Source organism: Sphingomonas sp. Leaf22 (assembly GCF_001421715.1).
GTDB lineage: Bacteria > Pseudomonadota > Alphaproteobacteria > Sphingomonadales > Sphingomonadaceae > Sphingomonas.
On sequence record NZ_LMKP01000041.1, the window covers coordinates 267 to 114,457 of the forward strand.

Here is a 114,191-nt window from a genome sequence, read left to right on the forward strand (position 1 = left end):
GGACAACGCATCCTGTCCTCCCCATCCCACATCAAAGGAACACAGAAGAATCCAAAACGCGCCTCGTGTAAACAGTCCCGCCTGCGCGGGGGTACGGCCAGTTTCCGCCGATGATTGCGGATTTCGCAGAGGTCTCACGGATGCCGGGGCCTAGTTGGCAGGTCCTTTCGGCAATGTACGAGCGTTCCCCAACTGGACCCCGGCCTTCGCCGGTGTACGGCTCGATTTGGTTTAGCGCGCGACCGTCGCAGAGGTGTCGCCTTCGCCGGGGTACGGAACCGGGAGTATCGTAGAGTCCTCCCTCCCCCAAGACGGAAATGGCGATCTGCCGCCGATCCTGAAGCGTCACGAACGGTTTCGCTTTCCAGCGCCCTCCCCTACGGTGCGGCCCATGACCGCGCACCGCTTCCATTCGATCCACACCCATGGCCTGCTCCGCGTCGGGGCCTGCACTCCGCTGGCGAGCGTGGGCGATCCCGCCGCCAATGGCCGTGCCGCGATCGCGCTGGCGGAAGAAGGCCACGCGGCGGGGGCCGACCTGCTGGTCTTTCCCGAACTCAATCTTACTTCCTATGCGATCGACGACCTGCATGTGCAGGACGCGCTGTGCGATGCGACCGAGGCGGCGCTGGCGGCGGTGGTCGCGGCGAGTGTCGACCTGCGCCCGGCGCTGCTGCTCGGCGCGGCGCTGCGACGCAACGGGCGGCTGTATAATTGCGCGGTGGCGGTGGCGCGCGGACGGGTGCTCGGTGTGGTGCCGAAAACCTATCTGCCCAACTACCGCGAATATTACGAGAAACGCTGGTTCGCACCCGGTGCCGGGCTGACCGGGCTGACGATGCGCGTCGCCGGACAGGAGGTGCCGTTCGGTACCGACCTGATCTTTGCCGCCGACGACCTGCCCGATTTCATCTTCCATGCCGAGATTTGCGAGGATTTCTGGTCTCCCCTGCCCCCGTCGACGGCGGGCGCGCTGGCCGGGGCGCTGGTGCTGTGCAACCTGTCGGCGTCGAACATCGTCATCGGCAAGGCGCGCGACCGCGAGATGCTGTGCGCGTCGCAATCGGCGCGGACCATGTCGGCCTATGTTTATTCGGCGGCAGGCATGGGCGAAAGTACGACCGACCTGTCATGGGACGGACAGGGCACGATCCACGAACTGGGCGAATTGCTGGTCGCTTCCGACCGGTTCGATCGCTCGGCGGGCATCGTCTATGCCGATGTCGATCTGGAACAGTTGCGGCTGGAGCGGATGCGGACCGGCACGTTCAACGACTGCGCCACCGCCAGCGGCCATCCCGAAACCCGGTTTCGCCGGATCGGGTTCGACCATGCGCCGACCCAAGAGGATATCGGGCTGCTGCGCCCGGTGCGCCGCTATCCGTTCGTGCCGAACACCCCCGAGCGGCTGGACGATGACTGTTACGAAGCGTTCAACATCCAGGTCGAAGGGCTGCGGCAGCGGCTGGTCGCGTCGGGCACCAGGCGGCTGGCGATCGGCGTATCGGGCGGGCTGGATTCGACCCATGCGTTGATCGTCGCGGCCAAGGCGTTCGACCGGCTGGAGCGGCCGCGCACCGATATTCTGGGCTTCACCATGCCGGGCTTTGCCACCGGCGAGACGACCAAAAGCAATGCATGGAAGCTGATGCGCGCGCTGGGCATCACCGGCGACGAGATCGACATCCGGCCGGCGGCGCAGCAGATGCTGGGCGATATGGACCACCCCTTTGCGAAGGGCGAGCCGGTCTATGACGTGACGTTCGAGAATGTGCAGGCGGGCCTGCGCACCGATTACCTGTTCCGGTTGGCGAACCAGCGCGAGGCGCTGGTGCTGGGGACCGGCGACCTGTCCGAGCTGGCGCTCGGCTGGTGTACCTATGGCGTCGGCGATCATATGAGCCATTATGGGGTCAATGCCGGCGTTCCGAAGACGCTGATCCAGTACCTCATCCGCTGGGCGATCCGCACCGATCAGTTCGATGCCGATACCGACGCGGTGCTCGACGCGATCCTGAACACCGAGATTTCGCCCGAGCTGGTGCCGGCGGATTCGTCGGGCAGGATGCAGAGCACCGAAGACCGGGTCGGCCCCTATGCGCTGAACGATTTCTTCCTGCACCATGTCGTGCGCTTCGGGATGCGGCCGTCGAAGATCGCGTTCCTGTCCTGGCATGCGTGGCGCGATGCGGCGGCGGGGCGCTGGCCGATCGACTTTCCGGAGGATGCGAAGGGCAGCTACGACCTGCCGACGATCGCGGCGTGGCTGGAGAAGTTCCTGTGGCGGTTCTTCCAGACCAGCCAGTTCAAGCGGTCGGCGCTGCCCAACGGGCCGAAGGTGTCGGGCGGCGGGGCGCTGTCGCCGCGCGGCGACTGGCGCGCGCCGTCGGATGGCGTCGCCGGGCCGTGGGTGGCCGAGCTAAAGGCAGGGTTGCCGCCGCTCTAACCCTGCGCCCGCGCCGTCTTCTCCGACGCCGATCCGCCGAGTGCCCAGCGCAGGACGCGCGCCATGCCGTGGGCGCCGGTGCGGACGCCAACGCCGTTGCCCTGCAATTCCAGCATCGCGCGCGCCCATGGCGGCAACAGGTCGATCGCCGCCGCGGTGTTGAGCGCGCCGAACCCCTTCAACAGCGGGTTGGGCAGCGGCTGGTGCAGCAGCGCATCGCGCACCGTGCGCGTCCGGTCGTCGCAGCGCAGTTCGCGCCGCACCGACAACAGCCATGCATCGACCGCCGCCCGGCTGTCGGGCACGTCGGTTGCGCCCAGCCGTTCGGCCACCACGACATTTTCGGCGAAATACCGGTCCTGATCGGCGCGCGACAGCGTCGGATCGCGGTAGCGAAGATAGGCGCGCAGGAACGAGTCGGTCTCGGCGACATGGACCCATGTCAGCAGGTGCGGATCGTTGGCGTCATAGGGCGTGCCGTCGGGCAGCACGCCGTTGACCCGGTTATGGATCTGCCGGACCCGGCCAATCAGCCGTTCGGCCTCGAGGGTGCTGCCATAGGTGGTGGCGGCGATGAACTGCGCGGTCCGTTTCAGCCGGCCGAGCATGTCGCGCTGGAAATTGCTGTGATCCCATACGCCTGCCAGCGCACCGGGATGCAGCATCTGTACCAGCAAGGCCGCGGTGCCGCCGATCATCATCGACGAGAAATCGCCATGGACGCGCCAGCTGACCGATCGCGGCCCGAACAGTCCGTCGTCGCCCGGCGGCCGGGTCAGATCGATCGCGCCATCGCCCGCGCCGGTCAGCAATCGGACCTGGCGGGCAATGGCTTGGCGGACGGGGTTCATGGGAGGTGCAACGACCGGGGGTCGGATCGGGGTCCGTCCCGCCGTGGAACCAAAGCAACCGTTCGCGACCTTTACGCAACTCCTCGAACCGGTAGATTCCGTCCATGCATGCGCCGTCCAGCCCGGAAAAACCGCTCGATCCCGTGCATCGGCAACCGGCGATCGCCGAAGGGGACATGCGCGACCCGGCGAACGGCATTTTTTTCGCGGCGGTCAAGACCACCCGGATGCCGATGATTGTCACCGATCCGAAGCAGGACGACAACCCGATCATCTTCGCCAACCCCGCCTTCCTGCAAATGACCGGTTATACCGCGGACGAGGTGCTGGGCCGCAACTGCCGGTTCCTGCAAGGGCCCGACACCGATGCCGAAACGATCGGCGAGATCGCCGATGCGATCCGCCGGCGCCGCGAGACATCGGTCGAAATCCTCAATTACAAGAAGAACGGCAGCGCGTTCTGGAACGCGTTGTTCGTGTCGCCGGTGCTGGATGGCGATGGCGAGCTGCGTTATTATTTCGCCTCGCAGCTCGACGTCACCCGCCGCCGCGATGCCGAGGAAGGGTTGCGACAGGCGCAGAAGCTGGAGGCGGTCGGCCAATTGACCGGTGGCATCGCGCATGATTTCAACAATCTGCTGACCGTTATTCAGGGGTTTACCGACGTCGTGCTGACCCAGGTCGAGCGCAGTAACGAGAAGCCGATCGACCCGGCACGGACCACCCGGTCACTGCGTGCCGTGGTCGAGGCGGCGGAACGGGGTGCCGAACTGACCCGGCAACTGCTCGCCTTCTCGCGCAAGCAGAAGCTGTCGTGGCGCGTCACCAATATCGACGACCTGATCGCGAACCTGTTGCCGATGCTCAACCGCACGATCCGGTCGACGCCGATCGACATTGAGGTGAAGCGTTGCGGTAGCGACTGCAATGCCCGGATCGATCCGGTGCAGGCCGAAACCGCGATCCTCAACATCCTGATGAATGCCCGCGACGCCATGCCCGATGGCGGCACCGTGACCATCGCCGCCCGACACACCCGGATCGACGGCACCGACCCGCATTTTGCCGATGCGCGGCCCGGCCGGTATATCGGCCTGTCGATCGCCGATACCGGCTCCGGCATGCCCCCGGAGGTGCTGGCGCGGGCGACCGAGCCGTTCTTCACGACCCGGGATCAGGGCAAGGGCACCGGCCTTGGGCTGTCGATGGTCTATGGGTTCATGAAACAGTCGAACGGTGCGCTGCGGATCGAATCCGTGGCGGGCAAGGGCACGACCGTCCACCTGCTGTTCCCGGCGGCGACCGATGCCGCCGAGCCGATCCGTCGTGGCCGGACGCACGACGAACGCGACTCCCGCGGGGACGAAACGGTGCTGGTGGTCGAGGACCAGCGCGACATCGGCGATCTGGCCGAATCGATCCTGAACGATTTCGGCTATCGCGTCGTGCGCGCCGGCAACGGTCCCGAAGCGATCGACATTCTGGAACGCGGAACGGCGATCGACCTGTTGTTCACCGACCTGATCATGCCGGGCGGCATGAACGGCGTGATGCTGGCGCGTGAGGCGAAACGGCAGCGGCCCGACCTGAAGGTCCTGCTGACGACCGGCTATGCGGAGGCATCGATCGAGCGGGTCGATGCGCGTGGCACCGAGTTCGATCTGATCGGCAAACCGTATAAGCGTGCCGATCTGGCCGCCCGCATCCGGCAGGTGCTGGACAGCGCGACGGGGGCCGGTTGAACAAAACGCCAAGCCCTTTTACTGCAAGCGTTTCCCGCCGCGATGTTCGCCGCCGGGTCACATGATGCCCACGAAAGGCCACCCGTTGGCGACGACTGCCGATTTTGATGCGCCCAGGCGGCCCAATGCCCATTCGGTATCGGATCTGGGACCGGACGTGACCGCGTGCGATCGCGAGCCGATCCATATTCCCGGCGCGATTCAGCCGCATGGCGTGCTGTTGATCGCCGATGCCGTCGGGAACCGGATCGTCGGCGGCGCGGGCGACGCCGCTGAACTATTGGGTGACGGATGGCTGGGCGGGCCGATCGGCACGCTGGTGGGTGCCGACGCCCTCACCGTCCTGCGGTCGACCATCGTCGGCCCGGTATCGCTAGGGACGATCAACGACCGGGCGCTCTCGGTCGTCGCCAGTCGGGCGGGAACATACTGGCTGATTGAGATCGAGCCGACCGCGCCCGGACGACCGGGGACCGACGATGCGCTGAACTGGATCGAGCATGGCGGCGAGGAGTTTGCCCGCGCCGTCGATCTCGACGATCTGGGTGCGCGCGCCGCCGCGCTGTTTTCGCGCCTGACCGGGTTCGATCGGGTCATGATCTATCGCTTCCTCGACGATGATTCGGGTAAGGTCGTCGCCGAACGCCACGCCCCTGACATGGACGGGTTCCTGAACCATCACTTCCCCGCCTCCGACATTCCGCGGCAGGCGCGCGCACTGTATGTCCGCAACCGGGTGCGGGTGATCCCCGATGTCGGCTATACCCCCGCGCCGATCGCCGGGATCGACCCGGCGTTGCGTTCGATCGACCTGAGCGATGTCGGCCTGCGCGCGGTATCGCCGATCCATATCCAGTATCTGCGCAATATGGGCGTCGCGGCGTCGGCATCGGTATCGATCGTCAAGGACGGCATGTTGTGGGGACTGGTCGCCTGCCACCATCGCAGTCCGCGCACTCTGTCGTCGCTACAGCGCAAGACGTGCGAACTGGTCGCGGCATCGTTCGCGCAGCAGGTGACCGCCAAGGAAGAAGCCGCCGAATATCGCGAACGGCTGCGGCTGCGCGCGGCCGAGGATGCGCTGGCGCAGCGGCTGGCACAGGACGGCGATCCCGATCAGCTCGCGGCGCTGATCGGTCCCGACCTGCAACGGATGCTGGGTGCCGACGGCTTCGCCCTGCAACGCGGCGCGGTGTTGCATACGACCGGCCATGTCCCGGCACGCGAGGATATCGACGACCTGTCGCGCTGGATCCGGCGGCAGGGCACGATCCTGACGCATAGCGCCGCGCTGGAACTGCGCCTGCCCGCCGCCCATGCGTATCGCGATCTGGCCAGCGGCATCCTCGCGATCACGCTGTCGGCCGACGAGCCGGTCGTGCTGATGTGGTTCCGTGCCGAGACGTTGCAGACGATCCAATGGGCCGGCAACCCGCACAAGGCGGTGAACGACACCCCCGACCAGCCGCTCAACCCGCGTTCGTCCTTCGCGGCGTGGAGCGAGGACATCCGCGGGCGCGCGCGGCCATGGACCCCGGCCGAGGTCGAGGCTGGGCACCGGTTGTCGCGGCTGTTGTTCGACATGCGCCAGCGGCGGCGGATCGGCGAGTTGAACCGCGAATTGTCGCGCGCGGTCACCGACAAGGACGCGCTGCTGGCGCAGCAGGACACGCTGATCAAGGAAGTGAACCACCGGGTGCAGAACAGCCTGCAGCTGGTGGTCGCATTCCTCGCGATGCAGGCGACCGCGGAAAATGACGAGACGCTGACCCGCCATCTGGGCGAGGCGCAGCGGCGACTGTCGGCGGTCGCACTGGTCCATCGGCGGCTCTATTCCGACGACGCCGTCACGGTCATCGACCTTGGCCGCTATATCGAGGATCTGCTGGCCGAGATGCAGTCGTCGATGGGGGAAGAGTGGACCGGGCGACTGACCATGGACCTGTCGCCGATGCTGATTTCGGCCGACGCGGCGGTACAGGTCGGGCTGGTGCTGGTCGAACTGGTCATCAATGCCCAGAAATATGCCTATGAAGGCAAGCCCGGGCCGATTTCGGTCTCGCTGGAGCGGTTCCGCAACCGCTTCCGCCTGACCGTCGCCGATCGTGGGCAGGGCCGGGTCGGCAACCGCACCGGGTTCGGCACGCGGATGCTGACCGCGATGGTCAAGCGGCTCGACGGGGTGATCGAGGAGAGCGACAACGCCCCGGGGCTGCGGTTTACCGTGTCGGCCCCGATCGCCGGGCCGGAGGAGGGTTGACGAACAAACGTCGCTACATGCTGGAGCGAAGCTTTTTGCCGGAGGCGTTGGAGCTAGGCTGCGATCTGCGTCAGGGGTGTCAGCCGCCGAAAGGATAGGTCTTCACAAATGGCGGCAGGGGCATTGAGGTCCGCCCTTGCGACTGCGCCGTCAGCAGGTCGATGATATCTGCGACCAGTTCGCCATTCGGATGATGGTTCGCCCCTGCCAGTGCGAAAGATGCCCCGCTTTTACGTCTGCGTACCGCCGCATTGTGCAATTCGTTCGCCATCGCTGTCGAAACGACGTCGTCGGCGGTGCCGTGCAGCAGAAACCACGGTTCATCCAGTGCCGCAACGGCAGCCAGATTATCATAGCGATCCGCAAGGAAGGCACGTGCAATCTTCGGGGCCATCGCCTTCAGGCGGGTAAAGACGCCGATCGTTATCAAAGCGTCGAGCCGTTGCCGCATCGCCAATCCAAATGCCACCCCACCGCCAAGACTATGGCCGATGACCAAGACCGGCCTGCCCTGCGACCGGGCCTTCGCATAGGCATAGAAGGCGTCGGCATCCTGAGCGAGTCCGGCTTCACTGGGCGTTCCGGGGTTACCCGAATATCCGCGATATTCCGCCGCTATGATACCATAGCCACGGTCCGCCAAGGGTGCGAACCACCGCGTGGTGTCGTCCGCGCCGCTTCCATTTCCATGGAAGATCAGCACCAACGGACGATCGCTGCGACCTCGCACTTCGATTCCGGTCAGGTCGGTTCCGTCCGCCGCCTTCACATGTATGGCGTCCGCTTCCGTAGGAAGGTTGGTCATATCGAGGCGATGCGTCGGTGGACGGTATATCCGGTCGCGAAAGATCTGGGCGGACGCGGAAGAGGCGACGGTGACGCTCAAGATGAACGCGAATAGAAGAGCTGCTTCAGGGCAATGCAGAGCTTTGGCTCGACCGGAAACAATCGCCATCACGCCCCTACTCCATCCGGGAGTTGCCCCCCATACGAAACCTCACCGGCCGATCGAGAAGAGCATAGCACCAAAAAGGGCGCGGCGGCCGATGGCCACCGCGCCCTTTCCATAGCGCAATGCGGGCAGCCGATTACTCGGCGGCGGTCGCCTTGACCGGACGCGGATCGCGGCGTTCGGCGATACGCGCCGACTTGCCGGTACGACCGCGCAGATAATAGAGCTTCGCGCGCCGCACGACGCCGCGACGGACGACGTCGATCGAATCGATGTTCGGCGAATAGAGCGGGAAAACGCGCTCCACGCCTTCACCGAAGCTCATCTTGCGGACGGTGAACGACGAGCCCATGCCGGCGTTCGACCGGGCGATGCACACGCCTTCGTAATTCTGCACGCGGGTCCGCTCGCCTTCGACGACCTTCACGCCGACCTTGAGGGTGTCACCGGCACGGAAATCGGGGATCGACTTCGATTCGAGGAACTTGGCGATCTGTTCCGCTTCGAGCGTCTGGAGGAGGTTCATGTCTTGTGACCTTCGTCTTGCTTGTGCGCGCCAGAGGGCGACTGAACCCGAGCGTCGACGTGACGCTCCCACAGGTCCGGCCGCCATAGCCGTGTATCGGATTCCGACCGTGACTTGCGCCACGCGGCGATCCGCGCATGATCCCCCGATCGCAACACTTCGGGAATCACGCGCCCTTCCCATTCATAGGGCCGGGTATATTGAGGATATTCGAGAAGGCCGCTTTCGAAGCTCTCCTCGATACCACTCGAAGCCGCGCCCATTACGCCGGGAAGCAGCCGAACGCAAGCGTCGAGCAGCACCAGCGCCCCCATTTCGCCGCCCGACAGCACATAGTCGCCGATCGCGACGGGTTCGATCGCGCGCGCCTCGAACAGGCGTTCGTCGAACCCCTCGAACCGGCCGCACAGCACGATGGCACCCGGCCCCGCCGCCAGCGCGCGCACCCGCCGCTGGGTCAGGGGTCGGCCGCGTGGCGTCATGGCGAGGACCGGGCGGCCGTCGGTCACGCTGTCCAGCGCGGCGGCCAGCACATCGGCGCGCAGCACCATCCCCGCCCCGCCCCCCGCCGGCGTATCGTCCACCGAGCGATGCCGGTCGGTCGCGAAGTCGCGAATCTGCACCGCGTCCAGCGACCAGCGTTCCTCGCGCAATGCCCGCCCGGCCAGCGACAAGCCGAGCGGCCCCGGAAACATTTCGGGATAGAGGGTCAGCACGGTCGCGGCAAAGGTCATGGGCACAGCCTGTGCCCGCAAGTCGCGGGGAACGAAACCCCATCCGCTTCATTTGCGCCCCATGCCGGCGACTGCCCCCACCCCCGATCCCGAGATCGTCGATTGCGTGATCGTCGGCGCCGGCCCTGCCGGACTGACCGCCGCCATCTATCTCGCCCGCTTCCATCTGCGGATCCGGATGTTCGATTGCGGGTCGAGCCGGGCGGCGATGATCCCCCGGACCCACAACCATGCCGGCTTTCCCGGCGGGATCGCGGGCAAGGACTTGCTGGCCCGGATGCACGAACAGGCACGGACCTTTGGCGCGACCTGCACGCCCGCCGCGGTGACCGCCATCGACCGCAACGGCGATGATTTCCGCGTCACCACCGCCGATGGCGTGGTCGCGGCGCGCAGCTTGCTGCTGGCGACCGGGGTGGTCAATCATCGCCCACGGGGGCTGGACGACGCCGTTCATGATGCCGCGCTGGCACGGGGCCTGTTGCGCTATTGCCCGATCTGTGACGGCTATGAAGTGACCGACCGGCGGATCGGCGTGATCGGCACCAGCGGCCATGGCATGCGCGAGGCGCTGTTCCTGCGCGGCTACAGCGCCGACGTGACGCTGATCGCGCCGGACAGCGATCATCATCTCGACGATGCCTGTCGCGCTGCGCTGGACGATGCCGGGGTCCGCCGGGTCGACGGGCCGTGCGGGCGCTACCGCATCGACGGCGACCGGTTCGTGGTCGAGACGGCCGAGGGGGAGATGGCGTTCGACAGCGTCTATCCGGCGCTCGGTTCGCGCATCCGTTCCGAACTGGCGGTCGCCGCCGGTGCCAAGGCGACGGAGGATGGCTGCCTAGAGGTCGACGATCATCAGCGGACGTCCATTCCCGGCCTGTTCGCCGCCGGTGACGTGGTGAAGGGCCTCGACCAGATCAGCCATGCCATGGGCGAGGCGGGGGTTGCGGCGACGACGATCCGCAATCTCCTGAGCGAACGGCAGCCGCTTCGCCGGTGAGCCTTGGGCCGGGCGGGGCGTCATGCTACCGCCGCGTCATGTCCGTCGGTCTGTTCCTGCTCTTCGCCCTGCCCGCCGGTGTCGCGGGGCAATCGGTCGACCGCATCCTGGCCGCCGCCGCCGAACGCGAAGCCCGCCGGAACTGCACCGCCGCGCGCGACAACGAGGTCGTCGTCTGCGGCGATCCGGACCGCAACGCCCGATATCGCCTGCCCCTGCCGCGCGCCAAATCGCCCGCCGAGGAAGGCGCGGTGGCGGGGGAGCCGGCGCGGGCGTCGACGCAGGACCCGTTCCTGTCCGGATGCGGCATCTTTCGCGGCCAGCGTCGCTGCGGCAAGGCGGAGGCCGAAGCCTATGGCTATGGCGGCGGGCGCGATCCGGTGACGCTCGTCGGGCGGCTGGTCACGAAGCTGGTCGATCCCGATGCCGAGATCGGCCCGCCAGCGACCATTCCCGATCCGAGGCGGTGAGCCACCGCCCCGGGACTTGATTGCCCCCCGTAACGATCATATTTGGCGGGGGTGACTCTCTCTCCGTTTCGCCAGATCTTCTACACCAGCCGGTGCGTGCCGGGCGTGGATGTCGATCAGATCGTCCAGCATTCGCGGCACAACAACGCGGTCGACGGCATCACCGGCCTGTTATGGTACAAGGACGGGATCTTCCTGCAAGTCATCGAAGGGCCGGAGAGCAGCGTCGCGTCGACCTATGCCCGCATCGCGAGGGATTCCCGGCACGACTCGCTGACGATCCTGTCCGATCGCCCGGTCGAGGCACGCGAATTCGGTTATTGGAGCATGGAGCGTGCCGAACGGGGCAACGCCGATAGCGATGCGTTGCTGGCGCGGCTGGAGCGACGGCTGAACAACGCGCCCGACGCGGTGCGGCAGGCGTTTACGGCCGCGGCCTTTCGCTGAACGGTCAGTCGACGGCGAACAGAGCGTCGACGACCATCCGGTCACCATTCCATTCGGGCACCGCGTGCGGTTGCATCGGTACCATGAAACGCTTGCCGTCGGGCCGTTCGATTTCGATCACGTCGCCGGCACCGAAATCGTCGATCGCGACGACCTGTCCCAGGGCTTCGCCCTCACTCGACACCACCGGCAATCCCAGCAGGTCGGCATGATAATATTCGCCCTCGCCCAGCGGGGGCAGCTGGTCGCGGCCGATCCACAATTCGGTACCGCGCATCGCCTCGGCCCTGGTCCGGTCGGGGATTTCGCGGAACTTGCCGATCACGCCATTTGTGGCGGGACGCACCGACACGAGGGTCAGTGCGCCGCCGTTCAGCGCCGGATAGGCCGACAGATCGTCGGTGAACAGCTTCAGCCGCACCTCGCCATTCAGCCCGTGCGCGCCGGCGATCGCCGCCAGCACGACACGGTTACGGTCCGCCGGTTCAGGCGTCGGGCGAGCCTTCGCCGCCGGCGGGGGCGTCGTCGCGGCCTTCGGCGGGTTCTTCCGCCGATTGGCCGAGGTTGGTGGCGTCTTCGTCATGGTGCGGCTGCTGTTCGGGATCGATCATCGGTCATGCTCCTGGTCGGGTCGACCCGGAACGCATGACGCCGATCAAAGGGTGCCGGCGCGTCCCGTAAGACGCACCGGCACGATAGGTCACGCTTCGGCGGTTTCGGCCGGTGCGGCGGCGGCTTCTTCAGCGGCCTTCGCCTTTTCGGCACGTTCCTCGGCGCGCTCGACGGCCTTCTCGCCCGGCTTGCCCTTGCTCGGGTTGTTGCGGGCAGTGCGTTCCTTCACGCCGGCCTTGTCAAGGAAGCGGGCGACGCGGTCGGTCGGCTGTGCACCGACGCTCAGCCAATGGGTCGCACGCTCGGCGTCGAGCACGACGCGCTTTTCGTCTTCCTTGCCCAGCAGCGGGTTGTAGGTGCCGATCTTCTCGATGAAGCGGCCGTCGCGCGGGCTGCGCGCATCGGCGACGACGATGCGGTAATACGGACGCTTCTTGGAGCCACCACGCGACAGACGGATGCTGATTGCCATTATTCTTCTTCCTTCGTTGGTTCGTGTAAGCCGGTTCCGACCGGCGATTACTTCTTCTTGATAAGGTTTTCGAAACCGGGGGGCAGTTGCGGCATGCCGCCGCCCTTCCCGCCCATGCCGCCGCCAAGCCCTGGCAGGCCCGGCATTTCGCCACCCGCCTTGCTCATCAGGTCGCCGAGACCCGGACCACCCAGCGCATTGCCGAGGCCGCCCATGCCGCCCTTGCCCAGCATTGACATCATGCCCTTGATTCCGCCCATCTTCTTGAGCTTCTTCATGGCCGACTGCATTTCCTGATGCATCTTCAGCAGCTTGTTGATGTCCTGCACCGTGGTGCCCGACCCCTTGGCGATGCGGATCTTGCGCTTGGCATTGATCAGTTCGGGCCTGGCGCGTTCCTTGACGGTCATCGACGTGATCATCGCGTCCATGCGCAGCAGGATCTTTTCATCGACCGCGCCGGACGCCATCGCCGCCTGCGCCTTCTTCATGCCCGGGATCATGCCGGCCAGCGCGCCCAGCCCCCCCATGCGCCGCATCTGCGCCAGCTGCCCGCGCAGGTCGTTCATGTCGAACTGACCCTTGGCAAGGCGACCGGCCATGCGCTCGGCGTCTTCGGCCTCGATCGACTGCGCGGCCTTTTCGACCAGCGAGACGACGTCGCCCATGCCGAGGATGCGGCCGGCGACGCGCTTGGGGTGGAACGGCTCGATCGCGTCGAGCTTTTCGCCCGTACCCGCAAATTTGATCGGCTTGCCGGTGACGGCACGCATCGACAGTGCGGCGCCACCGCGCGCATCGCCGTCCATCCGCGTCAGGATGACGCCGGTCAGCGGCACCTGTTCGGAAAAGTTCTGCGCGACGTTGACCGCATCCTGACCAGTCAGCGAGTCGACGACGAGCAGGATTTCGTTCGGCCGGGCGATGTCCGCCACGGCCTTCATCTCGTCCATCAGCGCCTGATCGACGTGCAGGCGGCCCGCCGTATCGAGCATGACGACGTCATAGCCCTGCAGCTTTGCCGATTGCAGCGCGCGCCGCGCGATATCGACCGGCTGCTGCCCCTGTACGATCGGCAGCGTCGCGACCTCGACCTGCGTGCCGAGGACCGCCAGCTGTTCCTGCGCCGCCGGACGATTGACGTCGAGCGACGCCATCATCACCTTCTTGCCCTCACGCTTGGCGAGCAGCTTGGCGAGCTTGGCCGTCGTGGTGGTCTTGCCCGAACCCTGCAGGCCGACCAGCATCACGACCGCCGGCGGGGTGACCGCGACGTCGAGTTCGGCGGTGTCCGACCCCAGCATGTCGATCAGCGCGTCGTGCACGATCTTGACGACCTGTTGCCCCGGCGTGATCGAACGCAGGACGTTCTGGCCGACGGCGGCCTCGGTCGCCTTCTCGACGAAATCGCGGGCGACCGGCAGCGCCACGTCGGCTTCGAGCAGGGCGACGCGGACTTCGCGCATCGCGGTGCGAACGTCGGCTTCGGTCAGCGCGCCGCGACCGCGCAAGCGATCGAACACCCCTCCCAGCCGGTCACTCAGACTCTCGAACACGCTACCACTCCAGCCTTGCCACCCGAAAAACGCTCAAGCAAAACACGCCGGCGGACGAAACCTCGTCGGCCGGCGTCGCCCGTGGGCGGCACTGCTGAACGTCTCCTTGGCGGAAACGATCTGCGCCCCTACCCCGGAACTCGCTCCGGCGCAAGTCGTGGCGATCGGTGGTGCTTGCGGGGCGGACATTCGGGTGGCTTTAACCGCTTCTATACCGATCATCCTGATAAGCGATGCTGATGGAATGGGATCGTCAAAAAGGAACCGAGGGCATTGGCCCCGCCCTGGCGGAACCGCGGGAACGCGGCGAACGCTGGACGCTCGTGATCTGCGCCTCTGCGATCCTGCTGTTCGTGGGCCTCAGCTTCGCGGTCATATCGGGGCTGCTCGACCATCGGTTCTACGGCGGTGAGCCGGTCGCGCAGCCGCTGGTGACGGCGTTGCTGATCAACGCCGCGCTGGTCATCTTCGGCTGGCGACGCCACCGCGCCGTCCGGGTCGAGATGCACGGCCGTTCCGCCGCCGAAGAGCGCGCGCGGATGCTGGCGTCGCGCGACCCGCTGACCGGCTTTCTCAACCGCCGCAGCCTGAGCGAAGCCGGTGCCGCGCTGCTGCGGTCGGCGACGAAGCGCGATCAGGCGGTGGCGCTGCTGATCGTCGATCTCGACCATTTCAAGATGGTCAACGACATGCACGGCCATGCCGCCGGCGACAGCGTGCTGCGCAACGTCGCGCTGGAAATCGCTGGCGCAATGCCACCCGCGGCACTGACCGCCCGGTTCGGGGGCGATGCCTTTGCCTGCGCCTTCGTGTTCGACGCACGCGATCCGTCGGTCGTCGAACGCATTGCCAACCGCGTCACCACCGCGCTGTCGCAACCGATCTTCGTCGACGACCTGCGCATCCATCTGAGCTGTTCGATCGGCATCGCCCGGTCGGACTTCGATGGCGGCGGCATCGACACGCTGCTGCGCTCCGCCGATATCGCAATGTATTCGGCCAAGAAATCGGGTCGCGGCGACTTCACCTGGTTCGACCGGGCGATGGAACATGCGCTGATCGACCGCAACGACATCGAAAGCGGCCTCCGCCTCGCAATCCCCGCCGGACAGGTCGTCCCCTATTTCGAACCGCAGGTCGACCTCTCGACCGGCCGGCTGTGCGGGTTCGAGGTGCTGGCCCGCTGGACCCACCCGACGCAGGGGCCGATTCCGCCCGATCGCTTCATTCCGGTGGCGGAAGAAGCCGGGCTGATCGGCGACCTGTCGCTGTCGATCATGCGACAGGCATTCGCCGCGGCGCGCGATTGGGACCCGGGCATCACCCTGTCGGTCAACATCTCGCCGTGGCAGCTGCGCGACGCATGGCTGGCGCAGAAAATCATCAAGACCACCGTCGAATGCGGTTTCGCGCCCAACCGGCTGGAGATCGAGATTACTGAAAGCGCGTTGTTCGACAACCTGCCGCTGGCGCAGTCGATCGTTGGATCGCTGAAGAATCAGGGCGTGCGCCTGTCGCTCGACGATTTCGGCACCGGCTATTCCAGCCTCGCGCATCTGCGGGCGCTGCCGTTCGACCGGATCAAGATCGACAAGAGCTTCGTGCTGTCGGTGCTCGACAATGCCGATTCGGCGGCGATCGTCCACGCGATCATCGGCCTTGGCGAGAGCCTGAACCTGCCGATCACCGCCGAGGGCGTCGAAACCGATGCGATCGCCGAACGGCTGGCCGCGCTGGGGTGCGCCAAGGCGCAGGGCTGGGCCTATAGCCGGCCGCTGACCGTAGCCGACACGCGGCGGATGCTGGCCGCGCGCGGACTGCTCCATGGCGGCGGGTCGGCCGATGCCGACACGGCCGACGTCACCAACCGGCGTCGGGCCGGGTGAGATAGGCGCGCTCCGCTTCGGTCGATTCGCGGCCGAGCGCGGCGTTGCGCGACGGATACCGGCCATATTGCGCGAGGACCGCCGCATGATCGCGCGCGAATTGCAGGTTCAGCGGATTGCCGAGCGATTCGAAACAGCGCAGCGAAAATCGCGCCACCCCGGCGTCCTCGCAGTGCATCAGCGGCATGTAGAGGAACGAGCGTTCGAGCGGCGGAAATTCCCTATCGTCGCCGCGCGCAATCCCAATCAGTGCCAGTTCGAGCGCCAGCGGGTCGGCGGCGAACGCATCGGCGGTACCGCGACGGAGGTTGCGCGAAAACTGGTCGAGCAGGATTACCGCCGCCAATAGAGGATACGCGTCCGCCCGCCACTCGGCGGCCTCGCTCGCCAGCACCGAGTCGCGCAAGCCGCCGAACCGGTCGGCGATCGTCGCGTCCAGCGCCGCATCCTTGGCGAAATGCCGGTCCGGCCCGACCTCGTCGAACCAGAAGTCGAGCACGCGCCGCGCGTTCGCGTGGACTTCGCGTGTCCCTGTCCCTAGATCACCGCCCATGCCATCCTCCGCTGGTCCCACCATCATCACGCTCGGCTGCCGGCTGAACATCGCCGAAAGCGATGCGATCCGCGGGTTGCTGGTCGACCGCGACGTGACCGTGGTCAATAGCTGTGCGGTCACCAACGATGCGGTTGCCGCCACCCGCCGCGCGATCCGCCGCGCCCGCCGCGACCGGCCGACAGGGGCATTGATCGTCACCGGCTGCGCGGCGCAGATCGACCCGACAAGTTTCGCGGCGATGCCCGAGGTCGACCGGGTCATCGGCAATTCGGACAAGCTGAACCCCGCCGCATGGGGTTCGAACGATCCGATCGTGGTTCGCGACATCGCCCGCGTCCTCGACACCGCGCCGCAACTGGCCGGCGGGTTCGAAGGGCAGACCCGCGCCTTTGTCGAGGTGCAAAACGGGTGTGATCATCGCTGCACCTTCTGCGCGATCCCGGCCGGACGCGGCCCGTCGCGATCGGCGACGATCGACGGCGTGGTGGCGCAGGTGGCCGCCCTCGTTTCGGCGGGTCATGCCGAGATCGTCCTGACCGGTGTCGACTTGTCGAGCTATGGCGACGACCTGCCCGATACCCCGAAACTGGGCGATCTGGTCGAGGCGATCCTTGTCCGCACCGGCTTGCGACGGCTGCGGCTATCCTCACTCGATCCGGCAGTAATCGATCCCAAGCTGTTCGAATTGTTGACGCAGGAGCCACGCGTCATGCCGCACGCCCATCTGTCGTTTCAGGCGGGAGACGACCTGATCCTCAAGCGGATGCGCCGCCGCCACCGCCGCGCCGATGCGGTCGAGCTGGTCGATCGATTGAAGACCGCGCGGCCGGAGATCGCGATCGGTGCCGACCTGATCGCGGGTTTTCCGACCGAAGACGATGCGATGGCGGCGAACACGCTCGCGCTGATCGACGATTGCGACATCGTCCATGCCCATGTGTTTCCCTACAGCCCGCGCGCGCGTACCCCGGCTGCGCGGATGCCGCAGGTGCCGCCGCCGATCGGCAAGGCGCGCGCGCAGGCGTTGCGCGCCGCCGCCGAACGCCGCCACCGCGACTGGCTGCACACCCAAATCGGTACCACCGCCGACATCCTCGTCGAACGCCCCGGCACGCGCGGGCACAGCCCTGCGTTCGCCGACGTCTCGCTTCCCCCCTGCCCGCCCGGTTCGATCGTGACCGCGCGGCTGACCCATATCGAAGGCAATCAGTTGATCGGAATGCCCCTATGAGCCTTTCGTGGCACGAACGCCTGCTCGGCGGCCTGAAAAAGACCTCCGACCGGTTGACCGGCAATCTGGTCGGCCTGTCCGCCGCGCGGCTCGACGACGCGCAACTCGACGATATTGAGGAAGCGTTGATCGCCTCCGACCTCGGTCCTGCCACCGCCGCGCGCGTCCGCCAGCGCCTTGCCGAAGGGCAATATGAGCGCAACATGGAGGAACTCGGCATCCGGCTGGTCGTCGCCGAAGAGATCGAAAAGGTCTTAACCCCGGTCGCCAAGCCGCTGGAAATCGAAGCCTTTCCGCGCCCGCAGGTCATTCTGGTCATTGGCGTCAATGGGTCGGGCAAGACCACCACCATCGCCAAGCTCGCCAAGACGCTGGTCGAACAGGATTATGGCGTGATGCTGGCGGCGGGCGACACGTTTCGCGCTGCCGCCATCGGTCAGCTAAGGACCTGGGCCGAACGGATCGGCGTGCCGATCGTCAGCGGGGCCGAGGGCGGCGACGCGGCGGGCATCGTTTATGAGGCGGTCAAGCAGGCGACGGCGACCGGCATCGACGTGCTGATCGTCGACACCGCCGGCCGCCTGCAGAACAAGCGCGAACTGATGGACGAACTGGCGAAGGTCCGCCGCGTCCTCGGCCGGCTTAACCCGGCAGCCCCGCACGACGTCGTCCTCGTGCTCGACGCGACGACGGGTCAGAATGCGCTGAACCAGATCGAGGTGTTCAAGGAGATGGCGGGCGTCACCGGCCTCGTCATGACCAAGCTGGACGGCACCGCGCGCGGCGGCGTGCTGGTCGCGGCGGCGGAACGGTTCGGCCTGCCGATCCATGCGATCGGCGTCGGTGAGACCGCCGACGACCTGCGCGGGTTCGACGCCAACGAAGTCTCACGGATCATCGCCGGTGTCGAACGGGTGCGCAAATGACCGTCGATCGCAAGCCCACCTCGCCCCTGTTCCGCATGGCGCTCGATTACGGGCCGCTGGTGGTGTTCTTCATCGCCAACCTGCTGGCCGGCAAGATCGGCCTGCCCGACATGATCGATTCGCTGGCGCAGGTCATCATCGCCAGCACCGCCTTCATGATCGCCAGCGTGATCGCGATCATCGTGTCGAAATGGAAGACCGGCCATATCTCGCCGATGCTATGGCTGTCGGCAGGGCTCGTCGTCGTGTTCGGCGCACTGACGCTGTATTTCCGCGACGATACCTTCATCAAGATGAAGCCGACGATCGTCTATGCGATGTTCTCGGCGATCCTGACGTTTGGCCTCGTCACCGGGCGGCCGTTGCTGCAACAATTGCTGGAAACCGCCTATCCGGGGCTGAGTGCGCTTGGCTGGCGCAAGCTGACGATCAACTGGGCGGCGTTCTTCGCGTTCATGGCGGTGCTGAACGAGGTCGTCTGGCGGCATTCGACCTGGGATTTCTGGGTCGGGTTCAAGCTGTGGGGCGCGGTCCCGCTGACGCTGCTGTTCGCGCTGGCGAATATTCCGATGCTGTTGCGCAACGGCCTGCAAATGGAAAAGGACGCACCGCTGCCCCCGGCGGACTGAATCTCCCTCTCCCCTTCAGGGGAGAGGGCCGGGGAGAGGGGGAGTCGCGGGCGTCGTGCGCATGAAAAAGGGGGCTGCCCTCGCGGACAGCCCCCTCTCCCAACCCTCTCCCCTGAAGGGGAGAGGGCTTTGCGGCTTACTTCACCGCTGCGTCGTAACGCTGGCCGACCTTGTCCCAGTCGACCACGTCCCACCACGCCTTCAGATACGCCGGACGCGCATTCCGGTACGTGATGTAATAGGCGTGTTCCCACACGTCGTTGCCGAGGATCGGCGTGCCCTTGACCGGGGCAACGTCCATCAGCGGGTTGTCCTGGTTCGGGGTCGAGGTGATGGCCAGCTTGCCGTCCTGACCGACGATCAGCCACGCCCAGCCCGACCCGAACTGGTTCGCGCCCGCCGTGTTGAACTGCTCCTTGAGCGCATCCAGCCCGCCAAACTGGTCGTCGATCGCATCCTTCAGCGCGACCGACGGCTGCGAACCGCCGCCCTTCATCGTTTCCCAGAAAAAGGTGTGATTCCAGAAGCCGCCGCCATTGTTGCGCAACTTGGCCGAACCGCTGCCGATATTGGCCAGCAGCTCTTCGATCGACTTGCCTTCGAGGCTCGCATCTTCCGACACGGCTTCGTTCAGCTTGTCGGTATAGGCCTGATGATGCTTGTCGTGGTGCAGCGTCATCGTTTCCTTGTCGATGGTCGGCTCCAGCGCATCATAGGCATAGGGCAGCGGCGGAAGTTCGAACGCCATGGCAATCCTCCTTGGGTAACAAAGAACTCGTGCGACCGAACGCCGTACGCGCCGCTTGGCTCCGATCGTTACGCCGGCGAACCCATAGGCGGGCCGGGCGGTGGCGAAAAGGGGTCAGCCGCCCTGCCCGAGCATGCCGTGCCGCTTCAGTGCGTGGCGCAACTGGTCATAGGTCAGCCCGATCGCATCGGCGCAGTTGCGCTGGTTATAGCGCGCCTCCGCCATCGCCCGCGTCAACAGCTGCCGTTCGAACCGGTTGACCCGCGTCTTGAAATCCTCGCCGCAATCGTCCGGAGCAGCCGGTTCGGCCACCGGCGCACCCGCTACCGGAGCGGCAGCACCGGCAGCTGCGGTGGCACCGCCTCGCGGGCGGAAGGGTGAGGCGAACGGATCGACCTCGATCAGATCGATCGCCCCCGGCCGTTCCCAGCGATAGACCGAGCGTTCGACCGCATTGCGCAGCTCGCGGACATTGCCCGGCCAGCGATGCTCCATCAGCTGGTCGACGGCGTTGGGGCCGAACCCGACCCATTCGTCGCGCCCGATCTCCGCCGCCATGCGACGCCCGAAGAAATCGGCGAGCACCATGATGTCCCCCGGCCGTGCGCGCAGCGGCGGCAGTGTCACCACTTCGAAGCTCAACCGGTCGAGCAGATCGGCGCGGAACGTCCCGCACTCGACCCGGTCGGGCAGATGTTCGTTGGTCGCCGCGACGATGCGGACGTCGACCCGGATCGGCCGCGACGATCCGATGCGGGTTACCTCGCCATATTCGACCGCGCGCAACAGCCGTTCCTGCGCCCCCATCGACAACGTCCCGAGTTCGTCGAGGAACAGCGTGCCGCCATCGGCTTCCTCGAACCGTCCGGTCCGCGCCTTCGTCGCGCCGGTGAACGCGCCCGCCTCATGTCCGAACAACTCGGCTTCGATCAGCGTTTCGGGCAGCGCGGCGCAGTTCATCACCACCAGCGGCTGGTCCCATCGCCCCGACAGGCGGTGGAGCCGTTCGGCGACCAGTTCCTTGCCGGTCCCCCGCTCGCCGATCACCAGCACCGGGCGATCGAGCGCGGCGGCCCGGCTGGCCCGTTCGAGGGCATCTAAAAACGGGCCGGACTGGCCGACGACCTGGGTTGCGCGCTCCATGCCGATCATGTGGCGTATTTTCCCAATAGTTCGCAAGAGGCCAAATATGGCGAGGTCGCCAATCCGCCGGAAGTGACGCAAATCCGTCATTTTTTGAATTGGCACGGCTCCTGCAAAGACTTGTGCAAGCCCGACACAGGGCGCACAAAACCAGGCTTCAGGGAGTTATCTCATGCGCAACCAATCGAACCTCTCGCTCTCGCAATCGGTCGCCAGCATGGCTGCCGCACTGCTGGTGAGCCTGTTCGTCCTTGGCGCGACGACCAACAACGGTCCGACCGCCGCCACCCATGCCACCGCGCCAATCGCGTAAGGTGGCAGGCCGGAGCGGTTCTGCCCCGTTCCGCTCCGGCCACCCAAGAATTCTTCAGGAGTAACCGATGGGTATTTTCTCCCGCACCCGTGACATCATCGCCGCCAACGTCACCGACCTGCTCGACAAGGCCGAGGACCCGGCGAAGATGATCCGCATGATCATCCTCGAAATGGAGGAAACGCTGGTCGAGGTCCGCGCCTCCGCCGCGCGCACCATCGCCGACCAGAAGGAAATGCGCCGCCACATCGGCAAGCTCGACAAGCTGCAGGAAAGCTGGACCGAAAAGGCCGAACTGGCGCTGAGCAAGGACCGCGAGGATCTGGCCAAGGCAGCATTGGTCGAACGGCAGAAGGCGGTCGACATGGCCGAACAGCTCAACAGCGAGATCGTCGTGCTCGACGACGCGCTGCGCGCTTCGGAAGTCGATATCGCCAAGCTCCAAAGCAAGCTGCGCGAGGCGCGGACCCGGCAGAGCGCCATCCAGACCCGGATGGAAACCGCCAACAACCGCACCAAGCTGCGCGAGATGTACGCCGGCAGCAAGACGGCGGACGCCTTCAGCCGTTTCGACGTGCTGGAACGCCGCGCCGATCTGGCCGAGGGTCGCGCCGATGCCGCCGGCCTGGGCCAGCCGGGCAAGAGCCTTGAGGAAGAGATCGCCGAACTGCGCTCCTCCGACAAGATCGATGCCGAACTGGCCGCGCTGAAGGCCCGCCTCAACCGGGAGGGCTGACCGCGATGGGCGATTTCCTGATCGGCATGGTCGCCGTCGCCGCACTCCTGATCGGGCTGCCGTGGCTGATCCTCCACTATATAACCAAGTGGAAACAGTCGCCGACGCTGACCAACGAGGACGAGCGACTGCTCGACGACATGCACTTAACCGCCCGCCGGCTCGAAGAGCGGCTCCAGACGATCGAGCGGATCATCGCCGCCGACCATCCGGACTTCCGCCCTTCGCAACCGCGCCGGGAATTCCCGGAAAGCGATTTCCGCAACCACGATTACACACGGAGGGACTGATGTCCGGCGCACGCACGAAATTCTATGTCGACAAGGCGAATGGCAAGGTGTCGGGCGTGTGCGCCGGCATCGCCGACTACACCGGTGTCGAGGTCATGTGGATCCGCATCGGCACGGTGTTGCTGACGCTGGCCGGTGGCTTCCCCTGGACCGTCATCGCCTATTTCATGATCGCGTGGATGGCGCAGAAAAAGCCGGTCGGCCTGTACGAAAGCCGCGAGGACGAGAAATTCTGGCAGGGCGTGCGGTCGAACCCGACCCGCACCGCGTCGGAAATGCGCTCGACCTTCCGTGACATCGATCGTCGCCTCGCCGATATCGAAATGTACTATACCAGCCGCAACACCCGTCTGGCGGACGAGATCGACAGCCTGCGCTGAACCGATCCCCGCCGGGGCCGATAAGGGAGAGAGACGATGAATTGGGGTGGACCGGGGTTCGTGCTGGCGATCATCGCGATCGTTATGGTCGCGGGCATCGTCAAGACCGCGATCCGTGCCAGGCACGGCTATCCGCTGGACGACGAGGATTGCAAAGGCAGGGGCAAGCGCCAGCGCCGCCATGACCAGATCGACGCGATCCGGCAGGCGCAGCTGATGGCGCAGCAGAACGAACAGTTGCAGGGCAAGGTCCTGCGCCTCGAAGAGCGCATCGCCGTTCTCGAACGCATCGCCACCGATCCCGCCACCCGCACCGCCCGCGAAATCGACGCGCTGCGCTGAACCGATCAGGAGTACCGATCATGCCTCCCACAACCCTCATCGTGATCGCCGCAGTCGTCGGCCTCTCCGCCATCGGCGGCTGGATCTTCACCACGTGGCTCCGCGTCAAGAACGGCTACCCACTCGACGGCGCATGGGGACAGGCGATCTATCCGAAGCGCGACGACGAAACAGTCGAACGGGTGAAGCTGCTGAGCCAGGAAAACGCCCGGCTTAAGGCCGAACTGGGTTCGATCAAGGACCGGCTCGCCAATGTCGAGCGGATCGTGACCGACAGTTCGCATGGGCTCGACCGCGAGATCGAGTTGTTGCGCGGCCGGACGAACTGAAAGGAACGACCATGAGCCCGCTCTGGATTCCCATTCTCGGCGTGTCGATCCCGGTCATCGCGATCCTCGCCAACCACGTCTTCAAACCCTGGATGGCGCTGAAGGAACGCGAACTCGAAATCCGCGGCACGGAAACCGCCGAGAAGGCAGCGCAATATGCCGCCCAGACCGAACGGCTGGAACAGCGCGTCCGCGTCCTCGAACGGATCATCACCGATCGCGGCGTCGACCTGTCCGACGAGATCGAGCGCCTCCGCGACAAACCGCTCAACTGACAAACCCGACGAGAAGGGCAGTCCGATGAACCTTACTTTTACCCTCGCACTCGCCGCCACCACCCTTGCCGCCGTCGCGATCGTATCGGTCACGATGCTGTCGGGCTGGCGCGGCTGGCTGGCGCTGCAACAGCAACGGCTTGGCGACAAACCGATGACCCAGCCCGCCCCCAATGTCGGCACCCGGATCGAAATCGCCGACCTCAAGGAACGCATCCGCAAGCTCGAAGCGATCGCCGCCGGGGTGGAACTCTGACGTCGAATGCCTATAGCGGCGTCATGCAGAGCATCGACGATATCCGCGAAGAATATGAATTCCTAGACGGCGACGACCGCTACCGGTTGCTGATCGACCTGGGTCGGCAACTGGAGCCGATGCCCGATCCCCTCAAGACCGATGCGACGCTGGTGCGCGGTTGTTCGGCATCGGTCTGGGTATATCCGCAGCAACAGGCCAACGGCACGCTCCACTTCCTCGCCGACAGCAACGCTGCGATCACCAAGGGGATCATCGCACTGGTGCTGGCGACCGTGCAGGATCGCGAAGCACCAACGATCCTGTCCACCGATATCGACGCGACCCTCGCCCCGTTCGACCTGCGCAACCAGTTGAGTTCGAACCGGACGCAGGGGATACCGAACATGATCGCGCTGATCCGGGAGACGGCGGCGCGGCTGGCGTGACGCGACTGGCGGCCGGTGCCGCCTTTCGTTAGCATCGCGCCGAACGCCGACAGAACCGGCAAGTCCGGGGGGAGTGCCGTTGGCATGAAGCACGTGCGATGGATAAACCCTCTGCTGTTCGCCGGACTGGTCGCCGTACCCTTGCCCGGACAGACCCCTGCTCCGCCTGACGCGACTGCCGATGACGAGATCGTCGTCATCGCCCGCAAGCTGCGCAAGGTGCGGCTGAACTACGCGACGCGCGGGCAATGGGTGACGAAATGCGAAGCCGAGGTGTCGAGTGGCGATCCCCGCATCGACCGGATCATGTGCGCGATCGTGAAGGCCTGCGTTCGCGAGGGCAATCGCGAGGTGAAGGAAACGCAAGCCTGCGTCGCCGGCCGGATCGACCAACTGGTCGACGGCGTACCTGCCCCGGTTGGCGTTGCCGCTGCACCGCCGCCCCCGGACCTGCCGCCTGTAGCGCAAAGCACTGCGCCGATGTCGAACAGCGGGGGGTCGGATATCGTCGTCCGCGGTGCGCCGGCCGATATCGTCGTGGTGGGTAATATCCCCTCGCTGCGTGGCGGCCTGTGGCAGTTCCGGCGCAGCGCGACGCTCGCCCTCGCCGGCGGCGGCGGCGCGCGCCCGGTACGGTTTACCCAGTGCTTGCCCGACGGCACGATCGAAGCGACGCTGCGGCGCGCTGCAGGGGAAGGCAACATGATGACCGGCCTTCTCGCCGGGGCGCAGTGCGGGCGGCTGCGGACGAAGATGGCCAACGGCCGCATCGATGCGTCGCGCTCGTGCATCAATGCCCGGACCCAGCGCCGGCTGGAAATGACCGGTCGCTACGATAAACGACAGCTGACGCTGAACTATGTCATCGAACAGGATCAGGACGGCCCGGAACGTGGCGGGGGCGCGGGCTGGAACCCCGCGAGACAGGTCGGCTATCGCTGGCAGGTCAGCGCCACCCGGATCGGCGAATGTCCGGTCAAGGAACGGCGCGACGAGGTGAACATGAACGAGGCGATCCTCGCGCTGTTCTCCGAATACGGCCCGAGCGACTCAGGCGCCCTGATCGAGCCCTAACCGAGCCGCCACCGCGTCCAGATCATCGCCCGGCCGCACCAGCAGCCAGTCCCCCGGCCGTTCGCTGTCGACAACGACCACCGCGCCCTTGGGACACACGTCGAGGCACTTCACCTCGACCACGCCCGCCGCGGCCTTCGGACCGTTCTTCAGCTTCAGATGCTTGCGCAATGCCTTCGCCAGCGGTTTGCCACCGTCACCGAAGCCACCGTCCAGCTTCTTCGAACATTTGGCGCAGACCAGCACGGCCTTGTCCCAGCGCGACCGGACGCCGGTCCTCACGCGAGCGCCCTCACGCCGGTTTCCAGTTCCGCCGTTCCTCGGCGGTCCGCAGCACGTCATAGGCCGCCTGGATCGCGTGGAATTTCTTCGCTGCCTCGGCATCGCCGGGCCGGACATCGGGGTGGTTCACCTTGGCCAGCTTGCGCCATGCCAGCCGGATCGTGTCGAAATCGGCGTCGGGATCGCATTCGAGGACGTCGAGCGCGCGCATTTCGTCGCGCGAACGCGTGCCATCGCCCGACCCGGCCCAGGCATTCGATGCCGATGCCGCATAGCCGTTGGCGGTGCGGCGTTCGTCCGCTTCCCGCGCCTTGGCCTCTTCCTCGTTCAGCCCTTCGAAGTAATTCCAGCCCTTGTTATATTCGGCCGCGTGCGCTTCGCAGAAATACCAGCGATCGGGGCTGTTGGGCGATTTGGGCGCGGGGCATTTGCCGGGTTCGGTGCAGCCATGGCGATCGCACAGCTTCACCGTCTGGGCCTCGCGGCCCTCGCTGTACCCCCGCCAGCGGGGAAAGCCCCAGTCGTTCGATCGCGTATATCTTGCCATTGTTGTCGAAATAAGCCGCCATGCGCCCCACGCAACCCATTGCCGCGCGCGAATGTCAGAGGGTCTGTAAGCCGGGTTCTGTCCACCTGCATGAAACAGGATAGGCGACCATTCCTCTTGGACGACGCTTGCGCGCCGTCTCCAGCAACCAACCCGGGCAGCGGGCCGGAACATGCCCCGAAGCGCTTGCGCGCTTCATGCCGCCCCTATTCGGTCTTGCTCCCGGTGGGGTTTGCCATGCCGCTGCTGTTACCAGCCGCGCGGTGCGCTCTTACCGCACCCTTTCACCGTAACCCGGCCGAAGCCAAAGGCCGTCTGCTCTCTGTGGCACTGTCCCTGAACCCCCGGCCGAAGCCGAAAGCCCGCCGGGCGTTACCCGGCACCGTCGTTTCCGTGGAGCCCGGACTTTCCTCGGCACGCATGACACGTGACGCGGCCGCCCGACCCTCTGACGCGCCTGCTCCTAGCGGACGGAGCGCGCCGGTTCAATCGTCGCCTTGCGGCTTGGGCAGCAACAGCGCCAGCAACAGCATGCGACATTCGCCATCGGCGATGCCGTCGATCATTTCGGGCCGGAAGCGCCGCTGGAACGCGGTGATCGCCGCATGCCGGTCGGACACGTCATATCCAAAGCGTTCGAGTGCCAGCAGGAACCCGGCATCGCTCCATCCCGGGTCCATCAGATTGCGGGTCGGCCGGGGCAGCGCGAGGCGCAGGCGGGCGAGCAGGTTCCACGGGAACAGCTCGCCCGGGTCCTGCTTGCGCGCCGGAGCGATATCCGAATGGCCGACGACATTGCCGCGCGTGATCTGGTGCCGGTCCTTGATGTCATGGACCAGCGGGATCAGCGCATCGATCTGCGCCTCCGGAAAACTACGATAGCCGAATTCGTGACCGGGATTGACCAGTTCGATGCCGATTGATGCGCTGTTGACGTCGGTGACCCCGCGCCAGTGCGACTTGCCGGCATGCCATGCGCGCTTGTCCTCGGCGACCAGCCGGTGGATCGTGCCGTCTTCATCGATGACGTAATGCGCCGACACTTCGGCCTGTGGATCGGTCAGCCGCGCGATCGCCGACGCCGCGTCGGCCATGCCCGTATAATGCAGCACCAGCATGGTGACGGGCAGCAAGCGTTCGCCGAAGTTCGGCGACGGCGTCTCGATCATCTGCACGCGACTCTTTCCCCTCACGCCACTGCGTCCCGATTGCGGCGGGACGCGGGGAAAGGCAAGGTCAGTGCGCCGCCGGCCGGTACAGTCCGCGATAACGCTCCGACGGCACCAGCGCGTCGGTATGGCCAATCACCGTCTCGCCCGCGCCCAGCACGAGCAACGCGCCGGGGCGCATGACGCCGGCGATCCGGTTGAGCACCTGCCCCCGCATCGCCGGCGAGAGATACATCAGCACGTTGCGACACAGCACGATATCGAATTTGCCCCCCGGCATCGGATCGGCGATCAGGTTCTGCTGCCCGTACAGCAGGCGGAACCGCAGTTCGGCCTTCGCTTCCCACAGGTCGTCGCGCGGTTCGAACCACTGCATCATCCGCCGGATCGGCAGCCCGCGCTGGATCTCGAACTGAGTATAACGGGCCTCGCGCGCGCGCATCAGGGCGCGCAGCGAAATGTCGGTCGCCCGGATTTCCGGCAGCTGGATCCCCGTCCGCTCGCTCGCCTCGGCGAACAGCATCGCCATCGACAACGGCTCCTGCCCGGTGGAGCACGCCGCCGACCAGACCCGCAGCCGGCGCGGAGCATCGGCGACCATGTCGATCGCCGCCTGCACGACCGTGTCGAGCGTCGCCGCGTCGCGAAAGAAGGACGTTTCCTGATTGAGCAGCGCATCGACGACCAGATCGGCCAGCCCGCCCTCGTTCGATCCCCGGCCGTTGATCCGCGCCACCAGTTCGTCGAGCGTGGTCAGCCCGCGTTCGCGCAGCATCGGCTGCAGCGCGCTGTCGATCCGCCATGCGCGCCCGGCGTCGAGCTGCTGCCCGGTCCGCTGTTCGAGCAGCGCGACGATCGCGTTGGCGGCGGAGCCGAGCGGCCCGGCGGGGCGCGGCGCGGTCATGCCGGCCGCCGCCGGCGCGCGACGAACGCCCCCAGTTGCGCCGGGGTACCGATCGTGTTGGCCAGCCCCGCCTCGGCCACCGCCCCCGGCATTCCCCATACGACCGAACTCGCCTGATCCTGCACCGCGACGATCCCCCCTGCCGCCCGGATATTCGCGGCGCCCCGCGCACCGTCGCGACCCATGCCCGACAGGACAATCGCCAACGCGCGTGCGCCATATACCTGCGCCACCGAATCGAACATCGGATCGACCGACGGCATGCATCCGCTGATCGACGGCGACCGGTCGAGCCGGGTCGCGGCACCTTCGCTGGTCGGCACCACCCGGATATGCGCGTCGCCGGGTGCGACGATCAGCCGCCCGCGCTGGATGCGCAGGCTGTCGCGCGCGACATCCACCGGACGCCGCGCCAGCCCGGCCAGCTGCTGCGCGAAATAGTCGGTGAACGTTCCCGGCAGATGCTGGGTGACCAGGATCGGCAGGTCGAGATCGGGCGGGATCGCCGCCAGCAGCGGGGCCAGCGCGTGGATACCGCCGGTCGACGCGCCGATCGCTATGATGTCGAACGCATCGCTGCGGCGGGTGGCACCGGTGCCGGTTCCCCGCGGTACCGTCCGCATTACCCGTTCGATCAGCGCCGCCAGCCTCGTCCCAAACCCGCCGGCCAGCGGCGACGATTCGGGCTTGGCCAGCGTCGCCGCCGCCCCCAGCGACAGCGCGTGGCACGCCGCCGGCGACCCGTCGGCGCAATCGCCCGACAGGACGATGACCCGCACCCCCGGTGCCGCCGCCATCAGGTCGGGCAGGCCCGACAGGCCATCGATGCCGGGCAGGTTGATGTCGAGGAGGATCAGATCGGCAGGTTGTGCCTCCAGGCTGCCGGTCGCCTGTGCGATGCCCCCGACCGCGGCGACGACCCGGTGGCCGGGCATCGCATCGACGATCCGGGCCAGCACCGCCCGGGTGACCGCCGAATCGTCGACGATCAGGATCCGGACGGCCGTTCCGTCGGCTGCGGTAGGGGTGAACGGTGCGTTCACGGGCTGTATTCGGATCGGATCAGGCGACGCCGACGATCTGCAGCTTGCTTTCCAGCGTCTCGCGATCGAACGGCTTCATCACATATTCGTCGGCCCCGGCCTCGATCGCGGCGCGGATATAGGCCATGCCGTTCTCGGTCGTGCAGAACACGACCTTGGGCTGCATGCCGCCCTCGCTCTGGCGCAGCGCGCGCAGGAAATCCATGCCGCTCATCACCGGCATGTTCCAGTCGAGCAGGATCACGTCGGGCTGCGCCTTGGCGCATTGATCGAGCGCCTCGCGGCCGTCCCCTGCCTCGCGCACCTCGAACTGGAGCGTTTCGAGAATGTGCCGGGCGACCTTGCGGATCACCTTCGAATCATCGACGACCAGGCAACTCTTCATCACGATACCCCATCTTGATACGCCCGGGTGTACCCCGTGCGCGTAACCACCGCGTTAATGCTCATGCCGCCACACGTCCGGCATCGGCCGCACGGGCGACGATGGCGGGCAGGTCGAGGATCAGGACGGCACGCCCGTCCTGTTCGATCAGGCCGTTGGCGATCGCCGCCCACCCCGCCCCCGGCAACAGCCCGGCGGACAGGGGTTTCGGCACGAAACGATGCGCATCGTCCAGCGTATCGACCAGCAACGCGTAATGATGCCCGTCGACCTGCGTCACCACCGCCCGCCGCCGTTTCGCCGGGGGTGGCACGGGATCGATCACGATCGCGGTGTCGATCACCGTCACCACCCGGCTGCGCAGCGCCGCCAGTCCTCGCACCGCGGGCGCGGTGCGCGCGACCGGCGTGATCTCGCCGATATCGACCACCGATTCGACATGGTCGGACCGGATGGCGACATCCTGTCCGACGACGGTGGCCAGCAGGAACAATTCACTCACGCATATCCTCCCGCCGCCATGCGCAGCGCGCGCAGCACGCCTTCGCGATCGTATCGATAGATGCTGCCGTCGCCGATGTCGGCGGGCGACGCGCGCAGCCGCACGACCGGCACGTCGGCGGCGGGGGCCGGCACCGCGATATCGGCCTGCGCCAGCACCAGCGTCGGCCGCTCGCCCGCATCGATCCGCTCGACGATCTGATATCCGGCCTGCTCCAGCATCGGCCGCAGGAACGCCCGCATCCATCCGCTGCCGCCATCCGCCAACAGGCACGTCGGCCGGCTGCGTGCGATCAGCGCCGACGCCGCCTCGCGCGCATGGCGTTCGAACAGCCACAGCGGATCGACCTGCTCGATCTGCTCGCCGTCCAGCAACACGATCCCGGCGATCGGACCCGGCACGTCGCCGACCGGGGCCAGTTCGGGCAGCATCACGATGTCGACGGCATCGACGATCGCATAGGCGACCTCCATCACCCCGTCGGTCAGGCGCAATACCGTCGTCACCCGGTCGATCGCCATCGGATCGCTCGCCTCGGCCGGCACGATCCGCCCGTCGATCGCCAGCCGGATGCGCCCGGCACTTTGCTGGAGCGATCCGGCATGGATTCGTTCGATCCGGTCGATCACCGCCAGCGGAATGACCCGTTGCCGCCCGTCCAGATCGTTGAACAGCAGCGCGGTGACCCGGTCGTCGACCTCCGCCGCTTCCTCCGCCTCGATCTCCAGATCCATGGCGTCGGCAAAGCTCAGCCCCGCCGCCTGTGCCACCCCGGCGCAATCGAGCATCAGCATCGGCCGCCCGGTGTCGGGCAGCGTCTGTCCGGCATACAGCCCGGTCGCCATCACCGCCGGCGCGGCGGGTTTGACCACCAGTTCCTCGGTATCGAGCACTTCGTCGACCGCGATCGCGAAGTCGCCCGCGCCGATCGTCACCACCACCAGCATCTTGGGTGCCGCGGGCGTGTCGGTCGCGACGCCGATGACGTCGCACAGGTCGACGACCGGAATACGCCGGTCGCGGATGCGGGCGATCCGGTTGTCGCCCAGCTGGTCGACGCGGATATTGGCGGCGCGTTCGTTGACGATCTCGCCGATCGTCTGGCGTGAAACGGCGAAGCGATGGCTGCCCGCCCGCACGACGATCGTCGACACGATCGACAGCGTCAGCGGTACCTGTACCGCGATGCGCAGCCCCCGCCCCGGCTTGTTGTCCAGCGTGATCCGCCCGCCGATCTGGTCGATCGCGGCGCGCACCACGTCCATGCCGACGCCGCGCCCCGAAATCTCGGTCGCGGTATCGCGCGACGACAGGCCCGGCGCGAAGACCAGTTCACACCGCTGCCGATCGGTCATCTTGCGCAGGTCGGCCTCACTGCGCTGCCCGCTCGCCGCCAGTTTCGTCATCAACCGTTCGGTGTCGATGCCGCGCCCGTCGTCGATGACCTCGATGACGATCTGGTTGCCCGATTGCCGTGCGGAGATATGCAGCCGGCCGCTTTCGCGCTTGCCGATCGCGCGGCGTTCGGCGGGCTGTTCGATGCCGTGGTCGATGGCATTGCGCACGATATGGACCAGCGGGTCGCGCATGACCTCGATCATTTCGCGGTCCAGCTCGACGTCGCTGCCATCGACGGTCAGCATCACTGCCTTGCCCACCGCCGCCGCCGTATCGCGCACGATGCGCGGCAAGGGCGAGAACAGCGTTTCGATCTTCTGCATCCGCGTCCGCGTCACCGCGTCGCGCATATCGGCCACCGAACTCGACAGCCGGTCCAGCGCCGCCTCGACCGCCGGGTCGAGCGCGATATCGCGCAACCGCCGGACCAGCTCGTTGCGGACCAGCACCATGTCCGACATGCCGCTCATCATCCGGTCGAGCAGATCGACGTTCAGCCGCACGCTGCGCAGCGGTGCCCGGCCCGCCGCCATCGCCGCCGCCGCCACCGGCGTCGCCGCCGCGATCGGGTTGCCGATCTTCGGCGAAAGCGCGGCGATCAGTTCGTCCTCGCCCTCGTCGGTCAGCGGCAGTCCGGCATCGATCGCCTCGACCAGTTCGCCGATCCGGTCGACGATCGCCAGCACCGCATCGACCAGCCCGCTATCGGGTCGTCGCTTGCCGTCGCGCACGCCGCACAGCGCGTCCTCGGCAGCATGGCTGAGGCGCGACAGGCGCGGCAGGTCGAGGAAGCCGCAGCTGCCCTTCACCGTGTGGACGAAGCGGAAAATGGCGTCCAGCCGGGCGCGATCGTCGGGCGCGGCTTCCCACGCGACGATCTCCGACGACAACGCTTCCAGCGTCTCGCGGGTCTCGGCAATGAATTCCTGTAACAGATCGTCCATGCGGCCCCGCCCGGTTATGGACACGACCATGGCGTCAGGCAGGTTAAGAAGCCGTTAGTGAAGCGACCGCGGTACGGATCGGATCACCCCCGAATGCGCGCAGAGGAAACAACATCTGCGTGATCTCCGACCCTATCGGCTGGCGAACGAAGCCCCGAACAGCAGCACCGGCGAATCGGTCGGCGATACCTGCAACGTACCGCCGCCCTGTTCGACCAGCTCGCGCGCCAGACAGGCCGCCGCCGCACGCGGCGTCATCATCGCCGCATCGCCCAGCAATGCGCCGCGCAGCTCGGCATCAAGCACGATCCGTGGCCCGTCGCCGCGCACCGCGATGTCGACGCCGGTCGCGGTGACCTCCGCCCCGACGTCCAGCTGCCCGCCACGCACCAGCGCGTCGCCCGCGATCAGCGCGAGGTTCAGCAACACCTTCACCGCCGGCTTGGGCAGCGACGGTGCCTCCACCATCCAGCCGAGCTTCACCTTGTGCTGGTCGCCGAACAATCCTTCCAGTGCCGCCCGCGCCTCGCGCGTGTCGATCGAATCGCCGAACCCGCCGGCCGCGCCAAAGGCGAGGCGAAAGAATTTCAGCTTGTTCGCCGATGCCCGCGCGCTGTCGGTCAGCAGTTCGAGACAGCGGGCACGCATATCGGGATCGGTCTCGTCGGCCAGTAGTTCGAGGCCGTTGTTGAGCGCACCGACCGGGCTGAGCAGATCGTGGCACAATCGCGAACACATCAGGCTGGCGAAGTCGGCTGGGCTGATGTTCAAAGCGGCGATCCCTGCGCAGCCGCGAACGTCATCGTCCGGCTGCTGGCGTCCATGTGCACCGCCCCGCAATTTTTTTCAACGTGGCCGGCATGGCGGACGTCGAAGGAAACCGGGTCGAATCGGCCATGGCGTTCACCGTTCGCGACCGCCCGCCACAGCCGGGCGGTACCATGGCCGAGGATGAGCCACAGCCGCCCGTCCGCCGCCGCCTGCACCGCGTCGGTCGGCGACGGATCGGCGCTGCCGACCGGATGCGAATGATACCAGCCGAGCACCGCCGCTCCGCCCGCTCGGGCGTCGCGATACGCCTTGAGCAGGGTCGCGGGATCGATCTCGAAATGGCGGGCAGGATCGGCGGCGACGTTGCGGGCCGGTTCGGCCGCCTCGACGCCGGCGTCCGTGCCCCGCAGCAACCCGCAAATCTCCTCCGCGCTCGCCGTCGCCTCGACCAGCAACCGCCGGATCGTTTCGCTTGTAAAACTTGGCCTCATGCCCATCTTTGTAGGCAATGGACCGGGGGGTTTCCACGATAGAGGCGCGCATCACCGATGCCGCGCACGGGCTTCGGATCGACAAGGCGCTGGCCGAAGTCGTGCCCGATCTGTCGCGTGAACGGGTCAAGGCGCTGATGGCGGCGGGCCATGTCGCCGGTCCCGATGGTCCGGTCTCCGATGGCAAGCGCAAGGTTGTGGCGGGACAGCAGTTCGTCATCACCCTGCCACCGGCCGTCCCGCTCGATACCGTGGCGCAGGATATTCCGCTGGTCGTCGCTTATGAGGACGACCATCTGATCGTCATCGACAAGCCCGCCGGGCTGGTTGTGCATCCGGCCGCCGGCAATCTCGATGGCACGTTGGTCAACGCGCTGCTGCATCATTGCGCAGGCAATCTGTCGGGGATCGGCGGCGTCGCGCGGCCCGGCATCGTCCACCGCATCGACAAGGATACGTCCGGGCTGCTGGTCGTCGCCAAGCACGACGTCGCGCATGAGGGGCTGGCGCGGCAGTTCAAGGATCACAGCATCGACCGCCGCTATCTGGCGATCGCGGCGGGACGGGTGCTGACGTCGACGGGCACCGTCGACGCGCCGCTTGCGCGGTCCCCCAATGATCGCAAGAAGATGGCGATCGTCCGTTCGCCCATCGCCAAGCATGCGGTGACGCATTGGCGTAAGCTGCGCCAGTTGCGCGACGCGTCGCTGATCGAATGCCGGCTGGAAACCGGCCGCACGCATCAGGTGCGGGTCCACATGGCATCGATCGGCCATCCCCTGCTCGGCGACCCGGTCTATGCGGGGCGGCGGCCGGCGTTGCGCGCCGAACTCGAACGGCTCGATTTCCGGCGACAGGCGTTGCACGCGGCACATCTGGGGTTCATCCATCCCGTGACAAGCAACGCTTTGGCGTTCGATAGCGACCTTCCGGCAGACATGCAGGAACTGTTGGATCATCTTCACGTATAGATTACGGTGATGCCGCAATGCGGCGTGGCCCACGACAAAGGGAGTTTTGACGATGGCAACTGGCAGCAACGTCCCGGCGACGATCCCGGCGCTCGGCGGCGAGGCGAGCCTCAACCGCTATCTCTCCGAAATCCGCAAGTTTCCGATCCTCGCGCCCGAGCAGGAATATATGCTCGCCAAGCGGTTTCAGGAACATGGCGATCCGGAGGCGGCGGCGCAGCTCGTCACCTCGCACCTGCGTCTCGTCGCCAAGATCGCGATGGGTTATCGCGGCTATGGCCTCCCCGTCAGCGAACTGATTTCCGAAGGGAATATCGGGCTGATGCAGGGCGTGAAGAAATTCGAACCCGATCGCGGCTTCCGCCTCGCCACCTATGCGATGTGGTGGATCCGCGCCTCGATACAGGAATTCATCCTGCGATCGTGGAGCCTCGTAAAGATGGGCACCACCGCCGCGCAGAAGAAGCTGTTCTTCAACCTGCGCCGGATGAAGTCCAAGCTGGACGCGTTCGAGGACGGCGATCTCAGCCCCGAACATCTCGCCAAGATCGCGACCGATCTCGGCGTGACCGAGGACGAGGTGACGTCGATGAACCGTCGCATGGCGATGGGCGGCGACACGTCGCTCAACGTCCCCATGCGCGAGGATGGCGAGAGCCAGTGGCAGGACTGGCTGGCCGATGACGGCCCCTTGCAGGACTCGGTCGTCGCCGAGGCGCAGGAGGCCGATGTCCGTCACGGCATGCTGGTCGAGGCGATGGACGACCTCAACGACCGCGAAAAGCACATCCTGACCGAACGCCGCCTGACCGACGATCCCAAGACGCTGGAAGAACTGAGCCAGGTATACGGCGTCAGCCGCGAACGCGTCCGCCAGATCGAGGTCCGCGCCTTCGAAAAACTGCAAAAGGCGATGATGCGCCTCGCCGGCGACCGCCGGATGCTGGCAGCAGTCTGACGCGACGGGGGGGGCGGGATGAGAGCCACCGTTCCCCCGCAATTCGTCATCCCGGCGTAGGCCGGGATCCATAACCCATGCCGTCAACGGCTCCTGCCGCAACGCCAACGCCATGGCCCGACCGCCCCAAACAACGCCCCTGCGAAAACTGGGCCACCAAACGCCCCCCCCTCCCCCGCCAAGCGCAAGATCACCCCGCACCGGCATAACGCCCCCTTCGACAACAGAAGACGGGCCATCCTCTTGCCCAAACCCGCCACACCATCGTAGCGAGCCACTATGGCCGCCCGCACCACCCAACGCTCCCGCCCCAAACCCGCCACAGCCCCCCGCGGCGTGGGCCGGCGCATCATCGGCTGGGCGATCAAGGCGCTGCTTGGCTTCATCCTGCTGTCCGTGCTGTGGGTGCTACTGCTACGCTTCGTCCCGCCGCCGATCACGCTGACCATGCTCGGTGACGTGCCGACCGGACACGGCGTCACCAAATCATGGCGCAGCCTGTCAAGCATCGACCCCGACATGCCCCGCGCGGTGATCGCCGCCGAAGACAGTCGCTTCTGCGGTCATAACGGGTTCGATTATGCCGCCATCGCCAACGCCGCCCGCCGCAACGCGCAGGGCGGCCGCATCCGTGGTGGTTCGACGATCAGTCAGCAGACTGCCAAGAACGTGTTCCTCTGGCAGGGCGGCGGCTATTTCCGCAAGGCCATGGAAGCCTATTTCACCGTGCTGATCGAGGCGCTGTGGGGCAAGCGGCGGATCATGGAAGTCTATCTCAACGTCGCCGAGACCGGGATCGGCACCTACGGCATCGAGGCCGGCGCACAGCGTTACTTCAAGCACGGCGCAGCGAAACTCTCCGGTCGCGAAGCCGCGCAGATCGCCGCCGTCCTGCCCCTGCCCAAAAAGCGCGCCGGCATCGCGCCGACCGGTTTCACCGGCCGCTACGCCCGCACGATCGAACGCCGCATCGGTATCGTTCGCCGCGAACGGCTGGACCGGTGTCTGAACTGAATCAAGTCGTTAGGGTTGTCGCCCCGGAATTGCTCCGGGGCCCGCTCCTTGTAACGGAGAATAGAAGCGGGACCACGGATCAAGTCCGGGGTGACGAAGACAACACAGCTGATTACTTCGTCGCCCGCTCGACCGCGTCGCCTGCCTTGTCCGCCGCCGACCCGACGCTCTTGGCCGCGCCAGCGACGGCATCGGTCCGAACATTGTCGTTGTTGGCATTGTTCAGTAGGAAATAGGCACCGACGATCACCGCGATCAGCACGGCAAGGCCGATCAACAGCCCGCCGCCCGATCCACGCCGTTCGATGATCGTCGTGTGCGGCGCACCGTTGGTGGTGGTTTCGATACGATCGGGTTGCATGGTCATCCTCCCTACAAATTCGATCGCTCGAAAACCACCGGACTAACCGCTTGTTCCAGCAGCGTTCCGATCGATCAGAACGGCAGCTTGAACCCCGGCGGCAGCGGCAGGCCGCTGGTCAGCTTCGACATTTCGGTCGAGCTTGCCGCATCCGCCTTTGCCCGCGCATCGTTGAACGCGGCGACGATCAGGTCCTCGAGCATCTGCTTTTCCGACGCCTGCAACAGCGACTCGTCGATATCGACGCCCAATATGCGCCCCTTGGCCGATGCCCGGACCTTGACCAGTCCGCCGCCCGATTGTCCGTCGACCTCGATCGTGTCGAGGTTCGCCTGTGCCTTGGTCAGTTCGCTCTGCACGTTCTGCGCCATAGCCATGATGTCATCGAGATTCTTCATCGCGCGATACTCCCGTCGCTGCGTTGCCAATGATCGAGGGTGGCGTCCGGAAACGCCGCCAGTGCCGCCTGTACCAACGGCGAATGCAAAACCTGTTCGCGCTCCGATTCCGCCTTGGCCGTTTCCTGCTCGCGCAGGGTGGGCGCACCCGCCCCCTTGCCGATCAGAACGCGCCAATGGCTGCCGGTGATCCCTTTCAGCGCGACTTCGACATCGCGGGGGAAATCGGCGGGCAGCGGTCGCGATCCGCTCAGTTCGATCAGGTTCGGCTCCAGCCGGATCATCCGCGCGCAATTGCGAAACTGCGCCTCCAGCGAGTGGCGGCCATGTTTCGACAACAGGTTCGCGACCTGCTCCATCGTCTCGGGCACCGGATCGACCGCGACTTCGGCCGCAGCCGGTGCGGAGGGAGCCGCCGCAGGCGTCATCGCCGGCACCTGCCCTGCCGCCAACTGCTTGGCCAGCGTCCCCGGATCGGGCAGCGACGACGCGTGCACGATGCGCAGCAACGCCATCTCGCACGCCTCGATCGGCAGGGCCGCGCGCGAAACCTCCTCATGACCCTTGAGCAACAACTGCCACAACCGGTGCAGCATCGGAAACGACAGCGCGCTCCACGCATCGAACGCGGCACGTTCCTCGGCCGACTGACCCGGCCCACGGTCCCCGCCGACCTTGACGATCGTCACCGCATGGACGGTTTCCAGCAAGGTCCGCAGCACCGACGCCGGATCGACGCCCAGATCATATTGCGCCCGCAATGCCTTGAGCGCCCCCACCGCATCGGCCTTTAGCAACAGGTCGAACAACGCCCGGATCGCTCCGCGATCGGACAGGCCCAGCATCTGCCGCACCGCATCGGCACGCACGCCCTCGCCCTCCAGCCCGCCATGGGCTATCGCCTGATCGAGGATCGACAGCCCGTCGCGCGCCGACCCTTCCGCCGCGCGCGCGATCAGTTGCAGCGCCTCCGGCTCGGCCTCGACGCCCTCCGCCTCGACGACCCTGGCAAAATGTCCGGCCAGCAGATCGGCCGGAATCCGCCGCAGGTCGAACCGCTGGCAACGCGACAGCACCGTCACCGGCACCTTGTGGACCTCGGTCGTCGCCAGCAGGAATTTGACGTGTGCGGGCGGCTCTTCCAGCGTTTTTAGCAGCGCGTTGAACGCCGGCGTCGACATCATATGCACTTCGTCGATGATGTAGATCTTGAAGCGCGCCGACACCGCCGAATAGCGCACCGCCTCGGTCATCTCGCGCACGCTGTCGACGCCGTTGTTCGACGCGGCGTCGATCTCGATGACGTCGATATGCCGCCCCTCGGCGATCGCCCGGCACGGTTCGCACACCCCGCACGGATCGATGGTCGGTCCGCCCTGCCCGTCCGGCCCGATACAGTTCAGCGCCTTGGCGATCAGCCGCGCGGTCGACGTCTTGCCGACCCCGCGCACCCCGGTCAGCAGGAACGCATGGGCAAGGCGACCGCGCTTGATGGCATTGCCCAGCGTCGTGACCATCGCATCCTGCCCGATCAGCTGGCTGAACGTCTGCGGCCGATATTTGCGCGCGAGCACGCGATACGGCTGGCTGACAAGCGGCTGTTCGGGGATGTCGAGGGCGAGGAAGGAGTCGGACATTACGGCTGTCTTAGCGGGTGGTGGCGGCGGTGTCGCCTGTCATACCGGTAGCACTCACAGAGTGACGCGTACTGGTCAGATAACGTCGTCGCGCTTCTGCATCGGTCGTAGTCGACCAATTTTTCGAGCCTGACGATGCGGAAGTCGAAGTTCAAAATACCGGAGTTGCGCTTTTGCTTCCGTGTCTCCTGCTCTCGCAGCCCGCCGAAGCCAAGTTCGGTATCCGTTCAGATCGCCTCGGTTGAAGTAACTGACCGCGAGATTCTGCGCTGCGCGCGTGTCACCCTTGACGTAAGCGCGGCGATAAAGGCCGACTGCGCTGAAGGCGTCGGCTGCGGTACCCATGCCTTCGAAACTAGCGTAATATGAAAACCAATCGGCCAATTCGATCATGGCCCCCGGGTAACCGCGTAGCGCCAAATGCCACATGATCGGCATCCACAACCCACGATGACCTTCATAGCGGATCGCTAAGGCGCGAAGGTAAAGCCGGTCCAATGGTGTGTCGTCTGTGACATACTCCATAGCCTGACTTCTTTCCCACCCAATTCGAAGGGCACAAACCCTCTAAGCCGCCAAAGCCTCCAACGCCTCGTTCGCCTCCATCCACTTCATCTCGGCCACCTCGATCTCCGTATCGAGGCTCGCGCGGCGCTTCATCAACTGCGCCATGGTCAGCTTCGCCAGCGCCGGGGTAGCCTTCCCCGCCATCGCCGCGTCCAGCGCGTCGCGCTGCTCGGTCAACCGCGCCAGATCGCGTTCGATCGCCTGCGCATCCTTCTTGAGCGCCTGCGCCTTTTCGCGCGCTTCGGCGGCGGCCTTGCGGTCGTCCTTCTTGTTGGCCTTCTTCGCCTTTTCCTTCGCCGAATTGCCGAGGATCAGCGCGATGTAATCGTCGATCGTCCCGTCGAATTCCTTCGCGGTCCCTTCATCGACCAGCACCAGCCGGTCGGCGGTCGCCTCCAGCATATGCCGGTCGTGGCTGACCAGCAGCACGCAGCCGGTATAGGCGTTGAGCGCCTGCACCAGCGCCTCGCGCGCATCGACGTCGAGGTGGTTGGTCGGTTCGTCGAGGATCAGCATGTGCGGCGCATCGCGGGTAATCAGCGCCAGTGCCAGCCGCGCGCGCTCGCCGCCCGACAGCTTGCCGACCAGCGTGATCGCCTTGTCGCCCGAAAAGCCGAACCGCCCGAGTTGCGCCCGCACCGCGGCAGGCGAAGCACCCTTCATCTGGCGCGTCATGTGTTCCAGCGGCGTGTCGTCGGTGCTCAGTTCCTCGACCTGATACTGGGTGAAGTAGCCGACCTTCATCTTGCCGGCGGCGTTCATGTCGCCGTCCATCGGGGCCAGCTGCGCCGCCAGCAGCCGCGCCAGCGTCGTCTTACCGTTGCCGTTGCGCCCGAGCAGCGCGATCCGGTCCTCGGGGTCGATCCGCAAATTCAACCGCTTGAGGATCGGCGTGTCGCTATAGCCGACGCTCGCCATGTCGAGCGTGATCAGCGGTGGGCGCAGTTCGTCGGGGGCCGGAAAATCGAAGGTCAGCGACGGATCTTCGGCCACCGCCGCGATCGGCTTCATCTTCGCCAGGATCTTCATCCGCGACTGCGCCTGCTTCGCGGTGGAAGCACGGGCGGAATTCTTTGCCACATATTCCTGGAGCTTGGCGCGCTGCGTCGCTTGGTTCGCACGGGCCGATTCGATCTGGGCCAACCGTTCGGCACGCTGCTTCTCGAACGCGTCATAGCCGCCCGGATACAGCGTGATCTTGCCCTGATGCAGGTGCAGGATATGGTCGACGACATTGTTCAGGAAATCGCGTTCGTGGCTGACGACGACGATCGTCGCCCGATATCCTTTCAGGAAATCCTCCAGCCACATCACCGCTTCGAGGTCGAGGTGGTTCGACGGCTCGTCGAGCAGCAGCACGTCGGGCTGGCTGAACAACAACGCCGCAAGCGCGACGCGCATCCGCCAGCCGCCTGAATAACTTTCCAGCGCCCGGCCCTGCATTTCTTCGTCGAAGCCGAGGCCGACCAGAATGCGCGCCGCCCGCGCGGGTGCGCCATAGGCGTCGATCGCCAGCAACCGTTCGTGGATATCGCCCAGCCGATCGGGATCGGTCACCGTCTCGGCATCGTGCATCAACCGTGCGCGCTCGACATCAGCCTCCAGCACGGTTTCGAACGGCGTCGCCTGTCCGGCGGGCGCTTCCTGCGCAACATAGCCGAGCCGGCTCCCGCGCGGCATTTCGGCGGTGCCGTTGTCGGGTTCCAGCTGCCCGGCGATCACGCGCACCAGCGTCGATTTGCCGGCACCGTTGCGACCGATCAGCCCGACGCGGCTACCCGGCGGCAGCGCCGCGCTGGCATTGTCGAGGATCGTCCGCCCGCCAAGGCGCACCGTGATACCGTTCAGATTGAGCATGGCGCGGCGCGTAGCATTTTTTGCCGCGTTTGCGAAGAGCGGCGCGAAACGGCTTTCCTACACAGCTATCTCGCGGCAGGCTCGGCGTTTGTTGAGTGCCCAACACCTACCCCACCCGTCACCCCGGGCTTGCCCCGGGGCCCCGCTTCTTCTCATGGCTGGCCATAAAAGCGGGACCCCGGATCAAGTCCGGGGTAACGGCACACGAAACGCAAGTTGCAACCCACTCGCAACAACCACACCGAAAACCCCGCAAGTGTGACCTTCGTGACCTTTGCCGCTAACTCCCTGCGAACATTGCCCGCAATTCGTCCTTCATGATCTTCCCATTGGCATTGCGTGGCAGCACCGTGTCGGAGAACCGCACAGCGACCGGCACCTTGAACGCCGCCAGCCGGGCACGGACGAACGCCCGTAACTCCTCCTCGCCCGCCACACAGCCCGGACATAGATGGACGACCGCGACCGGCACTTCGCCCAGCACCCGGTCGGGCATCCCGACGAGCGCCGCATCGGTCACCGCCGGGTGCGCGTACAACACGTCCTCGACCTCGATCGAATAGATGTTCTCGCCGCCGCGAATGATGATGTCCTTGGCGCGGTCGACGATGAAGCAGAACCCTTCCTCGTCCAGCCGCGCCAGATCGCCGGTCCGGACCCATCCGTCGACGAACGTCTCCGCCGTCGCCTCAGGGCAGTTCCAGTAGCCCTTCACGATCATCGGACCGCGTGCCCACAGTTCGCCGACCTCGCCCACCGGCAATTCGCCGCTGCCGTCGGAGCCCATGATCTTCAGATCGGCGACCGGCACCGGCGGGCCGCAGCTGGTCGGCCGGTTCAGATAATCCTCGGCGCTGTGCTGCGTGACCGTCGCCATCGTCTCGGTCATGCCCCAGCCATTGCCGGGCATCGCCCCGAACACCTCGTAGATCCGCCGCACCAGATCGGGCGCGGACGGCGCACCGCCATATTGGATGATCTCCAGCGACGAAAGGTCATATTGCGCGCGGTCGGGATGTTCCAGCAACTGCCATGCGATCGTCGGCACGCCGCCGGTCATCTGCACCCGCTCCCGCTCGATCAACGCCAGCGCCTGCGCGGGGTCCCATTTGCGCATCAGCACCAGCGTCGTTCCGCTCGCCATTGCCCCCATCAGCGACGCACTGCACGCCGTCACGTGGAAGAACGGGATGACCAGCAACCCGACCTTGGGTTGTGGCACCGCCGGCGGCACCTCGCCCCGGCGCAACTGCGCCCGCGCGGCGATATAGGCGCTCGAAAAGACATTGGTGACGAGGTTGCGGTGCGTGCCCAGCGCGCCCTTGGGCTTGCCGGTCGTCCCGCTGGTGTAGAAGATCGTCGCGTCATCATCGGGCGCGATCGCCACCTCGGGCAAAGCGACCTCGGGCAACGACGCATAGTCCGCGCAACTGCCGATCACCTCCTCCAGCGCCCGCGCCGGTGCCGAGAGCGGCGTCCGCGCCCGCGCCACGATCACCGTTTCCAGCGTCGGCAGCGCCGCATAGTCGCCATCCATCCGGTCGTGCCGCTGCCGATCGACGATCAGCATCTTGGCCCCCGAATCGCGTACGCCGAACGCGAGTTCCTGCGGCGTCCACCATGCGTTCAGCGGCACACAGATCGCGCCGATCGCCACGATCGCAAAGAAGGCGACCGGCCATTCGGGCATGTTGCGCATCGCCAGCGCGACCCGGTCGCCCTTGCCGATCCCGCTGTCCTGCAAATGCCTAGCGAGCGTTGCGATGGCGCGAAACTGCGCATCGAACGTGACGCGCTCATCCTCGTGGATCGTCGCCAGACGCTCGCCATGACTGCGTGAAAACGCGACCAGTTGCGCAAGGGTTGCCGGTGCGTTCTTCCAGACCCGCGTCGGCACGCCCCGGATCGTTTCGGTCGCCATTTCGAACGGTGCGCCGGGGGCGGTCAGCGCCGCCTGTACCTGCGCCATCGATAGGCGCGGCCAATCCGCCCCGATGGAAATCGTCGCTTCGCCTGCCTGCAAGACACCGCTCCCGTTCGCCGACCCTAGAATATCGGGTTTGCCCGATCGGTCGCTTTCATACAGGTTGTTATTGATTACTGTTCCGGCAAAGGCAATAGAATGCGCCGAACGCTCGCCGGTTTAGAAATACCGGTATGGCAGAAGCTGGAGAAGGGCCGAACATGTCCGTACACACCGAACGTCATGGCGACATCCTGGTGGCGATGTCCGACAACCCGCCGGTCAACGCGTTGTCGGCCTCGGTTCGGCTGGGGCTGAAGGCGGCGATCGAAGAAGCGGCGGCCGACGACTCGATCCGCGCGATCGTCATCGCCTGCGCCGGAAAGACCTTCTTCGCCGGGGCCGACATCACCGAATTCACCAAGCCGCCGGTCGAACCGCTGCTACCGCAGCTGGTCGACATGATCGAAGCGTCGGACAAGCCGGTCGTCGCCGCGATCCACGGCACGGCGCTCGGTGGCGGCTGCGAGGTCGCGATCGGCAGCCATTACCGCATCGCCGTCCCCAGCGCGAAGCTCGGCACGCCCGAGGTGAAGCTCGGCCTGCTCCCCGGCGCGGGCGGCACGCAGCGCCTGCCCCGCCTCGCCGGCGTCGCGGTCGCCCTCGAACTGGTGGCGAAGGGCGATCCGATCCCGGCCAGCAAGGCGAAAGACGCCGGCATCATCGACCGCCTCGCCACCGAAGGCAATCTGCTGGAGGAAGCCATCGCCTTCGCCCGCGAGGTCGCCGACCTCCGCCCCCTGCCCCGCACATCCAAAAAGTCGGCCTCGCCCGACCCGCAAGCCGTCGCCGCTTTCGAAAAGGCGAACGCCCGCCGCTTCCGCGGCTACGAAGCCCCCGCCGCCAACATCGCCTGCGTGGTCAAGGCCAGCGAAACCCCCTTTGCCGAGGGGATCGAGTTCGAGCGGCAGCAATTCATGAAGCTGATGTTCTCCGTCCAGTCAGCCGCACAGCGGCACATCTTCTTCGCCGAGCGCAAGGCATCGAAGATCGACGGCATCGCCGACGACATCGCGCTGCGCCCGATCCAGCGCGTCGGCGTGATCGGCGCGGGGACGATGGGCGGCGGCATTGCCATGAACTTCCTGTCGGCGGGCGTGCCCGTAACCATCGTCGAGATGCAGCAGGACGCGCTCGACCGCGGCGTCGGCATCATCCGCAAGAATTACGAGGCGACCGCCGCCAAGGGCCGGATGAAGCCCGAACAGGTCGAGCAGGCAATGGGCCTGCTGACCCCCACGCTGTCGATGGACGACCTTGCCGAAGTCGATCTGGTGATCGAGGCGGTGTATGAGGAAATGTCGGTCAAGCAGGACATTTTCGGCAAGCTCGACGCCATTTGTAAACCCGGCGCGATCCTCGCGTCGAACACCAGCTATCTCGACGTCAACGTCATCGCCGCTGCGACCAAGCGGCCGCAGGACGTGCTCGGCCTGCACTTTTTCTCGCCCGCCAACATCATGAAGCTGCTGGAAATCGTGCGCGGTGACGCGACCGCCGACGATGTGCTGGCGACCGCGATGGCGCTGTCGAAAAAGATTCGCAAGGTCGCGGTGGTCGCCGGCGTCTGCCACGGCTTCATCGGCAACCGCATGCTCGAACCGCGTCAGGTCGAGGCGATGAAGCTGCTGATGGAGGGCGCAACCCCCGAACAGGTCGACCGCGTCCATGTCGAATTCGGCATGCCAATGGGTCCGTTCCAAATGGCCGACCTGGCGGGCGTCGATATCGGTTGGCACCGCGATCCCAGCCGGATCGAGAATATCCGCGATGCGCTCGCCGCCGAGGGTCGCTGGGGTCAGAAAAAGGGCGCGGGCTTCTACGACTACGACGACAAGCGGCAGGCATCGAACAGTGCCCGCGTCGCCGAGATCATCGACGATTTCCGTACCAAGACCAACACCCCGCAACGCGAGATCACCGATCAGGAGATCGTTGAGCGGACCCTCTATCCGATCGTCAACGAAGGTGCGAAGATCATGTCGGAAGGCAAGGCGCAGCGCGCCTCCGATATCGATGTCGTCTGGATCTATGGCTATGGCTGGCCGCCCTATCGCGGCGGGCCGATGTTCTGGGCCGATATCGAAGGCGCGAAGAAGATCGTCGCGGGCCTCGAAAAGCACGGCTTCGACGTCGCGCCGCTGCTGCGCGAAAAGGCGGAGACCGGCGGGCGGTTCAACAAGTGACCGACCTCGCCGCGTTCCGGGCTGATACCCGCGCATGGCTGGAGGCGAATTGCCCGCCATCGATGCGTGAACCGGTCCGTTCCGACAAGGACGTGACATGGGGCGGTCGCAATCCGACCTATGCCAATCCCGATCAGAAGCTGTGGCTGGACCGGATGGCAGCGCGCGGCTGGACGGTGCCCGACTGGCCGACCGCCTATGGCGGCGGTGGCCTGTCGCCGGCGAAAGCGAAGATATTGCGCGAAGAAATGGCGGCAATAGGCGCACGCAATCCGCTCTATTCGTTCGGTATTTCGATGCTTGGCCCCGCGCTGCTGAAATACGGGACTGAGGAACAGAAGCGGGCGCATCTGCCGAAGATCGCGTGTGGGGGAATCCGTTGGTGTCAGGGCTATAGCGAACCCGGTGCCGGTTCCGACCTCGCCGGGCTGCAAACCAGCGCAGTTGCCGACGGCGACGACTTCATCGTCAACGGGCAGAAGGTGTGGACCAGCTATGCCGACAAGGCCGACTGGATCTTCTGCCTCGTCCGCACCGACCGTTCGACCAAGCAGGGCGGGATCAGTTTCCTGCTGTTCGACATGGCATCGCCCGGCATCACCACCCGTCCGATCAAGCTGATTTCGGGCAACTCGCCCTTCTGCGAAACCTTTTTCGACGATGTCCGCGTGCCGAAGGCCAATCTGGTCGGCGACCTGAACAAGGGCTGGGACGTGGCCAAATATCTGCTCGGCCATGAGCGGGAGATGATTTCGGGGATGGGCGGCGCCGGCAACGGCCCATTGATTGCGAAGGCGATCGAGACAATCGGCACCGACGATGCCGGCCGTTTGGCCGACCCGATGCTGCGATCCGCCATCGCGACCTTCGACGTCCGCGCTCGCGCCTTTACCGCGATGTCGGAACGCTTTCGCGACGAACTGAAGGCCGGTCGCGCGCATCCCGCGCAGCCGAGCATGATGAAATATGTCGGGACCGAGTTGAACAAGACCCGCCACGAACTGCTGATGGCATCGGGCGGATCGGACGCGCTCGAATGGGAAAGCGCCGACAGCGATCATGGTGCGGCGGCGCGCGCATGGCTGCGGACCAAGGCGAACTCGATCGAGGGCGGCACGTCCGAAATCCAGCTCAACATCATCGCGCGCCGCATCCTCGACCTGCCGCTGCAATAACTGTCAGGAACACCATCCATGCCCCTGTTTCTGAACGACGATCAGACGATGTTGGCCGACACCGCGCGCGAGTTTCTGGGTGAAGCCGCACCGGTCGCGCAGTTGCGGGCGCTGCGCGACGCCGACGACCCGACCGGCTTCGATCGCGGGCTGTGGGCAAAGTTTGCCGAGATGGGCTTTACCGGCATGATGGTGCCCGAAAGCGCGGGCGGCCTCGGCCTCGGCCATGTCGAGGCCGGGATCGTGCTCGAAGAGATCGGTCGCAACCTGTCGCCCTCACCCTTCCTCACCACGTCGGTCGCCGCCGTTGCCGCGTTGTCGGGGACGACCGCCGGCGAACGCTGGCTGCCGCGCATCGCCGCGGGCGAAACCGTTGCCGCGCTGGCGATCGACGAACGCGCGAAGCACGGCGATGCCGTCGCGATGCACGCCGAGCGATCGGGCAATGGCTTTCGTTTGTCGGGCACCAAGCAGTTCGTCGCCCACGGCCATGTCGCCGACGTGATCCTCGTCATCGCCCGCACCGCCGGCGGTGATCGCGATGCAGACGGACTGACGCTGTTCGCCCTCCCCGCCGATACTCCCGGCCTGTCCGCCGATCCACGCCGCCTGACCGACAGCAGCATCGTGGCCCGGCTGACCTTCGACCATGTCGAGGTCGATGGCGACGCGGTAATCGGCAGCGTCGATGATGGTCGCAGCGCACTCGACCGCCTGCTCACCGCCGCGCGCACCGGGGCGGCGGCGGAATCGCTCGGCGTCGGCGAAGGTGCGGCGACACGCACGCTCGATTACCTCCGCCAGCGCAAACAGTTCGGCCAGACCATCGGCAGTTTTCAGGCGCTGCAACACCGCGCCGCGCACCTCTATTCCGAACTGGAGATCGCCCGCGCCGCCGTGCTGAAGGCGCAGCAACTCCTCGACGAAGGGGCGGCGGACGCCGACACCGCCGTTTCGGTCGCAAAGGCGATGGCCGGCATGGCGTCGACGCTGGCGGTGCAGGAAGCGGTGCAGATGCATGGCGGCATCGGCATGACAGACGATGCCGATATCGGCTTCTTCATGAAGCGCGCCCGCGTCCTGAGCGAGATGTTCGGCGATATCGGCTATCACAGCGACCGCATCGCCCGGATCGGAGGATATTGATGGAGCCGACGCCCGCCGATCTGGTCGCGGGACTGGTCGCGCTGCTCGATATCGAAGAGATCGATACCGACCTGTATCGTGGGAGCCGCAATCCGGGCGGCGTCGGCCGGGTGTTCGGTGGACAGGTGATCGGGCAGGCCTTGCAAGCGGCGCAACGCTCGATCGGCGGGACGAAGATCGCGCATTCGCTCCATGCCTATTTCCTGCGGCCGGGCGATGAGGAGCATCCAATCCTCTACCGTGTCGTCCGCGACTTCGCCGGACGCAGCTTCGCCAATGCCCGCGTGATCGCGATGCAGCGCGGACAGGCGATCCTGAACATGGCGGCGTCATTCCAACTGCCCGAGGACGGCATGACGCATCAGGACGCGATGCCCGACGTTCCCCCGCCCGAGGCGTTACGCTCCGATCGCGAACTGCGGCTGGCGATGCAGGACCATATCCCCGACAAGTTCCACCGCCTGTTCCTGCGCGCCCGCCCGATCGAGATCCGCCCGGTCGAGGCCGATCACCTGACCGACGCAACGCCGCGCGCACCGATCCAGCATGGCTGGTTCCGTGCGGTCGCGCCGCTCGGCGACGACGCAACGCTTCACCGCGCGATCCTTGCCTATGCCAGCGACATGATGCTGCTCGGCACCTGTATGTTGCCGCACGGCATTCACTGGATGATGGATCGGGTCCAGACCGCCAGCCTCGACCACGCCCTATGGCTGCACGAACCGTTCCGTGCCGACGACTGGCTACTATACGCCACCGACAGCCCATGGGCGGGCCATGCCCGCGGCTTCAACCGTGGCCGCATCTTTGCCCGCGACGGGCGACTGGTGGCGAGCGTGGCGCAGGAAGGGCTGGTTCGGGTGCGGGGATAGGCGTCGTCCACCTTCCCCGGCATTCCCGTGCGAAGGCGGGGGTATCGTTGGCCCCGAAACCCTCACCCCGGCTCGTGCAACGGACACCCGTTGAACCGCTCGCGATACTGCGCCGAATGGTCATAGACCGGCTTGCGCACCCGGTTCACCCCACCCAGCGGTTGGTGTGCGGCCAGCCCGGTCCATACGCTGAACCGTAGCCCCTCATCGACCTCGGAAACCTTGTACGCCGACCAGCTATCCTGCGGCTCGCAGCGCAACGTCGCGACGGTCAGATACGGGCTGACATCCTCCGGCCATGGCGTCGCCGCATCCTCGATCGGCTGCGTTTCGGGATCGCGCAGCAACTGCACCCGCACTTCCCATTGGCCGCGCACCTTTGCTGCCGACGCCTGCAACTCTTCGCGGATCGCATTCGGACGCCCGCTGGTATCGACCACGACGTCGGTCAGCGCGGTCAGATCGGGCGACACCGGCACCACCTGATATTTGGCGACATAGGAACCGTGGCGGAACGGCGTGGCGGAGTAATAGGTCTCACCCAGCGGATGGACGTTCTTCGATCCGCCCATCGTCTTCAACAACGTGCTCTCGGTCCCGACTGCCTCCAACGCCGCCTCGGCCCCGCGCAAGACATAGGACAGCGCCTTCTTCGCCCATTCCGCCTTGTCGGTGGTCTTGGCGAGCAGCTTCAGGTTGCTGGCGAACTTCGCGGGTGTCGGCGCGGCAAAGGCGGGCGCGTTGACCATCACGAAATCCTGCGTCCGCCCGCCGGCTCCGGCCAGACGTTCGCCCTCGACCTCCATCACCTTCCACGCCAGCCCGCGCGGTAAGCCGATGGCGTCGTCGAGGATATCACCGGGATTAGTCGAAAACCGCATCCACACCGGATAGACGCCGGGCTTCGCGAAGAGCCCCTGGGCCAGTTCGGGCGGCAGATCGTCATGCACGCTCAGTTCGGCCTTCAGGATGCCATGCGACTTGGCATGGACCGCGCGCACCGCTTTGCCGTAATCCGCCGAGGTTGTCGTCAGGATCGTGTCGAACGCCTGCTCCATGTCGGCGACCGTCTCCGCTTCGTCCGATTGGCGTTCTTCGAGTGCGGCGGTGTAGCGCACCGGCGGTTTCAGCAGGTCGGTCATGTGCAGGAACTCCTCGTCTTCGCATCGACAAGCGCGGGCGAGGCTATTCGTTCCGGGGACTTACACGGCGGTACGCCCATAGTCCTGCCGCGTGAACGGGTGGCTCGACGACAGTCCGCCATCGACCGCCCATGCCTGTCCGTTGACATAGCTGGCCTCGGGCGACGCGAGGAACAGGACGACGTTGGCGACCTCCTCGGCCTCGCCGCCGCGCCGCAGCGGGTTCAGCCGACCGATCCGCCCTTCCTTTCCCGACTGGCGGGCATGGTCATAGACCATTGCCGTCATGCCCGTCTCGATCAGGCCCGGACATACCGCGTTCACCCGCACGCCCGATCCCGACAATTGCTGCGCGGCGGTCTGGACCAGATTGATGACGCCCGCCTTCGACGCCGAATAGGCCGCGCCACCCGCGCCCGATCGCAGCCCGGCGACGCTGGCGGTACACACGATCGCCCCGCCGCCCGCTGCCGCCATCACCGGTGCCGCGTGTCGGATCGCGAGGAACGGCCCGATCAGGTTGACCCGCAATATTTCCGCCCAATCGTCGGCGGATTGTTCGAACAGACTGGCCAGCCCGCCCGAAATGCCGGCATTGGCATGGACGATATCGATCCCGCCGAAGCGTTCGACCGCCAACGCGACCGCACCGGCGACGTCCTCGTCCGCGCCTGCGTCCATCGTACAGGCCACCACCCGACCGCCCGCCGCTTCGATCAACGCCGTCGTTCCGGCATCGGTCCGGTCGCCACAGACCACCCCCGCACCTTCGCGGGCAAAGGCCAGCGCACAGGCCCGTCCGATCCCCGATCCGGCCCCGGTGACCAGCACCGACTTGCCCGCAAACCGCATCATGCCCCCGCCTGTTGCGCAAACCGCCATGCCGCCGCCGCCAGTTCGGGTACCCGTTCGGCCATGCGCGCCGCCTGCGCGCTCGACGCATTGCCGTCGCGCACCCGCTGCTTGATCCCCTGCACGATCCCGGTCAGGCGAAAGAGGTTATAGGCGAAATACCAGTCGAGCCCCGGCACCCCGTCCCGCCCGGTCGCCGCGCAATAGCGCGCCACGACCTCCTCCATCGTCGGAATGCCGCTGTCGCCGCCGCTCAATCCCGCGATACCCGACCGGCCATCGGGCGGCGTCATCCAGTTCATCAGCAGATAGGTGAAATCGGCCAGCGGATCGCCCAGCGTCGAGAGTTCCCAGTCGAGCACCGCCGCGACGCGCGCGCCGTCTTCGGCAAAGATCAGATTGTCGATCCGGTAGTCGCCATGGACGATCGCCACCCGTTCCTGCGCCGGCACCGTGCGCGGCAGCCAGTCGATCAGCCGCTCGACATCCGCCAGATCGTCGGTCTGGCTCGCGCGATATTGCCGGGTCCAGCGCGCCACCTGCCGCTCGAAATAATTGCCCGGCTTGCCGTAATTGCCAAGGCCGACCGCCGCCGGATCGATCGCGTGCAGCGCGGCCAGCGCATCGACCATCGCCTCGTACTGCGCGCGGCGTTCGTCGGGCGACAGGTCGGGCATCGCGCCGTTCCAGATCGTCCGCCCCGCGACCCGCTCCATCAGATAGAAGGGCGCGCCGATCACGCCTGCATCCTCGCACAGCGCCAATGGCCGCGGCACCGGATAGCCGGCCGGATGCAGCGCCGCAATCAACCGATATTCACGCTCGACCGCATGGGCGCTGGGCAACAACACCCCGAACGGCTTGCGCCGCAGCACATAGGACCCGGCGGGCAGGTCGACGCGATAGGTCGGATTGCTTTGCCCGCCCGGATAGCGCGTCACCGCGACCGGCCCGTCCCCGACCGTCGCCGCCAGCCACGGCGTCAACCGGTCGAGATCGAGGTCGACGTCACCGCCCACCGGACACCCTCGCGAACTCGGCGCGGGCGATCGCGCGGTTGTGGACCTCGTCCGGCCCGTCGGCAAAGCGCAGCGTCCGCACCCCGGCCCATGCCGCCGCCAGCGGAAAGTCCTCCGACACGCCGCCGCCACCATGCGCCTGGATCGCATCGTCGAGGATCGCCAGCGCCATGGTCGGCGCCTGCACCTTGATCATCGCGATCTCGCCCTGTGCCGCCTTGTTCCCGGCGCGATCCATCATGTCGGCGGCCTTCAGGCACAGCAGCCGCGTCATCTCGATATCGATCCGCGCCCGCGCGACCCGCTGTTCCCAGATCGAATGATCGGCGATCCTCTTGCCGAACGCGACGCGCGATTGCAGCCGCTTCGCCATCGCCTCCAGCGCCATCTCCGCAACGCCAATGGTGCGCATGCAGTGATGGATACGCCCCGGCCCAAGCCGGCCCTGCGCGATCTCGAACCCGCGTCCCTCGCCCAGCAACAGGTTGCTCGCCGGTACCCGCACCTGGTCCAGCACCACCTCGCCATGCCCATGCGGGGCATGGTCATAGCCATAGACCGGCAGCATCCGCTCGATCCGCACGCCGGGGGCATCCATCGGCACCAGGATCATGCTCTGCTGCTGGTGGCGCGGCGCGTCCGGGTCGGTCTTGCCCATCACGATCGCGACCTTGCAACGCGGATCGCCCGTGCCCGACGACCACCATTTGCGCCCGTCGATCACATAGTCGTCGCCATCACGGACGATCCGCGTTTCGATATTGGTCGCATCCGACGACGCCACTGCCGGTTCGGTCATCAGGAACGCCGACCGGATCGTGCCCTCCATCAACGGTCGCAGCCATGCCTCCTTCTGCTCGCGCGTGCCGTAGCGATGCAGCACCTCCATATTGCCGGTGTCGGGAGCCGAACAGTTGAACACTTCGCTCGCCCAGTGCCACCGCCCCATCGCCTCGGCACACAGCGCATATTCGAGGTTGGACAATTGCGTACCCTCGAACGCGAAACCCTCATCGACCATCGGCGCGCCCGAATGCGGCGGCATGAAGAGGTTCCACAGCCCCGCCGCCCGCGCCCGTTCCTTCAGCGGTTCCAGCATCGCCACCGGTGCCCAGCGATCGCCGCTCGCCACTTCCGTGTGATAGTCATGGTCGGCAGGGGCGACATGCTCGGCCAGAAACACGGTCACACGGTCGCGCCAACGGGTTTCGCGCTCGCTTAGCGAAAAGTCCAACATCCGTCTCCCGCTGCAACCTGCTTTGATCGATCTAGGCCATACCGCATATTCGGTAAAGCGCCGATGACGTCGCGTACCACAGCGAAAAATAGGCTTGGGCTCCACACCCGTTCTGCTAGGGTCGCGTCCATGACGACGACGAACGGGGCCACCAAACGCTACCGCGCCAAACGCGACGCCATCCTTGCGGCGGCGGCGGAGGCGATCAACGAAGCCAGTGCGAAGGGCATGACCTTTGCCGACGTCGCCCGGCGCGTCGGGCTCAACACCACCAGCGTCACCTATTATTTCAAGCGCAAGGAAGACCTCGCCGCCGCCGCCTTCGACCATACGCTCGACTGGCTACAGGCGACGCTCGACGAAGCGCTCCGCGAACCCACCCCGCGGGCCCGCGTCGCGAAGTTTTTGAGCGTCCACTTCAACCGGCAGCGCCGGATCGAGGCGGGCGAGGAACGCCCCGTTGCGATGCTGTCGGACCTGCGCGCGATGGAGGACCCGTTCAAGGCACGCCTTCTGTCCGGCTGGCGCGACGTGTTTCGCAAGACGCGGACCCTGTGGGGCGACCCGGCCGACCGCACCGCCAAGGATATCTTCAGCGCCCGCGCCCATGTCCTGCTCGAAAACTGTTTCTGGCTGACCGTCTGGCTCGATCGCTACGAACCCGATCAATATGACCGGGTCGAGGCGCGATTGATGGACGTGTTCCTGCACGGCATGGCAGGCCCCGGCCAGCGTTGGGCACCGCGACCGCTCGCCCCCGAACAGGCCGATGCCGAACCGGCGCGCGACGCCTTTTTGCGCGCGGCCACCCGGCTCATCAACGAACTCGGCTATCGCGGTGCATCGGTCCAGCGGATCGCGTCGGAGCTTAACGTGACCAAGGGGTCGTTCTACCACCATCTCGATGCCAAGGATGATCTGGTCATCGCCTGCTATCGCCGCAGCTTCGACACGATCAGCGCGGCCCAACGTGCCGCCGATCACGCCGGCGGCAGCCATTGGCAGCGCTTGTCGAGCACGCTTGCGCTGCTGGTCGACGCACAGTTCACGGACCAGGGGCCGTTGTTGCGCACCACCGCCCTATCCGGACTCCCGCTGACCGTACGACAGGCGATGGTCGACCGCTCCAACCGCATTGCCCGCCGCTTCGCCGGCACGATCAGCGACGGCATCGCCGAAGGCTCGCTGCGCGCGGTCGACCCGCTGATCGCGGCGCAGGCGCTGATGGCATTGCAGAACGCCGCGTTCGACATGCGTAATTGGGCAGCGACGATGCCGCGCGAACGGGCGGTGGGTTTTTATGCGTCGACGGTGATGACCGGGTTGTTTGACGATCCGGTGGTGTAACCTACCGCCCCAACGCCCGTACCAGCCGGATGCCGAGATGGTCGATACCCGGATTGCGTTCCGAGAAGAATTGGCGGTGGCTGAAATGCTCCCACACCGCTTCAACCGCCCAGCGGCGATCGAGGCGAACACCGATCGACGCATTGGGATTGAACAATATCTGCGACCCGAACGACGTCCGCCGCCTGTAAATATCGTATCGACGTTGCGCCTCACCGGCTGACAATCCGGGAGCGAATGGATCGGGGGTAACGTCATAGCCGTCGATCAGCGTCAGCCCGATCCCGACCTGGCCATATAGCCGGCGCTTCAGGACATGCTGTCGCCATTCGGCACCGCCGCTGAAAAAGCTCGTTCGCCCTGCCGTGCTGATCTGCGCCTTTGCGGTCAGGCGCGGCTTGAGCAGGATGCGCAGCGGCGCACTGCGATAGGTCAACTGCACGTCGACGGTGCCATTCTCCTCGAACCCCTCATAAATTTGCCCATCAGGCAGTTCGGGAAGGTCGAAGATCAGCTTGCCGCCGAGCGGATGGAAGTTCGCTCCATGGCGGAACACGCCGACCGCAAGCTCGGGCGCATCGCGTTGCGGCGGCGGCGCCGGTCGGTCCTGTGCCGAAGCCGTTGTCGAGACAAGCGACATCGCCGCGCTAAACACGTACCGATTTAACCGGTTCATAGGCCACCTGTTGCAGAACGGCGTTCGTTACGCCCTCAAAACCATGTATGATGGCAATATCTTTTCGTCAAACAGAAAGAATTGTATGTCGGACGTAATGTTATTGCCACTGCGTCAGGCAAAGCTATGCCGCGTTTTCGGTGTCGTTTTTCTGTTGGCGGCAATGGTCATGCCTTTCGTCATCGTGACAGCCGGCCTGACCCCAGGTGCCAATCCCTATTGCGGTGGCGGCAAGGGCTGCGTGTGGAAAGCACAGCCCAGTCTCTTGCTGGACGAGGAGACACGGCTGCAAGTCGCGGCCACCGCTACCACGCAGCGGCGCTTCGAATCCTATGCCGCGCGACCCGACATACGGATTGGCCTGGCGTTGGTGGATGCTGTTGATTCGGTGCCGTTTGGAATGATGATGTTCAGCGTAGGGCTGGCGCTGCGGCGGCTCGGCGGCCCGGTTCAGGACGCGCTGCTACAGGCGCTGCGCTGGCTGCGCCGGGCATCGGCGGCGGCGATCCTGTGGTCGCTGGCGCAACCGTTGTACGAAACGCTGCTGACGATATTGCTGTCCCCCGGCACGCCCGCCTGGCCGATGGTTACACCGTCGATCTATCTCGCGAGCATCGCCACCGGGTTGCTATTGGCACTGGCAGCCTATGCCACCATCTGGGCGCTGGAGGCGACGCTGCGGGCGCAGCGCGACCTTGCCGAGTTCGTCTGATGCCAGTGATCGTCCATCTCGACGTGATGCTCGCACGACGCAAGGTTCGCTCGAAACAGCTGGCCGAAGCGATCGGCATCACTGAATCCAACCTCTCGCTCCTGAAATCGGGCAAGGTGAAGGGGATGCGGTTCGCCACGCTTGCCGCGATCTGCCGCTATCTCGAATGCGAACCGGGCGACATCCTCGGCTACGAGTTATCCGACGACGATCTGCGCCCCGACAAGCTGCGGGAATAAGCGCCTACGCCAACACCCCCCGATATTGCTCGCGCAACGCCGTCTTCCTCAACTTCCCCGTCGCACTGTGCGGCAGCGCGTCGACGAAGATCACGCGGTCGGGTAGCCACCATTTGGCAACCTTCGTCGCCAGATGCGCCAGTACCGCTTCGGCCGTCACCTTCGCGCCCGGCCGCTTGACCACCAACAGCACCGGTCGTTCGTCCCAGCGCGGGTGCGGCACGCCGATCGCCGCCGCCTCCGCCACGCCGGGGCAACCGACTGCGGCATTTTCCAGATCGACCGAACTGATCCATTCGCCGCCCGATTTGATGACGTCCTTCGCGCGGTCGGTGATCTGCATCGTGCCGTCGGGGTGCAGCATCGCCACGTCGCCAGTGTCGAACCAGCCATCGGGGGTCAGCGCATCGCCACTTTCATCGCGGAAATAGCGTTTGAGCACCCATGGGCCACGCACCTGCAACTGCCCCGACGTCTCGCCATCGCGCGGCAGCACCGCGCCCGCTTCATCGACCGTGCGCAGTTCGACGCCGAACGGCACCTTGCCCTGTCGGCACACCTGATCGACGCGCTGGTCGAAGCTGAGGTCGTCCCAGTCCGCGCCGGCCGCGCCCATCGTGCCGATCGGCGAGGTTTCGGTCATGCCCCACGCATGGTTGACCCGCACGCCCATCCGCATGATTCGTTCGATCATCGCGCGCGGGGCCGCTGATCCGCCGATCGTCACGACCTGCAGATGCTCGGGCGCAGCGCCGGTCGCGTCCATATAATGGAACATCGCGAACCAGACGGTCGGCACACCCGCCGAATGCGTCACCCGTTCGCGGTTCATCAGGTCGCACAGCACCGCGGGTTCGTTGACGGCGGAAAACACGACCTTCGCCCCAACCGCCGCCGCGGCGAAGGGCAGTCCCCAGCCGACCGCGTGGAACATCGGCACCACCGGCAGGCACACCGCCCGCTGCGACAGATCGAATTCATCGGGCTGCAACTCGGCGATGGCGTGGAGCACGTTCGAGCGGTGCGAATAGATCACGCCCTTCGGATCACCGGTCGTGCCGCTGGTATAGCAGATCATGCAATGGTCGCGCTCGTCGCCCTCGACCCATCCATAGTCGCCGGTCTCGGGCGCGATCAGCGCGGCGAAGGAGTCCGGCCCGTCGCCGTCCATCACGATGAAATGATCGATACCGGACAAGCGCGGCTTCATCCGCTCGATGATCGGCGCAAACGCCGCGTCGTAGAGCAGCACGCGATCGCCGGCATGGTCGGCGATATAGGCCAGTTGGTCGTCGAATAGCCTCGGGTTGATGGTATGGATGATCCCGCCCATGCCGATCACGCCATACCACGCGATCAGGTGATGGGCGTGGTTCATCGCCATCGTCGCCACGCGGTCGCCGGGCCGAATGCCCAGCCGCTCCAGCGCCTGCGCCAACCGCCGTGCATCGTGCGCGATGCCCGCCCAGTTCGTCCGCGTCTCGGTGCCGTTCGCCCAGCGAGTGACGATCTCGCGGCCGCCATGCTCGCGCTCGGCATGGTCGAGCAACCGGGGTACTCGAAGTTCGAAATCCTGCATTCCGCCCAGCACGCGCACTCTCCTTCGCGAACGGGGCCGTACCGCCCCTATCCGACGGCGGCGATCGATGGCTTCACTGTATCGAACGCCGCGCTGGCGACACCTTGCAGCCTGCCGACCCGTTCGGCAAGCTCACCATCGATCTGGAAATCGCGGCCCAGACATACCCGAGCTTCGATTCCGTCGACAGCAGGGATCGATACCCATATCTCGCCACGGCCGCCGCGCTCGCCCATGATCAGTCCCGCCAGCGCCGGATAGGCGGCGGCATCGTCGATGGTCAGGTCCAGCCGCAGCCGCACGTCGCGGGCGATCAGGTCGAATGGTTTGAGCGACTTGACCGTCGCCCGCGCGCTTTCATCCCCCGCGCGACGATCGAGTTCGAGCGTGAACAGGCCGCATCCGCCGACCTTGCCGGCGGCTTCCAGATCGTTTGCCGGGCCCTCGTCGAAACAGGTCACCGGCACCTGCCCCGTCGCGTCGGACAGCGTCGCCATCATGTACCGCTTGCCGCGTGCCGAGGTCCGCCAGCGCGCATCCTCGACCAGTGCCGCCACCGTCGCGCCGACCCGGCCGCCTTCCGGCACCGGCGTATCGGCCAGATCGGCGATTTTCCGCGCGCCATGCGCACTGGCGAGATGAGCGTAGCGATCGAGCGGATGCGCCGAGAAGTAAAAGCCGAACGCGTCCTTTTCCGCCGCGATCGCCTGCGTCAGCGACCAGTGGACGTCGGGCATCCGGATCGCCGCCTCGGTCGCACCGCTCGCCTCGCCGAACAGGCCGCCCTGCCCGCTCGACCGGTTCGCCTCGGTCCGTTGCGCCGTCGCCATCAGCGTGTCGGCCAACGCATGGACCCCGGCGCGGTCGAGCGCGATGCAGTCGAACGCCCCGGCCGCCGCCAGCGTCTCGATCTGCCGCTTGTTCAGCAGCTTGGGATCGACCCGCGTCGCAAAATCGTCGAGCGACTTGTACGGCCCCTTCGCTGCTCGCTCCTCGACCATCAGCTCCATCGCCCGCTCGCCGACGCCCTTCAGCGCCGACAGCGCATAGCGCACCGCGAGGCCGCCATCGGTTTCCTCGACGCCGAAGGTCGCGTCGCTGGCGTTGATGCAGGGCGGCAGGCATTCGATGCGCAACCGCTTCATATCGTCGACGAAGATCGCCAGCTTATCGGTCTGCGCATAATCGAACGCCATCGACGCCGCATAGAATTCGTGCGGATGATGCGCCTTCAGCCACGCCGTCTGATAGGCGAGCAGCGCATAGGCCGCCGCGTGGCTCTTGTTGAACCCATAGCCGGCGAACTTGTCGATCAGGTCGAACAGCTCGTTGGCCTTGGCCGCCGGGATGCCGTTCATCTCGGCACAGCCCTTCACGAAGATCGAACGCTGCGCGTCCATCTCCGCCTTCACCTTCTTGCCCATCGCGCGCCGCAGCATGTCCGCGCCGCCGAGCGAATAGCCCGCGAGGATCTGCGCGGCCTGCATCACCTGTTCCTGATAGACGAAGATCCCGTAGGTCTCCTTCAGGATCGGTTCGAGCAAGTCGTGGGGATAGATCAGCTCCTCGCGCCCGGCCTTGCGCGCGCCGAACGACGGGATGTTGTCCATCGGTCCCGGCCGGTACAGCGACACCAGCGCGATGATGTCGCCGAAATTACTCGGGCGCACCGCGGTCAGCGTCCGCCGCATCCCTTCCGATTCGAGCTGGAACACGCCGACCGTGTCGCCGCGCTTCAGCAGGTCATAGGTGGCGACGTCGTCCCACAACAGGCTGTCGAGATCGACAACGATGCCCCGTCGCGCCAGCAATTCCACCGCGAATTTCAGCACCGACAGGGTTTTGAGGCCGAGAAAGTCGAACTTTACCAACCCCGCGCCCTCGACATATTTCATATCGAATTGCGTGACCGGCATGTCGGATCGTGGATCGCGGTACAGCGGGACCAGTTCGCTGAGCGGCCGATCGCCGATCACCACGCCCGCCGCGTGGGTCGAGCTGTGCCGCGGCAACCCCTCCAGCTTCATGGCGAGGTCGAGCAGCCGCCGGACGTCCTTCTCACCGGTATACTGCTGGTGCAGTTCCGATACGCCGTTGATCGCCCGGTCGAGCGTCCACGGGTCGGTCGGGTGGTTCGGCACCAGCTTGGCGAGGCGATCGACCTGCCCATAGCTCATCTGCAACACGCGGCCGGTGTCTTTCAGCACCGCGCGCGCCTTCAGCTTACCGAAGGTGATGATCTGCGCCACCTGATCGCGGCCATATTTCTGCTGGACGTAGCGGATGACCTCGCCGCGCCGCGTTTCGCAGAAATCGATGTCGAAGTCGGGCATCGACACGCGTTCGGGGTTCAGGAAGCGTTCGAACAGCAACCCCAGCTTGATCGGGTCGAGGTCGGTGATGGTGAGCGCCCACGCCACCGCCGAACCCGCGCCCGAACCACGCCCCGGCCCGACCGGAATGTCGTGATCCTTTGCCCATTTGATGAAATCGGCGACGATCAGGAAATAGCCCGGAAACCCCATCTGACAGATGACGTCGAGTTCGAAGTCCAGCCGCTCGAAATAGTCCGGAAACTTCGCTTGCAGCTCGGCCTCGGACAGTTCGGGGATGGTGCCCGTCGCCGCCGGCGTCGGGGCATCTTCCCACGGCGCGGGCGCGTCGACCGCGACTTCGGCCTGGACCATGCCCGCTTCCAGCGCGACGATCTTGCGCAACCGATCGACCAGCCCGGCGCGCGAATCGACGCGCAGCTTCAGCGCCTCGCCCTCGCGGTCGCCGGCAAGGCTGGGCAGGATCGGCTTGCGCTTGGGGGCCGCTACCGCGCAACGCTGCGCGACGACCAGCGTATTCGCCAGCGCCTCGGGCAGGTCGGCGAACATTTCCTGCATGACCGCTGCGGGCTTCAGCCATGCCTGCGGCGACGACCGCTGCCGATCCTCGCTCGCGACATAGCTGGACGAGGCGATGCACAGCATGGCGTCGTGCGCGTCGTGGAAATCGGCGTCGGCGAAGCAGCACGGATTGGTCGCGACTAGTGGCAGGTCGCGGGCGTAGGCGAGATCGAGCAACTGTGCCTCGGCCTTTGCCTCGACCGCATCGTCGCGCCGCGCGATCTCGACATACAGCCGGTCGCCGAACAGTGCCTGCAACCGGTCGGCATAGGCCATCGCTTCGTCGTCGCGCCCGGCCGCGAACAGCCGCGCCAGCGCCCCGTCACCCGCCCCGGTCAGCGCGACCAGCCCGTCGCTGCGCCCGATCAGCGCATCGATCGGAACATGCGCGGGAATTTCGACCGGCCGGTCGAGATGCGCCATCGACACCAGCGCGCACAGATTGTCATAGCCGCGCGCGTCCTGCGCATAGAGCGGCAGCCAGTCGATTTCCGGCTCCTGCAGCTCCGGCACGCCCGGACGCGCGACCGCCAGCAAGGTGCCGACGACCGGTTGAACGCCCTGATCTTTGCACGCGTCTGAAAACGCCATTGCGGCATAGAGTCCGTTGCGATCGGACAGGCCGGCGGCGGGAAAGCCCAGCTTGCGCGCGACCTTGGCAATCGCCTTTGGTTCGATTGCGCCCTCCAGCATGGTGTAGGACGAAAAGATACGAAGCGGCACGAACCCGGAATGCGTCATCCGATGCACCTAACCATCGCCGGCTGATTCGACCAGTGCGGCGGACACGGAACCATGACGAACCGCGTCCGTTCGGCGCGGCAACAGGAGGACCGCATGATCGATCACGCCCGCGAACCCCGTATCACCGCCCCCGGCTGGGGCTGGTCGCTCGCCTATGGCATCGTGTCGGTACTGGTCGGCATCCTCGCCTTCGCCGCGCCGTTCCCCGCGACGCTGGCGGCGACGATGATCGTCGGCTTCCTGTTCCTTGCCGGCGGCGTCGCCTCGCTCATCGCCGCCCTCGCGGACGCGGCGGCCGCGGCTATGCGCTGCTGTTCGGGCTGCTGTCGGTGGTCGCGGGCGGTTATATGGTGCTGGTGCCGGTCGGCGGGGCATTGTCGCTGACGCTGATGATCATCCTCTGGCTCGGCGTGCGCGGTGTCATGGAGCTGTTCGTCGGCTTCCGCTTCAAGCGCCTACGGGTTCCGATGCTGCTGCTGGGCGTGCTCAACATCGTGCTGGCGATCCTGCTCTACTCGACGGTGCCTTGGTCGGCGCTGACCCTGCCGGGCTATATTCTCGGGGCCAGCTTCCTGTTCGGCGGCATCGTCGCGATCATGGGGGCGCTGCACGACCGGCGCGAGCAGGCGGCGTAAGACGAACCCCTGCTCGGCGGATAGCGTTACGCCAATGCCGAAAGCACCGCACCTTCTAGATCCTCCGGCTTGGTCGTCGGCGCGAACCGGGTGACCCGGCCGTCGCGCCCGACGAGGAATTTGGTGAAGTTCCACTTCACCGCTTCGCTACCCAGCACGCCGGGAGCAGCCTGTTTCAACGCGCGGAATAGAGGGGCGGCGTCGGCTCCGTTTACATCGACCTTGCCGAACACCGGGAAGCTGACGTCATAGGTCAGCGAACAGAATTGCGCGATCTCCGCCGCATCGCCCGGCTCCTGCCCGCCGAACTGGTTGCACGGGAAGCCCAGTACCGCGAAGCCGTGCCCGCCGAACTTGCGGTGCAGCGCCTCCAACCCGGCATATTGCGGCGTGAACCCGCATTTCGATGCGACGTTGACGATCACCAGCACCTTGCCGCGATAGTCGGCGAGCGTCGTTTCGGCACCATCGGCGGTCCGCACCGACAGGTCGTACAGGTCGCTCATCGCAGCACCCCGTCGTGCAACCGCACCACCCGATCCATTCGGTTGGCCAGCCGTTCGTTATGCGTCGCGACCAGCGCCGCCGACCCCTGCCCCTGCACCAGCCGGATAAATTCGGCGAAGACGACGTCCGCCGTCGCCTCGTCCAGATTGCCGGTCGGCTCATCGGCCAGCACCAGCGCCGGGCGGTTGGCCAGCGCGCGCGCAACCGCCACCCGTTGCTGCTCGCCGCCCGACAACTGGCTCGGACGGTGATCGAGCCGTTGGCCCAGCCCGAGCGCGGTCAGCAATTCGCTCGCCCGCGCATCCGCCTCGGCACGCGTACCGCCACGGACCAGTTGCGGCAGGACGACATTCTCCAGCGCGTTGAAGTCGGGCAGCAAGTGGTGAAACTGATAGATGAAGCCCATCCGGTCGCGTCGCACGACGGTGCGCCGGTTGGCACCGGCCTTCGCGACCTGTTCGCCGCAGACGAGTATCTCGCCCTCGAACCCGCCTTCGAGCAGTCCGACCGCCTGCAACAGCGTCGACTTGCCCGACCCTGACGGTCCCAGCAGCGCGACGATCTCGCCCGGCGCGATGGTCAGGTCGACCCCGCGCAGCACGTCGATCGTCACTGCCCCTTGCGTGAAACTCCGCTTCAGTCCGCGGGTCTGGAGAACGGGCTCAGTCATAGCGCAGCACCTGCACGGGATCGGTATTGGCCGCCTTGAACGCCGGATACAGCGTGGCGAGGAACGAGAAGAGCAGCGCGACCAGCGCGATCGTCACCACCTCGACCGGATCGACCTTCGACGGCAATTCGGTCAGATAGCGCATCGTCGGGTCCCAGATGTCGACCCCGGTCACCGCACCGACCGCCTCGACCACCCGTTGCCGGAACGTCAGGAAAACGAAACCGAGGATCAGCCCCGCGCCGACGCCCAGCGCGCCGATCGTCGTGCCGACCGTCATGAAGATGCGCAGCAGTCCGCCGCGCGTCGCGCCCATCGTCCGCAGAATCGCGATGTCGCGCGTCTTGGCGCGGACCAGCATGATCAGCGACGACAGGATGTTGAACACCGCGATCAGGATGATGATCGACAGCACGGTGAAGGTGACGATCCGGTCGACCGACAGCGCCTGGAACAGTTCGGAATTCAGCTGTCGCCAGTCGGTGATCTGCGCGCTCGCCACGAATTTTTGGCGTAAGGGTGCCAGGATGCGGTCGACATCGTCGGGGTCGGACGTCTCCAGTTCGATCGACCCGACCGAATCGCCGGTCAGCAGCAATTGCTGTGCATCCTCGATCGGCATGATGACGAACGCCTTGTCGTAATCGTACACGCCGACCTCGACGATCGCGGCGATCCGGTACGGCACCTGCCGGATCATAGTCCCGAACGGCGTCGTCGGCCCCTGCGGACTGATGACCGTGATCTCGCTGCCGACGGTCACGCCCAGCGCCATCGCCAACCGGCTGCCTATCACGACATTGCCGCTGCCCGGCGTGACGGCGTTCAGCGCGCCCTGCTTCACATTGTCGCGGATCGTCGGGTTGTCGCGAATATCCTCGATCCGCATGCCGCGCATCAGGATGAATTCGGACCGGCCATTATAGGTCGCGAACAGCGGCTGTTCGATCAACGGCATCGCGCTGGTCACGCCCGGCGTCCGCCGCGCCTCCGCCGCGATCCGTCGCCAGTCTGGCAGCTGGTTGTTATATCCCTGAATCAGCGCATGGCCGTTCAGCCCGACGATCTTGTCGAACAATTCGGCACGGAACCCGTTCATCACGCTCATGACAATGACCAGCGCGGCGACGCCAAGCATCACTGCGACCAGGCTGATCGATGCGACCAGCGCGATGAACGCCTCGCCCCGTCCGGGCAACAGATAGCGGCGGGCGATCATCCGCTCGTAACGCGATAGCAGCATAGGGGCGGTCGGTGTCCTCGAACGGAGCCCCCTCGAACGGGGCGTTGCAGGGGCTGTAGGTAGGCGCTGGTCCGACTTCAATCCATGCTGTTGCTAAATCGACACATGGTTACGAAAACCGTAGCAAAGCTGCCGCAAAGCCGGTGACAGACTCGGTCCGGTTCCGTATCGAAGATCCTACGAAGCGCAGGCAAGCAAGGCCACGGTTCGGGGAGGCCAACCGGCTCCGCCCTGGAAGGGGGGAAGGGGCGTAGAAGCGGTGGCAACCAAGGGGGCTGACGAGCGATCGTCACGCAGGCGGCCGGGCTGGCAACAGCCCGGCCGTTTGCCGTTTCAGGGCTTTGGATTCGCGGTTGGGCGCTGGTTGCCGGACCCTGTCGCGCTTCCCTTCTCGGCGAACGCTTTTCCTGTAAGCTGTTGTTATGTCTCATAGAACTGACAAATTCGTGGGCAGCCGCGCGCCAAAGGTCACGAAAGTCACACTTGCCACGTTTTGGCGGGTTACGCGGGTTACCGAGACCTCTGTGAAAGTCGCGCACTAAACCAAACCGAGCGGTACCCCGGCAAAGGCCGGGGTCCAGTTGGAAAGTTTTTTCGTACGTTGCGAACGTCCCCCAACTGGGCCCCGGCCTTCGCCGGGGTACGGTCAAAGGAGTTTCGCAAAGGTCCCTGTTACGCGCGTTACGCGCGTTACGTCGATCGGCGTGCGGACGTTGTCAAATAGCGGGGCGGCGGACCGCCAGACCGCGATGATGCCATGGGCAAGCGCTGTAGGACAGCGGTTCGCCGACACAGGCGCGGATACCCGCACGCCAGAACCTTACCCCCGTGACCGTCCAACAAAATCGTCCCGAAAACCCTCTTGAAGCACCCAAGCAACGAACCATATCGGTTCACGAGCGGTGCCTGTCGGGCCGTTCGCGAACCGGCATCGCTTCGTGGATGCCGCTCGGTTCAATTCGCTTCTGATGGAGGATTTGACATGCGTAGCTTCGACTTCACCCCGTATCGCCGCTCGACCATCGGCTTCGACCGTTTGTTCGACATGCTCGAAAACAATGCGCGGGCGACGACGGGTGAAAACTATCCGCCCTTCAATCTCGAACGTCTGGCCGAAGACCGTTACCGCATCACGCTGGCGATCGCCGGTTTCAAGCGCGAAGAGGTGGACATCACCGCCCAGCAGAACCTGCTTGTGGTGTCGGGTCGCAAGGCCGAGCAGACCGACGCACAGAAGAGCGCGGTCCTGCATCTGGGCATCGCCAACCGCAGCTTCGAACGCCGGTTCGAACTGGCCGATTTCATCGTCGTCGAAAACGCCGACCTTGCCGATGGCTTGCTGACCATCGACCTGCGTCGCGAAATCCCCGACGCGATGAAGCCGCGCCGCATCGCGATCGGCAGCACGACCGAACAGCCGGTCATCGCGAATGACGCGGCCGGGAGCGACGAACCGGCACACGCTGCCTGACCTGCGGGGCATTGTTTGATAACGCGCTGTAGGCGGGCGTCCGAACCGGATGGGTTCGGGCGCCCGTTCGCGTTTGTGAGACGCCCCTGCCCGTGTCGTCCTTCTCGCGCAGGTGGGAATCCATAAACGCAACGCTTGCGATCGACGTCCAAACGTCAGCGTATATGGATTTCCGCCTTCGCGGGAAGGACGAATGGAATTAAACCAGCCGCGACTGCTTCACCGCCGCGGCGACAAAGCTCGCGAACAGCGGGTGCGGATCGAACGGCTTGGACTTCAGCTCCGGGTGGAACTGCACGCCGACGAACCATGGATGGTCGGGCCGCTCGACGATTTCGGGCAGCATCCCGTCGGGCGACATGCCGGAGAACACCAGCCCGCCAGATTCCAGCATCTCGCGATAGCCGGTGTTGACTTCATAGCGATGGCGATGCCGCTCGCTGATCGACGTCCCGCCATAGATCGACGCGACGACCGAATTGCCCGTCAGCGTCGCTTCATAGGCACCCAGCCGCATCGTGCCGCCCAGATCGCCGTCCGATTCGCGCTTCTGGATGCCCTCGGGGCTCATCCATTCGGTAATCATGCCGACGACCGGCTGATCGGTCGGGCCAAATTCGGTCGACGACGCGTCCGGAATCTTACCGGTGGTGCGAACGCCCTCGATACAGGCCATCTGCATCCCGAAGCATATCCCGAAGTACGGCACCTTGCGCTCGCGTGCGAAGCGGACGCTGGCGATCTTGCCCTCGGCACCGCGCTCGCCGAACGCACCGGGAACGAGGATTGCATGACACGGCTCCAGCTCGGCGGCGACCATGTCATGATCGCCCTCGAATAATTCGGCGTCGATCCAGCGGATGTTGACCTTCACCCGGTTGGCGATGCCGCCATGCACCAGCGCCTCGTTCAGCGACTTGTACGCATCCTGCAGCCCGACATATTTGCCGACCACGCCGATCGTCACTTCGCCTTCGGGATTCTGCAGGCGGTCCATGATGTCGCTCCAGCGCGACAGGTCGGGCGCGTCGCCGGGTTCGATCCCGAAGGCGCGCAGCACTTCGGCGTCGAGCCCCTCGGCATGATATTGCTCGGGCACCGCATAGATGCTCGACGCGTCGAGCGCGGGAATGACCGCGCCGGCGGGCACGTTGCAGAACAGTGCGATCTTGGCGCGTTCGCTGGCCGGCAGCGGTTTCTCGCAGCGGCAGACCAGCACGTCGGGCTGTACGCCCAGCGCCGCCAGCTCGCGCACCGAATGCTGCGTCGGCTTGGTCTTCAGCTCGCCCGCCGCCGCGATATAGGGCACCAGCGTGACGTGGATGCTGATCGAGCGGCCCCGACCCAGCTCGTTCTTGAGCTGGCGAATCGCCTCGATGAACGGCAGCGATTCGATATCGCCGACCGTCCCGCCGATCTCGCACAACACGAAGTCGAGGTCCTGACCGTCGTCGTCGACGGTATCGGCCTGCGCGAACGCCTTGATCGCGTCGGTGACGTGGGGGACGACCTGCACCGTCGCGCCCAGATAATCGCCGCGCCGTTCGCGCTGGATGATCGTCTGGTAGATGCGGCCCGAGGTGACGTTGTCCGACTGGTGCGCGGCCACGCCGGTAAAGCGTTCATAGTGACCGAGGTCGAGGTCGGTTTCCGCCCCGTCGTCGGTCACATAGACCTCGCCATGCTGATAGGGCGACATCGTACCCGGATCGACGTTCAGATAGGGATCGAACTTGCGGATGCGGACCTTGTAGCCCCGCGCCTGCAAGAGTGCTGCGAGAGAGGCCGCCATGAGGCCCTTGCCGAGCGACGAGACCACGCCGCCGGTGATGAAGATATACCGCGCCATGGGAGATATCGCCTAGCGTCGAACGCCATCGCCGCCAAGCGCGGGATTGCTCCCACGCCCGCGAAATACGACGGACCGGTTGATGAAAGTGGTTTAGCGGGCCAGCGGGACCGCGCCGTTATCGGCACCCGTCAGGTTGCCGATCGGATCAGCCGCCGGATTGGCCGGTGCGCTGGCGGCGGGCGGCGGAGTCGTCGGCCGTGCCAGCGAGGTATCGATGGAATTGGCCCCCCGATTCGCCGCGATCACCGCCAGCGCGATGCTCATCGCGACGAACAGCCCGGCAAGGACCGCGGTCGCCCGCGTCAGGAAATCGGCGGCACCGCGTGCCGACATCAGTCCCGACGGGCTGCCGCCGGTGGTCAGCCCGCCACCTTCCGACTTCTGCATGAGGATCACCGTCACGAGCAGCGCGGCGATGATCGCATGGACGACAAGCAGGAAGGTGAACATGGTCGGGGAACATTTCCGAAAGAAAGGAGTGCGGGTTCGAAGCGCGCCACATAGGCGAGCGCGGCCCGCCAATCAACCGAGCGCCTCCGACCCGATCGTCACATTATCGTATCGACCGGGAAACCAAGCGCGCAACTGCGACGTTCATGTTTCGACCCCGCCTCACGGCCTGTATCGACGTTAGGTTGCTGCAATGTTTCCAACTATTCCACTGAAAAAATGGATGGACGGCCTGGTCGACTATGTCCGGTCGGGCGAGCCGGACCTGACCAATCGGCAGATGGCGCTGATGATGATCGTCTATCTGCAACCCGGCCCGCATACCGTGCGCGGCCTTGCCCGCGCGCTGAACGTATCGAAGCCGGTCGTAACGCGCGCCTTGAATCGTCTGGGTACGCTCGGCTATCTCCGGCGCCAACGCGACGATGCCGACAAGCGGAACATCTTCGTCGCGCAGACCAGCGAAGGGGCCAATTTTCTTGCAGAGTTCGGGCAGTTCATGGGCGGCGACGGCGTCGGCGACTTCCAACGACGCGCCAGCGCGTAGCCGCTTCGCGCTGCGTGGCCGGTCGGTCGCGCTCGACACCCGAATCGACGCGGTCCGTCGCGATCTGGCCGATATCCGCCTCGCCGACCGGGTCTTCGCGCCACATTATGCCGTACCGGCACGGCGCAGCATCGGTGGTGCGACCGCCATCCTCGGCGCTCCCGCGGGCCATGTCGTATCGCAGGCACTGGCCGGCGAGCCGTTCGACGTCCTCGAATTCACCTCCACCCATGGCTGGGGCCGTTCGCCGATCGATGGCAGCGTCGGATTCGTGCCGCGGACCGCGCTGGTCGACGCGTATGACGCATCGCACGTCGTCATCGCCGCCCGGTCCATCCTGTACGCCGATCGTTCGCTCGATCGCCCGCTTCCGCTGTCGCTGCCGATGGGCAGCCGCGTCGCCGCCGTTCCGGCGAACGACGAATGGACCGAGGTGGACGGCGGATATCTGCTCGCGACGACGCTGTTGCCGCTGTCGGACGAAACGGGCGATGCGGTTGCCTTTGCATTGCGTCTGAAGGGCGTGCCCGTGCTGGCCGGTGGTCGCTCGGGCGACGGGGTCGATGCCGCCGGTCTGATCTTTCTGGCGCTGTCGCTGGCCGGGTCGCCACCGGCGCGGTTCGTCGATTTGCAGGCGGAGACCATCGGCACGCCGCTGGCGGCCGGCGATCCGCTGCGGCGCGGCGACCTGATCTTCTTTAATGACCATGTCGCAATGCTGGTCGATACCGATACCGTCATCCATGCCGACGACGTCGTGCGGTGCGAACCCGTCGCCGCGCTCGACCGGTTCGGCCCCATTCGCGCCCGGAGGCGCCCCGCATGAACGTTCGCGTCTTCATCGACGGTGCCGCCGGCACCACCGGCCTCGAAATCGCCGACCGGCTGTCGGGCCGGACCGAGATCGACTTCATCACGCTCGACGACACCCGTCGCAAGGATGCGGCGGCGCGGCGCGAGGCGCTGAACGATGCCGATTTCGTGATTCTCTGCCTGCCCGACGATGCGGCGCGCGAGGCGGTATCGCTGATCGACAACGACCGCACGCGGGTGATCGACGCATCGACCGCACACCGCGTCGCCGATGGCTGGACCTATGGCATGGCCGAACTGGAACCGTCGCAGCCGGGCACGATCGCGACGGCGATGCGCGTGTCGAATCCGGGCTGTTATCCTACCGGCTTCCTCGCGCTGGTACGGCCGCTGGTCCGCGCCGGGCTGATCCCGCACGAATGGCCGGTCAGCGTCAACGCCGTCTCGGGCTATTCGGGCGGCGGCAAGGCGATGATCGCCGCGTTCGAGAATGGCGAGACCGATACCGCATGGCTCGGCTACGGCCTGTCGCTCGCGCACAAGCATGTGCCCGAGATGCAGCGTCACGCCCGCCTCGCCCATCCGCCGCTGTTCCAGCCGTCGGTCGCGCGCACCTATCGCGGGATGGTGGTCGAAGTGCCGTTGCCGCTGTTCGCGTTCCACCGCCGCCCCAGCCTGTCGGCGATCGAACAGACGCTGCGCGAGGCCTATCGCGAATCGCCGGTGGTCCGCGTCCTTGACGGCGACGACAGCGCGATTCCGATCGAGGCCGATGCCGGCACCGACCGCCTGTCGCTCCGCGTGTTCGGCAATATGGAGACGGGCCAAGCGCGACTGATCGCGACGCTCGACAATCTGGGCAAGGGCGCGGCCGGTGCGGCGGTTCAGAACTTCAACCTGATGGCCGGTTTCGACCAGACGGCGGGTCTGACGCTCTGAGCGCGGCTGCCCTCCGTCCGTAATATTCTGACGTTTCGCGCAATCGTTTCGCGTCGCCTGCCCATGCCGCCTTCGCGTTTGCGAAATAGGCTGCTAGGAGCGCGCGGGACCGAATTGGAAGATAGGAGCACGCATGACGAGGCAAGCGGTAGCGAAGCTGCTGTTGTTCGGCGCGACCGGGGATTTGTCGCAACGGATGCTGCTCCCCTCGCTCTACGGCCTCCATGCCGATGGCCTGTTGCCGGCCGGCCTGACCATCACCGGCACCGCGCGGCATGAGCATGACGATGACGGCTTCCGCGCGTTCGCACGCCATGCGCTCGACGAGTTCCTGCCCGACGATCGCAAGGACGAGGCGGCGATCGACGGCTTTCTCGCGCGGCTGCAATATCAGCCGCTCGACGCGTCGAACGTTGACGGTTTCGCCGATCTTGCGCGCAAGCTCGGCGATATTTCGGGCGGTCTTGCGATCTTCCTGTCGACTGCGCCGTGGCTGTTCGGCCCGACCATCACCGGCCTGAAGAGCGCCGGCCTGACCGGACCCGAAGTCCGCATCAGCCTCGAAAAGCCGCTCGGCAAGGATCTCCAATCGAGCCGTGAGATCAACGATCTGGTCGCCGCCGCCTTTCCGGAGGAGCGGACGTTCCGCATCGACCATTATCTGGGCAAGGAAACCGTCCAGAACATTCTGGCGCTGCGCTTCGGCAATGCGATGTTCGAACCGGTGTGGAACGCGCGCGGCATCGACCATGTCCAGATCACCATCTCCGAAACCGTCGGCCTAGAAGGGCGCGCGGGCTATTATGACGAGGTCGGCGCACTGCGCGACATGGTCCAGAACCACGTCATGCAGCTGGTCGCGCTGATCGCGATGGAGCCGCCCGCCAAGTTCGACGGCACCTCGATCCGCGACGAAAAGGTCAAGGTCCTCCGCTCGCTGCGCCCGATCGGCGCGGCCGAGGTCAACACCCACACCGTCACCGGCCAATATGACGCCGGCGCGGTGAAGGGCGAGATCGTCCGGGGATATGACGAGGAACTGGGCAAGGATTCGGACACCGAAACCTTCGTCGCGGTAAAGGCGCATATCGACAACTGGCGCTGGCAGGGCGTGCCCTTCTACCTGCGTACCGGCAAGCGGATGCAGGATCGCCATTCGGAAATTTCGATCCAGTTCAAGCCGGTACCGCATTCGATCTTCGCCGATCGCGGCGGCCGGTTGCAGCCCAACACGCTGGTCATCCGCCTTCAGCCCGAGGAATATGTCCGCCTGCTGGTGATGGCCAAGGAACCCGGCCTCGACCGCGACGGCATCCGCCTGAGCGAAGTGCCGCTCGACCTGTCGCTGACCACCGCCTTTGCCGGTACCCGCCGCCGTATCGCCTATGAGCGGTTGCTGCTCGACCTGATCGAAGGCGATCCGACGCTGTTCGTCCGCCGCGACGAGGTGGAGGCGCAGTGGCAATGGATCGACGCGATCCGCGACGGGTGGAAAGCGAATGCGACCAGTCCCAAGGGGTATCCGTCGGGAAGCTGGGGACCGAATGCCAGCGTCGCGCTGACCGAACGCGACGGGGTGACGTGGAACGAGTGAGCGGCTGACGCGCTCCTCTTCCGCACCATAATTATGCCGTTCAGTTCGAGCAGCATCGAGCGAAGTCCAGATGCGCCCGTCGAGAACCGGTTCTCAGGCACGCTCGAACGGAACGGAACAATACACGGGATGATAGAATGACCGAAATCGAATGGTGGGAATATGACGAACCCGCCGAATTCGCCGATGCACTCGCCGGCGATATCCAGTTCATCATCGAATCGGCGATCGACGCGCGCGGCGCGGCGGTGATCGCGCTGGCGGGCGGCCGCACCCCCGCCCCGATCTATGACAAGCTGATCAAGGCGAAGCTCGACTGGAAGCGCGTGACGATCGTCCCCACCGACGACCGGATCGTGCCGATGGGCGACGCGATGTCGAACGTCACCGGCCTTGCCAAGGTCTTCCTGCCCAAGGGCGCGCGGGTCATTCCGCTGACAGCCGAAAAGGCCCCCGATTACAAGGCTGCCGGCCGCGCCGCCGATGCGCGGTTGCAGGATCTGCACTGGCCGCTCGACCTCTGTCTGCTCGGCATGGGCGCCGATGGCCATACCGCGTCTATCTTCCCCGGTCCCGACCTTACCGAGGCACTGACCGGTCCCAAGGAACGTCGCGCGCTGGGCGTGATGCCCGACCCGCTGCCGCCGGAAGCGCCGGTCGCGCGCGTGACGCTGAGCCATGCCGCCATCGCCTCGGCGCGCGCGCTGATGATCGCGATCACCGGCAATGAAAAGAAATCGGTGCTCGAACGCGCGATCGATCAGGGCGCGTCGTCGGCCTATCCGATCGGCCGCGTGCTGGCCGAAGTCGAACTTCCCGTCGATATTCATTGGAGCCGCTAATGGCCCTCAACGCCACGATCGCCGCCGTCACCGACCGCATCATCGAAGCGTCGCGGACCAAGCGTGCCGCCTATCTTGCGCTGATCGACCGCGAGCGGGAGAGCGGCGTCGACCGGCCAATGCTCGGCTGCGCGAACCTCGCCCATGCCTATGCCGGCACCGACGAGGATCGCGACGCGATGCGTCCGGCCAACCGGATGAACATCGGCATCGTCACCGCGTATAACGACATGCTGTCGGCGCACGCGCCTTATTACCGCTATCCCGAACAGATGAAGGTCTGGGCGCGCGAGGCGGGCGTGACCGCGCAGGTCGCCGGCGGCGTGCCGGCGATGTGCGACGGGGTGACGCAGGGCTTTCCCGGCATGGAATTGTCGCTGTTCAGTCGCGACACGATCGCGCTGTCCACGGCGGTGGCATTGAGCCACGGTGCGTTCGAGGGCGCGGCGCTGCTCGGCATTTGTGACAAGATCGTGCCCGGCCTGCTGATGGGCGCGCTGCGTTTCGGGCATCTGCCGATGGTGCTGATCCCCGGCGGCCCGATGCGGTCGGGCATCCCCAACAAGCAGAAGGCAGCGGTCCGCGAGGCCTATGCGGAAGGGAAAGTCGGGCGCGAGGAACTGCTCGACGCCGAAATTGCCGCCTATCATGGCAAGGGCACCTGCACCTTCTATGGCACCGCTAATTCGAACCAGATGATGGTCGAAGCGATGGGCCTGCACGTCCCCGATGCCGCTTTCGCCAATCCGGGCACCAAGCGTCGGCAGGAACTGACCCGCTACGCCGTCCACCGCCTCGCCGAAATCGGCTGGGACGGCGACGATTATCGCCCGATCGGCCGGGTGGTCGATGAAAAGGCGATCGTGAACGCCGCGATCGTGCTGCTGGCCACCGGCGGGTCGACCAACCACCTGATCCACCTGCCCGCTATCGCGCGCTGCGCCGGGATCGTCATCGACTGGGACGACTTCAACCGCCTGTCCGAAGTCGTGCCGCTGCTCACCCGCGTCTATCCCAACGGGTCGGCGGATGTGAACGGGTTCGAGGATGCCGGCGGTCCGTCGTTCGTCATCCGCGAACTGCTGCGCGGCGGGCTGCTGCACGGCGACGTGCTGACCATCGCGAAGGACGGCATGGCCGCTTATGGCCGCCAGTCGACGATCGAGGACGACAAGCTGGTCTGGAAGGACCATGCCCCGGTCAGCGGCGACGACACCATCGTCCGGACCGTCGACGCGCCGTTCGCGCCCGAGGGCGGCTTCCGCATCCTCGAGGGGAATATCGGCCGAGCCTGTATCAAGGTGTCGGCGGTCGACCCCGATCGCTGGGTCATCGAGGCACCCTGCCGCGTGTTCAGCGACCAGGCATCGGTGCAGGCGGCGTTCAAGGCCGGCGAACTCGACCGCGACGTCGTGGTCGTGGTCCGGCATCAGGGGCCGCGCGCCAACGGCATGCCGGAACTGCACAAGCTGACCCCGCCGCTGGGCGTGCTCCAGAATCGCGGCTTCCGGGTGGCGCTGGTCACCGACGGGCGCATGTCGGGGGCGTCGGGCAAGGTGCCGGCGGCGATCCACCTCTCGCCCGAGGCGTTGGGCGGCGGGCCGATCGGCAAGCTGCGCGACGGCGACGTCATCCGCCTCGACGCGAATGCCAATACGCTGGCGGCGCTGGTCCCGGCCGACGAATGGGCCGCGCGCGACCATGCGCCCACACCGCCCCCAGCCGACGGCACCGGTCGCGAAATCTTTGCGATGATGCGACAGGGCGCGAGCGAGGCCGAAGCCGGCGGCTCGGCTATGCTGGCGGCGGCGGGGCTGTAGGACGATAGGGCGACCGGCTGTCCCGGTCGTCACCCCGGACTTGATCCGGGGTCCCGCTTCTTTTGTTGAAGCGGTGGAAAAGCGGGACCCCGGATCAAGTCCGGGGTGACGATGAGGATCAGGAGAGGTCATGGAAGTCGTTGCGGTAGATATCGGCGGCACGCACGCCCGCTTCGCGATCGCCGAGGTCGAGGACGGCCGGGTGGTCCATCTGGGCGAACCGACCACGCAGAAGGTCGCCGAACATGGCAGCCTGCAACTCGCATGGCGTGCGTTCGAGCGCACGCTCGGCCGCCCGCTGCCCACCGCCGCCAGCCTTGCGGTCGCCTCGCCGGTCAACGACACGCTGATCAAGTTCACCAACAATCCGTGGATCATCCGTCCGCCGTTGATGCAGGAACGGCTCGGCGTCGAAACCTGGACGATCATCAACGATTTCGGCGCGGTCGGGCACGCCGTGGCGCAGGTCGACCAGGACGATTTCATCCACCTGTGCGGTCCCGAAGGCCCGCTACCGACGCGCGGCGTCGTCACGATCTGCGGTCCGGGCACCGGTCTGGGCGTCGCGCAGCTGCTGCGGACGCCGGAGCGGTATCACGTCCTCGAAACCGAGGGCGGGCATCAGGATTTCGCCCCGCTCGACGGTATCGAGGATGCGCTGCTCAAGCGATTGCGCAAGGCGCATGGCCGTGGCTCGAACGAACGCGCCTGTGCCGGTCCGTCGATCGTCGCCTGGTACGAAACGCTCGCCGAGATCGAGGGCGTGTCGGTGCCGCATAGCGACGACAAGACGATCTGGGCGGCCGCACTCGACGGCAGCGACACCATCGCCGTCGCCGCGCTCGATCGGTTCTGCCTGACGCTTGGCGCCGTGGCCGGCGACCTCGCGCTGGCACAGGGTGCGAAGGCGGTCGTCATCGCCGGCGGTCTCGGCCTGCGGTTGAAGGATCATCTGCTCGAATCTGGGTTCGGCACGCGCTTCACCGCGAAGGGCCGGTTCCAGACGCTGATGGCGGGCATTCCCGTCAAACTCATCACCCATCCCCAGCCCGGCCTGTTCGGGGCCGCTGCCGCCTTTGCACAGGAGCACGCTCGATGACCGTCACCATCGCTGACATCATGCAGACCAGCCCGGTCATCCCGGTCTTGGTCATTCACGACGCCGCCGACGCTCGCCCGATGGCAGAGGCGCTGGTCAGGGGCGGGCTGCGCGTCCTCGAAGTGACGCTGCGCACCCCGGCCGCGCTGGAAGCCATTGCCGAGATGAAGAAGGTCGACGGCGCGATCGTCGGTGCCGGCACCGTCGTCACCGCCGATCAGTTCAAGCAGGCGATGGACGCCGGCAGCGAGTTCATCGTCTCGCCGGGCCTGACCGAAACCATCGGCCGCCCGATCATCGACAGCCGCGTGCCCTTCCTGCCGGGCATCGCCAATGCCGGCGACATCATGCGCGGCCTCGACCTCGGCCTGACGCATTTCAAGTTCTTCCCGGCCGAAGCATCGGGTGGTCTGAAGGCGCTGAAGGCGCTTGCCGCGCCCTTCTATCAGGCGAAATTCTGCCCGACCGGCGGCATCACCGAAGCGACCGCGCCCGAATGGCTGGCGTTCGATCCGGTGCTGTGCGTCGGTGGCAGCTGGATCGTCGGCGCGACCCATGCGGAGACCGAAACACGTGCACATGCGGCGGCAGGGTTGCGGGCGTAAATTCCTCCCCGCTCCGCGGGGAGGGGGACCAGCGAAGCTGGTGGAGGGGGGTGTCCACAATCACTGCCGTTGCGTGCGTGGACATCCCCCTCCACCATCCTTCGGATGGTCCCCCTCCCCATGAACGGGGAGGATTTTGGGACTACATCTCGCCCCGCGCGCGGCGGATGTCGTACCATTTCTTCACATTGGCATTATGCTCGGCAAGCGTGTCGGCGAACACGTGCCCGCCGGTGCCGTCCGCGACGAAATACAGCGCCTTCGTTTGCGCCGGATTGAGGACCGCGTCGATCGACGCCTTGCCCGGATTGGCGATCGGCCCGACCGGCAGGCCCGCCGAGGCATAGGTGTTGTAGCCGTTCTTCGCCTGCAATTCCGACTTGCGGATGCGGCGGCCGAGCGGCTTGCCCTTGGTGATCGGGTAGATGACGGTCGGGTCGGCCTGTAGCCGCATGCCGGCGCGCAGGCGGTTGGAATAAACCGCGGCGACCATGCGGCGTTCGGACGGCTTGCCGGTTTCCTTCTCGACGATCGAGGCGAGGATCACCGCCTCGCGTGGCGACTGGACGACGGTCGTCGGCTTGCGCTTTTTCCACACCGCAGCGAGATAGCGATCCATCGCCGCCTGCATCCGCTTGACCAGATCGGCACGGTCGCCGTCGCGCGCATAGCTGTAGCTGTCGGGCAGGATGCTGCCCTCGCCCGGCAGCGGCGCGGTGCCTTCCATCTGCGGGGCCTTGGCGACCGCCTCCTGTACCAGCACCGATGGCCAGCCTTCGGGCACCATCACGAAGCGTTGCAGCGTGCGGCCGCCCTGCAACAGCTTCAGGACGTCGGCCTGGCTCAATCCCTTCGGAATGCGATACTCGCCGGCGCGGATCGGTTCGTCGCTGCCGAGAAACCGCGCGAACAGACGGAATCGGCCGGCCGATCGGATCGCGCCGGCCGCCTCCAGCTCCTCCGCTGCCGCCGCAAGGCTCGCGCCCTGCGGCACGATCACGGTCAGCGTGCGCTGCGCCGGACCGGCTCCACCCCAGCTCTGGATCACGAAAAACAGCGCACCGATGGCGAGCAGTCCGACGATCAGGCCAAGACAACCGATCCGGCGCATGTCGTCAGACCGCCTTCATCACCAACGACGCGTTCGTGCCACCGAACCCGAACGAATTGTTCAGGATCGCCTTCACCTTCCGCTCCTGCGCCACATGCGGAACGAGGTTCACGCCGGCGCAGTTTTCCGAAGGATTGTCGAGGTTCAGCGTCGGCGGCACGATGCCGTCGCGCATCGCGAGGATGCAGAAGATGCTCTCGACCGCGCCCGCCCCGCCCAGCAGGTGACCGATGGCCGACTTGGTCGACGACATGGTCAGACCGCCGATGGCGTCGCCGAACAACCGCCGCACCGCGCCCAGTTCCAGTTCGTCGCCGAGCGGCGTCGAGGTGCCGTGCGCGTTGATATAGTCGATGTCCGTCAGCGACAGGCCCGACTTGCGCATCGCCATTTCCATCGACCGGAACGCGCCCGACCCTTCGGGATGCGGGGCGGTGACGTGATAGGCATCGCCCGACAGGCCATAGCCGATCACTTCGGCATAGATCTTCGCGCCGCGCGCCTTGGCCCGCTCATATTCCTCGAGCACGACGACACCCGCACCCTCGCCCATGACGAAGCCGTCGCGGTCGCGGTCATAGGGACGCGATCCCTTTTCCGGCTGGTCGTTGAATGCCGTCGACAGCGCCCGTGCCTGTGCGAAACCGGCGATGCCGAGCGGGCAGATCGCGCCTTCGGCACCGCCCGCCAGCATGACGTCGGCGTCGTCCATTGCGATCATCCGCGCGGCGTCGCCAATCGAATGCGCCCCGGTCGAGCACGCCGTGACCACCGCGTGGTTCGGCCCCATCAGCCCGTATTTGATCGAGACCTGACCCGAGATCAGGTTGATGAGCCGGCCATGGACGAAGTGCGGCGAAACGCGCGACGGCCCCTTGTTCTCGCACACCAGCGATTCGCTGGCGATGCCCGGCAGACCGCCGATACCCGCACCGATCGAACAGCCGGCGCGATAGCGCTCTTCCTCGCTCATGTCGGTCAGGCCGGCATCCTCGAGCGCCTGTCCGGCGGCGTCGATGCCGAAGATGATGAACGGATCGACCTGCCGCTGGATCTTGTGATCGACGCGCAGCCCCGGATCGAAACCATATTCGTGGCCAGCGGGCTTCACCTCGCACGCGATCCGGCACTTCTGGTTCGACGCATCGAAATGCGTGATCGGACCGGCACCAGACTTGCCGGCGATCAGGTTCTTCCAGGCGGTTTCGACCTCGGCACCCAGCGGGGTCACGAGGCCGAGGCCGGTCACGACTACGCGGCGCATGGCATTACTCTCCGTTCAGATACTTAACGAACGGCCCCCCGCCCATGGCTGTTCGCCGGGACGGGGGGCCGTGATGGTCTCGGCAGATGGCGGGACGCGGGACGCGTCCCCGCCGGATCAGCCCTTATGCTCGTCGATATAGGTGATCGCGTCCTTGACGGTCGTGATCTTCTCGGCGGCATCGTCGGGAATTTCGACGCCGAACTCTTCCTCGAACGCCATGACCAGCTCGACGATGTCGAGGCTGTCCGCGCCCAGATCATCGATGAAGCTCGCGTCTTCGGTAACTTTTTCCGCTTCGACGCCGAGATGCTCGACGACGATCTTCTTCACGCGTTCGGCAGTCTCGCTCATATTCATTCCCTCTTCACATCCGGGGTGTATCGTACCTGAACGCCCCTAAAGCCCGTCCGGCTCCGGCGCAAGTCCGTGGCTCAGGCCTTCGCCGCGAACAATCGCGCCAGAGTCGCGGCGTTATAGGCATAGCCGCCCATCAGCCGCTGCACCCGCGTATCGTCCTTTTTCGCGCCGGCCAAGGCCATCATGCCGCTCATGAACGTTTCGACCTGCGCCGATTGTTTGCGCGCGAGAAAGGCGTTGAGAACGGCCGGCGGCGTCTGGCTCAACCGGCGATTGACCGCGATCGGATCGACGCCCTTCGCGCTCAGGCCCGATGCCAGTGCTTCGACCGCGATGCTGGTGACGACGATCTCGCCCGCACGGCTATCGGCCTTGCCGGTGCCGGGCTGGCAGGCCGCGGCATGGGCCCGCGCCTTCCTGACCAGCGTCTCGGTCGCCGCGGCCGGCTTCCTGCCCTCCAGCACGCCGACGATCATGCCCTGTTGCAGACGCGCCATGTCGGCCTTCGGCATCTTGGTCGCGACGCAGCGGACGACGTTCGCGTCACCCGTCGCCAGCATCGCCGCCATCAGCATCATGCTCATATCATCGCCATCCCGCCATTCACATGGATCGTCTGGCCGGTCACATAGCCGGCCTCCCGGCTGGCAAGATAGGCGACCGCCGCCGCGACGTCATCGCCCGCGCCCAACGCCCCGGCGGGAATCCTGGTCAGCAGGGCGGTTTTCTGCGCTTCGGGAAGCACCTCGGTCATTGCCGACGCGATGAAGCCCGGCGCGACGCAGTTGACGGTGATGCCGCGGCTGGCCAGTTCGGCGGCCATCGCCTTCGACATGCCGACCAGGCCAGCCTTCGACGCGGCATAGTTCGCCTGCCCCGGATTGCCGGTCTGCCCGACGACCGAGGTGATCGAGACGATCCGGCCGAACCGGGCCTTCATCATCGGTTTGGCGGCGGCGCGGCACAGACGGAACGCGGCTTCGAGGTTGACGCGGATCACCTGATCCCATTCGTCGTCCTTCATCCGCATCGCCAGATTGTCGCGGGTGACGCCGGCATTGTTGACGAGGATGTCGAGCTTGCCGAGCGCGGCGACCGCCTGCGGCACGAGGCCGTCGACGGCCGCGCCATCGGACAGGTTGCAGGCGATGGCGACATGGTCGCCGCCCAGTTCGTCACGGAACGCCGCCAGCTTGTCGGCATTCGAGCCCGACACCGCAAGCCGCGCCCCCTGCGCCGCCAGCGCCTTGGCGATGGCGGAACCGATCCCGCCGCTGGCCCCGGTTACGAGGGCGGTCATTCCCGATAGGTCGAACATGTGAATCAGCTTTCCATGAAGAAGAATTAGGGGTTCGCGCGGAGGCGCGGAGGCGCAGAGGGGGTGTAGTCGTTGACCAGCCGGCGCAGCCCTTCCTTGAGCGTCTCGCCGCCGAAGTTGATGAGTAGCCCTACGGGCTGTTTGGTCAGACGCAAATAGGTCAGCAGCTGTTTGGCGTGGACCGGTGCCAGCTTCTCGATCGATTTGATTTCGATCAACAGCCGATTTTCGACCAGCAGGTCGATCCGAAAAGCGGCATCGAAGCGAAAATCTTCGAACATGATCGATACTGGTTGCTGACGTGCGACATGGTAGCCCATCGCCTCCAGTTTCGCGGCCAACACCGTCTCATAGACGCTTTCGAGCAGACTGGGTCCGAGCGCACGATGAATACGGATCGCCAAATCGCCGACGTCGCCACTAATCGTATCGATATCCTGCACCGAACCTTCTCCGCGCCTCTGCGCCTCCGCGCGAACCACCTCTTTCTTACAACCGCCCAACCAGCGCCTCGATGTCGGCCATCGCCACCACGCTCGTCGCCGTCGCGTCGGGGGCGATGCGCTTGACCATGGTGCCGAGCACCTTGCCGCCCAGTTCGACGAAGTCGCTGACACCCGCGTCCTGCATCGCCAGTACCGATTCCCGCCAGCGGACCATGCCGGTCACCTGTTCGACCAGCAGGCGGCGGATCGCTTCCGGATCGGCGACCGGGGCGGCGGTGACGTTGGCGTAGACGGGGACGACCGGCGCGGACAGCGCGACGTCGGCCAGTGCCGCCGCCATCGCATCGGCGGCCGGTTGCATCAGCGGGCAGTGGAACGGGGCCGACACCGGCAGCACCACCGCGCGCTTGATCCCCATTTCCTTCGCCAGCGGCACGGCGCGTTCGATCGCCGCCTTCGCGCCCGAAATCACGACCTGCGACGGGTCGTTGTCGTTGGCGACGGTGCAGACCTCGCCTTCGGCCGCCGCCTCGGCCAGCGCCTGCGCCTTGGTCAGATCGGCACCCAGTAGCGCGGCCATGGCCCCCTCGCCCACCGGCACCGCCGCCTGCATCGCCTGTCCGCGCAGTTTCAGCAGGCGCGCTGTCGTCGACAGGTCGAGCGCACCCGCCGCACACAGTGCGGTATATTCGCCCAGCGAGTGCCCCGCCACGAAATCGGCCTTGTCGGCCAGTCGCATCCCGCCCTCGCGCTCCAGCACGCGCAGAGTTGCGATGGCATTGGCCATGATCGCGGGCTGCGCGTTTTCGGTCAGCATCAGTTCGGCATCGGGACCATCGGCCATCAAGCGGAACAGATGCTGGCCGAGCGCGTCGTCGACCTCCTGAAACACCTCGCGTGCGTGCGGGCTGGCGGCGGCGAGCGCCGCGCCCATGCCGACCGACTGGCTGCCCTGCCCTGGAAAGATGAATGCGCGCATCATATGCTCCTGCCGAAATCTTTCGCGCGGCCTAGTCGCTCCGGGTGATCGGGCGCAAGACTGCTTGCGTTTCACGGCCAATCGGCTAAGGGCGTCTGCTTCTGGGTGACGGGCGACCGCCGCCCCGGACTGCATTTGAAGACGACAGCCGGAGGGGCGTTCGCGATTGGCGCGACGTCAGCGATCGGCCAACAGACGGAAAAGAATATGGCTCTGTATGAGCACGTGTTCCTTGCGCGCCAGGATCTGGCACAGGCGCAGGTGGACGCGCTGGCGGAAACCGCCACCAAGATCGTTCAGGACATGAACGGCAAGGTCGTCAAGACCGAAACCTGGGGCCTGCGCAGTCTCGCCTATCGCATCGCGAAGAACCGCAAGGCGCATTACGTCATGCTCGAAATCGACGCGCCGGGCGATGTCGTTGCCGAGCTGGAGCGCCAGACCCAGATCAACGAAGACGTGATCCGCTTCATGACCGTCAAGGTCGATACCCATGAAGAAGGTCCGACCGTGATGATGCGCAAGAGCGAGCGCTCGGAGCGTGGCGACCGTCGTGGTGGCCGTGATCGTGACGACCGTGGTCCGCGCCGTGAGCGCGAGCCGTCGGCCGAAGTCGAAGCGTAAGGAACAGCACCCATGGCACGTCCGTTTTTCCGCCGCCGCAAGAGCTGCCCCTTCTCCGCCAAGGACGCTCCCCGGATCGACTATAAGGATGTTCGTCTGCTGCAGGGCTTCGTGTCCGAACGCGGCAAGATCGTCCCGTCGCGCATCACTTCGGTGAGCGCGAAGAAGCAGCGCGAACTGGCCCAGGCCATCAAGCGCGCCCGCCATCTGGGCCTGCTGCCCTACATCGTTAAGTAAGGAGCGCCCGACATGGACGTCATTCTGCTGGAACGCGTCGAGAAGCTCGGCGCCATCGGCGACGTGGTGAAGGTAAAGGACGGGTTCGCCCGTAACTTCCTGCTGCCGCGCAAGAAGGCGCTGCGCGCCAACGAAGCCAACAAGAAGGTGTTCGAGGCGAACCGCGAGCGGATCGTCGCCGACAACGCCGCCCGTCGTACCGACGCCGAAGCCGAAGCCAAGACGCTGGAAGGCGTTTCGGTCACGCTGATCCGTCAGTCGTCGAACACCGGCCAGCTCTACGGTTCGGTCGCGGTTCGCGATCTGGTCGAGGCGCTCGTCGCCGACGGCCACAAGGTCGACAAGTCGCAGGTCGTCCTCGACCGTCCGATCAAGGCCATCGGCCTGTACGACGTGAAGGTCGCGCTGCACCCGGAAGTCGTCACCATCGTGAAGGTGAACGTCGCCCGTTCGCCGGAAGAAGCCGAGATGCAGTCGCAGGGCGTCGACGTCATGGCGTCGATGTTCGAGCGTGACGACGCCGGCTTCACCGAAGACTATGACCCCAACGCCGAGCCGGGCGAAATCGCCCGCGACGAAGCGTCGGAGGAAGTGCAGGGCTGATCCCCTTCGCCTCGACGAACGAAAGGCCGCCGGAGCGATCCGGCGGCCTTTTTCGTTTGCGCTGATCGTCGCGCGACGCTGGTCAGGAATGCCCGGTCACGGGCAGACGACGCATGTTCCGATCACGGCAGCAAGCGGGATCAGCGACAGGAACAGTGGGACAGCCTTGGCCATGACGATTGCCTTTGTTCGAAGAGGTTTTCGGTTCAATTCCGCAACGGGCAAAAGGTTTCGCTGCGATGAACGACCGCGACCGTCCGAAACCATCACCGCCCCGCTTGACGCCGTCCGCATCGCGGCGTACCAGCGCCCCTCCCCGCAAGCGGCCCCTTCGTCTAGCGGTTAGGACGTCGCCCTCTCACGGCGAAAACACGAGTTCGATTCTCGTAGGGGTCACCAAGCGCAGAAATCAGCCATTTTCCGAGCGCCGCTTGAGGGCAGTTGCCCCCGCCATCGGAACGATTTTGCCCCCGGTCACTCTTTCAGCTGCTCCGCGGGCGATCATAAGCGCTCTGGCTCGCTTTCCATAATGTCGTACCATTTCGCTCGACATGCCGAGAATGCTCCCTGCTTCCGTGTCGCTCAGGCCCAATTCCAGAAGGTAGCAGCAGGCATTTTTTCGAAGCCCGTGAAACGAGAAAGTGGAATCGGCTGCGATCAGTTCCCGGGCCACAAGGTCCGCATGAACTTCGCGTACCGCGCGACTGGCCATCAGGTCTCGAAGCCGGGCTTGGATCGCTCCGGTTGTCTGGAACGGTGAACCGCTGCGCTCATAAAGAAGCGTGACGGACCGACGCGGCAGCTGCTGGAGCTCGTCGAGCCAGAACCCGTGCATTGGAATAGCAACGAGCTTTCCCGTCTTCTGCTGGTTCAGCTCCATGATGCCGCTATCGATCCACCCATACTGCATCCGAATGCAGTCGCTGACCCGCTGACCTGAACATAGGCCGGTCACAATTGCGAGGCGGGTCATGGGTGTCGCTTCTTCCAAGGCAACCCGAAGCAAATCGGCCGGCCATGGCTCGTGCTCGCCCAAGGGAAGCATTTTAATCCCCGAAGCAGGGTTCGTGGCGCGCTGGTCGAGACGGGTGGCATAGCTCATGAGGGAACGAAACACGCTTAACCAAGCGTTCGCTTTGCCCGGAAGTTCAGCCATTTTGTCACGCATCAGGTAGACATGAGCCGGCCGAACGCCCGCTACGCTGCGGTGGCCATGCTCCAACATGATCATATCCAGATAGCGAGCTTGGTTGGTGCGAGTCGTTGATCCGAGCGCACGAAATTCCGGACTGGCGCGAAAGGCTTGAACCAAAGCCGACATGCTTCCTGCCGCTGGCCTCGGTCGATCGGTATCTGGTGTCGAAAGACGAGCATATTCAGCGGCAAAGTCGGGACTGTCGATCGCCGGTAGTCGGATGTACGTGTCCTTCCCGGCAACCTTGCGCCGGAAATATAGCAAGCCCTTGCGTTCGGTGACATTCTTCAACGTAAGTCGTCCCAACTGTCGTCTCCGCTGTTGCCCGGCGGAAGCTGCGTGATGGCGAACTGCTTGGCAATCAGGCGGTCGAGCTGGATCCGTGCCCAAAGCACGTTCGATCCCTCCCGTACGCCACACGTGCCGAAGCGGTTAAGGAAGGTAGTCTTGGATACGCCCATGTAGGTCGCGGCGACGTCAGCGGTCATCCGCGCGGGCCAGTCGGGCAAAGTGCGAAGGCGCTCAGTGTTCATGGGCACTCCCCTTCCCTACCTGTTCGAAGCACCAGCAATGCAGGATGCGGTCGGCACGCGAGTTGACGGTCTTGGCACCGATGAACTTGCGGATGCGCGATGTCTTGAGGTGGCGCTTGAGCTCGAGCATCGGCGGCAGCGGCAGCCGGCGCTCACCGCAAATTTGTTCGAACTGGGTAAGGTTGACCGCGATCACGTCCGGGTTGCGGCTGTGGTCGATCGGACTGGTGAAGCCGGGCGGCTCGCAGCCCTGGATGTAATCGAACCGTTCCCAGAACAGCTCAACCATCGGATGATCGCCCGCGATTGCCCGCTGCCGCTCGAGCAGCATCCGCTCGATAAGCTGCCGCGCGGCCTGGTGGTCGCGCGACTGGATCGACACGACCGTCGCCAGGGCGTCGAGCATGCCGACGAGCTGGGCATGGTTCTTGGCCAGACGGCCGTTGCGAACCTCAGGCTGCGCCAGCATCGCTTTCTCGGCCGCCTGGAAGCTCTGCCGGTAGACTTTCAGCAGCTCGGCCTCGCGCCGGGCGACATGGACGATGAACCCGGAAACGTCCTCGATCGGCGTCCGGGCGAGTTTCTCGGCCGCCGCCTTGGTGTTAGGTCCCCAACCGGTCTTGTCGAACTCCATGTGCATGATTCGCTCGAGGATGGCGGGCGACGCGTTCACCGGATCGTTCTGCTCGATGACGATCGCGCCGCGGAACGGTGGTTCGAAGGTCTCCATGCCGCCATTGGCCACGCCCCGGGCGCGGACCGAGCGGCCGTTATAGGCGGTCTTGAGCTCGTCCCATTCGAACCGCTTGGCGTGCGGGGTGGTGGCGTCACGGTCGCCTTCCATCAGCACGACCGGCATGTTCGAGACCTTGCCGAGGATGCGCGCCATGGCGGCGGTAGTGGTCTTGGCTGGGTCGTTCCCCTCGAAGCCCGCACGGCCGTACAGCTTCCACAGGAACTCGATCAGCGTCGACTTGCCCGATCCGGGAATGCCGGTGATCTCGAGGAAGGCGAGGCTCTGCTGCTCGGCGCGGATCTGCTCGGCGAATAGCGCCCCGAACCAGAAGGCGAGCGTGACGAGCCCCTTGGGGCCGTAGGCAGTGATGAGCGGCTCGACCCAGGCGGTGTTGAGCTGGTCCGGGTCGTAGCGGATGTGGCGTAGCAGCTGCTCGTTCGAGCGCAGCTTCACCGCGTGCCGGCCGAACTCGAAATAGTCGTCCTCGTTGCGGGTCACGACCCGGCCGCCGGCGACGCCGATGTCGCCGAAGACGTACGCGCCGTGCTCGGCCGAGTAGCCGGTGAAGTGGATTGCCTCGACCGTCTGGATCCCGGCCAGCTGGCGCTGCATGATCCGGTCGAGCTGCTGCGTCGTGCCCGTCCAGATGCCGCCCGGGGCGAGGCTGATCAGGCGCTTCTTGAACTCGGCGCCGGCCGCCAGCGCCGCGCCGGAAAAGGTGCCCTTGATGCGGTTCTGCCGGACGGGGAAGTCGACGCGCAGATAGTAGCAGCTGTCGTCGGTGGCTTCGTCGCGCTGGTAGTACAGCGCGCGGAAAGTGCAGTTGGCGATCTCGCGCACTGGGTTGTCCGCATAGGAGGCAATGGTCTCGGCGATGCGCGCGGCGTCGAAGCTTGCCCAGAACTGGCGGGTCTCGAAGGTAAAGGGAAAGCTCGCCCAGCCTTCCCGGCACCAGATCAGATGCGCCTTGTCGATCGCAGTACCGGCAATGAGGATGTCGCCATTCCAGCGATAGGTGTCGAGCTTATCGGCACCCAAGCGATCGCGCAGCGCAAGGTCGTTCCAGTCGAGCTTGCCACCCTCGCCTTCCGCTACCGGTTGCGCTGCGCCACACTCCCACCCTTCGAGCCGTGCCTGCGCCACGAAGCGGCGGGTGTACTCGGCGCCGGCCTTGCCGACGTCGAACGCCCAGATGATCTTGGGCCGCAGGTTCGGGGTGGGCCCGTTGGCGATCGCCTTGCGCAGCTCGGCCAGCGCCAGCGCGGGATAGTTGTAGCATGACATCGCCGACACAGCGGTGACACCGGTGTTGTTCAGCGCAATCGCGTCGAAGATGCCCTCGCAGATCCATATCTCGAGCGCACCAGCGAGCTTGGGCATCGTCTGCCATGGCGGTGCCCACCAGTGGCCGGCGTAGCTCTTGCCGGGCGCGAACCGTGCCTTGCGGTCGAAGCGCGATGGCTGGTCGATCAGCCGCTCCCACCACCCGCCGCCGGGCAGCGCAAAGCGCACGGTGGCCGAGCCGATGTCGCCCTGGCGGAAATACTCTTGCGTGTAGGCATCGCGGATCCCGAGCAGCGACAGACCGCGTCCGTGCTGGAGGTACGCGTCGGCCGCCGCCGTCGGGTTGGCGTCGTTGGCCTGATAGCGGTTCGACCAATGGTCGAAGAGTTCGGGGTAGTGGTCCTTCACATGGACCTCCCACCCGCAGCGCTCGAGCCGGCCGCACTTCAGCAGCCACGGCTTGTCCGCCTTGGCGTACACCTCGCGCTTCGAACATTCCGGGCAGCGGCCCTTCTGCAGCCACGCACCATTGGTGACGAAGCCGAACTCGGCCATCAGCCTGGTGGTGACATCGGACAGCAGATCGGGGCGCATGGGATCCTGACAAGGCGATGCCGGTCCCGGAAAGCACGTGCGCTACCGGGTGGCTGGGAATGGGAAAGGTCGGAAGAGCGGAAGGCGGTGGTGCAGCAGTGCGACCGGCACCGCCGGTCGTCACAGGATCAGCGGATCAGCCGTCCCGCCGGTGGCAGGGACAGCAACAGTTATCGTTGGCGGTATTCGGGCGATAGAAAACACCGCCCGGATTACATGCGACGGCGCCTGGCACAGCCGCTACCACCGCCCCTGCCGCACCGTCGCGGGGGTAGATGTCGGGACGCAGCAAATGACGCGAGACACCGGTACGCGCCTCGATCGCCAGCACCCGGGCGGCGGGTGCCTGCCTGTGCTTGTGGATCCAGCGGAACACCGAAGGCTGGCTGACGTCGCATACGGCGGCGATCTTGTTCTGGCCGCCAGCGATGCGAACCGCCTCCAGCAGCGCTTCGTGCGGGGTGAGGTGACCGGAGTCGGGAGGTAGCGTCTGCATAGGCGCACTATTAGCCACAGGAATACANAGCGATGCGAACCGCCTCCAGCAGCGCTTCGTGCGGGGTGAGGTGACCGGAGTCGGGAGGTAGCGTCTGCATAGGCGCACTATTAGCCACAGGAATACATTGGTCAATAGCCGCTATGCAGTAGCGCGCCATAACTGGAGTGATAGATGGACGGGATGACGCTCGCAACTCGCCTGAAGGCCCGCATGGACGAAGTCGGCATGTCGCAGGCCGAACTGGCGCGGCGGCTTGGCCTTGCCCAGCCCACCATCGCCAAGCTCGTATCCGGCGCTTCGCAGCGAACGTCGCACCTTCACCGCATTGCTCGCGAACTCAGTACGACGCCGGCCTATCTCATCGGCGAGACCGAGGACCCGTCCGAGGGGGCCGTGCCGCTGCCGACGCTCGAAACGGTGCTCGAGCAGTTCGGGCAGGTGTTCGTGCCGCTGCTCGACCTCAGCGAGCTCGTCGGTGACCCGAGCGCGAGCGGATCGAGCCGATGATTCGCGGTCGCTTCGACCAGGTCTTTGCCTTCGAGATGCAGGGCGACGTCATGGAGCCGACGCTGCGCCACGGCACRCTGTGYCTCGTCGACCGGGCGCAGGACCGGATCGCGATGCAGGACGAGATCTACGTCGTCGCCGTCCACGGCATGATCGCGGTCAAGCGCGTCCGCGCCAAACCCGATGGCAGCTTCGTGCTGATGGCGGACAACCGAGCCGTCCCCGATGATCATGCTGGCAAGGACGAACTGCACGTTGTCGGGCGGGTCGTGTGGAGGGCTGACGTCTTATGAGAAACGTTCCAGCTGCTTAACGGGCCAGCGCTCTTGCTGAACCCTGCAGTCAGCCCAACGCCACTTTCTGGTGGGTTGGACGCAGCGAGGCTAGGCGCTGGTGACCCTATCGACCGTTCGTCACTCCTTCGTCCCATTTTTGACCGTACGTTCCCGGTCTCGATGACTTGACCCAACAGCGTAATAAGGGGAACATATAGCGAACAGATGAGTCGCAGCAGCCATGTCCGCAACAGCCCCTTCAGCCCAGATACTGGCGCGTCTGCGTGATGCGATTGGGGACGTGCGGGTTGGTCAAACGGATGTGCTGCCGTTCGATATCGATCCGCTCGACGCGCGACTGACGGACGGCGGCCTCACACTGACCGGGTTGCACGAAGTGACGTCGACAACCCCGACCCTGACCGACGACGCCGCTGCAACGCTTTTTGCAGTCGGGGTCGCCGCACGCGCAGCCGCACGTAGCGGGCGCCGCGTGCTGTGGGCGCTGACGCGGTCCGATCTGTATGCGCCCGGCCTCGAACAGGCCGGGCTGAACCCTGCCACCCTGCTCTTCGCCGAGGTCCGGGAGGACAAGGACGTGCTGGCGGTGATGGAGGACGGCCTTCGCCACGGCGGACTGGCTGCAGTGGTCGGCGAAGTTAAGCGCGCCGACATGGTCGCAACGCGGCGGCTTCAACTGGCGGCGATGACCGGCAACACGCCGGCATTGCTGTCGCGGCGGTGGCGGCGTCAGGGCGTCTGTCCGCTCACGGAACTGTCGGCCGCGATGACCCGGTGGCGGATTGCCAGCGCGCCGTCGCCCCGGCTGCCGGCTCCCGGCGTCGGCCGTGCGCGCTGGATGGTCGAGCTGGCCCGCCAGCGTGGCGGCCCGGGTTTCACGATGGAATTGGAGGCGTGCGATGACACGGGTCGCCTCGCTCTACCTGCCGCATCTCGCGATCGAGCGACTGCGGCGGTTGGAGCGACCGCGCGCGCTGCCTGAACAGCAGGTCGCGCCCGAGCTTCCGATCGACGACGACCCCGGTGCCTGTTCGGTCCCGCGGGGTGGCGGATGGCGTCCTGGTGCTCGCTGGGCACAGGAAACGTCAAGGGCTTCGATCGAACAGCAGGTGGCGGCGCTGCCACTGCATCAGCGGCCGCAGATGCGTGAACTGGGCCGGCGTTCCGAGGCTGCGGAGCATCCGTTTAAGCGACCTTCCCCAAATGGCGTCCGCAATGCGCCACCGCCGCCCGCTGTCACGCATGACGTGCCGCTGATCCTCAGCGAACAGATCGGACAACGGCAGGTGATCGTGGCCGCCTGTCCGGCAGCATTGGAATTAGGCATGACCCCGGGGATGGCAGTGACACAGGCGCGTGCGCTGATTCCCGATCTCGACATTCGTCCTGGCGATCCGGATGCGGATCGAAAGCTGCTGGATGATCTGGCGCACCATGCCGTGCGGCACTGGACGCCGACCGCAGCGGTCAGCGGACCGGACGGCCTATGGCTGGACCTGACCGGCGTCGCGCATCTGCATGGTGGGGAAGCCCGCTTCTGCCAGCGGCTGGTTCGGTTCTGCCGACGCTTCGGTCTGACCGGGAGGATCGCCGTGGCAGGAACGCCGGGCGCGGCGCATGCCATGGCGAGATACGGGCATGACGCCGTCAGCGTACTTCGAACGGGAAGCGAAGCGCAGGCATTGGCCTCGTTGCCGCCAATCGCCCTTCGTCTCACGTCCGAAGCAGTGACCGCGGCCAATCGCTTCGGCCTCGATCGCATCGCCGACCTTCTGCCGCTGCCGCGCGGCCCGTTGGCGCGGCGATTGGGGATCGCAAGCGTACGTCGTCTCGATCAGGCGCTGGGGCGCGTACCCGAACCCATCGTACCGGTGGTGCCGGAAGAAGCACCTGCTACGCGACTCTGCCTGCTCGAACCCATCGGCACGGCAGACGCAATCGAACAGGTGATCGGTGATCTGCTCGCCGACCTCATCCGTCAGCTTCAGGAGCGGGGACGCGGCGCACGTGCGCTGATCCTCACCGTCGAGCGGATCGACGGCAGCGAACAGCGCTTTTCCGTAGGGACCGCGCGCGCCACGCGCGATGCGACCCACCTTGCCCGGCTCTTCCACCTGCGAATCGAACGGATCGATCCGGGCGATGGTATCGAGGCGATGCGTCTCATCGCACCGCGTACCGATCCACTCGGCGCAACTGCCCTGGCTGGGAACCTCGCCGACGAAGATGCAGCGCCCGATGTCGCGATGCTGGTCGACCAGATCGCCGGACGGGTCGGCGAGGCTGCGCTCTTCGCACTAGCACCGATCGAAAGCGACGTACCCGAGCGGGCCGTACGTCGGGTCTCGCCGCTCGATGTACCGCACGGCTGGCCCGCGTGGCGGCGGCCCGTGAGGCTGCTGGCGCGTCCCGAGCCACTCATCGGTGTCTTGGCCCTACTGCCCGACGCACCGCCGCGTCGGTTCACTTGGCGTGGCAAGATCCATTCGGTCGTGGCCGGCGATGGGCCCGAACGCATTCATGGCGAATGGTGGCGGCGCGACGGGGAGGTCTGGGCGGTCCGCGACTATTTCCGGGTCGAGGACGATAGCGGTGCGCGCTTCTGGCTGTTCCGCCGAGGCGATGGCGTCGACAACGCCACTGGCGACCTCAGCTGGTATCTTCATGGGCTGTTCGGTTGATGGTCAGCTATGTCGAACTGCAGGTGACCAGCCACTTCTCCTTCCTGCGCGGCGCATCCAGCCCTGACGAACTGTTCGCCGCGGCCGCCCTACAGGGGCACAGCGCATTGGGTGTTGCCGACCGGGGCAGCGTCGCCGGCCTGGTACGGGCATGGGAAGCGCAGAAGGCGACCGGCGTTCGCCTGATCCCCGGCGCACGGGTCGATCTGACCGATGGCCGGGCGTTGCTGCTTTACCCGACCGACAAGGCGGCTTGGTCGCGGCTGACGCGGTTGCTGACGCTCGGCAAATCGCGCGCCGGCAAGGGTGGTTGTACGCTCGACTGGTCGGATGTCGTGGCGTGGAACGATGGGCTGATCGCGATCCTGCTGCCGCTCGAAGCCGACGCGGTGACGGCTCGTCATCTCTTCGAACTGCGCGCGACGTTCGCCGATCGCGGCTATCTGGGATTGGCGTTCCGCCGGCGTCCGGACGATGCGTTGCGCCTGCATCAGTTGTCGGCGCAGGCAGCGGCGACCGATGTGGCAGCCGTCGCGGTCGGCGACATCCTGTATCATGCGCCAGAAGCACGGCTGCTGCAGGATGTCGTTACCGCCATTCGCGAGAAATGTACCGTCGATACACTCGGCTTTCGCCGCGAACGCCATGCCGACCGGCATTTGAAATCGCCCGACGAGATGGAACGCCGGTTCGCAGCCTTTCCCGACGCAATCCATGCCACCGCCGAAATTGCCGCGCGCTGCACCTTCGATCTGGGTCTGCTCAGCTACCAGTATCCCCATGAGCGCGTCGTCGATGGGCTGACCGCACAGGGGGCCCTCGAACAGCTGACGCAGACGGCGGTCGAACGAATGTTCCCCGACGGGGTGCCGGACGCATATCGCCAGCAGATCGGCCACGAACTGACGCTGATCGGCGAGTTGGGCTATGCGCCGTACTTCCTGACGGTGAACAGCATCGTCGCTGAGAGCCGACGGCGGGGCATCCTATGCCAAGGACGCGGATCTGCCGCCAACAGCTGCGTCTGCTTCGTCCTAGGAATCACCAGCATCGATCCGATAAAACACGAACTGCTGTTCGAACGGTTCGTGTCCGGCGAGCGCCGCGAACCGCCCGATATCGACGTCGACTTCGAGCATGAGCGGCGTGAAGAGATCATCCAGTGGATATATGAAACGTACGGTCGCAATCATTCCGCGCTGACGGCCGTTGTCACCCGCTACCGGGCACGTGGCGCGGTGCGCGAGGTCGGCAAGGCGCTTGGCCTGCCCGAAGACCTGACCAAGGCGCTGTCCGGCCTCATCTGGGGATGGAGTCAGGAAGGCGTCGGTGAGAAGCAGGTCAACCAACTCGGCCTGAACATGAACGACCGGCGCCTGCGGTTGGCGCTCGAACTGGCCCGACAGCTGATCGGTGTGCCGCGCCATCTTTCGCAGCATCCGGGAGGCTTCGTCCTGACGCACGATCGTCTCGACGATCTCGTACCCATCGAACCCGCCGCGATGGTCGACCGGCAGGTGATCGAATGGGACAAGGACGACATCGATGCGCTGAAGTTTATGAAGGTCGATGTCCTCGGCCTCGGCATGCTTGGCTGCATGAACCGCGCGTTCAACATGCTGGAAGAGGCGAAAGGCGTCCGTATCGGCATGGCTGACCTGCAGGACGACGATCCGGACGTCTATGCCATGATCCAGAAGGCCGACACCCTCGGCACCTTCCAGATTGAGAGCCGGGCGCAGATGTCGATGCTGCCGCGCATGAAGCCAGCCCGCTTCTACGATCTCGTCATCGAAGTGGCGATCGTGCGGCCGGGTCCCATTCAGGGCGACATGGTCCACCCCTATCTGCGCCGCCGCGAGGGACGCGAGAAGCCGGACTATCCGCGTCCCGAACTGCGCGCCGTGCTCGAGAAGACGCTCGGCGTGCCGCTGTTCCAGGAACAGGCGATGAAGGTCGCCATCGTCGGCGCAGGGTTCACGCCGGTCGAGGCCGACCAGTTGCGCCGCGCGATGGCCACCTTCAAATTCACCGGCGGCGTCAGCCACTTCTACGACAAGCTGGTCGAGGGCATGGTGTCGCGCGGCTATCCCCGCGACTTCGCCGAGCGCACCTTCAAGCAAATTGAGGGGTTCGGCTCGTACGGTTTCCCCGAGAGCCACGCCGCCAGCTTTGCCAAGATTGCATATGCTTCCTGCTGGATGAAGCACCATCATCCCGACGTTTTCTGCGCGTCATTGCTCAACGCCCAACCGATGGGATTCTATGCTCCGGCACAGGTCGTTCGAGACGCGCGCGAACACGGCGTCGAGGTTCGGCCCGCCTGCATCAACGCCAGTCGTTGGGACTGTACGCTGGAATCGTCGCGTGGGCGATACTTTGCCGTCCGGCTGGGACTGCGGCAGGTGCGCGGCCTGGCCAATGCCCACGGGGCGGCGATCGTCGCCGCACGGGGGGACGCACCTTTTGGTTCGGTTGAGGAGGTTTGGCGTCGTGCCGGCGTTCCGAGGACCGCGATCGAAAGGCTGGCCGAAGCTGATGCCTTCCATGCGTTGGGCGAGGATCGGCGCCAGGGGCTATGGAAGGTAAAGGGTCTTGGCGAGGCTCCCCTGCCCCTGTTTGCTGCCGCCGATACTCGGGCGGCCTCGTTCAGCCCGGAGGGACTAGAGCCCGACGTATCCCTTCGCCCGCTGACTGAGGGCCGCGAAGTGGTGGAAGATTACCGCGCGCTGCAACTGTCGCTGCGGGCGCACCCCCTCGCCTTCCTGCGCCAAGACCTGACCCGACGCGGCGTCGTTCGCTGCGCCGATCTCTCCCACATCAAGGACGGGCGCCATGTAGAAGTCGCCGGCATCATTCTGGTCCGACAGAAGCCCGGCAGTGCCAAGGGCGTCCTGTTCATCACCATCGAGGACGAAACCGGCATCGGTAACGGCATCCTGTGGCCTGATCGTTTCGAAGCACAGCGCCGCACCGTCATGTCGGCCGCCATGATCGGAATGAAGGGTCGGGTTCAACGCGAGGGGCTAGTCACGCACGTTATTTGCGACCGGATCATCGACTATGGCGGGCTTCTTGCTCAGGTCGGGCAGATGGACTTTCCACACGCCACCGGACGCGGCGACGGCGCTCGCCACGCCGGGTCGCCCGACCGGGGCGATGCCGGCTGGCGGCCTGGTCCGCGCGACAGCTATTGGCCACCGCACGACAACGGCTTAGATCCCGAGCAGGTAGTGCGGATCAAATCGCGCGACTTCCATTGATCGGTCATGTCGCGTCATCAGCGGATCATCATCGACTTGTCGCTTCACATCCTGCGCGCAGCTGCCGCTAGATCGGGCAAGGGAAAGGTCGACACTATCGAGGTGCGGCTCGCACTACGGTGCCTGATCGCGCATTGCCCGGAACGGTGGCCCCTAGACATGTTCTGGAGCTCTGCCAGCACCGATCATGACATCGGTCGAGCCCAAGGATGCACCGCAGCGTTTAATGGAATTGTTCGGCAACTTTCCTCCTTCGGATCACATTCGAAATGACCCAATAGCGGTCACTGACAGTCAGCTTGCCTATTCCCAGAACCGGACGCTCGTTCATGTGAGGCTCGCAATCACCGTGGCAGGTGATGTTGGAGGAATGCGTTTATCGGAACTGGCGCACGGCCGAGAATGTGGGCGAGTGTCGGATCGACCCTTGCGAACTCACCCGCTTCCGCGGCTTGAAAATAGCCCAGCATGATCGCCCGAGTGCTTACAGGAACACCGTTCTGGCGGGCTCGGGCATCAAGATCCTCCAAGCTGATCATAGCGCGTGAGATTGCCTTCCCCGTCACTTCACCCGCCACTCGGGTGATGCCGGACAGGTCCAGGGCTTCGGACCCGGTCAGTGGCGGAGTTGGCCCGTCGATGACCTGGTCGCCCGCCAGCAGTGCCGCGTCGGCTGCAGCGAGGTCGTCGTGGCTCGTCCATGCAACCGGGCCGTCGACAGGTGCTGTGATCGTGCCGCTCGCAAAGCCTTGCGCCTGCATCGCCAGCAGGCTTTGCGCATAAAACCCATGACGAAGCGCCGTCCATGCAATTCCAGAACGTGCCAGCAGCTCTTCGGTGGCTGCATGGTCGCGTCCGGGCGGGAATAGCGAGGTCGGTGAGGCGGAGACCTGGCTGGTGTAAAAGATGCGTGAAACGCCGAGTTCTTTGGCGATGGCGATTGCGTTGACATGCTGGGCGATAGGATCCCCGCCGCTAGCTGCCGCGTTGGACGAAACCAGCAACAGTTGCTCCGCCCCCTCCCATGCATGCCGTAGGCTTTCCGGCCGATCATAATCGCCCTGGCGGACCCGAATGCCGCGGGCGGCAAGATCGCTGGCCTTCTCTGGCGAGCGGACACTGACGCTGACCCGCTCAGGAGGCACGCGCTCGAGCAGTTCAACGACGATCCGCCTGCCAAGCTGTCCTGTCGCTCCGGTAACGATGATCATGATTGTCTCCGGCTGATGATGTGGTCAGGAGATGATCGATCTTCGGGCCAACGATAAGCGGCGTAAATTGGAACAAGGCGTTCGCGATGCAGAACAATATCAGCGCTGACGATCTCCTCGTCTTCCTCGCCGTACTTCGCGAAGGTGGCTTTCGCGCCGCAGCACAGCGCCTGGGTATGGCGGCGTCCAAGGTCAGCACCACCGTGTCGCGGCTAGAGCGGGAGCTTGGCACGCCTCTTATGCTCCGGACCACCCGCAGCATCAGGGCAACCGAGCAAGGCGAAGCACTCGCTGAGCGGATCATTCCGCTTTTCGCAAAGATCGACCAAGCCTGTGCGGACGCGACCGGCAGCACCAATCACGTTCGCGGGCGGCTGAAGCTGAACGTGCCAGGCGCGATCGTGCCGGACATCCTTCCGCCCCTGCTGGCCGCCTACCGGGAACGGCACCCGGACGTCGTGGTCGAAGTCCACGTCGAGAATGATCTCGTCGACATCGTTGCCGATGGCTGCGATGCCGGCGTCCGCTACGGCGATGCGCTGCAAGATGGCATGGTCTCGGTGCCGATCGGCCCGCGGCGACAAGAGGTCGGGTTGGCAGCCTCGCCTGCTTATCTCGAACGTAGGGGCATGCCGGACTCGCTGGAGGAACTGACCGGGCATGATGCGATTCGCTACCGACTGCCGAATGGCTCCATAATCCCGTGGCGGTTACGACAGGGCGAGCAAGCCGTCGAAGTGACGCCTCTTACGAAGCTAGTGCTTGGCGTGAACGCCCTCAATTCTGGATTGGCCTATGCTCGAGCAGGCTTGGGTATAATCGGCATGTTCCGGAACTGGATGGACGAGGATTTGGCGCTCGGAACGCTTGTCGCTGTGTTGCCCGAACTCTGGCCGCAATTCGACGGACCGCGGCTTTACTACCCCAACAGACTGGCATCGCCGCCATTACGTGCCTTCATCGCGATGTGCGGCGAGCCGAAAATAGACGCACGCTAAGCCATCAGACAGTCTTTCGGTAACGGTCCGGCCAGCGATCCGTTTCGCTCTGACCCATAATCGGTCATCCAAGCTGGCTTCGACGCATCCTGAAACCGGACGCTCATTCAGGTACCGATCGAGCGGATCCGCATCTCCGTTCTTGCGAGTCGTCAATGCCGTAGGAGGCGGGCCTCGAAAGTCCGCCCCGAATGCAGGTCGCGATTCTTATTTGCCTGCCAGAATTCGAAGAGATCTAGTCCGGCGTTCAACGGCTCGATGTGGGCAACGCCGAATGCACTTGCCTCTCGCATGGGCTCGACCAGACCGTCCAACCCGGAGGCGTCGCCCTCGACGACGTAGCTAAACCGCTTGAGCCCTGGAGGCGGTACCCCAACCTCGTCGCCGGTGATCGTGCCCGCGACGCCCGGTTTTACAGCCACACGCACGATCTCCTGTCCAACCACCTCGTAGTAGGCCTGTTCGGCTCGCGTCAGCGGATGAAACAAGAGGTGCGGCGGAGCAATGATCCTGAGCGGCACTACGAACCGGATAGCGGAACCACGCGCGTCAACGCTGCCTTTGTAGACCGGCAGGGCGACGGCAGCTTCGCGATATCGGTCGGAGGTCGTCTGAAATCCGATGTTTGCGAAAGAGCTCATCGCCACACGCCGCAGGTCCGCTTCGTCCTCGATTGTCGACAGCGTCGTGAAGTAGAGGTGCGAAACGTTTGCCAGTTCTGCGGTGCCGGCCAGGTTCCAAGTGCTCGACCACAGCTCGCCACTGGAATGGATTAGGGCGGCGTTCGCCGCGGTCGTGTGGTGATAGACGGTGAAGCCGAAATCTCCGTCGGCCAACGTGACGCAATTACCCGCGACTTGGTCAGAAAGCCTGATGGCCAGCGGAGAGCGGTAGGTGCAACGGTAGAGTTGGGCGCCGTCGTCGTAGACGCGCACCCGGTCGTCAGAGCGGAACGTGACCGCCACGCGCGTAGCTGCGGCCGCACGAGGCGCGGCGACATCAATATACAGCGTCGCCACGTGGTGCTTGGGTCCAAACGGCGAACTGGTGGATGGCACCTCGAAGACGAGCTCAGGCGGGCCGAAGAAGCTAGGAAGGAAGAAGCGGGTGCCTCCGAAGCCAATCAGAGCGTCCGGTAGCAGGTACGACCGGCCACGGGCGTGGCAAAGCCGCAATTTAATCAGCCCTTCGTGCAGGCCGCCCCACGATGTGCTCGGGGCCGGCGCTGGCGACGTACGGATAGGCGCACCCGCCAGACGGGCGACTTCCACGCAGCTCACAGCCGGGGCCCGTCGCCGGCGGCCCGAGAAGCTGGACAGAACGCACTCCTATGCACCTGGATCAGGCGAAAAGCGCGCTCTCGCCCGCAAGCCGTCAGGCTGTTGTGCTTCAACGCGGCAGTCCAAGTTCCACGTCGTCGTCGAGCGCCGTCCGCTTCCCGCCGGCACCTCCCAGCGACGAGACTACGCGCATCTTGAGCGGCGCGTCGACGTGGTCCGAACTCCCGACCAGCCCCTCTAGCAGGGTCATGATCCGGCCGGCGCGGGCAGGCTCCACCCACTCAAGGATGGTTTCCGGCGGCAACCCGAGCGCCATGCGCGCGACGTCTTGGTAATCGCCACGAGCGCCGAGCTTGTCATTGAAAGAATGCCGGTCATGTCGGCCGCCCTCGTCGTTCCACGACACCTGCTTCGACTTGGTCGACGTGTGCTTTGCAGCGGCGACATGGACATGCCTTTTCTGCATCATCTGCGGTCTAGCGGGGTCGATGCGATACTTGAGGCCGCTAACACGAGAGTCCCGCCACCCAGCACCTTCATCTAGCGGCAACCCTACCGCTCGCAGAAGCTCATTGTCGATCTCGAGCATGAGGTAAGGAAAGCGGGTGCCGAGATCGTCTACCTCTGCAAAGCCAAGCAATTCATTCAGCGTCATCACCGTTGTTATTCCGTTCGCTCCGGCTCGACCTCGGATCTGACCTCCGAACCACAGCAGTCAGTTGTACCATTTATCGAGCACGGGTCAGAGCCTTCCTATATGCTTTGTTCAAGACCCCTGAACAAGCGAATGGGGACGACGGGCGCTGGTCGAAACCTGCCGCGAGCCGGATGACCCATATCCCGACATCAAGGGCTGCCTGCTGTCGAAGGCTACAGCTGGAGCGATTTCGAGATCGTGGGCCTGCCGGCCGCGCTGAGCACCAACCACGCGAGCACAAGCGCCGCGTATGTCTTGGGATGCTGACTGGTTGCCAAAATTGGCAATCGCCGAAACGCCGCTCAAGACAGGCGGCGGGTTACTCCGCGATATTCCACACGGGAGCCGGAGCTTGTGCAGCATGCGCTTATCGGCTTGCAGGCTAAAAGGCGAAGCTCTTCTCCCTCGGGACCAAGAACTCACGAGCGGCGTCGCTGCACCCGGGTTCGAACTCGGAAAGAAATCGTTGCGGTCGCAATGAATCCAAATACGATAAGAGACTGGCCCCGATCGGTTTTGCGGGCAGAAAACGCCGTCCTATAACCGCTGGGCGCAGTGGGATCGGCGCAGGGGGATGCGGGATGGAAGCGAGGGGGACGAAGGCAGCGCTGCTCGCGCACGCGCGCACAACCGCCCGCTCGCTCGCAAAACGGGCAACCACACCCCAGGCCCGCGCCGACATCTGCCTCGACCTCCTCGCTGACATCGGCGACCCCGGCCTGGACGTCTTCCGCTGCGCGTTGCAGGCGCTTCCTGTGGACGAGCGCCACTACTGGGTTGGGACGCTCTACACGCTTCTGCTGCCCACCAAGGTCCGTCGGTCGCAGGCCACCTACTTCACGCCTCCGACCGTGGCCGACGCCGTGGTGGATCTCGCGATCGAGGCTGGCTTCGACATCGAGAACGACACCGTGCTCGATCCGGCGGCCGGGGGCGCGGCGTTCCTCTCGACCCTCGCTGGCCGCATGGCCATCGCCGGCCTCAACCCAAAGGAGGTGGCATATCGCCTGAACGGCATCGAGATCGACACGGGACTCGCCACGCTTTCCGGACGCCTGATCGCGGAGCGCTTGGGCTCGCCGCTCCACCGAGAGGTGATCATCACCGGTGACGCGCTGCGGGTCACGATACCCGCGTCCTACGGTCTCGTGATCGCCAATCCGCCCTACGGTCGCGTCGGCCTCGACGACGTGCGCGGCAGGGCATGGCGCAAGGTCGCGCACAGCGGACACGTCAACAAATACGCGCTCTTCGCGGAACTGTGCTTCCGGCACGCCCGGCCCGGCGGGATCGTCGCGCTGGTGATCCCGTCCAGCTTCCGGGCGGGTCCGCTATACGACCGCATGCGCGCGTTCATCCGCTCGCAGGCGGAAGTGCTCGCCGTCGGCTCGATCCCCGGGCGCGACGGCGTCTTCATCGACGTGGCGCAGGACATCAGTGTGCTGATCGCCCGCAAGGGGAAGGCCCACGACGCAGCCGCAACCGTCAGCTTCCCGGTTGTCGGGGCCATGCCCTCGACTGTCGCGGCAATCCGGCAGGCCCTGCCGGCGGAGCCGGGCGACGCGTGGCCACTGCCCGCCATCGACCCGACGCTCGTCGGCGGCTCGACCCTGGCCGACTACGGCGTGACGGCGCGCGCCGGCTACTTCGTGTGGAACCGGGAGAAGGACCGGCTCGTCGCGAAGCTGCGCCGGCGCGAACGGGGATATCCGCTCATCTGGGCCAAGAACGTGCGGCCCGGCACCGCATGCATGCCGCGCGGAAAGAAGAACGCCGGCACCGACTTCGTCACCTTCCCCAATGACAGCACGGCGATCGTGGCCGGCACGGCCGCCGTCATGCAGCGCACGACCAACGACAAGCAGCCCAGGCGCCTCGTCGCTGCGATGGTCGATCCGTCGGTCATGTCGAAGTGGGGCGGCTTCGTCACCGAGAACCATACAATCGTTCTGACCGGGGCAGAGCCCGAAAAACTGGAGCTCGCGGTCAAGCTGCTGAACACCGCGGCGGTTGACCAACGCTACCGCAGGGTATCGGGCACCGCCGCGGTATCGGTGACGCTGCTACGGCAGCTCGATCTGCCGCCACCCACGGCTTTCGCCGCCGCCCTCGAGGATGCCGACGGCGATACCGAGGCCGCGGCCAGCGCCGCATACCGGCACGCACCCCAGACAGTGGACGCTTGATGCCGCGCAACCGACCATTCCAGGAGCCGCCGGGCACGGGGCTCGACGACCGCGCCGAGCAGCGCCGGGTCACGCTCGACAAGCGCCAGGCGCTCCTGTCGAAGATGGCGAAGGAAAGGGCCGAGCGCTCGCAAGCGGCCAGCTTGATGCCGCCTCCCCCGTCGGTGCCCGGACGCAGGCCGCGGGACGTCGAGAGCTACATGGCGGCACTCGCGGCGCAACCGTTCCACCGGCTCGGGTTGAGCGAGGCGGCCGCCGTCACGCCAGCCTATCAGCGTCTCGTCCGCTCCGCCGCAGAGGTCGCATCGGACGGCTCGGTTCAGGTGGTGATACCGTGGCCGCCGGTCCGAATCTCGCCGTCCGCGATTGCGGCGCTGCTAACCATCGCGGCGGTCGGCAGCGCCGAGCAGGAGAGGGTGAAGTCGCAGGGCGCGACCGAGATGGTGCGGCGCCGGTCCGACGAGGTCCGTGCGGTTGTCTTCCCCTACGCCCGCAGCACCCATGCGCAGGCGCGTCAGGTGCAGGTCGGCCGCCACCAGCTCGGCGCGGTCAACTTCGAGCACGTCAAACGCTACATGAACGGCGGTGGCGACGCGGCGAAGGACTTCCACCAGGTGCTCGGCCGTGTCCGCAACCTCAACGGGCGCGCCTCGGACGGCCGCGACTACGCCGAGTTCGAGCATCCGATCCTGGACGAGATCGTCCCGCACGCGACACCGCTTGGCGAACGGGCGACCAACAGCTTTCTGCTGTGGCGAACGCGCTCGAAGACAGACATCGCCAAGCAGAGCCGCTCGAACGAGGCGGACGACCGGGACAAGGCGGACTTCTTCCTCTACACGCTCCGCGCCGGCGAGCGGATCGGTGTGGACCTCCGCGCCATCAAGCGGAGCCCCGACCTCCTCATCCTCGACCTGACAAGGAACGCCCGCAACAGGCTCGGGTGGAACTGGGTAGAGAAGGCGTCCGAGATGATAGCCTGCCTGCGCGAGGTGCATCCGGCGACCGGCGTTCTCGCGATCGCCGACGATCCATGGACCTACCGGACCGCGCGCTTCGACATCCTCGGCACGCGCCGACCTGGCAGGAACGGCAAGCAGATCCCGGCGCCAGGGCACGTGACCTATTCCCAGACGCCTGACATCGTGCAGCCCGTCTCCACCGCGCCAACTCCGTTCGAAGGAGGCATCCGCATCGAGGCCGACGGCTTCTTCGGCGACACGGCGCACGGGATAGAGGCGGTCCGCCACCTGGCGAACAGCCTATCGGACAGAGGCGATCCAAAGGGAGCGGAAACCGCCCGGAACCTGGTGGGCACCATACGCCGCACCGCTTCGCTGCCCGGCTCCCTGGCGGAACTGGCCCGCTTCATGGAGCGGGAGGCTTCGGCCGCGGCGGCTAGCGACCTGCTCTCGGTCTATCGGGCCGCCGCGGACATCGCCACGCTCGCCGATCCCCGCAGCCTCGCAAGCCAGGTCGACGCCGACGATGGAGCGCTCGGCAAGGCGCGGGACATCATGCGGACCTTCGACGCGGCGACCCCGATGACGACGCTGCTCGAGTCCGTCGTGAAGCCGGCGGTGCGGTCGAGTTCGAAATCGGTGTTCGTCTTCCGATCTGACCTGGTCGCCGAGTTCGCCGCGGACCGGTTGGGTGGCACGGAGCCCAAGCTGGCGGCGCGCATCGAGTCTGAATTCATCCGGTTCGGCGGGGAGCGCATTCTCAAGGCTGTCGCCGACCTGCCGCGCGGCGGCCGGAACCAGTTCAAGCGCGTGGTCATCGTAGCGCCGACACGGACCGCCATCCTCACCACGCTCAGCCAGCCATGGCTGCCCGAACAGGTGGCAGTGCTCGCCGACGCCGACACGCTGGCCTTCGCCGCCCGAGATGCCGAGCGGTTGGCGGACGAGATCGGGATCGCGCGGCTGGCTGACCGGCTCCGCAACTTCGCGTCGAAGGCGAACGCCAGGGTCGAGGAGATCGGGCGCCACGTCGTCCGATTCGAGATGCCCACCGACGACATCGAATTCCCGAACGGCACCGTGGTCGACTTGAGTGGCGGCGGTCGGGGCGAGCGCAACCTCGTCGAGATCGAGCTCAAGAACAAGCAGCGGATAATCGCGCGCCGCAGCACCGAGATCGTGCTGCGCGACGACGGCGCCACCCTCACCTCGTTCGTCGAGCGTCCGGCCTCGGCGGTTAAGCCGGGCGACGAGGTCTGCGTGATCGGCCACAGCTTCGTCGAGCGGGCACGCACGCTGGTAAACATCCAGGCCACCGCCTCAGAGGAGATTCGCGACTACCACGAGCTGGTGGCCGAACGGTTCGCGGCGATCCCTGAGACGTCGATCCAGGCGAAGCTGCGGACGCTCGTCGCGCGGATGGGCGACCAGTCGGTCACGAGGGAACGGGCGCGTTACTGGATCGACCTGGCCGATGAACTCGAAAAGCCCCTGCACGACGTGGTTCCACACGCGCCGAGCGATCGCGAGACGTTCATGCGCTTCACCGGGGCCCTCGGGATCGGCGAAGGCATGGCGAGCAACTTCTGGCGGTGGGCGGTTGTCGCCCAGCGGTCGCACCGTTTGCGCTACGGCAACGTGTTCCACGATGCGTTCCGCGGCATCCTCACCGACCCGCACGCCGCGATGGCGAGCAACCGCGACCGCACCGATCAGATCCGACTGCTGCGGTCCATGGCGGAGGAGCACGTGGCGGTCGTCGACAATGTCCGGAGCTTCAAGGGATGATCAAGGGTAAGTCGAACAGCGAGCTCTCCAAGATCGACGTCGAGCTCAAGGAGGCGGTCTGCGATTCACTGGTCAACGCGTTGGTGAAGCGCGTCGCCGGCGGCGACGAGCGCGGGCGGAACCTGCTCGGCGGCTCGCCGAGGCGGGGCATCTTCGCAGCACAGCTCCTGCCTCGGTTCGACACCTCTGGCCAGGCCGACGAGACGACCGACATCAGGGTCGCCGCCGTCGGCGTGGATCTGATGTCCGTCGCCGGTTCCGGCGCCACGATGCGGGTTACGCCCCGCTTCTCCGTCTACGTCCGGGTCGTCCCGGACTGGGCGGACCTGATCGCGGGCGGCGGTGAGCTCGACTTCGACTTCCGGCTACGGGCGAACATCCAGCAACAGATCGACGATGCGATCCGGACCGAACGCTTGCCGGCCCTGCAGGCCGCCGGCGTGGACAAGCCCGACTGGAAGGGCATGGACGAGGCGAAGCGTTCGACGGTGCGCGCGACCCGCGCGCAGATCCTGGCCGAGGTCAGGCGGAAGGCCTACGCCGCACAGGGTATCAAGCTGCTCACCGAGGACGCGGATCCGGACGACACCCCGCAGCCTCCGGCGGACGTCGCAGACACTGACCAGAACACGCCGGAGGACGCGAAACCGCCATTGCCTCCGATCGCCCGACTGGTCCGCGATCGCCGCGAGCTGCCGCTCGGCCTCGTCGACCCCGCACCCATTCCCGGAAAATGGACGCGGCTCGACCTCGAGCTACCGACGCTTGAGTTCGGGTGCGACGCGCCGGACGGCGACCTTGCCTCCATGGTCGACGCATACAACCGGACGCTCGGCGATGCAGTGGCCTTACAGCTCGAGGCCTGGATCGCCGGACCGGGAGCAACGACTGCCTGGCGCGACGTGTCCGTGCAACCCGGGGAGACGCTGACCGAGGAGAAATGGCGCGCGGCCCTGGCGGCGCTCGCAGCACGTCCGATCGACCGCAACCGCATCGTCCCCGACCTCTCCCGCGTGGTCGTCAAGGTCGAGCGCCAGACCGACTTCCTCGACCCGAGCTCCGTGTCGATGCGCATCATGCTCGACAACCAGTCGCCCGAGCCGACGCCGGCCGACGCGCGTGGCCGGTGCAACACGGTGTTCAACGCCGGCCTGGCGATCGAGATGCCGACCACAGCCCATCGTCAGCTGCGGTTGGACCGGGTGGAGCCGTCCTACCGCTTCCGCGAGCACCTGGAATATCCGGCCATCGGCCTCAACTGCGGCGTGGAGGCGCAGATCGAAGGCAGCGACCTGCGACTGCGCACAACCTGCGCGCCGCGCTTCGCGCAGCCCAGGATCGTCGCGCGCAACCTCGAGCTCCCATTCCAATTCGCCGTCCTCAAGGATCCGGCGTTCGACGCGTCGAGACTGCTCGAACTGCCGCGAGAGTATCTGGCCTGGATCGATCGTCAGGAGGCGCGCCTCGCGGGCACCGTCACCGCCGGCCTCGAACCGGCGGACGCCGCGATCGAGACGGCGCGGCTGCGGAAGGACATCGCGGCCCAGCGCGCGGAAGCGCAATACATCGAACGCGGAATCGAGCTGCTGATCGCATCGAAGACGGCCGCTGACGCACTCGCCGATGGCGGCGGCGGCGGAGACCGAACCGCGCTCGAGCGGCGTGCGGCGCCGTGGCGGGCTTGGATCATGACCAACGAGGCCTTCGCACTTCGAGACGCGTCCGACCCGAGCCGCGGATGGCGCCTCTTCCAGATGGCGTTCGTGCTGGCGCACGTGCCCGTGTTCGCGTCCCGGATGGAGGAGTGGCGCGAGGCGCACGATCCGCTGCTGGACGAGGACGGCGTCAGCCTGCTCTACTTTCCCACCGGTGGCGGGAAGTCGGAGGCGTTCTACGGAACGCTGCTGTTCGCGATGTTCCTCGACCGCCTTCGCGGCAAGGACCGCGGCATCACCGCAATGATCCGATACCCGCTCCGGCTGCTGACGCTCCAGCAGGCGCAGCGATTGCTGAAGCTGGTCGTCAGGGCGGAGCTCGTGCGCAAGCGGCACGGTGTCGGCACCTGGCCGTTCGAGATGGGTTTCTGGGTTGGCAGCCAGAACACGCCGAACCACTACGGTGCGTTCAAGTCGGATATACCGCTGACGAGCGACCACGAGCATGCCGACGACAGCGCCCTCGACGGCGAGACCGGCGACGACCAGGAACGCGACCGCGGACGGCGTTACGTCGACGCGCGCGAGGCGTTCGACAAGATCCCGGAATGCCCGGTCTGCGGCGAGGCCACAGGCCTGAGGCGCGACGAGGCCGATGGCCAATTCGGCAAGCGCGCCGCGATACTGTGCTTCAACGACGCCTGCGACTGGAACAAGGCCCACGGCGGTCGCCATCCGCTCCCGTTCCTGCTCACGGATGACGCCGTCTACGCGCGCGCACCATCGATCGTGCTCGGCACCGTCGACAAGCTCGCGATGCTCGGACAGAACACCAGCACCATCAGCAAGGTGCTGGGCATGTTCGGCCTCGCGCGGCGCATCGACCATCGCGGCAACCTCGACAACCCGCGCAGCGAGGCCGACCTCAAACGAGACCCCGCCGCCGACCGCTGCTCGAACGTGTATCCCGCCTACGACACGGGACGGCACGTCTTCCACGATCCGTTCCCGTCGCTGATCATCCAGGACGAGGCGCACCTCCTCGAGGAGAGCCTGGGCACCTTCAGCGGCCTCTTCGACACATTGCTCGACACGACGCTCGAGGACATTGCCGACATGGCCGGCGACGCGCTCGGCGTGGCCAGACGCTGGAGCGGCGACGGCTGGGGCGCGGCCCGGATGCCGAAGATCATCGCCGCGACCGCCACTATCTCGGCCCCCGAGCGGCAGCTTGAGACCCTCTATCAGCGCACTCCGTTGCGCTTCCCGTATCCGGGTTCCGACCTCTACCACTCATTCTTCGCGGCCCCCGCGGACCCACCCGCTGGGAACTGTGACCGCGTAGCGCTCGCCGCATCGCTGCCGTTCGCGCAGGCACCGGAGGCCACCGCGCCTTGGATGCGCCTCTACGTCTCGCTCATGACGAACGATGCGACGCACACCGTGACCACCGTCGGCGTGCTCGCCGCCTTCCACGGCATCGTTACCTCGCTCTGGGACGGCATGCTCGACGAGGTGAGACGTCCGCAGACGATCGCGAAAATTCGTGCGGCGGTCTCTCCAGGCCGCGCTGGCGACTGGCACCGAGCGGCCATCGACCGTGCCGTCGGGCAGGGCCGCGAGGCCGACATCATGGCGCTGGTCGACCTGCACCGGATCGCCCTCGCATACGTGACCAACAAGAAGGGCGGCGACCAGGTGATCGACGCCCTCAGCGCGGCGGTCGAGCAGGAGCACCGACGCATCGGCCGCGCCCACGCCGCGTTCGACAGCCGGCTGATCTCCGGCGGTATCGACATGAAGGAGATCCAGGCGGTGATGGAGGCCGCCGACCGCTCGTTCGCGGGTACCGACTACCCCGACGTCGCCGGCACGGTGCGCAACATCGTGGCCACTTCCGCGATCAGCCACGGCGTCGACGTCGACAGGTTCAACAGCATGTTCTTCGCCGGACTGCCTTCCGACATCGCGGAATACATCCAGGCGTCCAGCCGTGTCGGCCGCACGCACGTGGGCTTCGTCATGCTGCTCCCCACTCCGCAGAGCAGGCGCGACCGCTACGTGGTGGAGACCCACGACATCTTCCACCGCTTCCTCGAGCGCATGATCGCGCCTCCCGCCGTGGAGCGCTGGGCGGAGAACGCGATCAAGCGGACCATGGCGTCCTACGTCCAGGCCTGGGCCATGCTGCGCGAGGCGCGCGACTTCATCGCCAAGGAAGACGCCAGCAAGTTCGAGGTCCCGCACATGGACCAGGTCAGCCGCCTCGCGGCGCTGGAGAAGCGCGACCACCTCGGCTTCACCAAGGAGCTGGTCTCGTTCATGCTGCGGGCGAGCGGCTTCGCCGGCAAGGGCCCGTCGCACCTCGGATCGCCGCACTATGAGGAATTCTACCGGGGCCTGGTCGACAACCAAGTCGAGCGGTTCGCTCGACACATCTCGAGCCTCGCGACGATCCCGAGCCTGCGCGACTACTGGACCGACGTGCCCGTCTTCAAGCCGCCCATGACATCGCTGCGGGACGTCGACGAGGCCGGATACATAGTGGCGGCCATGCGCGACCCGCGGGCACGCGGCAGGTCCGCGGACATCGACCGGCGCGACATCGCGAAGGTAATGAAGGCGATCAGGACCCAGCGCGGCAGCGCCTCGGAACTCGACGCGGACGGGGGCAGCAATGGCTGACAAGGCTGGGAAAGACTGGCGCACCACTCCGGCGCGGCGACCTTCGTCGATCGGCGCGGCGCGAGCCGATCCCGATCCGCTCGAACCGCCGACGATGTCGCGCTCGCGTGTGCAGATCGCGGGCTCCTATGCGCCCGGCGTGCTGATGACGTGGGAAGGAGGCAAGGGAATCTGCCGCTCGGTCCCGCTGCCCAACGAGGCGAAGGACCTCAAGCCGACGACGATAGAGCTGATCTTCGAGAACCTGAACGACGCGGTGACGAACTGGCGCGACCGGGTGATGAAGGTGCTGCCCGACGCGCTGCCGGAACTCGTCCTCGACACCCCGTTCCGTGATTCGAAGTCGGGCGAAGCCCGCGTGCAGCGGTCCGACTTCCAGATGACCAGCCCCGACAAGGTCGGATACGTCCCCTATCCACTCCTCTACCGGTGCGGCATCTGCGGCTCCACCCGCGAGTTCGACAGCGTCGCTGACCAGGCAAGGCAGCCGCTGCCGAGGAAGTGCAACGGCCACGAAGCCCGCTGGACGCAGATTGACGTCGTCTACGCCCATTGGTCCGGCGACATCGAGCCGCTCAGTCCGTTCAACTACAACTTCGACCCGCAGACCGGCTCCGCGCGGCAGATCAGGATGTGCACCTGCGGGTCTTCCAGCTTCAAGCTGCGGAACGCTGCGCCCGTGTTCTCGGAATGGCGATACGTCTGCGAGGGCTGCGGCGAGACCAGGGCGCTGAAGAAGGCGAACCCCGACACGCTCGAGCGCCTGCAGATCCAGCAGAACGACGGCGGCCGGCAGTTCCAGTGGATCGAGGTCAACATGCTCCCGGTATCATACCGGGCAAATTCAACCTTCTATGTCCAGCGCACCAGTTTCATCGTGTTCGAGGACAGCGCGGTCGTCGAGCTCATGACCCCGAAGCGGCGCGACGGCCTCGTCGCCAGACTGGCGCAGATACACGACATACCGTTCGCCGAGCCATCCGAGGACGAGATCCGCAAGGGCGTCGAGGCCCACCCGGCGCGCGCGGACGAATGGGACGAATACGAGACCTACGTGCGAATGGCGGAGAAGGCGGAGACCTCCGGCCGGGCCGACGCCGCCAAGCGGCACCGCGAGGCGGCGTCCGGCCTCCGCGAAGCGTGGTTCGCCGACGGCATCGCGGAACGCGGCCAGCTTGGCAGCCCCGCCGTCCTGCAGGCCATCGCAGTGCGCGAGGACTGGACGCGACGATACGACCCGATTCGGCTCACGATGCAGCACGACGCGTTCGTCCGCGAACACATCGACCAGGCCATGGCGCGGCACGCGGCCGTGGACGTGATGAACCCGGACGTCGCGCTGACCGACGTCGTGAACGACCCGGTTCGGAAGGCCAGATATCAGCAGACCGTCGGGTCTCTGCTCGGCCATCTCGGCATGCAGCGCCTGGTCCTGATCCGAGGACTGCCGATATGCGAATTTAGCTTCGGCTACACCCGCGTCTCCGCGACGCCGATCTACCAGCGGGAGCACAACGGCCAGCGCGTCGACATGCCCGTCCGGCTCAAGGCTTTCGACCAGCTGCCGATCGCCGACAACAAGCGCCCGGTCTATGTCACGCAACAGCTCAACGAGGCGCTATACTTCCGTTTGGACGAGGCTCGCGTCCTCCGCTGGCTGGAGGCAAACCAGATCGTCGACGCGCCGGCCGACCATGCCGGACGGGCGTATCTCGAGCGCTACGCCGACTTCGGACCCTTTCTCGAGGAGTTCAAAGACCGCGAGGGCCAGGGCGGCTACCCGCGCACGCTGCCCGCCTACGTCTACCTGCTGCTCCACACGCTCTCCCACCAGATGATGCACTCGCTCGCCGACACGTCCGGCGTCGACCGCGACGGGATCGGAGAGCACATATTCCCCGCCGACCTCTCCTTCGTGATCTACCGTAAGGGCATGACTCCAGACCTCGGCAACATATCCGCGATGTGGCGTAACTACGCTGAGGCGTTCCTCAAGCGCGCGCTTGACCCGAGGACGCTGCGCTGCGGATCGGGCAGCCTCTGCGACGCGCGCGGCGGCGCCTGCCCGGCGTGCGTCATGGTATCCGAGGTGAGCTGTATCGCCTCGAACCTGCTGCTGTCGCGCGCGGTTCTCAAGGGCGGCAAAGGACCCGAGTGGGAGCCGCGCACCGCGCCCAACCTCGTCGGCTTCTTCGATCCAAGCATCGCCTGATGCCGCGGGAGGTTCTGGTGTCGCCCAAGGCGACCGCCCGGCTGGTGGTGACGATGCCGCCCGAGCCGAGCCGGCTTGCCAGCGCACTCGCGGCGGACATCGCCAGCGAATACGTGGCGCTCACGCACACCACCGACGCGTTCCAGCACATCGCTGGACTCGCGCGCGAACGCTTCGCCATCATGATCCCCTACATCGACCGCATTGGGGCGGCCTGGGCTGCGGGCCTGTTCGAATCGACCACGGCGACGGAGCGCGTGCTTGTCCTCCGCGATGCGACGCAGCTTCTCGCCTGCGGGGCCGAAGGTAGGCGGGTCGAGGATCGCGCAACTCGGATCATCGATTACGGCGGCGCCGACGGCACTGGCGAGACGTTCCACGCGAAGATCGTCCTTGCCGACGGCGTCGCGGCCTATGTCGGGTCGGCCAACCTGCTGCGGCGATCGAAGACGACCAATCTCGAGTGCGGGATGCTGGTCGAGGGCCCGGCCGTCGCCGCCGTCAAGGTCCTGCTGGACGCCGTAACGTCCTTGGCGAAAGGTTGATGCGCCGCCTGCGGCGAAAACGTCATGGCCGGTCCGACGAAACGCTCCCTTCAGGGTGCGGCGACCACGCGGCGTCACTTGGCCTCGCAACTCGTCGATGCCGATCGTCGCGTCGACGGTCGCAAGCCTGCCCGTCAACGCGGCACACGAAGCAACAAATACATGCAACCGAGCCGCGAACACTCCCCGGCGGCCGCACCGACTAGCGTCGCAGTGCCACGGATGCGGAAGAGGCGCCCACCGTGACGGGTCATTGAAGGAAAGTATTAAGCGCGCTGTGATCGGCAGCCGGAGCGCTGCGCCCGATCATGCTCGTAGACTCTCGGCAGGCGATAGAGCCCTTTCCCCGCCAAATAAACGAACGGCCGTTTACGCCACCCGCCAGTCCAAAGCGGACAGTCCGCTCACCACCAATCTGGAGCATTCCGGTTGGGGGTCGAGCTGCGCTGAGCTAGCCATCGTTCCGCTTTAGAAGGGGCGACACTCGTACATTCTCTTCGCGGTCCGTGAGGCACAATAGCCTGCCGTTCCGGGTATCAAGGTTACTCAGCGTTTCGGCAATCCTGCGGTCGATGTCGGCTTGGAGCGCCTGGTTGGGACATTGGCAAATGTCGTCCAATTCCGGCTCCACCATAGATGACATCATTCCCGCCGGTCCGTCCTTTGATCGCTTCTGTCCAAAGCGCTTCGTTACCGCACCCGGTATCGCCGCCGTGAGGTGCCGACAGGTAGATCGAAAGCTGCGGATGTCTCCAACATTCCGTTGCTAGTGAACGTACGTAGCAGCTTTCCGTACTAGTAATCGATAATAACTGTTCCTCTACAATGACTTAGCGCTGCTCATAACAGCGTGATGTGTGCTTCCTAGAACCCTATAAACGACCGAATTTAGTGTCCGGCCCCTTGCGTGCCAATCTTGCTGGAACCTCACCTTTCGCTAGGGCATGGAACCGGACTGCGATCCGGAAGTGCGTCGCTCCTACTGGGCGCGCTCCACCGAACCTTTCAAACCTGCAGCGATAAGCAGCCGGATGGCTTCGGCTCGGGTAGGAACCCGGTTCTCAAATCGCCAATCATCTATTGCCTTGGCCTCAGACCGCGTCACCATAACTGGCAAGCGGACATCCTTAGGTTCATCGCTCATAGCCGGCGACTTACCAAATTGTGCATTTTGCACAAGTGCCTTGACGGACCACTTTAAGTGGCTAGGTATCCATTCACTTGTGCAATTTGCACAAGCGGCGCAACCGTGTGTTGTAGCAGACGGCTGCGCCTAACCAGTTCCAAGGACCTAACCCATGGCACAGGCTGCTGATTCGAATACCCGGCGTTCCGTGAACGAGGAAGGCCATTACGCGATCACCGAGAATGAGTTCATGAACCTAACGCTAGTTCGCGATGCGCTGGCTGGCGTCGCGGAACTCGCCTTCGACGGTCGTCTTGAACGCGCCACCGAGACCCCCGAGATCACCTGCCACAACCTTTCCGCGCTGATGCTGGTTATTAGCGATCGGTTGGGCACAATGCTGGACGGCATGACCTTCTCCCACGGCCGACGCATCAGTTCGTGAACGGGGGAGTTGGAGCGATGGCTACCAGTATCGAACTCGTACCGTTCGAGAGTCACCAGATCACGACCGTACGGGCTGACGCCGACGTATTCGTCGTAATGAAGCCAATCGTCTCGGCGCTCGGGCTTGATTGGAACGGGCAATATCAGCGCATTAATCGTCATCCGGCGCTCAAAGAGGGCATGTGCATTACACACGTTCCCTCAACCGGCGGCGAGCAAGAGGCGGTCACCCTTAAACTGGAGCAATTTCAGGGCTGGCTAGTCACATTGCACCCGGAACGGGTCCGGGACGCTCTCAAGCGTGAATTGATCCTTTCGTATCAGCGCCGCGCATTCCGGGTGTTGTTCGATCACTTCCACGGCGCTGCCCAACTACCGGCCGCGATGCCGATCCAGTCACGCATCGCGATCCAGAACCAGGTCCTACGGCTGACCGCGAGGCTGCAGCACACTCGCAACCGCACTGAACGCCGTGTCATCCATGCGATGATCGGCGACCTGTGTCGTGACATCGGCATGGCACCGCCGGCAATGAACGATTTGGGCTTCGACGCCCCGCATCCCTCTGACGCGGTTGCGCCTTTTTGGGCAGGAATCGCCGAGTTGAAGCGACGCGGCGTCGTCTTCAACCACAGCCGGACCAGCGGCCTGCTGGCCATCAACCGCACCGCGCTCGCTGAGGAGTTCAAGCGGGCAGGCATCACGCTGAAGGTCGACTCGCGGCTCGGTCGGGCGCTGCGGGCAAGCGACCCGCGCTACATCGCAGCGAAGACGGTCAACAGTCGCCTGACCGGCGGCGGCATCCATTGCTGGGTCTTCACCGACACCGACTGAGCTTTGCCCCTACGGGCGAACGGAGTACAGGCAAGGGCCGGGACGCGGATGCGCGCTCCGGCCCTTCTGCTGTGCGCTGTTGCCGCCAGCCAAGGACGAGCCTCGCTGCCGGAAACACGGCTTGGGAGGGGGGTCGGGAAAAGTCTTATCTCCTTTATCCCCCGGTTTGATCCCCTGAAAAACGGCGGAAATCCGCCATTTTCGATGTAACACGCTCGGCGTTATCGCTTCCTACATGCCCCCGGCAAAAACACTTATCCCACTGTAAAGGAACGATATTTTCAAACCAAAAT

The 114,191-nt window shown here is 65.7% G+C and carries 110 protein-coding genes, 1 tRNA gene and 1 other RNA gene; 58 read left to right on the forward strand and 54 right to left on the reverse strand.

Annotated features, from left to right (window positions below):
- Positions 1-391: 391 nt before the first annotated feature.
- Positions 392-2,446, forward strand: a complete 2,055-nt coding sequence (locus ASE70_RS13685; protein ID WP_056505915.1) for an NAD(+) synthase — start codon at positions 392-394, stop codon at positions 2,444-2,446.
- On the opposite strand, the gene ASE70_RS13690 is transcribed toward ASE70_RS13685, so the two are convergent.
- Positions 2,443-3,297 carry an oxygenase MpaB family protein gene (locus ASE70_RS13690; RefSeq protein WP_056401009.1) on the reverse strand — a complete coding sequence of 285 codons (855 nt, stop codon included), beginning with the start codon at positions 3,295-3,297 and terminating at the stop codon, positions 2,443-2,445. The two genes, ASE70_RS13685 and ASE70_RS13690, sit on opposite strands and share 4 nt — an antisense overlap.
- Before the next feature lie 104 nt (positions 3,298-3,401).
- On the opposite strand from ASE70_RS13690, the gene ASE70_RS13695 reads away from it, so the two are divergent.
- Together ASE70_RS13695 and ASE70_RS13700 are read left to right on the forward strand one after the other, a co-directional pair.
- Positions 3,402-5,039: a histidine kinase famiy protein gene (locus tag ASE70_RS13695; RefSeq protein ID WP_056505918.1), complete on the forward strand. Its 1,638-nt coding sequence runs from the start codon at positions 3,402-3,404 to the stop codon at positions 5,037-5,039.
- A gap of 85 nt (positions 5,040-5,124) precedes the next feature.
- On the forward strand, positions 5,125-7,299 hold the full coding sequence (locus ASE70_RS13700) for a histidine kinase dimerization/phosphoacceptor domain -containing protein (protein WP_235519941.1): 2,175 nt from the start codon (positions 5,125-5,127) through the stop codon (positions 7,297-7,299).
- Positions 7,300-7,378: 79 nt separating this feature from the next.
- Here the strand turns inward: ASE70_RS13700 and ASE70_RS13705 are convergent, their stop codons facing one another.
- The 3 genes from ASE70_RS13705 to trmD form a co-directional block, all read right to left on the reverse strand.
- Complete coding sequence (locus ASE70_RS13705) at positions 7,379-8,254, reverse strand: alpha/beta hydrolase (protein WP_082451041.1); 876 nt, start codon at positions 8,252-8,254, stop codon at positions 7,379-7,381.
- Between the two features lie 133 nt (positions 8,255-8,387).
- On the reverse strand, positions 8,388-8,777 hold the full coding sequence (rplS, locus tag ASE70_RS13710) for a 50S ribosomal protein L19 (protein WP_055994811.1): 390 nt from the start codon (positions 8,775-8,777) through the stop codon (positions 8,388-8,390).
- Positions 8,774-9,511, reverse strand: coding sequence for a tRNA (guanosine(37)-N1)-methyltransferase TrmD (gene trmD, locus ASE70_RS13715; protein ID WP_056505921.1), 738 nt, complete (start codon positions 9,509-9,511; stop codon positions 8,774-8,776). Before trmD ends, rplS begins: the two co-directional genes overlap by 4 nt.
- Before the next feature lie 61 nt (positions 9,512-9,572).
- Here trmD and ASE70_RS13720 point away from each other — a divergent pair, with 61 nt between their 5' ends.
- The 3 genes from ASE70_RS13720 to ASE70_RS13730 are packed head-to-tail and all read left to right on the forward strand — an operon-like array spanning position 9,573 to position 11,431.
- Complete coding sequence (locus tag ASE70_RS13720) at positions 9,573-10,514, forward strand: NAD(P)/FAD-dependent oxidoreductase (RefSeq protein ID WP_056505924.1); 942 nt, start codon at positions 9,573-9,575, stop codon at positions 10,512-10,514.
- 38 nt (positions 10,515-10,552) lie between these two features.
- A complete protein-coding gene (locus tag ASE70_RS13725; RefSeq protein WP_056505927.1) occupies positions 10,553-10,984 on the forward strand; it encodes a hypothetical protein in 432 nt (143 codons plus the stop codon).
- A gap of 51 nt (positions 10,985-11,035) precedes the next feature.
- Entirely contained in the window at positions 11,036-11,431 is a 396-nt protein-coding gene (locus tag ASE70_RS13730; RefSeq protein ID WP_162235987.1) for a BLUF domain-containing protein, read from the forward strand.
- Between the two features lie 4 nt (positions 11,432-11,435).
- Here the strand turns inward: ASE70_RS13730 and rimM are convergent, their stop codons facing one another.
- The 4 genes from rimM to ffh form a co-directional block, all read right to left on the reverse strand.
- Entirely contained in the window at positions 11,436-11,894 is a 459-nt protein-coding gene (gene rimM / locus ASE70_RS13735; RefSeq protein WP_056505929.1) for a ribosome maturation factor RimM, read from the reverse strand.
- 22 nt (positions 11,895-11,916) lie between these two features.
- On the reverse strand, positions 11,917-12,042 hold the full coding sequence (locus tag ASE70_RS20920; protein ID WP_268795555.1) for a hypothetical protein: 126 nt from the start codon (positions 12,040-12,042) through the stop codon (positions 11,917-11,919).
- Positions 12,043-12,131: 89 nt separating this feature from the next.
- Positions 12,132-12,515: a 30S ribosomal protein S16 gene (gene rpsP / locus ASE70_RS13740; RefSeq protein ID WP_056505933.1), complete on the reverse strand. Its 384-nt coding sequence runs from the start codon at positions 12,513-12,515 to the stop codon at positions 12,132-12,134.
- Positions 12,516-12,562: 47 nt separating this feature from the next.
- On the reverse strand, positions 12,563-14,071 hold the full coding sequence (gene ffh / locus ASE70_RS13745) for a signal recognition particle protein (RefSeq protein ID WP_056401033.1): 1,509 nt from the start codon (positions 14,069-14,071) through the stop codon (positions 12,563-12,565).
- Positions 14,072-14,310: 239 nt separating this feature from the next.
- Here ffh and ASE70_RS13750 point away from each other — a divergent pair, with 239 nt between their 5' ends.
- Complete coding sequence (locus ASE70_RS13750) at positions 14,311-15,957, forward strand: EAL domain-containing protein (RefSeq protein ID WP_082451068.1); 1,647 nt, start codon at positions 14,311-14,313, stop codon at positions 15,955-15,957.
- On the opposite strand, the gene ASE70_RS13755 is transcribed toward ASE70_RS13750, so the two are convergent.
- Positions 15,932-16,456 carry a DUF924 family protein gene (locus ASE70_RS13755; protein ID WP_327196837.1) on the reverse strand — a complete coding sequence of 175 codons (525 nt, stop codon included), beginning with the start codon at positions 16,454-16,456 and terminating at the stop codon, positions 15,932-15,934. The genes ASE70_RS13750 and ASE70_RS13755 overlap by 26 nt on opposite strands.
- A 52-nt stretch (positions 16,457-16,508) precedes the next feature.
- On the opposite strand from ASE70_RS13755, the gene mtaB reads away from it, so the two are divergent.
- Genes mtaB through ASE70_RS13770 form a run of 3 tightly spaced genes read left to right on the forward strand, consistent with a single transcriptional unit; the run spans position 16,509 to position 19,299 of the window.
- Complete coding sequence (gene mtaB / locus ASE70_RS13760) at positions 16,509-17,744, forward strand: tRNA (N(6)-L-threonylcarbamoyladenosine(37)-C(2))-methylthiotransferase MtaB (protein ID WP_056505938.1); 1,236 nt, start codon at positions 16,509-16,511, stop codon at positions 17,742-17,744.
- Complete coding sequence (gene ftsY, locus ASE70_RS13765; RefSeq protein ID WP_055994840.1) at positions 17,741-18,670, forward strand: signal recognition particle-docking protein FtsY; 930 nt, start codon at positions 17,741-17,743, stop codon at positions 18,668-18,670. The genes mtaB and ftsY overlap by 4 nt, the downstream gene beginning before the upstream one ends.
- Positions 18,667-19,299: a septation protein A gene (locus ASE70_RS13770; protein WP_082451043.1), complete on the forward strand. Its 633-nt coding sequence runs from the start codon at positions 18,667-18,669 to the stop codon at positions 19,297-19,299. Before ftsY ends, ASE70_RS13770 begins: the two co-directional genes overlap by 4 nt.
- Before the next feature lie 136 nt (positions 19,300-19,435).
- On the opposite strand, the gene ASE70_RS13775 is transcribed toward ASE70_RS13770, so the two are convergent.
- Together ASE70_RS13775 and pspF are read right to left on the reverse strand one after the other, a co-directional pair.
- Positions 19,436-20,047: a superoxide dismutase gene (locus ASE70_RS13775; protein ID WP_056505942.1), complete on the reverse strand. Its 612-nt coding sequence runs from the start codon at positions 20,045-20,047 to the stop codon at positions 19,436-19,438.
- A 114-nt stretch (positions 20,048-20,161) separates the two neighbouring features.
- Positions 20,162-21,190: a phage shock protein operon transcriptional activator gene (gene pspF, locus ASE70_RS13780; RefSeq protein WP_056506796.1), complete on the reverse strand. Its 1,029-nt coding sequence runs from the start codon at positions 21,188-21,190 to the stop codon at positions 20,162-20,164.
- Positions 21,191-21,362: 172 nt separating this feature from the next.
- Here pspF and ASE70_RS19970 point away from each other — a divergent pair, with 172 nt between their 5' ends.
- From ASE70_RS19970 to ASE70_RS13825, 10 genes are all read left to right on the forward strand, one after another.
- Positions 21,363-21,503, forward strand: coding sequence for a hypothetical protein (locus ASE70_RS19970; protein WP_156356270.1), 141 nt, complete (start codon positions 21,363-21,365; stop codon positions 21,501-21,503).
- 67 nt (positions 21,504-21,570) lie between these two features.
- Positions 21,571-22,239 carry a phage shock protein PspA gene (gene pspA / locus ASE70_RS13785; RefSeq protein ID WP_056505945.1) on the forward strand — a complete coding sequence of 223 codons (669 nt, stop codon included), beginning with the start codon at positions 21,571-21,573 and terminating at the stop codon, positions 22,237-22,239.
- Between the two features lie 5 nt (positions 22,240-22,244).
- Complete coding sequence (gene pspB, locus ASE70_RS13790) at positions 22,245-22,529, forward strand: envelope stress response membrane protein PspB (RefSeq protein ID WP_056505951.1); 285 nt, start codon at positions 22,245-22,247, stop codon at positions 22,527-22,529.
- Positions 22,529-22,909: an envelope stress response membrane protein PspC gene (pspC, locus tag ASE70_RS13795; RefSeq protein WP_056505955.1), complete on the forward strand. Its 381-nt coding sequence runs from the start codon at positions 22,529-22,531 to the stop codon at positions 22,907-22,909. The genes pspB and pspC overlap by 1 nt, the downstream gene beginning before the upstream one ends.
- A gap of 36 nt (positions 22,910-22,945) precedes the next feature.
- Positions 22,946-23,251, forward strand: coding sequence for a hypothetical protein (locus ASE70_RS13800; protein WP_056505957.1), 306 nt, complete (start codon positions 22,946-22,948; stop codon positions 23,249-23,251).
- Positions 23,252-23,271: 20 nt separating this feature from the next.
- Positions 23,272-23,580 (forward strand): hypothetical protein, encoded by a 309-nt coding sequence (locus tag ASE70_RS13805; RefSeq protein WP_056401052.1) that lies wholly within the window; start codon positions 23,272-23,274, stop codon positions 23,578-23,580.
- A gap of 11 nt (positions 23,581-23,591) precedes the next feature.
- Positions 23,592-23,855, forward strand: a complete 264-nt coding sequence (locus ASE70_RS13810; protein ID WP_055792834.1) for a hypothetical protein — start codon at positions 23,592-23,594, stop codon at positions 23,853-23,855.
- A 25-nt stretch (positions 23,856-23,880) separates the two neighbouring features.
- On the forward strand, positions 23,881-24,111 hold the full coding sequence (locus tag ASE70_RS13815) for a hypothetical protein (RefSeq protein ID WP_055994863.1): 231 nt from the start codon (positions 23,881-23,883) through the stop codon (positions 24,109-24,111).
- A 23-nt stretch (positions 24,112-24,134) separates the two neighbouring features.
- Positions 24,135-24,539: a SufE family protein gene (locus ASE70_RS13820; RefSeq protein ID WP_056401055.1), complete on the forward strand. Its 405-nt coding sequence runs from the start codon at positions 24,135-24,137 to the stop codon at positions 24,537-24,539.
- A gap of 84 nt (positions 24,540-24,623) precedes the next feature.
- Positions 24,624-25,613 carry a hypothetical protein gene (locus tag ASE70_RS13825; RefSeq protein ID WP_056401057.1) on the forward strand — a complete coding sequence of 330 codons (990 nt, stop codon included), beginning with the start codon at positions 24,624-24,626 and terminating at the stop codon, positions 25,611-25,613.
- On the opposite strand, the gene ASE70_RS13830 is transcribed toward ASE70_RS13825, so the two are convergent.
- The 11 genes from ASE70_RS13830 to ASE70_RS13875 all read right to left on the reverse strand — a co-directional run bounded on the left by ASE70_RS13830 (position 25,590) and on the right by ASE70_RS13875 (position 34,049).
- Positions 25,590-25,895: a (2Fe-2S) ferredoxin domain-containing protein gene (locus ASE70_RS13830; RefSeq protein ID WP_235512331.1), complete on the reverse strand. Its 306-nt coding sequence runs from the start codon at positions 25,893-25,895 to the stop codon at positions 25,590-25,592. The genes ASE70_RS13825 and ASE70_RS13830 overlap by 24 nt on opposite strands.
- Positions 25,896-25,905: 10 nt before the next feature.
- The gene (locus tag ASE70_RS13835; RefSeq protein ID WP_056401062.1) at positions 25,906-26,442 is read right to left on the reverse strand and encodes a J domain-containing protein; all 537 of its coding nucleotides are present in this window, start codon (positions 26,440-26,442) and stop codon (positions 25,906-25,908) included.
- A 51-nt stretch (positions 26,443-26,493) separates the two neighbouring features.
- Positions 26,494-26,894, reverse strand: an RNA gene (gene rnpB / locus ASE70_RS15825) — RNase P RNA component class A.
- A gap of 33 nt (positions 26,895-26,927) precedes the next feature.
- On the reverse strand, positions 26,928-27,611 hold the full coding sequence (locus ASE70_RS13840; protein ID WP_056401065.1) for an N-acetylmuramoyl-L-alanine amidase: 684 nt from the start codon (positions 27,609-27,611) through the stop codon (positions 26,928-26,930).
- Between the two features lie 67 nt (positions 27,612-27,678).
- A complete protein-coding gene (locus ASE70_RS13845) occupies positions 27,679-28,515 on the reverse strand; it encodes a CheR family methyltransferase (RefSeq protein ID WP_056401067.1) in 837 nt (278 codons plus the stop codon).
- On the reverse strand, positions 28,512-29,558 hold the full coding sequence (locus ASE70_RS13850) for a chemotaxis protein CheB (RefSeq protein ID WP_056505961.1): 1,047 nt from the start codon (positions 29,556-29,558) through the stop codon (positions 28,512-28,514). The genes ASE70_RS13845 and ASE70_RS13850 overlap by 4 nt, the downstream gene beginning before the upstream one ends.
- A gap of 19 nt (positions 29,559-29,577) precedes the next feature.
- The gene (locus ASE70_RS13855; RefSeq protein WP_056401071.1) at positions 29,578-29,943 is read right to left on the reverse strand and encodes a response regulator; all 366 of its coding nucleotides are present in this window, start codon (positions 29,941-29,943) and stop codon (positions 29,578-29,580) included.
- Between the two features lie 61 nt (positions 29,944-30,004).
- Positions 30,005-30,445, reverse strand: a complete 441-nt coding sequence (locus ASE70_RS13860; RefSeq protein WP_056505963.1) for a chemotaxis protein CheW — start codon at positions 30,443-30,445, stop codon at positions 30,005-30,007.
- Positions 30,442-32,787: a chemotaxis protein CheA gene (locus tag ASE70_RS13865; RefSeq protein WP_056505967.1), complete on the reverse strand. Its 2,346-nt coding sequence runs from the start codon at positions 32,785-32,787 to the stop codon at positions 30,442-30,444. The genes ASE70_RS13860 and ASE70_RS13865 overlap by 4 nt, the downstream gene beginning before the upstream one ends.
- Positions 32,788-32,919: 132 nt before the next feature.
- Positions 32,920-33,558 carry a histidine phosphotransferase family protein gene (locus ASE70_RS13870; protein WP_056505969.1) on the reverse strand — a complete coding sequence of 213 codons (639 nt, stop codon included), beginning with the start codon at positions 33,556-33,558 and terminating at the stop codon, positions 32,920-32,922.
- Positions 33,555-34,049 carry a Mov34/MPN/PAD-1 family protein gene (locus ASE70_RS13875; protein ID WP_082451070.1) on the reverse strand — a complete coding sequence of 165 codons (495 nt, stop codon included), beginning with the start codon at positions 34,047-34,049 and terminating at the stop codon, positions 33,555-33,557. The genes ASE70_RS13870 and ASE70_RS13875 overlap by 4 nt, the downstream gene beginning before the upstream one ends.
- Positions 34,050-34,066: 17 nt before the next feature.
- Between ASE70_RS13875 and ASE70_RS13880 the strand changes: the two genes are divergently transcribed.
- The 3 genes from ASE70_RS13880 (at position 34,067) to mtgA (ending at position 36,992) form a co-directional block, all read left to right on the forward strand.
- Positions 34,067-35,020: an RluA family pseudouridine synthase gene (locus ASE70_RS13880; RefSeq protein WP_056505972.1), complete on the forward strand. Its 954-nt coding sequence runs from the start codon at positions 34,067-34,069 to the stop codon at positions 35,018-35,020.
- A 52-nt stretch (positions 35,021-35,072) separates the two neighbouring features.
- Positions 35,073-35,978, forward strand: a complete 906-nt coding sequence (gene rpoH, locus ASE70_RS13885) for an RNA polymerase sigma factor RpoH (RefSeq protein ID WP_055994898.1) — start codon at positions 35,073-35,075, stop codon at positions 35,976-35,978.
- A 279-nt stretch (positions 35,979-36,257) separates the two neighbouring features.
- Positions 36,258-36,992, forward strand: coding sequence for a monofunctional biosynthetic peptidoglycan transglycosylase (mtgA, locus tag ASE70_RS13890; RefSeq protein WP_082451044.1), 735 nt, complete (start codon positions 36,258-36,260; stop codon positions 36,990-36,992).
- A gap of 112 nt (positions 36,993-37,104) precedes the next feature.
- Here mtgA and ASE70_RS13895 read toward each other — a convergent pair whose 3' ends face one another.
- The 6 genes from ASE70_RS13895 to ASE70_RS13915 all read right to left on the reverse strand — a co-directional run bounded on the left by ASE70_RS13895 (position 37,105) and on the right by ASE70_RS13915 (position 43,781).
- A complete protein-coding gene (locus ASE70_RS13895) occupies positions 37,105-37,353 on the reverse strand; it encodes a lipase chaperone (protein WP_056401435.1) in 249 nt (82 codons plus the stop codon).
- A gap of 74 nt (positions 37,354-37,427) precedes the next feature.
- Positions 37,428-37,751, reverse strand: a complete 324-nt coding sequence (locus tag ASE70_RS13900) for a YbaB/EbfC family nucleoid-associated protein (protein ID WP_055994907.1) — start codon at positions 37,749-37,751, stop codon at positions 37,428-37,430.
- A complete protein-coding gene (locus tag ASE70_RS13905) occupies positions 37,748-39,388 on the reverse strand; it encodes a DNA polymerase III subunit gamma/tau (protein ID WP_056505978.1) in 1,641 nt (546 codons plus the stop codon). Before ASE70_RS13905 ends, ASE70_RS13900 begins: the two co-directional genes overlap by 4 nt.
- Before the next feature lie 75 nt (positions 39,389-39,463).
- Entirely contained in the window at positions 39,464-39,913 is a 450-nt protein-coding gene (locus tag ASE70_RS19975; protein ID WP_156356272.1) for a hypothetical protein, read from the reverse strand.
- 42 nt (positions 39,914-39,955) lie between these two features.
- The gene (locus ASE70_RS13910) at positions 39,956-41,812 is read right to left on the reverse strand and encodes an ABC-F family ATP-binding cassette domain-containing protein (RefSeq protein WP_056505982.1); all 1,857 of its coding nucleotides are present in this window, start codon (positions 41,810-41,812) and stop codon (positions 39,956-39,958) included.
- A gap of 280 nt (positions 41,813-42,092) precedes the next feature.
- Positions 42,093-43,781 carry a class I adenylate-forming enzyme family protein gene (locus ASE70_RS13915; RefSeq protein ID WP_056505985.1) on the reverse strand — a complete coding sequence of 563 codons (1,689 nt, stop codon included), beginning with the start codon at positions 43,779-43,781 and terminating at the stop codon, positions 42,093-42,095.
- A gap of 215 nt (positions 43,782-43,996) precedes the next feature.
- Here ASE70_RS13915 and ASE70_RS13920 point away from each other — a divergent pair, with 215 nt between their 5' ends.
- From ASE70_RS13920 to ASE70_RS13935, 4 genes are read left to right on the forward strand one after another with little or no spacing between them, the layout of a single operon-like run.
- On the forward strand, positions 43,997-46,021 hold the full coding sequence (locus ASE70_RS13920) for a 3-hydroxyacyl-CoA dehydrogenase NAD-binding domain-containing protein (RefSeq protein WP_156356274.1): 2,025 nt from the start codon (positions 43,997-43,999) through the stop codon (positions 46,019-46,021).
- Positions 46,018-47,196: an acyl-CoA dehydrogenase family protein gene (locus tag ASE70_RS13925; protein ID WP_056505991.1), complete on the forward strand. Its 1,179-nt coding sequence runs from the start codon at positions 46,018-46,020 to the stop codon at positions 47,194-47,196. The genes ASE70_RS13920 and ASE70_RS13925 overlap by 4 nt, the downstream gene beginning before the upstream one ends.
- Positions 47,197-47,214: 18 nt before the next feature.
- Positions 47,215-48,342 carry an acyl-CoA dehydrogenase family protein gene (locus tag ASE70_RS13930; protein ID WP_056505998.1) on the forward strand — a complete coding sequence of 376 codons (1,128 nt, stop codon included), beginning with the start codon at positions 47,215-47,217 and terminating at the stop codon, positions 48,340-48,342.
- Positions 48,342-49,214 (forward strand): acyl-CoA thioesterase, encoded by an 873-nt coding sequence (locus ASE70_RS13935; protein ID WP_200909545.1) that lies wholly within the window; start codon positions 48,342-48,344, stop codon positions 49,212-49,214. Before ASE70_RS13930 ends, ASE70_RS13935 begins: the two co-directional genes overlap by 1 nt.
- A gap of 62 nt (positions 49,215-49,276) precedes the next feature.
- Here the strand turns inward: ASE70_RS13935 and ASE70_RS13940 are convergent, their stop codons facing one another.
- Genes ASE70_RS13940 through ASE70_RS13955 form a run of 4 tightly spaced genes read right to left on the reverse strand, consistent with a single transcriptional unit; the run spans position 49,277 to position 53,461 of the window.
- Positions 49,277-50,356 (reverse strand): catalase family protein, encoded by a 1,080-nt coding sequence (locus ASE70_RS13940; RefSeq protein WP_056506002.1) that lies wholly within the window; start codon positions 50,354-50,356, stop codon positions 49,277-49,279.
- 60 nt (positions 50,357-50,416) lie between these two features.
- Positions 50,417-51,211: an SDR family NAD(P)-dependent oxidoreductase gene (locus ASE70_RS13945; protein WP_056506006.1), complete on the reverse strand. Its 795-nt coding sequence runs from the start codon at positions 51,209-51,211 to the stop codon at positions 50,417-50,419.
- Complete coding sequence (locus tag ASE70_RS13950) at positions 51,208-52,227, reverse strand: phosphotransferase family protein (RefSeq protein WP_056506008.1); 1,020 nt, start codon at positions 52,225-52,227, stop codon at positions 51,208-51,210. The genes ASE70_RS13945 and ASE70_RS13950 overlap by 4 nt, the downstream gene beginning before the upstream one ends.
- Complete coding sequence (locus tag ASE70_RS13955; protein WP_056506801.1) at positions 52,217-53,461, reverse strand: acyl-CoA dehydrogenase family protein; 1,245 nt, start codon at positions 53,459-53,461, stop codon at positions 52,217-52,219. Before ASE70_RS13955 ends, ASE70_RS13950 begins: the two co-directional genes overlap by 11 nt.
- 132 nt (positions 53,462-53,593) lie before the next feature.
- Between ASE70_RS13955 and ASE70_RS13960 the strand changes: the two genes are divergently transcribed.
- Entirely contained in the window at positions 53,594-54,811 is a 1,218-nt protein-coding gene (locus tag ASE70_RS13960; protein WP_056506011.1) for a TetR/AcrR family transcriptional regulator, read from the forward strand.
- 1 nt (position 54,812) lies between these two features.
- Here ASE70_RS13960 and ASE70_RS13965 read toward each other — a convergent pair whose 3' ends face one another.
- The gene (locus ASE70_RS13965; protein WP_156356276.1) at positions 54,813-55,451 is read right to left on the reverse strand and encodes an acyloxyacyl hydrolase; all 639 of its coding nucleotides are present in this window, start codon (positions 55,449-55,451) and stop codon (positions 54,813-54,815) included.
- A gap of 46 nt (positions 55,452-55,497) precedes the next feature.
- Between ASE70_RS13965 and ASE70_RS13970 the strand changes: the two genes are divergently transcribed.
- On the forward strand, positions 55,498-56,199 hold the full coding sequence (locus ASE70_RS13970) for a hypothetical protein (protein ID WP_235519948.1): 702 nt from the start codon (positions 55,498-55,500) through the stop codon (positions 56,197-56,199).
- On the forward strand, positions 56,199-56,438 hold the full coding sequence (locus tag ASE70_RS13975) for a helix-turn-helix domain-containing protein (RefSeq protein WP_056506020.1): 240 nt from the start codon (positions 56,199-56,201) through the stop codon (positions 56,436-56,438). The genes ASE70_RS13970 and ASE70_RS13975 overlap by 1 nt, the downstream gene beginning before the upstream one ends.
- Positions 56,439-56,442: 4 nt before the next feature.
- On the opposite strand, the gene ASE70_RS13980 is transcribed toward ASE70_RS13975, so the two are convergent.
- Both ASE70_RS13980 and dnaE read right to left on the reverse strand, forming a co-directional pair.
- Complete coding sequence (locus tag ASE70_RS13980) at positions 56,443-58,017, reverse strand: long-chain fatty acid--CoA ligase (protein ID WP_056506023.1); 1,575 nt, start codon at positions 58,015-58,017, stop codon at positions 56,443-56,445.
- 47 nt (positions 58,018-58,064) lie between these two features.
- Positions 58,065-61,652: a DNA polymerase III subunit alpha gene (gene dnaE / locus ASE70_RS13985; RefSeq protein ID WP_056506027.1), complete on the reverse strand. Its 3,588-nt coding sequence runs from the start codon at positions 61,650-61,652 to the stop codon at positions 58,065-58,067.
- A gap of 96 nt (positions 61,653-61,748) precedes the next feature.
- Here dnaE and ASE70_RS20765 point away from each other — a divergent pair, with 96 nt between their 5' ends.
- Both ASE70_RS20765 and ASE70_RS20770 read left to right on the forward strand, forming a co-directional pair.
- Complete coding sequence (locus tag ASE70_RS20765; RefSeq protein ID WP_235519951.1) at positions 61,749-62,039, forward strand: DUF308 domain-containing protein; 291 nt, start codon at positions 61,749-61,751, stop codon at positions 62,037-62,039.
- Entirely contained in the window at positions 61,985-62,290 is a 306-nt protein-coding gene (locus tag ASE70_RS20770) for a DUF308 domain-containing protein (protein WP_235519957.1), read from the forward strand. Before ASE70_RS20765 ends, ASE70_RS20770 begins: the two co-directional genes overlap by 55 nt.
- Positions 62,291-62,316: 26 nt before the next feature.
- Here ASE70_RS20770 and ASE70_RS13995 read toward each other — a convergent pair whose 3' ends face one another.
- Genes ASE70_RS13995 through ASE70_RS14005 form a run of 3 tightly spaced genes read right to left on the reverse strand, consistent with a single transcriptional unit; the run spans position 62,317 to position 64,710 of the window.
- Positions 62,317-62,796 (reverse strand): glutathione peroxidase, encoded by a 480-nt coding sequence (locus ASE70_RS13995; RefSeq protein WP_056401139.1) that lies wholly within the window; start codon positions 62,794-62,796, stop codon positions 62,317-62,319.
- A complete protein-coding gene (locus tag ASE70_RS14000) occupies positions 62,793-63,467 on the reverse strand; it encodes an ABC transporter ATP-binding protein (RefSeq protein WP_056506028.1) in 675 nt (224 codons plus the stop codon). The genes ASE70_RS13995 and ASE70_RS14000 overlap by 4 nt, the downstream gene beginning before the upstream one ends.
- The gene (locus tag ASE70_RS14005; protein ID WP_056506031.1) at positions 63,460-64,710 is read right to left on the reverse strand and encodes a lipoprotein-releasing ABC transporter permease subunit; all 1,251 of its coding nucleotides are present in this window, start codon (positions 64,708-64,710) and stop codon (positions 63,460-63,462) included. The genes ASE70_RS14000 and ASE70_RS14005 overlap by 8 nt, the downstream gene beginning before the upstream one ends.
- 982 nt (positions 64,711-65,692) lie before the next feature.
- Between ASE70_RS14005 and ASE70_RS14010 the strand changes: the two genes are divergently transcribed.
- Complete coding sequence (locus ASE70_RS14010) at positions 65,693-66,181, forward strand: Hsp20 family protein (RefSeq protein ID WP_056401147.1); 489 nt, start codon at positions 65,693-65,695, stop codon at positions 66,179-66,181.
- A gap of 199 nt (positions 66,182-66,380) precedes the next feature.
- Here ASE70_RS14010 and ASE70_RS14015 read toward each other — a convergent pair whose 3' ends face one another.
- Both ASE70_RS14015 and secG read right to left on the reverse strand, forming a co-directional pair.
- Positions 66,381-68,030 (reverse strand): CTP synthase, encoded by a 1,650-nt coding sequence (locus ASE70_RS14015; RefSeq protein WP_056506037.1) that lies wholly within the window; start codon positions 68,028-68,030, stop codon positions 66,381-66,383.
- A 93-nt stretch (positions 68,031-68,123) separates the two neighbouring features.
- Complete coding sequence (secG, locus tag ASE70_RS14020) at positions 68,124-68,483, reverse strand: preprotein translocase subunit SecG (RefSeq protein WP_056401152.1); 360 nt, start codon at positions 68,481-68,483, stop codon at positions 68,124-68,126.
- Positions 68,484-68,706: 223 nt separating this feature from the next.
- On the opposite strand from secG, the gene ASE70_RS14025 reads away from it, so the two are divergent.
- The 8 genes from ASE70_RS14025 to eda all read left to right on the forward strand — a co-directional run bounded on the left by ASE70_RS14025 (position 68,707) and on the right by eda (position 76,742).
- Positions 68,707-69,030, forward strand: coding sequence for a MarR family transcriptional regulator (locus ASE70_RS14025; RefSeq protein WP_056401160.1), 324 nt, complete (start codon positions 68,707-68,709; stop codon positions 69,028-69,030).
- Positions 68,963-69,856, forward strand: coding sequence for a C40 family peptidase (locus ASE70_RS14030; RefSeq protein ID WP_056506039.1), 894 nt, complete (start codon positions 68,963-68,965; stop codon positions 69,854-69,856). Before ASE70_RS14025 ends, ASE70_RS14030 begins: the two co-directional genes overlap by 68 nt.
- Positions 69,853-70,782: an N-acetyl-gamma-glutamyl-phosphate reductase gene (argC, locus tag ASE70_RS14035; protein ID WP_056401167.1), complete on the forward strand. Its 930-nt coding sequence runs from the start codon at positions 69,853-69,855 to the stop codon at positions 70,780-70,782. The genes ASE70_RS14030 and argC overlap by 4 nt, the downstream gene beginning before the upstream one ends.
- Before the next feature lie 133 nt (positions 70,783-70,915).
- Positions 70,916-72,376: a glucose-6-phosphate dehydrogenase gene (zwf, locus tag ASE70_RS14040; RefSeq protein WP_056401170.1), complete on the forward strand. Its 1,461-nt coding sequence runs from the start codon at positions 70,916-70,918 to the stop codon at positions 72,374-72,376.
- A gap of 137 nt (positions 72,377-72,513) precedes the next feature.
- Positions 72,514-73,218, forward strand: a complete 705-nt coding sequence (gene pgl, locus ASE70_RS14045) for a 6-phosphogluconolactonase (RefSeq protein ID WP_056506042.1) — start codon at positions 72,514-72,516, stop codon at positions 73,216-73,218.
- The gene (gene edd, locus ASE70_RS14050; RefSeq protein WP_056506046.1) at positions 73,218-75,038 is read left to right on the forward strand and encodes a phosphogluconate dehydratase; all 1,821 of its coding nucleotides are present in this window, start codon (positions 73,218-73,220) and stop codon (positions 75,036-75,038) included. The genes pgl and edd overlap by 1 nt, the downstream gene beginning before the upstream one ends.
- Positions 75,039-75,168: 130 nt before the next feature.
- Positions 75,169-76,137: a glucokinase gene (locus ASE70_RS14055; protein WP_056506049.1), complete on the forward strand. Its 969-nt coding sequence runs from the start codon at positions 75,169-75,171 to the stop codon at positions 76,135-76,137.
- Entirely contained in the window at positions 76,134-76,742 is a 609-nt protein-coding gene (gene eda, locus ASE70_RS14060) for a bifunctional 4-hydroxy-2-oxoglutarate aldolase/2-dehydro-3-deoxy-phosphogluconate aldolase (RefSeq protein WP_056506053.1), read from the forward strand. Before ASE70_RS14055 ends, eda begins: the two co-directional genes overlap by 4 nt.
- A gap of 142 nt (positions 76,743-76,884) precedes the next feature.
- Here eda and mltG read toward each other — a convergent pair whose 3' ends face one another.
- The 7 genes from mltG to fabD form a co-directional block, all read right to left on the reverse strand.
- Entirely contained in the window at positions 76,885-77,853 is a 969-nt protein-coding gene (gene mltG, locus ASE70_RS14065) for an endolytic transglycosylase MltG (RefSeq protein ID WP_056506056.1), read from the reverse strand.
- Positions 77,854-77,857: 4 nt separating this feature from the next.
- Positions 77,858-79,117, reverse strand: a complete 1,260-nt coding sequence (fabF, locus tag ASE70_RS14070; protein ID WP_056401188.1) for a beta-ketoacyl-ACP synthase II — start codon at positions 79,115-79,117, stop codon at positions 77,858-77,860.
- Between the two features lie 117 nt (positions 79,118-79,234).
- The gene (locus ASE70_RS14075; RefSeq protein WP_055760552.1) at positions 79,235-79,471 is read right to left on the reverse strand and encodes an acyl carrier protein; all 237 of its coding nucleotides are present in this window, start codon (positions 79,469-79,471) and stop codon (positions 79,235-79,237) included.
- An 80-nt stretch (positions 79,472-79,551) separates the two neighbouring features.
- The gene (locus tag ASE70_RS14080; protein WP_156356279.1) at positions 79,552-80,061 is read right to left on the reverse strand and encodes a hypothetical protein; all 510 of its coding nucleotides are present in this window, start codon (positions 80,059-80,061) and stop codon (positions 79,552-79,554) included.
- The gene (gene fabG / locus ASE70_RS14085; RefSeq protein WP_056401195.1) at positions 80,058-80,795 is read right to left on the reverse strand and encodes a 3-oxoacyl-[acyl-carrier-protein] reductase; all 738 of its coding nucleotides are present in this window, start codon (positions 80,793-80,795) and stop codon (positions 80,058-80,060) included. Before fabG ends, ASE70_RS14080 begins: the two co-directional genes overlap by 4 nt.
- Positions 80,796-80,821: 26 nt before the next feature.
- Positions 80,822-81,238, reverse strand: a complete 417-nt coding sequence (locus ASE70_RS14090; protein WP_056506062.1) for a GxxExxY protein — start codon at positions 81,236-81,238, stop codon at positions 80,822-80,824.
- 46 nt (positions 81,239-81,284) lie between these two features.
- On the reverse strand, positions 81,285-82,220 hold the full coding sequence (fabD, locus tag ASE70_RS14095) for an ACP S-malonyltransferase (RefSeq protein ID WP_056401199.1): 936 nt from the start codon (positions 82,218-82,220) through the stop codon (positions 81,285-81,287).
- A gap of 207 nt (positions 82,221-82,427) precedes the next feature.
- On the opposite strand from fabD, the gene rpsF reads away from it, so the two are divergent.
- From rpsF to ASE70_RS14115, 4 genes are all read left to right on the forward strand, one after another.
- On the forward strand, positions 82,428-82,844 hold the full coding sequence (gene rpsF, locus ASE70_RS14100) for a 30S ribosomal protein S6 (protein ID WP_055997064.1): 417 nt from the start codon (positions 82,428-82,430) through the stop codon (positions 82,842-82,844).
- Positions 82,845-82,856: 12 nt separating this feature from the next.
- Entirely contained in the window at positions 82,857-83,081 is a 225-nt protein-coding gene (gene rpsR, locus ASE70_RS14105) for a 30S ribosomal protein S18 (protein ID WP_010543816.1), read from the forward strand.
- A gap of 12 nt (positions 83,082-83,093) precedes the next feature.
- Positions 83,094-83,684, forward strand: a complete 591-nt coding sequence (rplI, locus tag ASE70_RS14110; RefSeq protein WP_056401208.1) for a 50S ribosomal protein L9 — start codon at positions 83,094-83,096, stop codon at positions 83,682-83,684.
- A 324-nt stretch (positions 83,685-84,008) separates the two neighbouring features.
- Positions 84,009-84,083 (forward strand) — tRNA-Glu (locus ASE70_RS14115).
- 10 nt (positions 84,084-84,093) lie between these two features.
- On the opposite strand, the gene ASE70_RS14120 is transcribed toward ASE70_RS14115, so the two are convergent.
- From ASE70_RS14120 to ASE70_RS19340, 4 genes are all read right to left on the reverse strand, one after another.
- Positions 84,094-85,170 (reverse strand): tyrosine-type recombinase/integrase, encoded by a 1,077-nt coding sequence (locus ASE70_RS14120; protein WP_056506064.1) that lies wholly within the window; start codon positions 85,168-85,170, stop codon positions 84,094-84,096.
- Positions 85,167-85,412: a hypothetical protein gene (locus tag ASE70_RS14125; RefSeq protein WP_156356280.1), complete on the reverse strand. Its 246-nt coding sequence runs from the start codon at positions 85,410-85,412 to the stop codon at positions 85,167-85,169. Before ASE70_RS14125 ends, ASE70_RS14120 begins: the two co-directional genes overlap by 4 nt.
- Positions 85,402-88,026 carry a toprim domain-containing protein gene (locus ASE70_RS14130; protein ID WP_056506069.1) on the reverse strand — a complete coding sequence of 875 codons (2,625 nt, stop codon included), beginning with the start codon at positions 88,024-88,026 and terminating at the stop codon, positions 85,402-85,404. Before ASE70_RS14130 ends, ASE70_RS14125 begins: the two co-directional genes overlap by 11 nt.
- Before the next feature lie 136 nt (positions 88,027-88,162).
- Positions 88,163-88,549, reverse strand: a 387-nt coding sequence (locus ASE70_RS19340; protein ID WP_235519970.1) for a transcriptional regulator, incomplete at its 5' end; no start/stop codon positions are given.
- A 147-nt stretch (positions 88,550-88,696) separates the two neighbouring features.
- On the opposite strand from ASE70_RS19340, the gene ASE70_RS14140 reads away from it, so the two are divergent.
- From ASE70_RS14140 to ASE70_RS14160, 5 genes are all read left to right on the forward strand, one after another.
- The gene (locus ASE70_RS14140; protein ID WP_082451046.1) at positions 88,697-89,032 is read left to right on the forward strand and encodes a helix-turn-helix domain-containing protein; all 336 of its coding nucleotides are present in this window, start codon (positions 88,697-88,699) and stop codon (positions 89,030-89,032) included.
- Positions 89,029-89,325, forward strand: coding sequence for a S24 family peptidase (locus ASE70_RS14145; protein ID WP_056506076.1), 297 nt, complete (start codon positions 89,029-89,031; stop codon positions 89,323-89,325). Before ASE70_RS14140 ends, ASE70_RS14145 begins: the two co-directional genes overlap by 4 nt.
- A gap of 283 nt (positions 89,326-89,608) precedes the next feature.
- Positions 89,609-90,310 (forward strand): ImuA family protein, encoded by a 702-nt coding sequence (locus tag ASE70_RS14150; protein WP_235519972.1) that lies wholly within the window; start codon positions 89,609-89,611, stop codon positions 90,308-90,310.
- A 160-nt stretch (positions 90,311-90,470) separates the two neighbouring features.
- Entirely contained in the window at positions 90,471-92,009 is a 1,539-nt protein-coding gene (locus tag ASE70_RS14155) for a Y-family DNA polymerase (RefSeq protein ID WP_235519990.1), read from the forward strand.
- Entirely contained in the window at positions 92,009-95,272 is a 3,264-nt protein-coding gene (locus tag ASE70_RS14160; RefSeq protein ID WP_056506082.1) for an error-prone DNA polymerase, read from the forward strand. Before ASE70_RS14155 ends, ASE70_RS14160 begins: the two co-directional genes overlap by 1 nt.
- 344 nt (positions 95,273-95,616) lie before the next feature.
- Here the strand turns inward: ASE70_RS14160 and ASE70_RS14165 are convergent, their stop codons facing one another.
- Entirely contained in the window at positions 95,617-96,483 is an 867-nt protein-coding gene (locus tag ASE70_RS14165; RefSeq protein WP_056506086.1) for an NAD(P)H-binding protein, read from the reverse strand.
- A gap of 86 nt (positions 96,484-96,569) precedes the next feature.
- Between ASE70_RS14165 and ASE70_RS14170 the strand changes: the two genes are divergently transcribed.
- On the forward strand, positions 96,570-97,481 hold the full coding sequence (locus tag ASE70_RS14170; protein WP_056506089.1) for a LysR family transcriptional regulator: 912 nt from the start codon (positions 96,570-96,572) through the stop codon (positions 97,479-97,481).
- Between the two features lie 152 nt (positions 97,482-97,633).
- Here the strand turns inward: ASE70_RS14170 and ASE70_RS14175 are convergent, their stop codons facing one another.
- Together ASE70_RS14175 and ASE70_RS14180 are read right to left on the reverse strand one after the other, a co-directional pair.
- Positions 97,634-98,500 carry a hypothetical protein gene (locus tag ASE70_RS14175; protein WP_156356281.1) on the reverse strand — a complete coding sequence of 289 codons (867 nt, stop codon included), beginning with the start codon at positions 98,498-98,500 and terminating at the stop codon, positions 97,634-97,636.
- Between the two features lie 370 nt (positions 98,501-98,870).
- The gene (locus ASE70_RS14180; protein WP_056506095.1) at positions 98,871-99,416 is read right to left on the reverse strand and encodes a DUF6367 family protein; all 546 of its coding nucleotides are present in this window, start codon (positions 99,414-99,416) and stop codon (positions 98,871-98,873) included.
- Positions 99,417-100,039: 623 nt separating this feature from the next.
- On the opposite strand from ASE70_RS14180, the gene ASE70_RS14185 reads away from it, so the two are divergent.
- The 7 genes from ASE70_RS14185 (at position 100,040) to ASE70_RS19350 (ending at position 113,898) form a co-directional block, all read left to right on the forward strand.
- Positions 100,040-101,644 carry an N-6 DNA methylase gene (locus ASE70_RS14185; protein WP_056506098.1) on the forward strand — a complete coding sequence of 535 codons (1,605 nt, stop codon included), beginning with the start codon at positions 100,040-100,042 and terminating at the stop codon, positions 101,642-101,644.
- Positions 101,644-104,394 (forward strand): hypothetical protein, encoded by a 2,751-nt coding sequence (locus tag ASE70_RS14190; protein WP_056506101.1) that lies wholly within the window; start codon positions 101,644-101,646, stop codon positions 104,392-104,394. Before ASE70_RS14185 ends, ASE70_RS14190 begins: the two co-directional genes overlap by 1 nt.
- Positions 104,391-108,734 carry a helicase-related protein gene (locus tag ASE70_RS14195; RefSeq protein ID WP_056506103.1) on the forward strand — a complete coding sequence of 1,448 codons (4,344 nt, stop codon included), beginning with the start codon at positions 104,391-104,393 and terminating at the stop codon, positions 108,732-108,734. The genes ASE70_RS14190 and ASE70_RS14195 overlap by 4 nt, the downstream gene beginning before the upstream one ends.
- Positions 108,727-110,946, forward strand: coding sequence for a hypothetical protein (locus ASE70_RS14200; RefSeq protein ID WP_056506106.1), 2,220 nt, complete (start codon positions 108,727-108,729; stop codon positions 110,944-110,946). The genes ASE70_RS14195 and ASE70_RS14200 overlap by 8 nt, the downstream gene beginning before the upstream one ends.
- A gap of 17 nt (positions 110,947-110,963) precedes the next feature.
- Positions 110,964-111,491 carry a phospholipase D-like domain-containing protein gene (locus ASE70_RS14205; RefSeq protein WP_200925644.1) on the forward strand — a complete coding sequence of 176 codons (528 nt, stop codon included), beginning with the start codon at positions 110,964-110,966 and terminating at the stop codon, positions 111,489-111,491.
- Between the two features lie 1,298 nt (positions 111,492-112,789).
- On the forward strand, positions 112,790-113,062 hold the full coding sequence (locus ASE70_RS14215; RefSeq protein WP_156356283.1) for a hypothetical protein: 273 nt from the start codon (positions 112,790-112,792) through the stop codon (positions 113,060-113,062).
- Between the two features lie 17 nt (positions 113,063-113,079).
- On the forward strand, positions 113,080-113,898 hold the full coding sequence (locus tag ASE70_RS19350) for a phage antirepressor N-terminal domain-containing protein (protein WP_082451049.1): 819 nt from the start codon (positions 113,080-113,082) through the stop codon (positions 113,896-113,898).
- Positions 113,899-114,191: the final 293 nt, after the last annotated feature.

Bases quoted from the DNA above. Each gene is read 5' to 3' on its own strand.
- ASE70_RS14185 (WP_056506098.1), top strand. From the start codon at position 100,040: ATGGAAGCGAGGGGGACGAAGGCAGCGCTGCTCGCGCACGCGCGCACA.
- ftsY (WP_055994840.1), top strand. From the start codon at position 17,741: ATGAGCCTTTCGTGGCACGAACGCCTGCTCGGCGGCCTGAAAAAGACC.
- ASE70_RS13975 (WP_056506020.1), top strand. From the start codon at position 56,199: ATGCCAGTGATCGTCCATCTCGACGTGATGCTCGCACGACGCAAGGTT.
- ASE70_RS14125 (WP_156356280.1), bottom strand. From the start codon at position 85,412: ATGAACACTGAGCGCCTTCGCACTTTGCCCGACTGGCCCGCGCGGATG.
- fabF (WP_056401188.1), bottom strand. From the start codon at position 79,117: ATGCGCCGCGTAGTCGTGACCGGCCTCGGCCTCGTGACCCCGCTGGGT.
- ASE70_RS20765 (WP_235519951.1), top strand. From the start codon at position 61,749: ATGATCGATCACGCCCGCGAACCCCGTATCACCGCCCCCGGCTGGGGC.
- mtaB (WP_056505938.1), top strand. From the start codon at position 16,509: ATGCCATCCTCCGCTGGTCCCACCATCATCACGCTCGGCTGCCGGCTG.
- ASE70_RS14165 (WP_056506086.1), bottom strand. From the start codon at position 96,483: ATGATCATCGTTACCGGAGCGACAGGACAGCTTGGCAGGCGGATCGTC.
- ASE70_RS14000 (WP_056506028.1), bottom strand. From the start codon at position 63,467: ATGACTGAGCCCGTTCTCCAGACCCGCGGACTGAAGCGGAGTTTCACG.
- ASE70_RS13835 (WP_056401062.1), bottom strand. From the start codon at position 26,442: ATGGCAAGATATACGCGATCGAACGACTGGGGCTTTCCCCGCTGGCGG.
- eda (WP_056506053.1), top strand. From the start codon at position 76,134: ATGACCGTCACCATCGCTGACATCATGCAGACCAGCCCGGTCATCCCG.
- ASE70_RS14025 (WP_056401160.1), top strand. From the start codon at position 68,707: ATGGACGGCCTGGTCGACTATGTCCGGTCGGGCGAGCCGGACCTGACC.
- ASE70_RS13900 (WP_055994907.1), bottom strand. From the start codon at position 37,751: ATGAAGAATCTCGATGACATCATGGCTATGGCGCAGAACGTGCAGAGC.
- ASE70_RS14170 (WP_056506089.1), top strand. From the start codon at position 96,570: ATGCAGAACAATATCAGCGCTGACGATCTCCTCGTCTTCCTCGCCGTA.
- ASE70_RS13995 (WP_056401139.1), bottom strand. From the start codon at position 62,796: ATGAGCGACCTGTACGACCTGTCGGTGCGGACCGCCGATGGTGCCGAA.
- ASE70_RS14130 (WP_056506069.1), bottom strand. From the start codon at position 88,026: ATGCGCCCCGATCTGCTGTCCGATGTCACCACCAGGCTGATGGCCGAG.
- pspB (WP_056505951.1), top strand. From the start codon at position 22,245: ATGGGCGATTTCCTGATCGGCATGGTCGCCGTCGCCGCACTCCTGATC.
- ASE70_RS13855 (WP_056401071.1), bottom strand. From the start codon at position 29,943: ATGAAGAGTTGCCTGGTCGTCGATGATTCGAAGGTGATCCGCAAGGTC.
- ASE70_RS14075 (WP_055760552.1), bottom strand. From the start codon at position 79,471: ATGAGCGAGACTGCCGAACGCGTGAAGAAGATCGTCGTCGAGCATCTC.
- ASE70_RS13805 (WP_056401052.1), top strand. From the start codon at position 23,272: ATGCCTCCCACAACCCTCATCGTGATCGCCGCAGTCGTCGGCCTCTCC.
- mltG (WP_056506056.1), bottom strand. From the start codon at position 77,853: ATGCGCCGGATCGGTTGTCTTGGCCTGATCGTCGGACTGCTCGCCATC.
- ASE70_RS13720 (WP_056505924.1), top strand. From the start codon at position 9,573: ATGCCGGCGACTGCCCCCACCCCCGATCCCGAGATCGTCGATTGCGTG.
- secG (WP_056401152.1), bottom strand. From the start codon at position 68,483: ATGTTCACCTTCCTGCTTGTCGTCCATGCGATCATCGCCGCGCTGCTC.
- ASE70_RS13775 (WP_056505942.1), bottom strand. From the start codon at position 20,047: ATGGCGTTCGAACTTCCGCCGCTGCCCTATGCCTATGATGCGCTGGAG.
- rplI (WP_056401208.1), top strand. From the start codon at position 83,094: ATGGACGTCATTCTGCTGGAACGCGTCGAGAAGCTCGGCGCCATCGGC.
- trmD (WP_056505921.1), bottom strand. From the start codon at position 9,511: ATGACCTTTGCCGCGACCGTGCTGACCCTCTATCCCGAAATGTTTCCG.
- ASE70_RS13810 (WP_055792834.1), top strand. From the start codon at position 23,592: ATGAGCCCGCTCTGGATTCCCATTCTCGGCGTGTCGATCCCGGTCATC.
- ASE70_RS13725 (WP_056505927.1), top strand. From the start codon at position 10,553: ATGTCCGTCGGTCTGTTCCTGCTCTTCGCCCTGCCCGCCGGTGTCGCG.
- ASE70_RS13980 (WP_056506023.1), bottom strand. From the start codon at position 58,017: ATGCAGGATTTCGAACTTCGAGTACCCCGGTTGCTCGACCATGCCGAG.
- mtgA (WP_082451044.1), top strand. From the start codon at position 36,258: ATGGCCGCCCGCACCACCCAACGCTCCCGCCCCAAACCCGCCACAGCC.
- rpsR (WP_010543816.1), top strand. From the start codon at position 82,857: ATGGCACGTCCGTTTTTCCGCCGCCGCAAGAGCTGCCCCTTCTCCGCC.
- ASE70_RS13800 (WP_056505957.1), top strand. From the start codon at position 22,946: ATGAATTGGGGTGGACCGGGGTTCGTGCTGGCGATCATCGCGATCGTT.
- ASE70_RS14190 (WP_056506101.1), top strand. From the start codon at position 101,644: ATGCCGCGCAACCGACCATTCCAGGAGCCGCCGGGCACGGGGCTCGAC.
- ASE70_RS14055 (WP_056506049.1), top strand. From the start codon at position 75,169: ATGGAAGTCGTTGCGGTAGATATCGGCGGCACGCACGCCCGCTTCGCG.
- ASE70_RS13865 (WP_056505967.1), bottom strand. From the start codon at position 32,787: ATGGACGATCTGTTACAGGAATTCATTGCCGAGACCCGCGAGACGCTG.
- rpsP (WP_056505933.1), bottom strand. From the start codon at position 12,515: ATGGCAATCAGCATCCGTCTGTCGCGTGGTGGCTCCAAGAAGCGTCCG.
- ASE70_RS14010 (WP_056401147.1), top strand. From the start codon at position 65,693: ATGCGTAGCTTCGACTTCACCCCGTATCGCCGCTCGACCATCGGCTTC.
- ASE70_RS13820 (WP_056401055.1), top strand. From the start codon at position 24,135: ATGCAGAGCATCGACGATATCCGCGAAGAATATGAATTCCTAGACGGC.
- argC (WP_056401167.1), top strand. From the start codon at position 69,853: ATGAACGTTCGCGTCTTCATCGACGGTGCCGCCGGCACCACCGGCCTC.
- ASE70_RS13695 (WP_056505918.1), top strand. From the start codon at position 3,402: ATGCATGCGCCGTCCAGCCCGGAAAAACCGCTCGATCCCGTGCATCGG.
- fabG (WP_056401195.1), bottom strand. From the start codon at position 80,795: ATGTTCGACCTATCGGGAATGACCGCCCTCGTAACCGGGGCCAGCGGC.
- pgl (WP_056506042.1), top strand. From the start codon at position 72,514: ATGACCGAAATCGAATGGTGGGAATATGACGAACCCGCCGAATTCGCC.
- ASE70_RS13825 (WP_056401057.1), top strand. From the start codon at position 24,624: ATGAAGCACGTGCGATGGATAAACCCTCTGCTGTTCGCCGGACTGGTC.
- ASE70_RS14155 (WP_235519990.1), top strand. From the start codon at position 90,471: ATGCGTGAACTGGGCCGGCGTTCCGAGGCTGCGGAGCATCCGTTTAAG.
- pspF (WP_056506796.1), bottom strand. From the start codon at position 21,190: ATGGAGCGCGCAACCCAGGTCGTCGGCCAGTCCGGCCCGTTTTTAGAT.
- ASE70_RS20920 (WP_268795555.1), bottom strand. From the start codon at position 12,042: ATGATCGATCCCGAACAGCAGCCGCACCATGACGAAGACGCCACCAAC.
- rplS (WP_055994811.1), bottom strand. From the start codon at position 8,777: ATGAACCTCCTCCAGACGCTCGAAGCGGAACAGATCGCCAAGTTCCTC.
- ASE70_RS14180 (WP_056506095.1), bottom strand. From the start codon at position 99,416: ATGACGCTGAATGAATTGCTTGGCTTTGCAGAGGTAGACGATCTCGGC.
- ASE70_RS13920 (WP_156356274.1), top strand. From the start codon at position 43,997: ATGTCCGTACACACCGAACGTCATGGCGACATCCTGGTGGCGATGTCC.
- ASE70_RS13880 (WP_056505972.1), top strand. From the start codon at position 34,067: ATGGACCGGGGGGTTTCCACGATAGAGGCGCGCATCACCGATGCCGCG.
- ASE70_RS13705 (WP_082451041.1), bottom strand. From the start codon at position 8,254: ATGGCGATTGTTTCCGGTCGAGCCAAAGCTCTGCATTGCCCTGAAGCA.
- ASE70_RS13875 (WP_082451070.1), bottom strand. From the start codon at position 34,049: ATGAGGCCAAGTTTTACAAGCGAAACGATCCGGCGGTTGCTGGTCGAG.
- ASE70_RS13905 (WP_056505978.1), bottom strand. From the start codon at position 39,388: ATGTCCGACTCCTTCCTCGCCCTCGACATCCCCGAACAGCCGCTTGTC.
- ASE70_RS13935 (WP_200909545.1), top strand. From the start codon at position 48,342: ATGGAGCCGACGCCCGCCGATCTGGTCGCGGGACTGGTCGCGCTGCTC.
- zwf (WP_056401170.1), top strand. From the start codon at position 70,916: ATGACGAGGCAAGCGGTAGCGAAGCTGCTGTTGTTCGGCGCGACCGGG.
- ASE70_RS19970 (WP_156356270.1), top strand. From the start codon at position 21,363: ATGCGCAACCAATCGAACCTCTCGCTCTCGCAATCGGTCGCCAGCATG.
- ASE70_RS14200 (WP_056506106.1), top strand. From the start codon at position 108,727: ATGGCTGACAAGGCTGGGAAAGACTGGCGCACCACTCCGGCGCGGCGA.
- pspA (WP_056505945.1), top strand. From the start codon at position 21,571: ATGGGTATTTTCTCCCGCACCCGTGACATCATCGCCGCCAACGTCACC.
- ASE70_RS13945 (WP_056506006.1), bottom strand. From the start codon at position 51,211: ATGATGCGGTTTGCGGGCAAGTCGGTGCTGGTCACCGGGGCCGGATCG.
- ASE70_RS13910 (WP_056505982.1), bottom strand. From the start codon at position 41,812: ATGCTCAATCTGAACGGTATCACGGTGCGCCTTGGCGGGCGGACGATC.
- rpsF (WP_055997064.1), top strand. From the start codon at position 82,428: ATGGCTCTGTATGAGCACGTGTTCCTTGCGCGCCAGGATCTGGCACAG.
- ASE70_RS13965 (WP_156356276.1), bottom strand. From the start codon at position 55,451: ATGTCGCTTGTCTCGACAACGGCTTCGGCACAGGACCGACCGGCGCCG.
- ASE70_RS13840 (WP_056401065.1), bottom strand. From the start codon at position 27,611: ATGATCGAGACGCCGTCGCCGAACTTCGGCGAACGCTTGCTGCCCGTC.
- ASE70_RS14080 (WP_156356279.1), bottom strand. From the start codon at position 80,061: ATGAGCATGATGCTGATGGCGGCGATGCTGGCGACGGGTGACGCGAAC.
- ASE70_RS13915 (WP_056505985.1), bottom strand. From the start codon at position 43,781: ATGGCGCAGGTACAGGCGGCGCTGACCGCCCCCGGCGCACCGTTCGAA.
- edd (WP_056506046.1), top strand. From the start codon at position 73,218: ATGGCCCTCAACGCCACGATCGCCGCCGTCACCGACCGCATCATCGAA.
- rpoH (WP_055994898.1), top strand. From the start codon at position 35,073: ATGGCAACTGGCAGCAACGTCCCGGCGACGATCCCGGCGCTCGGCGGC.
- ASE70_RS13750 (WP_082451068.1), top strand. From the start codon at position 14,311: ATGGAATGGGATCGTCAAAAAGGAACCGAGGGCATTGGCCCCGCCCTG.
- ASE70_RS13845 (WP_056401067.1), bottom strand. From the start codon at position 28,515: ATGACCGCGCCGCGCCCCGCCGGGCCGCTCGGCTCCGCCGCCAACGCG.
- ASE70_RS19975 (WP_156356272.1), bottom strand. From the start codon at position 39,913: ATGGAGTATGTCACAGACGACACACCATTGGACCGGCTTTACCTTCGC.
- fabD (WP_056401199.1), bottom strand. From the start codon at position 82,220: ATGCGCGCATTCATCTTTCCAGGGCAGGGCAGCCAGTCGGTCGGCATG.
- ASE70_RS14195 (WP_056506103.1), top strand. From the start codon at position 104,391: ATGATCAAGGGTAAGTCGAACAGCGAGCTCTCCAAGATCGACGTCGAG.
- ASE70_RS19350 (WP_082451049.1), top strand. From the start codon at position 113,080: ATGGCTACCAGTATCGAACTCGTACCGTTCGAGAGTCACCAGATCACG.
- ASE70_RS14215 (WP_156356283.1), top strand. From the start codon at position 112,790: ATGGCACAGGCTGCTGATTCGAATACCCGGCGTTCCGTGAACGAGGAA.
- ASE70_RS14015 (WP_056506037.1), bottom strand. From the start codon at position 68,030: ATGGCGCGGTATATCTTCATCACCGGCGGCGTGGTCTCGTCGCTCGGC.
- pspC (WP_056505955.1), top strand. From the start codon at position 22,529: ATGTCCGGCGCACGCACGAAATTCTATGTCGACAAGGCGAATGGCAAG.
- ASE70_RS13940 (WP_056506002.1), bottom strand. From the start codon at position 50,356: ATGACCGACCTGCTGAAACCGCCGGTGCGCTACACCGCCGCACTCGAA.
- ASE70_RS13960 (WP_056506011.1), top strand. From the start codon at position 53,594: ATGACGACGACGAACGGGGCCACCAAACGCTACCGCGCCAAACGCGAC.
- ASE70_RS13685 (WP_056505915.1), top strand. From the start codon at position 392: ATGACCGCGCACCGCTTCCATTCGATCCACACCCATGGCCTGCTCCGC.
- ASE70_RS13690 (WP_056401009.1), bottom strand. From the start codon at position 3,297: ATGAACCCCGTCCGCCAAGCCATTGCCCGCCAGGTCCGATTGCTGACC.
- ASE70_RS14140 (WP_082451046.1), top strand. From the start codon at position 88,697: ATGGACGGGATGACGCTCGCAACTCGCCTGAAGGCCCGCATGGACGAA.
- dnaE (WP_056506027.1), bottom strand. From the start codon at position 61,652: ATGACGCATTCCGGGTTCGTGCCGCTTCGTATCTTTTCGTCCTACACC.
- ASE70_RS13815 (WP_055994863.1), top strand. From the start codon at position 23,881: ATGAACCTTACTTTTACCCTCGCACTCGCCGCCACCACCCTTGCCGCC.
- ASE70_RS14160 (WP_056506082.1), top strand. From the start codon at position 92,009: ATGGTCAGCTATGTCGAACTGCAGGTGACCAGCCACTTCTCCTTCCTG.
- ASE70_RS13930 (WP_056505998.1), top strand. From the start codon at position 47,215: ATGCCCCTGTTTCTGAACGACGATCAGACGATGTTGGCCGACACCGCG.
- ASE70_RS14005 (WP_056506031.1), bottom strand. From the start codon at position 64,710: ATGCTGCTATCGCGTTACGAGCGGATGATCGCCCGCCGCTATCTGTTG.
- ASE70_RS13895 (WP_056401435.1), bottom strand. From the start codon at position 37,353: ATGCAACCCGATCGTATCGAAACCACCACCAACGGTGCGCCGCACACG.
- ASE70_RS13770 (WP_082451043.1), top strand. From the start codon at position 18,667: ATGACCGTCGATCGCAAGCCCACCTCGCCCCTGTTCCGCATGGCGCTC.